We start from the raw sequence: 115,343 nt of genomic DNA, 5'->3' as shown, positions 1-115,343 counted from the left end.
ACCTACATCGGCGTGTGGACGGACGACGGCGTGCTGGAAAGAACGCTGCTGCGCGAGGTGTACCGGCGCGCCGGCGTGGCCATCGAAGACCTGCCGCCCGGCACCTATCTGGAATGGCGCGACGGCCTGTACATCGCCGTCAACTACAACCCTGCCCCGAGCCGGCTGACTTTGCCGCAAAATGCAAAAATACTGCTCGGCAGCAATCCGCTGGCGCCGGCACAGGTGCTGGTGTGGGAAGAAGCCACGCCATGACGCTGCAAACCATTGCGGGCCTGCTGCTCGCGCTGTCGGCAACGGGCCAGGCAGCCGCCGGCGCAGCCGCCAGCCCCTGTGCCGACAGTCAGCTCGACCGGCAGGGCAGCCCCCAGGCCATGCAGGACTTCGATGCCGCCGGAAACCAGCGCTTCAATCCGCTGTTCGATGCCGGAGCCTGGCATGGCTTCCTGCTGCCGGCCGACGCCGCGGACGATGTCGGCTTCACCGGGCCGCTGGTCGTCGCCGAGGAATACGCCGTATTCCTCGCGCAAGGCCTGGACCGGCTGGAACTCAGCGACGCCAGCGGCCAGCGCATCGCGCTGGCGTCCGGCGAAACGCTACGCTGCGCGGCGCCGGGACGCCTGCAGCTGCGCTATCGCCTGCCCGCACTGGAACTCGATCTGGAGCTGCGCTTCATCGGGCCGCGCAGCGCCGCCGTGCGTACCCGGCTGCGCAATTCCGGCACGCAGCATTTGCAGCTCACGCCGCGCTGGCACGGTGCACTGCTGCCGCGTTTCAGCAGCCGCTCGGGCGAGACGGTCGCGGCGCGCTATCCGCGCTGGCAGCCGCGCTGGTCCAGCGACGCCAGCAGCCTGCATCTGGCGCTGGAGGGCGTGGACGATGCCCAGGCGCTGCGTTTCGGCAGCGGCGCGGGCTACCGCATCCAGCGCAGCGAGCCTGCCGAAACCGTCATCGACGGACTGGCGTATGTCTCTACCGGCGCCGCCTGGCAGATCGCGCCGGGCGCAACGCATACCGTGTGGACCGTGCAGAGCTACTACCTGGCCGGCGACGCGGCCACGCGCCTGACGCCTGCGGCGATTGCGGCCGCCTTCGCAGCCAGCGAGAAACGCTGGCAACACTATCTGGCCAGCATCCGCCGCGCGATGACGCCAGCCGAACGTCCACTGGCGATCAAGGCGGTGGAAACCCTGATCGGCAACTGGCGCGCACCGGCCGGCGCACTGCGCCACGATGCCATCGTGCCCTCGACGACCGCGCGCTGGTTCAACGGTGCCTGGGCCTGGGACAGCTGGAAACATGCGGCCGGCGTAGCCCTGGTCGATCCCGTCCTGGCACGCAACAGCGTGCTCGCGCTGTTCGACCATCAGATCGGCGATGCCGACACGCTGCGTCCTCAAGACAGCGGCATGGTCATCGACAATGTGTTTTTTCGCCGCAGCGCCGAACGTGGCGAAGACGGCTACAACTGGAACGAGCGCAATTCCAAGCCGGCCCTGGCTACCTGGGCGGCGTGGGAAATCGACCGGCAGGCGCCGGACCGCGCGTGGCTCGAGGCCCTGTATCCCAGGCTGCTGGCCTATCACCGCTGGTGGTACCGCAACCGCGACAGCGACCAGGACGGACTGGTGGAATTCGGCGCCACGCGCCACCCCGCGCACGAAGACGAACAAGGCCGGCTGCGCTTCACGGTGCTGCAGGCAGCACGATCGCCAGACCCCGGCTGCACGCCTGCCGACACGACGCAAGGCTACGACTGCAAAGGCTACGACCTGTACCGGCGCCTGCAGCACAGCCATCCGGAACTGCAGTTCCAGCTGCCCGTGATCGAAGCGGCCGCCTGGGAATCGGGCATGGACAATGCGGCGCGCTTCTTTCCCCGCGATGCGCAGGGCATGCCGACGCTCGTGCTGGAGAATCGCGACGCGCATGGCCAGCTTGTCGGCTGGTCGATCAACCAGGTTTCCGTCGATCAGAACAGTTTCCTTGCGCAGGAAAAGTTTCTGCTCGCCCGGATTGCCCGCCGCGTCGGTCATGCGGAGGATGCGGCCATGCTGGACGCCGAGGCACGGCAGCTGAGCGAGCGCATCCAGCGCTGCTTTTTCGACCCGGCCAGCGGCTATTTCTACGACCGGGTTCTTGCGCCGGAAACGACGCCGCTGCCGGCAGACAGGGCAAACCGCTGCCCCGGCACCTTGCTGGTCGGACGCGGCCGTGGTCCCGAAGGATTTGCCCCGCTCTGGACCGGCATCGCCACGCCGCTACAAGGCCAGGCGGCGACACGGGTACTGCTCGACAGCAAGGAGTTCGCGACGCCGCTGCCCTTTCCGACCCTGGCGCGCAGTGCGGCCGATTTCGATGCCACCGGCTATTGGCGCGGCCGCGTCTGGCTGGACCAGTACGACTTTGCCCTGCGCGCGCTGGAACGCCAGGGCAGGCAGCGCGAAGCCAGCCGGCTGTGCCAGCGTCTTGCGCAGCAGGCAGACGGACTGGCAGGAACCGCGCCGATATACGAGAACTACAACCCTCTCAGCGGCGAACGCCTGGGCGCATCCAACTTCAGCTGGAGCGCGGCGCATCTGCTGCTGATGCTGCAGCGCTTGCGCTGCCGATAACCGTAGAACAACAGTCCCGGACAGGCGAGCCCGATCGACGCGCGCAGTGTCCCGTCTTGTAAATACGGCGAGGAAATTCCGGCTGGATTTCGCCGGGAGACTAGGCGCGATGAGGAGGCGTAGCAGCGCTACAGCGACGAATCGCAACGACGTATTGCGGCCAAAGACTCCGGAATTGTTTAACGGTATTTGCGAGACAGGACACTAGTAGGCTGCATTGCTCCGATCGTTTTGTGTCACTCGAACGGCGACGCAAAAATGGTATCGCCGACAGCCAGCGGGTAGGCAATGACGCCGCGCGGGCTGGTGGAGAAATAGATGCGGTCGTCGGCCAGCAGCTGCTGCATGCTGCCCACCGGCGCAATCCAGCTGTCCAGCGCAGCGCCGTCGGATGGCGCGAGTTCGGCGTTGCCATTGCGCGGCTTGCCGCCGACCTGGGTGAAATAGCCGCTGACGAACAGGCGCCCGTTTGCCGTCGTACCGACGCCATACACACTGTTATCCGGCGAGGGATTCCATTCGCGCACCTGTACCGGCGTCGTCGACGACACGCGCGCCAGATGACGGCGCGGCACACCGTTGACGCTGTCGAAATAGCCGCCGATGAACAGGTCGCCGTCGGCAGCCGGTGCAATCGACAGCGCCACGAAGGATTCCATCGCCACGTTCCAGTCCGCATCCAGGATGCCCGTGAGCAGCGAGAGCCGGCGCGGCGAGAAATCGCCGTCCGACCTGATGTTGACGTAGAGGTCATTGCCCACGCGCTGCAGCCCGGCGCTGGTCGTCGACGACATGCTCGTGCCCCAGCTCCAATCCATGGTGCCGTCCGGCAGCAGGCGGCGTACCGGCCGTTCCACGCGGTATCCCGTCAGGTGCACGCGGGAGCTGCTGTCGACATACAGGCCGAACACGGCAGACGTATCGGTGTCCGCAACGTAGTCCGTCACGGTGGCGCCGTCGAGCTTGCGCAGACCGTTGCCGACGTCCACGCCGTTGACGCTTTCCAGGTAGCCGCCGACATAGATGCCGCCGTCCGGACCGACAGCCAGTGCATAGGTCCAGCCATCGACGCGAGGCGCCCAGGCCATGTCCATCGAGCCGTCGGGTTGAATTCGCAGCAGGTTCCTGCGATCCACGCCGCCGGCGCGGTCGAAGTTGCCGGCAACGATGAGCGCTCCGTCGGGCTGGTACGCGATCGAACTGATATCACCCGCCACGGTCAGCGGCAGATTCGGCGTGGGCAAGGGTGCGGGCAACTGAGCCTGCGCCGCGGCAGCCAGTGCGCCGACGGCAAGCAGGCACGACAGCGCGCGCCGAACGCTGGGGACAGCTGCAACATGGAAAAACTCCAGGAATTGCGCCGATTCTAGTGTCCTATTTCGCAGATACCTAAATAATTCCCGTGTCTTTCGCCGCGATACGTCGTTGCGATTCGTCGCCGTAGCGCTGCTACGCCGCCTGATCGCGCCTGGTCTCCCGGCGAAATCCAGCCGGAATTTCTTTACCGTATTTACGAGACAGCACACTAGACTGTGCGGCACCAGCACCAGCGCCGTCACCCTGTCTTGCACGGATCTCTTTTCGCATGCACTGGATACTTCAAGCCAATCTTTTCAAGGAACCCGAGTGGGAAACGCTACTGGCTGCGCTTGAGCGTTTCGGGCTTCCGCACAGTATTCACACGGTCGTGCCGTTCGTCGGCGAGCTGTTGCCCGCTCCGGTGCTGGATACCGCCAAGGTAATCTGCCTTGGCTCGTACTCGATGCGCCACTCTGCCAGGCATTTTGGCTGGACGCCGGGTATCTACGATCTTTTCGAGCAAAATTTTCTTGTACAAAAAGACGCATGGGGCGAACGCATGCTCAATTTCGACTCGCAGGTGATCGCTTTCCGCGATGCACGCCTGAGCGAGGCGGCGTTCGTACGCCCCATCGACGATTCCAAATATTTTGCCGGCGGCGTATTCGGTCCCGCGGAATTCGCCGCGTGGCAGCATCGCGTCTGCGATTTGAATCTGGACTATGGCACCAGCTTGACGCCCGAAACGCTGATCCAGGTATGTAGGCCAAAGCTCATCCAGGCCGAGTACCGTTTCTGGATCGTCGGCGGCCAGATTGTCACCCGGTCGCTCTACAAGCGCGGCGCACGCGTTGCCTATTCGTCCGAGGTGGACGAACGCCTCGACAGGTTCGTCGGCGAAGCCATTGCCGACTGGCAGCCGCACCGCGCCTTCGTCATCGATGTGTGCGACACACCGGACGGCCCGCGCATCGTAGAGATCAACACGCTCAACTCCGCCGGATTCTATGCCGCCGACGTGCAGCGCCTGATCGGGGCGCTGGAAGATCTCGAAAGCGATTCGCATGACGTGGCGGCGGCGACGGCGCCGCTGCCAGGCCGCCGGTGAAGCGCAATGCCGGCCGCACAGGCGGCCATTGCTGCCTGTCGCCGAAGTGGAAAAGCAGGCAATCCGCATTACATTCTGGCGGCGGATAGCCGCCGGCCTGCACCGCCATTCATGCCTGCACCGGCCGGTCACATTTCCGCGACGACGCGAAAGCCGACGCTCTGCGCCCGACCACCATTTTCATGGTATACAAAGCGCCGATTCGCCGGACGCATCTGGTCTGGGCCGCTGTCGAAGCCGCCGCCGCGGACCACGCCGCGATTGCAGCCGCGCTGTACGAAGGGTTTTCCGTCCGTCGGCGCGGCGCGGTAATTCTCGGCGTAGCAGTCCTCGGTCCATTCCCAGACGTTGCCGATGGTGTCGTACAGGCCCAGGGCATTCGGCCGATAGGAACCGACGCTGCGCACGTACCATGCGCCGTCGGTGCAGGCCACGGAGCCAGGCCCCCAGGAGTAAGGTTCGAGCTTGCTCTGGTCGGCAATGTTTGCGTAGGCGCAGGCCTGGGCAGGATCGTCGCCCCAGGGAAGGCTGGTCGTGCTGCCGGCGCGGATGACGAATTCGAGTTCGGCTTCGCTGGGCAGGCGGTATTTGCGCCCGGTCTGCGCGCTCAGCCAGGTGGCATAATTCTGTGCTTCGTCCTTGTTGACGCAGACCACCGGATACGTCTCGGCCTGGTCGTAGCCGGTGGTATGCCAGCTGAGCCCCACCTGCCACCACCAGTTGCCCCGCTGTTCGTCGTACGCGTAGCAGGCACTGGTCTGCCTGAGTTCGTCCAGATCGTCGATGGCGGAATTGGCGACGAAGTGCGCCACCCGGCGGCGCTGCTCGTCGTCCGGCGCCGTAGTCAGCCCGCGCGATTCGGCGTAGCGCCGGTATTCCGCCACGGTCACCTCGTACTTGCCGATGGCGAAGGTAGCCAGGGACACCGTGCGCGCAGGCTGCTCGTCGCTGTCGCCGCGCGGGTTGCCACGCTGATAGCTGGCGCCGCGTATCAGCACCATTTCCGGGCCCTGGCCGCCGCTCTTGAGCGGATCGCGCAGGCCGGCGGGCAGCGTACCGGCCGCCGCTTCGGCGCGTACCGATGCCGCAGGAGCATCGTGTGCCGGCAGGCGCAGGTGCACTTCGGTCACCGCGCGTGACTTGATCAATGCCGTGACGACCTGGCTCTGCAGGCCGGGCTTGCGCGCTTCGATCCGGTGCTTGCTGTTGGGCGCCAGCGCCTGCACCGTCTGTGCGCCGCTGCCGATAGGCCGGCCGTCCAGGTGGATCTGCGCGTCGGCCGGCTCTACCGTGATGCGCAGCGTTCCCTCGGCGGCAGCCGCCGGGCTGGACTGGCGCGACGCCGCCAGCGCGATCGACGGGACCGGCGACGACGAAAACCACGGCACCTGGGCACCGCGCGTCTGCGTGGACACTTCCATTCCAATACGATTGAACAACTGCGTTATTTCCAGATCAGGAATCGCCAGCATTTTGAGCAAGGCGCGGGTATACGGCGAATTTCTTCCGTCGCCGTCGGCCGCGGTGGCACCGGCCCGTGTCGCGTAGGCGATCAGGGTGCCGCGCTGTGCGTCCATCGCTGCCAGCCCGCGGCTGCCCGAACGCAGGGCCGAGGGCAAGGGATTGTCGCGGCAGGCGTCCAGTATGACGAGGTTGAGCAAAGACCCGCTGACCTGCATACCTTCGACCACACGGCGCAGATCCAGGCTTCGCCCGGCCACGTCCCCGGCCGAGCGCAGGCCGGCGTTGTCCACCGGCAACAGATAGTTCCGGCCGCCGATTTCCACACCGTGGCCCGAGTAGTAGAACACCGCGATGCTGCCTGGCTGCAGCCGGGCATGAAAGTCGCCGACCTGTCGCTGCATGGCCGCGCTGTCGAGGTCGATGGCACGGGTGACGGCAAATCCCAGCAACTCCAGGCGCGCGGCCACGTCGCTGGCATCGTTGCGTGGATTGCGCAGCGCCGTCTCTGCGTAGGCGCCGTTGCCCATGACGAGTGCCACGCGTTCGGCCGACCACGCGGGCAGACTGAGCAGAACGATCCAGAACAGATTTGCTGCAATCCCGGGCTTCATGGCGCACTCCCCTCATTCATCGGCGGTCATGGATCTGCGGCGACGCGGAATCCGAGATCGCCGCTGCGCAGATCGGGTGCCGCCTGCGCACGCGCACTCTCACTCATGCTGGCAGGCCCGCTGTTCCAGGCACCGCCGCGGCGCGCGCGCGAGGGACAGCGGTCGAGCCCGGACGCCACCGCGGACACCAGCCCGAGCTGGACACGAAAACAATCCTGGGTCCATTCCCAGACATTGCCTGCCGTGTCGTACAGGCCGAAATCATTCGGTGCGAACGACTTCACCGGCGCCAGGCGGCCTTCGAAGCGGCTGCCGCAGCCCTTGCAGTTGGCCCGAGCCTGCCCGACGTCGTTGCCCCACCAGTACACCGTCTGCCGGCCCGGGAAGGCAGCGTACAGCCACTCGATCTCGGTCGGCAGGCGATACTTGCGCCCCGTCTCCTTGCCCAGCCAGGTGCTGTAGCGGCGCGCGTCGTCCCAGCTGACCTGGGTTACCGGAAGATCGCTTTGCCGCTGGCTTCGCGCGACGGGAGGATCGGCGCAGGCGCCGGCATCGACGCACAGCTGGTAGTCGGCGAAACTGACCTCGGTCTCCGCGATGGAAAACGCGCCCACCGCGACCGTCTGCTCAAGCTCGATGCTGCCCGCAGGAATGCGTTGCATGACCGGCCCGAAACCGGTCGAGTGCAGCGGATCCTGGAAATGCCGCTGCGGCTGCGCCGGCTCGCGCACGACCGGCTGCTCCAGCGGTTGCAGGCGCAGCAGGACGGCCGTCGGTGCGCCGGGTTTCACGAACACGATCTTCTCCGCCGGCTGATAGCCGGCCAGGCGCGCTTCGATGCGGCTGTTCACGTTGGCTGGCAGGTCCGCCAGCGTCTGCGCGCCGGTGCCGACGAAGCCGCCGTCGACATACAGCTCGCCCGCCTGGGGCTCTACCCGCAGCCACAGTTCGCCCAGCTCGGAGGCGGCACCGGCCGTTGGCCGGGTCTTGGCTTCGCCGCCCAGCAGCACCACCGGCAACGGCGACGACGAGTACCAGGGAATCTGGCCGCCTGCCGTGGCCCGGGCCACTTCGGCACCGACGCGGTTGAACACCTGCGACAGTTCCAGTCCTGGTTCGACCAGCAGCTTGAGCAAGGCCGCCGTATACGGCGAGTTGCGCCCCTCGCCCTCGGCTGCCGTCATGCCTTCGCTGGCGGCATAGGCGATCAGCGTGCCTTGCCGCGCATCGATGCGGGCCAGGCCGCGGGAGGCCGAGCGTTGCCGCGACAGCGTGGGATTGTCCCGGCAGGCATCCAGGATCACCAGGCTGAGGCGGGGGCCGGCAGATTCCATCTGCTCGACCAGCGCTTTGACATCGATGCCCTGCAACTGCGCGTCTTCGACGGAATGGATACTGCCGTTGTCGACCGGCAGCAGGTAATTGCGTGCCTGGTACTCCACGGCGTGGCCGGCGTAGAAAATCAGGCCGATGCCGCCGGGCTGCAGGCCGGCGCGGAATTCCTTGACCTTGCCGATCATCTGCGCCTGCTTCAGGTCGTGCCCCAGCACGACCTGGAAACGCAGCGGCTCGGGCAGCCCGCGCAGCAGCGCGGCGATATCGTCTGCATCGTTGCGCGGGTTACGCAGCGGGCCGCTGTCGTAGGCCGCGTTGCCGATGACCAGCGCCATGCGCTCAGCGGCTTCGCAGCTCGCCGCCAGCCAGCAGATCGACAGCAGCAGGACATACCGCAGACTCTTGGACATGTGCAATCTCTTGCCTGGCCGAACCTGTTCCATACTGCACTAGCCTGCGGTTGTTGACCGCTGCGCGCTCGTGTAAATCTAGCGTATCTCCACCTTTGGCGTCTTCCCATGTCTGTCGAAGCCCTGCCGTCGGGAACGAGACTCGAGGGCAATCTCGAAATTCGCCGGGTGCTGGGACGCGGCGGTTTCGGCATCACCTATCTGGTCCACGACCACGACCTGGAGCGCGATTTCGTCGTCAAGGAATTCTTCCCGCATGGGTTGGCCCGGCGCGCCGGTGTGCGCGTGGTTGCGCTGGAAAACAGCGCGCTGATGGAAGATTTCCGCCATTTCCTCGGCCGCTTCCGCGACGAGGCGCGGATGGCTGCCAGCATCGATCACCCGAACCTGGTCAAGGTGCATCGTTATTTCGCCGCCAACGGCACGGGCTATTTCCAGATGGACTGGCACGAGGGCGAGACGCTGCAGACCCTGTTGAAGCGCCAGCCGACTCTGTCGGCGAGCGAGGTCGTGAAACTGGTCGGGCCGTTGCTGGACGGCCTGCAGCGGCTGCACGAGGCGCAGCTCATCCACCGCGATATCAAGCCCGGCAACATCTACCTGCGCAGCAACGGGCAGCCGCTGCTGCTCGATTTCGGCGCAGCCCGCACCGCCGCCAACGGCTGCTTCAGTCCACAGCTGACCGTGATCCTGTCGCCGGGCTATGTCCCGCTGGAACAGTATTCCGTCGACGGCAGCGCCCAGGGCCCGCATAGCGACATCTACGGCGTAGGCGCGGTCATGTACCGGCTGCTGACCGGATCAGATCCCGATGACGCGAAGAAGCGCAGCGCGCAAAGCAACGAAGAGCGGCTGCGCGCCTCGTGCAGCGCGCGCGCGCCGGCGCATGTGCCGCGGGCGCTGTGCGATGTGGTGGATCGCGCGATGGCCGTGGACGCCGGCGCGCGTATTGCCGATGCGCCGGCACTGCGCCGTGAAGTGCTGGCGGCAATGGCCAGCCACGCCGGCCTCGTGGTGCAGTCTGGACCGCCGGCCGGGCCGGGCTCGCCTTCGGCACCGGCGGCAACCGCTGCCGGCCGCTGGACCCGCCCTGCACTGGTCAGTGTTGCTGCCTTGCTGGCGATTGCCTTTGTCGGCGTGTCGATCGGCTGGCGCCAGAACCGACTGCAACCCGCGGCCGAAGCCAGCCGCCCCGCCGCTGCCGCAATGCCGGCTCCGCCCCGCGTCGCTTCGCCGCCCGGACAGGAAAGCAGCCCGCCGCCATCGCAGTCCGCAACAGCGGCGGCGGCAGCGGCGTTGCCGCCAGTCGACGATATGGTGCAAAAGATACGGGCCAGCCTTGCCGATCGGGACCTCACCGTTACCGTTGCACTAGACCCGCCACGGTCGAGTTTTGTCGAAGGCGAGCTGATTTCCATCGGTTTCAGCACGCGGGAAGCCGCGTATGCCCTGGTATTCGTCTACAGCCAGGACCGTAGCGTGACCATGCTGTATCCGAACGATTACGCCGAAGGCGAAAAGGTAAAGCCGGACGTGATGAACTGGGTTGGCGGCGAGCGCAAATTCGTCATCCGCGTCGTGCCGCCGTTCGGTGTGGACACGATACACGTCGTGGCATTCCGCAATCCCGACGATGTGAAGCTGCTGCTCGGCGCGCTCGACATCAAGAAGACGGCAAGAGACCTGTTTGCGATCGAGCGTTCCAGCCTGGAACGCTCGATATCGGCGCTCCGTTCGCGCGGCCTCGCTGTCGAGAAGCGCAACGACGCGATACAGGAGGGAGCCCGATCCGGCTGGGGCGATGCCGTCGCCGCGATTGCGACGCGTGCAGGCCTGCACTAGCGGCACTACCGAACCCGCAGGCGACGGAAAAAAGCACTACGTCGCCGCGCCTTCCATGCACGCAGGCACATGCCTGGCGAGCACGCCCAGCGGCATGGCGCCCTGGCCGGGCACGCATATGATGTAATTTAAACAATGTATCTTTTTTGTCACCGACACTAGTGCACGACACAGCACAGGATTTGTACAGAATGAGCGATACAGCGCAACCCACCATATCGCTGAGCGGAGGCTGCTTTTGCGGGCTGGTCCGCTACCGCATCGCCGCCCCCTTGCGCAGCGCCCGCAGCTGCCATTGCTCGCGCTGCCGCAAGGCCTTCAGCGGCGCCGGCTCGGCCTATGCCGAAGTCGAGCCCGGGTGTTTCGCCTGGGAAAGCGGCGAAGACCAGTTGACCCACTACGCCACCATGCCGGGCTGGGGCCTGAGCTTCTGCCGCAGCTGCGGCACCACCCTCTGCGGCAGGCAGGACGAACGCGTCCATGGCGTTACCCTGGGCTCAGTCGACGGCGATCCGGGGGTCGCGATCGAAATGCATCTGTTCGTCGGCTCCAAGGCGCCGTGGGATCACATCGGCGGCAACGCCGCGCAGTTTGCCGGGTTTCCGCCAACGGCGGAGTAGCGGCAGTCGCACGCGATTAGCGTTGCCCGGCCAACGCGCGGATCACCTTCGCCCTCAGCAACGGCGACCGGCCGCTTACTGCCGTTCGGCCGTGGCCGCGGCGACCGGACTGGCGGCTGCTTGCTGCGGATGCTCCTCGGCCGAGGTGACGCGATGTACCCAGAAGGCCGAGCCCAGCGCCAGACCCGCCGCAATCCAGCCCACCGTGCCATAGCCGGCGATATGGCCGCTCGCATCGGTTGTCAGCATCAGGCCGCCCAGCCACGCACCCAGGCCGGTGCCCAGCGACATCACCGCACTGTTGGCGCTGAGGAACGAGCCGCGCTGCGCCGCCTGCGGCACGGTGGTCTGCAGGGCCTGCAGCGGCACCATGCGCCCGTTCATCGACACCATGAAGAACGGGAAGAACAGCAGCATCGCGATGAAGCCCACCGCCGGCAGATGGGTCATGAACAGCACCGGCAGCAGCGACAGCGCCACGGCAATCTGATAGATGCGGTGCTTGCCGTAGCGGTCGGCCAGGCGCCCTATCTGGCGCGAGGTGAAGAACGCCGCCACGCCGCCGGCCATGTACATCCACGACAGCTGTGCCGGATCGATGCCATGGTTGGCCACCAGCACCGGCGAAATGAACGGAATGACCAGCATCTGCGACACGGTCAGCATCAGCGTCAGGGCGAACGCGTTCAGGTGGCGACGCTCTGCCAGCAGCCGGAACAGGTTCGGCAGTACCTGGGACAACGCTGCCGGCTGGCGCGACAGGTGCTGGTTCAGCGCCGGCACCAGGCGCGAACCGCCGATCCAGACGATGACCGACAACGCCACCAGCAGCCAGAACGGCGCCGACCAGTGGAAATGTGCACCAAGCAGCACGCCGGCCGGTACGCCGAGGACCGAAGCAATGGCGAAGGACGTCATCACCGTGCCGGTGGCCACCCCACGGCGCTGCGCCGGGATCACGTCGGCAATGATGGCCATGATGATCGAGCCGAGTACGCCGCCGCTGATGCCGGCGAACGCGCGCGAGACCAGCAGTAGCGCATAGCTGTCGGCCAGCGCGCAGGCCAGGTTGGACAAGGCGAACAGCGCGTACATGGCCAGCAGCAGCCGGCGCCGGTCGAAACGGTCGATATAGGTGGCAGCGAGCAGGCCGGACAGGCCGGCGCAGATCGAATAGGCCGATACGGCGGCAGCGAACTGCGCCGCCGAAACCTTCAGCGCCTGCATGATCTGCGGCCCCAGCGGCATCATCACCATGAAATCCATGATGAGGGTGAACTGGGTCAGCATGAGCAGCCAGAGCAGGCGGCGCTCTTGTACTTGAGTCAGCGAATACATGGGAATCCTTGCGGCCGCGGTGGCCGCGACAAGGGGAACGTGTTCAGTCGTGGTGTATGCGTCTTGTGCACGAGGAAGCCGGGTCAGCTGCCCTCGCCTTGGCCTTCGATTTCCCGCGCCGCGCGCTGCAGGATGGCGGCGATGCGGCGCTGTTCGTCGGCGGGAATGTCGTCCCTGCGGTACAGCGCGGACTTGATGGCGTGGCGCGCCCGGACCAGCTCGGGTATCCAGCCGCCTTCGTCGTCGGCCGGATCTTCGCCGGCCAGCGCACGCCGCACCGAATCCATCTTGCGTGCGATGTGGCGCAGCTTGGCGAACATCATGTCGACGCGTTCGCGATTGGCCGCGAGATGGACCCGGCCCAGTTCGGCCAGCGCATAGCGCTTGCGATTGCCTTCGACTTCGACGGTGACGTAGCCGAGTTCTTCCAGATAGGTCAGCGCCGGATAGACCATGCCCGGGCTGGGGCTGTAGAAGCCGTTCGACTGCGCCTGCAGTGCCTTGATCAGTTCGTAGCCATGGCTGGGCTTGTCGTCGAGCAAGGCAAGCAGCAGCGACTGCAGGTCATCGGAAGTGAACTTGCGGCCGCTGGGAAACCCGTCGCTACCGTCGAAGCCGCCGCCGAAGCCGCCACTGCCCGGCCCGCCGAAGCCGCCTCTTCCTCCACCGCCGCCACCGCGCCGGCTGCCGGCGCATTGCACGAACGGTGGCAGGAAGCCAGCGGGCAGGCGCGAGAAACTGCCGCAGTCGTAGGGCCATCGACGCCCCGGTATTGAGTGATATGACATTGGCGAGGCGTCCTTACTATCGGAAGATATGTCTTAAGATATATATCTTGCGATATACCGTCAAGCACTGACAGCACCGCCGGAGACCGCGCCAGCAGCCCCTGTCGGCCAGCCCCTGCCGAGCCACTGGCGCTGAGCAGGCACAACGGAAGCCTGCGGCGCTGCCCTGCCCGTTCCTGCTAATCTTGCGCCGGCGTCGCAAGCCGCCTCCGGGTCCGCGGGAAGGGTTCAACCCACTTGTCTGTCGCGTCAATCCATTGACCTTTATGCAGCCGGGCTTGCGGACCTTCGGCATCAGTGCATGGAGGTTGTCATGAAAGACCTGCCCGAACGCCCGCACCTGGGCCATCTGAAGAAACAAGCCAAAGAACTGCTGCACGCGTATCGCCAGCGCGATGACGCGGCACTGGCGCGGCTGCGCGCGGCATTGCCTGCCGCTGCGGGACGCGACGACGCTGCCATCGTTGCCCTGCAACTCCGCCTGCACGACGCGCAATCCTGCCTCGCCCGCGAATACGGTTTTCCGTCCTGGGCACTGCTGAAGGACTACGTCGACGCGCAGGCCGCGCCGGCGACCGACGCGGCAGCCCTGCTGAGCCGCTGGCAGCTGTGGACCTTCGGTGCCGGCTATCACGGCGCGAAGCCACTGCTGGCGGCACGCCTGCTGCACGAGCATCCGCAACTCATCGCCGGCAATGCGACGCTGGCCTGCGCCGTCGGAGATGTCGCCACGGTGCGCCGCAAGATCGCCGACGATGCGCAATGGGCGCGCACGCGCGCGCCGGGCGAGACCATGTCGCCGCTGGTCTGTGCGTGCTTCTCCGGGCTGATCCAGTTGCCGCCGTTTGCCCAGGGCATCCGCCAGACCGTCGCGCTGCTGCTGGCAGCCGGCGCCGATCCACGCGACACGACCATCGACACGACGTTTCCCGACAACCTGCTGAGCGCGCTGTATGGCGCGGCAGGACGCAACCACGATGCAGCGCTGACCCGCCTGCTGCTCGCCGCCGGTGCCGAGCCTAACGACAACGAATCGCTGTACCACGCCGTCGAAGCCGACGACGCCAGCTGCGCGCGCCTGCTGCTCGAAGCCGGCGCGCGGGTCAGCGGCTGCAACGCGCTGTATCGCGCGCTGGATTTCGAGCGCCCGGCGACCCTGCGCCTGCTGCTGGCCCATGGCGGCGACGCGAACGAACGCGCGCCGCTGGGCAGCCCGCTGCTGCATGCTATCCGCCGCCGCCGTTCGGCCGAAGTCGTGCGGATATTGCTCGATGCCGGCGCCGATGCATCGGCACGCACGGCGCACGGCGTCAGTGCGTACCGGCTCGCGCGGCGCATGGGGCTGAGCGACGTCGCCGAGCTGTTGCACGGGGCACGTGTTGCCGGCGACGACGACGACACCGAAGCCTTCATCGCCGCCTGCGCGAGCGCCGACCAGGCCGCCGTGCAGGCGATGCTGGCGCAGCGCCCGCGCCTGATCGACGCGCTGAGTTTCGAACAGCTGCATCTGCTGCCCGACCTCGTGGCGGAAGGCGCCGACGCGGCGGCGCGCCTGATGGTCGAATCCGGCTGGCCAGTCGCGGTGCGCGGCGGCGACTGGCAGGCCAGTGCGCTGAATCTCGCCGTGTTCCGCGGCAACAGCGTGCTCGCTGCGTTCCTGCTCGCCCATGGTGCGCGCCATGACGAGCGCCACGGCTACAACGACAACGTCTACGGCACGCTGAGCTTCGCCTCGGTCGCGCAACCGATAGCCGGCGGCGACTGGCTGGGCTGTGCCCAGGCATTGATCGACAGCGGCGCGCCGCTGCCCGATGCGCACTACGATTTTTCGGACGATGTCGCCGAGTATTTCGCGGAACTTCGCGCCTGAGCCAGGCATTCACGGCGGCGAGTGCAGTCACTCGCCGCCTCTTTCTTCGCAGCGAGGCGTAGCATGAGCAATCACAACAAGAACGGCGCCGTCGTGTTCGTCAAATACCTCGAACGCTGTGTCGCGTTCTATCGCCACACGATGGCACTCGCCGTCACGCATGAAGAAGCCGGCCTCGTCGTGCTCGAAAGCGACACCATGCAGCTCGTCATGCACGCCATACCGCCGTCTATCGCCGGCACGTTCGAGATCACCGATCCGCCGCAGCCGCGCGAAGACGCGAGCGTGAAGCTGTTCTTCTACGTCGACGACTTCGCCGCCGCCCGCAGCACCGCGGCCGAATACGGCGGCCGCGTGCAGGCGGCGGACAAGGAATGGGCCTGGCGTGGCTTTCGCGCCTGCGACGGTGTCGATCCCGAAGGCAACGTGGTGCAGATCCGCAGGATCGAATACTGATTTCAGCAACCGACCGGACGACTGCCATGACCAGCGCGATACGCCGCCTGATGCTTCCGGTGCCAGCCTTGCTGATCGGCCTGCTGGCCCTGAGCTATTCCGCCCTGCTCTATCAGGAAAGCCGCAGCGTCGAGCAACACGGCGTGCTGGCTCCGGTACAGGCCATCCAGAACACCAAGAAGATCAAGCGCAGCGGCGACCGCATCACCTTCCGCGCCGACATCACCTTCATCGGCCAGGACGGCCGCAGCCTTACCGCCAAAGCAGCGATCTCCGACAACGCGCTCGACGGATTTGGTGCAGGACACCGTATCCAGGTGCGCTACCTGGCGGACCGGCCGGACGTCATCCGCATCGTCGGCGACGAAGACGAAGGCAGCAGCTGGCTGCTGGTCATCGTCGGCTGTGCGGCGCTGGTCTACGGCAGCCACGGCATCTTGCGGGCACTGCAGCGCAGGAAGTAGCGTGCCCGCAGCCGCGCCGGACGCCGCATCCGCTACTGTTCGCCGCTCCGGCACCGCCGTGTAATTTATATACCGCGCCGCGCGCATCCGCCGCCCCCGCCGCTGGATGTACGCCGCACATCGACTGCCCGGGCCTACCTCGAACCGCAGGCAGGCAGCCGGACTGCGGCCTATCCCTTCATCACATGCACCTCGGTACTGTTCGAGGTTCCGCCGGCCTTGCGGATGGCAAACACATCGCGGTCCCCGCTCACGCGCAGCGACCAGGTGTCGTCGATCTCGTGCAGCGCGGTCTTGGTCTGGATGGCGAACTGCCGGTAGTTCGCCTGTGCAGCGAGGATGTGCAGCTCGCAGGTGCCGGAGCCCGCACCATTTTTCATAAAGGCAAAAATATCGCCATTGCGGGCGATATCGAACGTCCACCTGTCGTCTGTCATATGCAGCGCCGTCCCGGCCTGTATCGCGAATACCTGGTAGTTGGCCGAGGCCGCCAGAATATGTACTTCGGTCATGCCGGTACCCGTGGCGCTTTTCTTGATCGCCACCACGTCGCGATTGTGCGCGATGGCAAAGGCCCAGCTGCCGTCGGTAGGCGCCAGCGCCGTGCGGCTCTGCAGCGCGAAGGTCTTGTAGCCGTGGGCAGCCGACAGCACGTGTACCTCGGTGGTGCCACTGCCGGTGTTGTTCTTGTGGATAGCGAATACATCGCGGTTCGGCGCGATGCCGAATTCCCAGTTGCGGTCTACCGGGCCCAGCGCAGTCGCCGTCTGCACCGAAAACTGCCGGTAGCCACTGTCCGCGCTCAGGATATGGATCTCGGTGCCGCCGCTGCCGGTATTGCCGGTCTTGATCGCCACCAGATCGCGGTTGGACGCCAGCACAAAGCGGTAGTTGCCGTCCCCTGCCACCAGCGCAGTGCCGGTCTGCAGCGAGAACACACCATAGGCTGCCGGCGGTGGCGGGGAATCGATCTGCAAGCGGCCTGCGACCAGTTCGACCTGGTCCTTGCCTGGCACGCGCCGGAAAGTCGGGCCGCCGGTGATGCGCAACGGCGTCAGCTCGCGGCGGAACGGCCAGGGCGGGCCGGCATAGCAGCCTCCCGATGTGAGCGAGATATTGCCGATGCTGAACACGTTTTCCAGCGCCGCCTGCGCAGCGGGAGTCAATTCGCGCCGACGGTCTATCACGTGGCCATCGACCACCATCACTGCCGTCCGGGAAAACCCTGCGCCTGCCAGCGTCGCGGCGGCCGTCACGGCCGGCAGTACGCTGCCCGAGGCCAGGTCGACGAGTCCTGCCGAGACCACATCGGCGGCGAGCATCGCCGCGGCTGCGGGGCCGCTGGCAAAGCCGGCCGCGCCAGCGGTCGATAGCGCAAGGATCGCCGCGCCCACCACGAACAGCACGGGCTTCACGGCGTCCCAGTTCGTGATCCGGTCCTTTTCGTCGAGAAAGATCGCCGCCTTGAGCGTGAACCAGACCGCGCCGGTGTCGCGGACAAACGACTGCCCGGGCTGGATCACATCGAAATACAGCGGCCCCACCTGGCTCAAACTGATCTGCAGCGGCCAGATGGTTTCATTCTTGATGGCAAAGCCTGGCGTAAGCATCGAGTTCCCCTGATTGCCTTGCATGGTCGGAAAGCAGCACGCATGCAGCGATACGTCGCGCGGCTGCGGCGGGCTCGCAAAATCCGCCGCCGCAAACTGGACCGCATGGCCATGGGCCGCCTTCTCGGTAACAGCGAAGCGACAAGCATGGGGACCATCTATCGCCATGCAGGCTCGCGTGCGCGAAGACGTGCACGAAACCACTGCGGCCACCGCGCTGCGACCGGGCCATTCGCTGCGCCCGCTGCGGACCAAAAAACCGACACGAAACGAGGCACGACAGCGCGCAGGGTGCGATGCGCGACGCGTATAGCGCCCGGCGGTCTGTGCACGGCGGAAGACATCAGCGGCCCCGGCGGGTGAAGGCCGGTCTGCACGGGCTTGAGGGGGTCAGCCGCCGCATGGCACGATCCTGCCGATGAGCCGCACACCTGACGAAGCGCAGCATCTGCACGACCTCGCCAAGCTGCGCCGCGTGCGCGACCGGATCGACCGCGACTACGCCCAGCCGCTGGATGTCGAGGCACTGGCCCGCGGCGTGAACCTGTCGGCAGGACACCTCAGCCGCCAGTTCCGTCTCGCCTTCGGCGAGTCGCCCTACTCCTATCTGATGACGCGGCGCATCGAGCGCGCGATGGCGCTGCTGCGCCGTGGCGACCTGAGTGTCACCGAGGTCTGCTTCGAGGTCGGCTGTTCGTCGCTGGGCACCTTCAGCACGCGCTTTGCCGAGCTGGTCGGCGTACCGCCCAGCGTGTATCGGCAGCAGTCGGCGGGCGCAACGGCGGAGATGCCGGCCTGCATGGCGAAACAGGTGACCCGGCCGATCAGGAATCGAGAAGCGCCGCCCGCGAACCGCCGCTAGCATGGCCGTGCCCTAACCCAACGAGCAGGAACGCCATGAACATCACCATTCACGCCAGCTTTCTCCCGCAGAACGACCCCGACGCTGCGCTGGCCTTCTATCGCGACACCCTCGGTTTCGAGGTGCGCAACGACGTCGGCTACAAAGGCCTGCGCTGGATCACCGTCGGTCCTGCCGGCCAGCCCGGCACGTCCATCGTGCTGTATCCGCCGGGCTCGACGCCGGGCACCACCGAAGACGAGCGCCGCGCCATCGCCGAGATGATGGCCAAGGGCACTTACGCCTCCATCCTGCTGGCCACGCCCGACCTCGACGGCGTCTTCGCACGGCTGCAGGCCAGCGATGCGGAAATCATGCAGGAGCCCACCGACCAGCCCTACGGCGTGCGCGACTGCGCCGTGCGCGATCCCGCCGGCAACATGATCCGCGTGCAGCAGTCGCGCTGAACCCTCCGCCAATCACCACTGCCGCCGCCCCACGCAGAACAGGCTTTACGCGCGCAGGGCCGCGGTTGTGGGATTGCTGCTTTCGACAGGAGCCTGCCATGAACGTGAACAGCTGGATCCGCCACTTCCACCGCTGGGTGGCGATTGCCTTTGCGGTCAGCGTCATTGCCACCTTCGCCGCCCTGGCGCAGGAGAAGCCTGTGGTCTGGGTGTCGTACGTACCGCTGCTGCCGCTGGCCTTGCTCGCCATTACCGGCTTGTATCTGTTCGCGCTGCCGTATATCGCCAGATGGCGCAGCGGAGGGCCCGCCGCCGACGGCCACTAATCCTGCCCGACGCAGACCGGAGCGAAACCGGCATCGCTGCAATCCGCCGCGCCGGCAGCACTACCCCACCGCTGGAGACACGATGAGCAAGACCACCCGCAAGGATGCTGCGCCGCCCGCGCTACCTGTCGCCGATCGCCGCGATCTGATCCGCGTGCGCGGCGCGCGCGTGAACAACCTCAAGGATGTGAACATCGAGCTGCCCAAGCGCCGGCTGACGGTATTCACCGGCGTCTCCGGCTCGGGCAAGAGCTCGCTGGTATTCGGCACCATCGCGGCAGAATCGCAGCGCCTGATCAACGAAACCTACAGCGCCTTCGTACAGGGCTTCATGCCGGCGCTGGCACGGCCCGAGGTCGATCTGCTGGAAGGCCTGACCACGGCGATCATCGTCGACCAGGAGCGCATGGGCGCCAACGCCCGCTCCACCGTAGGCACCGCCACCGATACCAACGCGATGCTGCGCATCCTGTTCAGCCGGCTCGGCAAGCCGCATATCGGCCCGCCCAACGCGTTCGCCTTCAACGTGCCGTCGGTACGCGCCAGCGGCGCGATCACGGTCGAGCGCGGCGGCAGCAAGACCGTGAAGCAGAGCTTCAGCCGTACCGGCGGCATGTGTCCGCGCTGCGAAGGCATGGGCAAGATCAGTGACATCGACCTCAGCCAGCTTTACGACGACAGCAAGTCGCTCAACCAGGGCGCGCTGACCATCCCCGGCTACAGCATGGAAGGCTGGTACGGCCGCATCTTCAACGGCTGCGGCTTCTTCGATGCAGACAAGCCGATCCGCAAGTTCACAAAGAAAGAACTGAACGATCTGCTTTATAAAGAAGCGACGAAAATCAAGGTCGACGGCATCAATCTGACCTACCAGGGCGTGATACCGCAGATCCAGAAATCGTTCCTGTCCAAGGATGTCGACGCGCTGCAGCCGCATATCCGCGCCTTCGTCGATCGCGTGGTGACCTTCGCCACCTGCCCTGACTGCGGCGGCACCCGGCTGGCCGAGGCGGCGCGCTCCTGCAAGATCGGCAAGCTCAGCATCGCCGACGCCTGCGCCCTGCAGATCAGCGACCTGGCGGCCTGGGTGCGCGGCCTGCACGAGCCGTCGGTGGCGCCGCTGCTACAGGCGCTGCAGGACACCCTGGCCTCATTCGTGGAGATCGGCCTGGGCTATCTGTCGCTGGACCGGCCGTCGGGTACGCTGTCCGGCGGCGAGGCACAGCGCGTCAAGATGATCCGCCACCTCGGTTCCTCGCTGACCGATGTGACCTATGTCTTCGACGAGCCGACCATAGGCCTGCATCCCCACGACATCCAACGCATGAACGAGCTGCTGCTGCGCCTGCGCGACAAGGGCAATACCGTGCTTGTCGTCGAGCACAAACCGGAAGCGATCGCGATTGCCGACCACGTCGTCGACCTGGGCCCCGGCGCCGGCTCGGCCGGCGGTACGGTCTGTTACGAAGGCAGCGTCGATGGCCTGCGCGCCAGCGGCACGCTCACCGGCCGCCATCTCGACGACCGCGCAGCGCTCAAGCCCAGGCCGCGCAAAGCCAGCGGCAAACTGCAGATCCGCGGGGCGACAGCCAACAATCTGCAAAAGGTCGATGTGGACATTCCGCTGGGCGTGCTGTGCGTGGTCACCGGCGTGGCGGGTTCGGGCAAAAGCTCGCTGGTACACGCATCGATTCCCCCAGGCGCGGGCGTGGTTTCCATCGACCAGGGTGCCATCGGCGGCTCGCGGCGCAGCAATCCGGCCACGTATACCGGCCTGCTCGATCCAATCCGCACGGCCTTCGCCAAGGCCAACGGCGTCAAGCCGGCACTGTTCAGCGCCAACTCCGAAGGCGCCTGCTCCACCTGCAACGGCGCCGGCGTGATCTATACCGACCTGGCCATGATGGCCGGCGTCGCCACCACCTGCGAAGACTGCGATGGCAAGCGCTTCCAGGCCGCGGTGCTGGAATACCGCCTCGGCGGCCGCGACATCAGCGAAGTGCTGGCCATGTCGGTGACCGAGGCGACGGCGTTCTTCGCGGCGGGCGCGGCCAAAACACCGGCAGCCCACGCCATCCTGTCGCGCCTGGCCGACGTCGGGCTGGGCTATATCGCCCTGGGCCAGCCACTGCCCTCGCTGTCCGGCGGTGAGCGGCAGCGGCTCAAGCTGGCCACGCACATGGTTGAGAAAGGCGGCATCTACGTACTCGACGAACCGACCACCGGCCTGCACCTGGCCGATGTCGCGCAGCTGCTCGGCCTGCTCGACCGGCTGGTCGATGCCGGCAAGTCAGTCATCGTCATCGAGCACCACCAGGCCGTCATGGCCCATGCCGACTGGATCATCGACCTGGGCCCCGGCGCCGGCCACGACGGCGGCCGCGTTGTTTTCGAAGGCACGCCGGCAGCCCTGGTCAAGGCTCGCACCACGCTGACCGGCAAGCATCTGGCGGCTTACGTCGGCGCCTGAGTATCGACAACGCGTTCAGCCGCGGCGCGAAACTTTTACACACACGGCATGCGCAGGCATCGCACGACGGCGGCAGCCAGGCATCGCATGCCCTGTCTGCCGCCCGTGCAGCCCGCCGAACCGCAAGCGACTGCCGCATGCGCCGGCGCACACGGCGTTCCTGCCTGGCGATGTCCGTCCGTACGCCCTGCCCCACAGCATCCATACGCCAGGCCAGCGGCCGTTGCCCGGCGGCATATGCCACAGCGGCATTTGCCAGCGAAATGCAAAAAGCGCACTCCTAGCCACGCTACTGACAACGATGTCATTCATGACGTCATGGAAGACAGCCGCATACGGTCGAGGATGTCGCAACAGCGCCGCCGCGGCGATCACGGCCCCCCTGTGCCGCAGTCGCTGCCTCAGCGCCGGATCGAAACGATCCCGGCCGCCCTATCTGCAATTCGGGAGGAGGATCCGCGTGAAAATTCTACGATCGACCGTGTTGCGTTCGACTATCGGCATCGCGCTGCTCGCAAGCGCCGCCTCGGCCGGCGCCACCCAGCTCGCGCCGTATTTCTATACCTGGGGCTACGGCAATACGACGTATGCCGTCAGCAGCCTGATGGATGCACGCAACAAGATGGGACTCAACGGCGCAACGTTGGCCTTCGTTGTCAGCGCCGGCGGCTGCACGGTCGACAATTCCATTTCCAACATGCAGAGCGACATCGTCGCGTTCCAGAATGCCGGCGGCCGCGTGATCATCTCCTTCGGCGGCGCCAACGGCACCTACCTCGAATCGACCTGTACAGCGACGCAGCTGACCAACCTCATCGACGGCATGCTGCAGACCACCGGCGTACGCGCTATCGACTTCGACGTCGAAGGCGGACAGCTCGGCAACAGCGCGCTGAACACCACGCGCAATGCCGCGATCAAGGCGCTGCGGCTCAAATATCCCAACCTATACGTTTCCCTGACGCTGCCGTCGGTGCCGGTACATCCCAGCTGGGGCGGCGGCGGCCTCGACCACTTTGGCGTGGCTGCAGTGCAAAGCGCGGCCACGGCCGGAGCGACGCTCGACATCGTCAACCTCATGACGATGGATTTCGGCGGCTCGTACCACGACGGCTCGACCATGGGACAGCTGACCCAGTCGGCGGCAACGGCAGCCGTCGCACAGCTGGCGCCGATCTATCCGGGCAAGACCAACGCGCAGCTGTGGGCGATGCTCGGCATCACGCCGATGATCGGCAACAACGACGTCGCCGGCGAAACCTTCACCACGGCCGATGCCACGGCAGTCACGCAGTTTGCCCAGCAGAAAGGCGTCGGCCACCTGTCGTACTGGGCCTTGCAGCGCGACCGTCCCGGCAGCGGCCCGCTCGGCGAGTACTCGCAGGTGCCGCAGTCGATCTACCAGTTCTACAACACGTTCAAGCTCGCCACCGGAACGGTCACGCCGCTGCCGGCCAGCATCACGCTCACGGCGGTCTATTCCGGCGACACCAGCAAGATCACGACGCAGCCGAACATCACGGTGCAGGCAAGCTGCAGCACCTCGGGCAGCAAGTCGGCGACGTTCAAGCCGCCGGCCAGCGGATCGATCACGGGCCTGGTCGGTGGAGAATCCTGCACGCTGAACGAAACGGCGCTGGCCGGTGCGGTACTCGCGGCGGGCTATTCCCTGTCGGCACCCAGCGCGGCGACGTTCACGCCGGCCAGCCCGGTATACCTGTTCAACGGAGCCAACGCGATCAATGTCGGCAACAAGGTGCTCGGCGGCAGCACCACTACCTGCCAGCCGGCCTGGAGCGCGACCACCGTCTATACCGGAGGCAACAAGGCCAGCCGCAACAACGTCAACTACACCGCCAACTGGTGGACGCAGGAACAGGATCCGGCCACCCACAACGGCGCCAGCGGATCCGGCCAGCCGTGGACCAGCAACGGGCCGTGCCAGTGAGCCGCGCAGACGGCTGAGCCAGCGTCGCTGCCACGTCGCTGCCCGTTGGAAACAGCCACCCGCCTGCGGGTGGCTGTTTCACCGTTCCACTGTTTCAGTGGCTTTCGAAGCTGTCGGCAAACAGCGATTCCACCACATCGTAGACATAGGTTCCGTCGGGCGAGGCAACGAGCAGAAGGCCGTCCGCCAGCGCCATGGGGTCGCCGTGCCCGATCAGCACAGCAGGCTGTATGCCGGCGAGGTCCAGAATCGCCGTGCGTATCCTGCCTGCCGTCGCGGCGATGACGTGGGCCTGAGGCCAAACTGCCACATGTTGCAATAAAATACTTATCCACTCTTTTCCCGGTCGCACGATTGCGGCCGGGTGCGGTGCAACCGCCGCAACCCGGCACGCCCGGCATGCGCCGCGATGCTCAGCCCGCGCCGGAAACCTTGGCCGAATCCGGAGCCTCGAGGCCGTCCAGCCCTTCCAGCAGACGCGGCTTGGCGCGGCCCATGACCTGCTCGACCACGTGATAAGCGGACAGCACAGCCCCTTCCATCCAGCCAGGCAGATACGACACCTGGTCACCGGCGACGATGAAGCGCTGTTCCGGCAGCAGCAGGCGCCGATAGGCTTCGGCGTGCTTGGGATTGGCGCGGTCCCATTCGGCCCAGCCGCCACCGATGAACGGCACTTCCTGCCAGGCAATCGACAGCCCCTTGCCCGCCGGCACGAACTGGCGGAACTCCGCATGCAGGCGCTCGCCGCCTTTCAGGCCCAGTTCGAGACGCTCGGCCAGGCCGAGCTTGCCGAAATCGGTCGCCACCGGCTTGCCCGGCGAATCGTAGTTGTAGGCACCGGTCAGCACCGCCGGACCCGGCGCAAAATAATCGGCCGACGGATACCACATCTGCGTGATCGGATGATCGATCCAGCTGATGCCGCCGAAGATCTGCGGGCCGTTCGTCGCATTCGGGCCGCGCAGTTTTTCCCAGAAGCGCTGCGTCGCCTGCCAGCCGATCTTGCAGGTCTTGGCGAATTCGACCAGACCGACGGCCTCGCGGTACGGCGCGCTGAAGGTTGCGCTGTCGAGCAGGTTCTTCAGCACCGGCAAGGGCACGGTCGATATGCAGTAGTCGGCCGTCACGCGCGTGCCATCCTGGAACAGCACGGCGACCGAGTCCTTGCCATTGACGATCTTGAGCGCCGGCGTGCTGGTCTTCACGCTGCCGCCGATGCCCGCCTGCAGCGCATCGACGATCTTCCGCATGCCGCCGACCGGATGGAACAGCGTGGTCTGCCAGAGATAGTCCTCGGCCTGGTAAAAGCGATGCTTCCAGAATTCCGATTTCAGCAGCTCGGCCAGGGCCAGCGGCGCCACCGGCTTGCCAGGACTGACCACGCCCGGGTCTTCCGCATAGCCGCTGCGCGTGGAACCTTTGTAGGTGTAAGGCGGCGAGCTTTTCTCGCTGACTTCGCCGAAGGTAGAGAGCAGGCTGAGCATCGCCTTGCGGTCGGCTTCGCTCAGCGCGTCGTCCAGGCACTGCTTGTTGATCGCCTTGGCCAGCAGTTCGGCGATATAGCCGCGCGTATCGTTGGCGAGCTGGCGATTGACGACAGGCTGGCGGCCGAAGGCCGCATCGGTCTGGAAGCGATTCGCGCGCGTTTCCATGATGTAGGGCTGCAGCGCGACCTTGAGTTCCTGGCACAGCTCCAGCAGCGCCACATGGTGATACGGAATGCGGCCGCAGCCGGCCTCGAAATACTGCGATGCCGCGCTGCCCTCGAAGGCGCAGGTCTGGTCTGCCTTGCCGTGCTGACGGATCACGTCGCGGTGGTCGGTCTTGGCGGTGCTGACGGTGAAATTGCGTCCGCCGATGCGGTCGCTGGCCTCGTACACAGCGACCTGGTAGCCCGCCTGCTTCAACCGCAACGCAGCGGTGAGGCCGGCGACACCGGCACCGAGCACGATGACCGTGCGTCCCTTGCCCGGGCTGCCCGAGGTGTCGGGCGGCCCTGCATACACCGCAGGCACGGCCAGCATGCCCAGCACGACCATCGTCTCATAGACCGCCGCGGCACCGCCCGCGGCCCCAACCATCTGCAGAAACTGCCGGCGCGTCACCGGCTTGCCGTCGTCGCTCATGACTGTCCTCTCCCGATGGGCGTGGCGAATTTGCAGCAGAAAACGCGTGAGCCTGTGGCAAAGCGCAATAGCCGGTGCGCGGCTGTCCGCCACGCCAGAAACCCGGTCTTGCACAGAGCCGCCCCGCCGCGACAGTACGACCGGCCGGCGCTGCAACACAAGTGAAAAGTCACTCTTTTGGTAAAAACAGAAAATGCAATCCCGCCCGGCCGTATCGCGCTGGCGGCAGCCCGTGGCAGCCTGCCGGCCTGTAACGGATAAACCGGCAGAGAGGGATCGCGAAGTGATCGTGCGGGACTCCGCGCACTGCGAGGCCACTGCGTCATGCCATGGGCAAATCGTGCGTCGCCGGCCAGGCAGGAAAAAGCCGCCCAGACCCTGGGCGGCCGATTTCCACTGCTTGAAAAGACAGGCTGCTGGCACACACCGCCAGCCAGACTGCAGTACCGATCAAGCCTGGCCTTGTTCGCTGTCGATGGCCAAGGTACAGCGCCAATGGAAAGTCAGCGCCTTGACGTTGTCCGTCGATGCACTGCCCTGCAAGGCCTCGCCCGACAGACCCTTCCCGCCAGGCAGCCAGGTTGCTGCAACGCCTGTACGCAGGCTGGCCAGACTGCCCGCCGAAGCGGCTGGCCGTCGCCGCCGGGTCGAATCATTGCGCACTGAGCGCAGCTGCAGCATCGCCGCTGCCGCCGGCCAGCAGCAGCGAACCGTTGGGCAGCAGCAAGGCCGAATGGCCGGCGCGCGGGACGGCCAGGTTGCCCAGGCACCGCTGCAGCGGCGTTGCCCACGGCTTGCACCGAGGAACAACGCCGCGCCGGTATCAGTGCGTATGCGCCGCCGGTGCTGCCTCGGCAGTCGCGGCCGGCTTGACGGCCTCGGTCACCTTGGGCGGATCGACGAACGGCGTGATGCCGAACTTCGGATAGACCTCGCTGGGGTAATAGAACACGCCGTCCTTGACCACCATGGCGATGCGCTTGAGGGCCTTCAGATCCTGCGTCGGGTCGCCGGGCACCAGGAAGAAGCTGGCCAGCTTGCCTTTGGCGATGGAACCCAGGCGCTGGTCTTCGCCCAGGTAGCGCGCGCTGTCCAGCGTCGCGCGCTTGAGGATTTCCGGCGCCGTCATGCCCGCCTTCTGGTACAGCTCCAGCTCGCGGTGATAGGTGAACGAGCCGCCAGTGTCGGTGCCGAAGACGATGAATACGCCGCGCTCGTGCAGCATCCTGACCACGCCGATCAGCTTGTCGAATGCGGCGCGATAGGCCTGGTCGTCGCCCTTGCCGGAGGTGTCGACCCAGGCCTTCATCGCATCGCGGCGCGTGCCGACCGGCAGGTGGTCGATATAGTCCACGGCTCCCGGCGGTATCTGCCCGTCGCGATTGTGCGTCAGCGCTTCGTGGATGCCCAGGGTGGGATCGATGGCCTTGCCGCCCTTGGCCATCAGGTCGATCGTGTGCTGTACCTTCGCGCTGTTCAGATCCAGCGCCGGCAGCCGCTTCAGTGCGGTCAGGCGGAACAGCGTGCGCGTGTCTTCTTCCGGCTTGATCACCCAGCCCAGCACGAACTGGTTGATGTGGGTCAGCTCGTCGTAGCCGGCCTCGATCATCTGGTCGGCCGTGGCGAATGCAGGCACGTGGCCGGCAACGCGCAGGCCCAGGCGATGCGCTTCAGCGACGACCGCCGGCACCCAGGCGGGATTCATGCTGTTGTAGACCTTGACCTGCCAGAAGCCGCGCGCGGCATACCAGCGCACCGCGTCGACGGCCTTTTCCTCGCTGTCAACGACGAAGCCGTTGTTCGCGCTGAACGGGCTGCGACCCTCGATGAAACCCGAACGCACCACATGCGGCCCGGCGATCTCGCCCGCGTCGATGCGCCGCACCAGCGCATCCAGCACGGCGTTGTCGTTGCCCATGTCGCGCATGGTGGTGACACCGGCGAGCAGGTTCAGCAAGGCGCCTTCCTGGCCGACGTGCGCGTGCATTTCATACATGCCGGCGACCAGCGTGCCGCCGCCGCCGTCGATGCTGGTTTCGCCCGGTGTCGCCGGGCTGTCGGCAGGTTCGATGGCGGCAATCTCGCGGCCGTTCACCAGTACCGCAACCGGCCCGGTCAAGGCACTGGTGGCCGGATCGAATACACGCACATTGCGGATGCGCACCGGGCCGCCGTACTGATGTGCCACTTCGCGCTGGATGCCGACGTAGCGCTCGGTCACCCAGTCGGCAGCGAGCTTGCGCAGGCGCACTTCCTCGCCTTCGTAGCCTTTGCGCACGACGATGGCATTCGGCGACACGGTGGCGAACAGCGTGCCGTCCGCATCCAGCAGCATCGTATCGGGCGTGGTGTCGATGCCGGACAGTTCGTAGCGCGTCACCTCGCGCGGACCGCCCTCGCCCTGCACCGTCAACGTCGCGCCTTTCTCCAGGCGCAGCACGCCGCCGGGCAGCGCCGGCATGCTCAGCCCGGGGCGCTTGAGCAGTGCGCGTGCATAGATCTGGCTCGACCACGGGCTGCCGCTCTGTGCCACATACACGGCGGGTTGCTGCGGCGTGGCCTTGCCCGGTCCGGTCGAGTCTGTCCAGCTGGCGCGCGATCCGCTTTGCGCAAAGCGTTCGTCGACCTTGCTGCCGAACGTGGTCGTACCGGAGATCTTCCAGTCGACCGGCAGGCCGTCGGCATCGAAGGTGATGGTCTCGACCATGGTCGGGCCACGGCCGTTGTTCTTGACGTCGTAATCGACCTTGGCCTTGCGGCCGTCGATATCGACGTTGACGTGGCCGACGTTGCGGCCGCCGAAAATGGCGGTGTACTGCACGCGGTCGGCGCCAAACGCGGACAGCGGAATGCAAACGGAAACAGCAAGCGCAAGCGCGGTCAACCGGATCATCGGAACTCCTGGGAGGGAAGCGAAGGGAATACCGGCGAAGACTGGCCTGCACGGCGACAACCCGCAAGCCGCACTGCAGCGTAATCACCGTGCCGCGTTCCTGATCGAGCGACTGCGTGCGCCGCGGCCTGCGCAGCTCTGCATGCAGCAGGCAAAAGGCGGCGGCGTGCGGACCGCCGCTTGCCATCCGTGGTGCCGGCACGGCGCACGCACGCCGCTTCGCGTCGAAAAAATTTTCCGCGGCATGTCCCACATCCGCGCAAGACGACGTCCTCGGATCCAACGCAACTCACCGATGGCGATTCGCATGCTGCGCAACGCAGTCTTTTTCCGATTTTGTCCGCTGACGCGGATTCGCGGCCCGCCCGGCGCTGCGCATTTTCGCACCATAGGCACCGCGCCAACCGCCGCGCACAGCCGACCGGCCTCACCGCGGCGAAAGCGATTTTGCGATTCATTTTCTCTTTAGCGACTAGTTACAAAAGGAACTTGCATGTACCCGAAAACCATAGCTGGGCGAGGACAGCGTCCTGCCGTTCGCACCGCACGATGGGCCCTCGTCTGCGCACTGTTTGCCGCGCTGCCCCATCCGGCCAGCGCGATCGACCCGGACCCGACACCGGAACCCAACGACTGTATCGACGACGTGACGGCCACGCTGACCGCGACGCCGGCAGAAGTGCAGCTGGGCAATTCGTCCACGGTTTCCTGGCAGGTGAACTACCCTTCCTACTGCCCGGTTACCGTACGCTTCGGCACCAGCCTGATCGACGAACACATCGTGCCCACCGTCGGCTCGCGCGTCGTCACGCCGACGCATATTCCGGGCAAGAGCTGGTATCTGCGCGCATCGCGCAGCGGCGCCGAAAGAACGCTGGGCTGGATCACGGTGCGCGCCACCGGACTGCCGCTGCCGAACGGTCCGCTGGTGCGCATCGAGGGCAGTTCGGCGCTTTGGCGCGACCTGCTCAAGCGTGCCCTCGAAGCCGGAGGCAAGAATGTCGTCCTCGCGCCCCAGGTGGACATGGATATGACCGGCGTCACGGTGAATATCGCGCCGAACACCACGCTCACCAGTAATCCCGACCCGGACCAGCCAAACAGCGTGCGCAATGCCGGCAACCTCGGCCCACGGCTGCGCACCAGCGATCGACCGCGACCGCTGCTGCTGGTGCGCTGCTACGAAGGCCAGAGCGCCGAAGCCAACGTGCGCCTTGAGGGCTTCCGCCTGCAAGGCCCGCACTGGAATTCGGAATCGGGCGACGACAATCTCGAGCGCGGCATCGTGGTCGAATCGTGCCGCAATGTGGAAATACACAATATGGAAATTTCCGGCTGGAGCGGGCAAGGCGTCTATGTTGCCGACGGCCTGGACAACATCACCAGTCCCGACCAGGTCAAGGTGCACGACAACTTCTTCCACCATAACCAGCACGTCGGCGGCAACGGCTACGGCGTGGAGTCGACTGGCGGTGCGCAGGTGCTGATCGAGCGCAACCTGTTCGACTACAACCGCCACGCCATCGCCGCCGGCGGTGGCTACGAACCCGGAAGCTGGTATACCGCGCGGCATAACCTGGTGCTCAAGGGCGGCGGCTTTCACGATTCCTATCCGGTCTACGGCACCTGGTGGACGCACCAGTTCGACGTGCACGGCACGACTTCCTGCGGCCCGCTGTTTTTCGATGCGCCGAAAAGCTGCGGCGAAGCGGGCATCTACTACGAGTACAGCGACAACGCCTTCCAGTACACCCGCGGCAATGCGATCAAGATCCGCGGCAACCCGCTGGTCAGTCCACGCGCCATAGGCAACGTATTCGCCCATGACGACGAGGACGATGCCATTGCACAGAACGGCTGGAACTACCAGAGCGCCGTCACCACGCCGCTGATCCGGCAGGACAACCGCTTCGGCGTGGATACCTTCGCCCGCTACGGCGTCTGCGATTTCGACGGCGACGGGGCCGATGATCTGTTTCTGGCCACGGGTGCGAACTGGTGGTGGTCCAGCGGCGGGAAAATGCAGTGGACCTATCTGAAAGCGGCGCGCGAACGCCTCGACCAGGTCGGCCTGGGCGACTTCGACGGCGACGGCAAATGCGACGTTGTGAAGGGAAGTCCGCTGCAGATCGCCCGCGGCGGTCGTGGCGAATGGGAAGTCATTGCAGAAGCCGCCGGTGCCGATTTCGCCAGCCTGCGCTTCGGCGATTTCAACGGTGACGGTCGTACCGATTTCTTCCGCCGCGACAGCGCGGGCAGCTGGTTCATCCTGTCTCCCGGCGTGTTTCCGTGGACCGAGATCAACAACTCCGTCGTTCCGCTCAGCGGCCTGCGCTTCGGCCATTTCAACCAGGACCGCATTACCGACGTAATTGCTGTCAGCGGCGGCAAATGGTCGGTCTCCTACGGCGGCCGCACGGGCTGGCAGCCACTTAACCGGATTCGCGGCGAAGCGTTCGACGGGATACTGATCGGCGATATCAACGGCAACGGTCGGGACGACATGGTTCGCTATCGCTGGCTGCGCAATCAGTCGCCGATTCCGGGCGGCGTGCCGGGCGGCGACATGGGCATCTGGGAAGTGACCTACGACGGCATTGGCACCAACTGGATCCGGCTGAATACCTATACCGCCCCTACCAATGCCTTCGCACCGACCAGCGTGCCCGCTTTCCTCGGCCGTTTCGGCGGGATGCAGCAGCCGGCCAAGCTGCTGACGATTGCGGACCCGGATCGTTTCGGGCGAGTGTTCGATCCGTTCAGCGGCCAGTTCCAGCTGCATAGTCTGTATGCCTACTAGCGCCCGTTGTTGTTGAAGCAAAAACGACTGGCGCAAAGATGCGCCAGTCGTTTTTGCGAGCCGCTGCAGAACAACGGCACGCACGTGCTGCCGTCTGGTGCGGCGGCAAGACCCGTAGCAGCCCTGGCACTGCATTCATCGGCAGCGCTGCATTACCGCAGTGGCCAGCGCGGATTCCTCGCTGCGCAGATAGGCGTAGACGAAGGGCTTTCGCGTCAATGCCTGGCGCCCGGCGGCAAGACGGTCGCCCGCGCTGTCGCAGTGTTTTTCTTCCAGCGCCAGCAGACCGAGGACGAAGTGCGCTTCCGCCTGGCTGTGGTCGTCCTTGCCGATTTCGCCGAGACGTCGCAGTGCCGGCTCAAGCGCTTGCCTGGCCTGCACGGGACGCGCAAGCCGGGCCAAGGCGACGCCACGCGTGATATGCGCATGCAAACGCGTCGATTCGCGCGTATCTCTCACCAAGTTCTCGAACATCGCAATCGCCTCGTCGACCCTGGACAGCGCCCTGCCCGCGTCGCCGTCCAGCAGGAAAATCCGCGCACTATGCAGCAACGCTTCCGCGAGCCGGCGTTCCGAGCCCTCGCCTTGCGCACGCAGATCGTCCACTGCCTGCTGCACCATAGTGACGGCAGTCGTGGCATCGCCGCCGTCCGCCATGATGCCGGCGAGATTCGCGCGCAGGTGCGCCACGTCCCTGTGGTGCTCGCCGCTGGATGCCACGTGGCGTGCCAATGCATCGCTCAGGTGCCGGATCGAATCCTCGAATTTGCCGAGCCGGTAATAGACGATGCCGATGTTGCGTATGTCGATGGCCAGCGACTGGTCGTCTTCGCTGCTGACCTGCCGCGAGATGGCGATGCCCTGCTCGAAGGCCTGCAGCGCCGCGTCGTATTCGCCCAGCGCGTAGAGCGCGGTGCCGAGGCGGTTCAGATGCAAGGCTCGCTGCCAGTGCACAGCCGGCACCCCGATGCGGTCGTCGATCGCCAGCACTTGCTGGGCGATGCGCCGCGCATCGTCGGCCCGGCCGACCCGGTTGTACGCACCCGCCAGGCCATCCAGTGCCGACGCCATCCTGGCGTGGACCGGCCCATACAAGGTCGTGGCGAGAGCAGCAGCCTGCTCGAACGACTCCGCCGCCACGACGTTGCGGTCGAACATGCCGTAGACATCGCCCTTGGCGTTGAGCAACTGGAAGCGCACCGCATCGCTGCAGGCCGTGCCGCAATGCTCCGCAGCCTCGGTGATTCGCTGCATCGCGTCGGCGGCGTTGCCGCGGCGGCCCGCGACAGTGGCATCGAGCACCAGATACTTCACCTGACGGTCGCTTTCCTGTCGCAGCGCGTCGCCACGCATAGCCTGGGTGAGCGCGGCTGCTGCCGCGTAATCGCCGGCAGTCAGCAGCGCTTCGCCAAGTTCCAGGCGCGCTTCCACCACCATGGGGTCGGCGGAGCCGAACACCTGGGTGCCTTCCGCCGCGGCGGCGCGCAGCACATCCTGGCTGCGCGACAGCCTGCTCTGGCCACGCAGCACGGCGCCCAGTTGCGTCTTGAGATCCAGGCGCACACGCGCATCCATCTGTGCTGCATTGTCCAGCCGGGATAGCGCAGCCTCCGCGACCTCGATCACGGTGACTGGCGCGGCGCGCGCGCCGGCCGGCTCGGCCAGCCGAAACAGCTCGACCATGAAATCGCGCGTCGCGCGCGCCAATGCCGCTTCCGTCTGCGCCCGCGCCGCGTGCGCGGTAGCGGCGCGCGCCTGCCATAGCGCGATGCCGGCAGCCGTGATCATAAGACCGCCAAGCATCGCGACGACGCTCAGGCCGACGCGGTTGCGCGCACAAAACCGGGCCAGGCGATACGTCCGCGACGGCGGATGCGCACGCACCGGGCGTGAGGCCAGCAAGCATTCGAGATCGTCGGCCAGGACGCCGGCCGATGCATAGCGTCGCTGCGGATCGGCTGCGGTCGCCATCAGAAATATGCTGCCGATGTCGCCGCTCAGCTGCTGCAGCAACGCCGCTGCGGCGGTGTCGCCGGAATTGTCGCGCGGCGCATCGCGGTATTCGCTGGCCAGACGCATTCCGGTCAGCAGTTCGCCCAGCAGGACGCCCAGCGCGTACACGTCAGTGGCGGTGGTGACGGGCTCGCCGCGGAACTGTTCCGGTGCGGCGTACGCCGGCGTCAGCGCACGGTCGGCGGCCTCGGTGGCATCGTCGTCGTCGAGAAATTTGGCGATACCGAAATCCAGCAGCTTGACGTGACCATCCCGGGTCATCAGCACATTCGACGGTTTGAGATCGCGATGCACGATCAGGGCACGGTGTGCGGCATCGACGGTACGACAAACCTCGACCAGGAGGCGCAGGCGCTGGCGTTGGTCCAGATGCCTGTTGTCGGCGTAGTCCGTGATGCGCGAGCCATCGACGAATTCCAGCACGATGTAAGCCATGCCCGTTTCGGTGCAGCCGCCGTCGATCAGGCGCGCGATGTTCGGATGGCTCAACTGTGCCATCGCCATGCGCTCGCGCCGGAACTGGCGCAGATCGAAGTCGGTCAGCAGGAGCTTGCGGAACAGTTTGACCGCGACGATCTGGCAGACATCCTGCTGTTTCTTCTCGCCGCGGAACACCACCGCCGAACCGCCCTGTCCGAGCACATCCAGCAGGCGTACGCCGCCAACGCTGCGTCCTATCCATGCCTGCGCCTGCAAGCTGCGCAGCGGGTCGGCCAGCGTTTCCGCAATCGCCACCAGCGGCAGGTCGAGAACACCGCCGCTGCCGCCATCGTGCGCGGCCAGCATGCGCGTAACGCGCTGCCGGAGGTCGGTTTCGCCGCAGTGTTTGAGCAGAAACGCAGCGCGCGAGACCGCGGGGAGTTCGAGCGCAGCTTCGAAACAGGCGCGAGCGGAAGAATAGGTGCTGGGCATCGATACCGGCCAGGCGTGTGGGATGGCGCGACACTGCAGGCAAGACGCGCCGAATGCGCGGCGCTGGATCAGGCTTTTTCGAGTTCGGTATGCAGGAACGCGCGCGCAAAATTCCAGTCACGTGTGACGGTGCGCCGGTTCACGCCCATCGTTTGCGCAATCTGTTCCATAGACAGCCCGGCGAAAAAACGCAGTTCCACGACCGTGGCAGCGCGCTCGTCCTCGCCGCTGAGCCGGCCGATCGCGTCGTTCAGCGCGATGACATCAAGCGCCAGTTCGCACGCCGCCGATTCGTTCCGCTCCGACACCGTCACGCGTAGCCAGTCGCCACCCGTCTTCAGCGCGAGCCGGTGGCGCGCACGGTCCGTCAGGATATTGCGCATCGCACCGGCGGCATACGCAAAAAAATTGCGCGGCCCGCCAATGCCCTGCAGCTCCTGCCGGGTCATGCGCTCGTACAGTTCGTGAACCAGCTCGGTCGTGTTCAGCGTCACGCCGCGATCGCGGGAAATCTGCCGGCTGGCCATCGCCTTGAGCCGGCCGTAGACCTGATCGAACAGGCCAGCGACGTTCAAGTCCTCGGCATTGACGCCGGCAGCAGCGGACGGAAGAGGGAGGGAGCTCGACATGCGCCTAGCGTCACACGTGCCCGGCAGGCGGCGCAATTGCCTACGCATGCGGATTACGCGTTACTCGCACAAACCCGCACTTTTTGCACTATTTCGCCGATTGGGCGAGGCCTGACGTTTCCCCGGCTTTTTTCATGTTTACAGCCGTAAAAACCACACCATCCCCACCCAATCCTCCGGCCCGTTGGGCTGGGGGTGGATGGTGCTTGCCGTTGAGCTAAGCCGATGTCCGACTTGATCACTGACGGCGATTGTCTACCGCAGTGCTCTGCATCTGCCTAACGCACGTACAAAATCATCAAGAAAAGCCGGGGAAACATCAGGGGCGAGGCCGGACTTTAGAGGAATGGTCTGATCGGTGCTTGCCGCGGAAACGACAGGGACAGGGACAGCTTGTCTTCAAGGCCAAGCCAACGCGCCGGAGCCTGCGTGAGGTCAGCCGGCCGAACGCAGCTCGCCTGTTCGCTGCGACAGGTACGTGCCCTGTTCCGACAACACCGCGGGTAAGTTTTTTACTTTTCTACAAAATTCCATCGATCGTTCAGGCGCGGGCGTCTCCCGTTCGTGGCGAGATCGGGAAACCGCGCCTGCCGAGCACGCTTCGATTGCTGCAGAACATGAAGTGGGCGGCCGCCGGATACAGCAGCGGACCGAGCGAAGGCTCGCTTGCGCGGCGGCCGCACGCGAGCGGCGGTGCAGCGGCATATGCCAGTCCGCTTCCACTCGCGAAACACGAGCGGTGCCGATGCGCATGTTCCGCATCGGCACCGTTGTTGCCCGCGTCAGTTGCTCACTCGCCGTGCGTGCTTTGCACGGGCGGACTCGCAACAGTCATGCCGGTCGGCGCGGTGTCGCCGCCAGTTCCACCGCCGGTACCGCCAGGCGGGAAGTAGCCGCGCGCCACATCGCGATCGCCCATCACGGTGACATCGAACACACAATGCGCCAGCTTCGCTTCGTTCTGTATGCCGCGACAGGCTTCCTGGGCCAGCTCGGGCCACATCGTCGTCAGCGGAGGCCGGCTCGGCAGCAGCGACGTGCGGCAGGGGACGCCGCTCGGCGTCGGCCAGTTACGATCGGTGAAGTTCGCCGTCGAGGTACCGGTCGCGTAGTCGAACAGGCTGCTGGTGGCGCTGACACGCCAGGCGTCGGCGAAGATCTGGTTCAGCACGATATGCCGGTTGGCCAGCGGTACCGGGCGCGGACCGAACGACGAACCGTCTGGCGCACGCGGCAGCCAGTCGCCGGCAAGTATGTGTCCGGCTATGCCTTCGCGGGCTGGCGTGTTGCGTACGTCGATATCCAGATACCAATAGCCCTCCGAGGTCCAGAAGCGCGGCGTGACCGTGAGATCGGTGCCGTCGGAGAAATGGATTTCCAGTCCGTCGCCGGCCGCCGCCTTGACCACCACATTGCCGCCGCCGAGGTTGATCGGCGTTGGCGTCAGCTGCACGGGCACGCCGTCGATGCGCACCTGCATCTGCTCCTTGTTGGCCGAACCGCGCACCGGCTGGTAGCTGACGCGGTGCGTGCCGACGCGCGCGGCGACTGCCGTGTTCAGGCTGACGCAGCTGGCAAGGCCGGTATACGGATTGGCCGGCGGAATGAAGCTGGTCTGTACCGGCGACTGGCGGCTCTGTACCTCGAATCCGCTGTCGGAGTTCTTCAGCACCACGAATTCGCCGGCCGCCTGGAAATCGTAGTGGATGCCATTGGTGGTGGTGATATGCGGATCGCCCGCATCGCCGGATGCGGCATTGGGCGGCGCGAAACAGTAGGCATTCTTGAACGCCGTGGCGACGACCGACGCGCTGCCGGGAGAGAACGGCGGCATGGTCGTGGCAATGGCCTGCGGCAGGATGACGCTGCAATAGTCCGGCAGCTGGTTGGACAGGTGCGGGAATCGCCCCGCGCTGAACTTGACGTGGCAGCCGGCGCATACGCCGGGAACAGTCGGTCCGGCCTGCGACAGCTGGTTCTGCGGCCAGCTCGCCGGCACTAGCGGGTCGTAGCGGTTGGGCGCGAACGTCGGCAGGTTCTGCGGCGGCTGGGAAAGGGTTTCCCACAGATACGCACCCAGGTTGGCCTTGGGGTGCGTGATGTAGGGATTCTCGCCCGCGTGGCAATCGGTACAGACGCCGCCGCTGCCGCCGAGCAGTTCGTTGCCGCCGGCCTGATAACGCCCCGCCGGATCGACCATCAGGTTGGGCACCCCAATCGGTATCGTTGCTCCGGCCAGGAACGAGAAGGTGGAACCCATCATCTGGTTGTCCCAGATACAGACCTTGGAGGTGACCTGGCTCAGGCAGATGACGCCGTCCAGCGCGACCGTCGTCATGAAGGCGTTGCTGTAGCGCGGCAAGGCGTAGCACATGCCCAGCGGCGACGTGCTCTGGTAAGTGCGCACTTCGGCCGGCGTGCCGACGATGAATTGCAGCCCCGTCGGGATGAAGCCCTGCACTTTCCAGCCGGTCAGTCCGGCCGGATCCATCACGCCGATGGACGGTGGAATCGGCACGCCCGCAGCGATGCACTCGTTGATATAGGCAAGGCCCGAGTTCGTCGTCGCAGTCTTGAGGGCCGCGGCTTGCATGGACCTGACGGCTTGCAGTTTCCTGGCCAGGGCGGGGTCGAGATCGAATACCGTGCCCTGTCCGGCGAACTTCGCCTCCGCGCGCTCAGGCAGCGTGAAACCCAGCGCAAAATCCAGCGCGCGCAGCTTGCCCAGCGTTCGTTGATCTTCCTGCTGCAGCGTCGAGTTGACGTACAGCCACTCCAGCGCGCGCTGCTGGAAAATCAGCCGCGCCTGGCCTTTTTCCGGCACGCCGGCATACAGGTCGTTCTCGAACTGGGCGAGTTCGGCCTGCTTGCGTTCGTCCAGGCCGGACAACAGGTCGGCGCGGTACCAGGACTGTATCTGCGCAACGGACGCCTGGGTCAGCGTGATCTGCCTGCCAGCGCTATCGAAAAACGCGCCGTGGCCAATGGTGGCGATGGGCTGCTCGTCCTGGGAAAGTGCCTGGCCTGACCACAGGCTGCCCGAGACGCCGAGAAAAACAGCAACAACCGACGCAAACAAACGCTGCGCCTGCGATCTGACCTGCATGGAGACTCTCCCGTGGGTGATCGTGCCGGAGCACGGTACGCCCTATCGGGAAAATTTTAAATATATTCCTAAAATATTTTTTTAATTGGATTCAATAGATAAATTTGATACTCCATTCCATGATTGCGCAATATGCATCAATACTTAAGGAGACTTGTTCGCACCCTGCCGCTAAGCCACGACAGGCCTCGCAAAAACACAGGGAACGGCAACGCCATCGCCGCTGCCGGCGCAAGCACCTGCAGCGGCAGTGCGACGAAATGCCAGGCGCAGGGCGAAGCGACGCAGTGGCGGCCCGCGCCCGGAGCGGCAGATGGGCAGCCGCCCTTTAGCGCAAGCGGTAGACCAGCCGCCCCAGATCGAGCAGCGGCTGCACCGCTTGCGTATCGACCTGCGAAAACAGCGCGAGCGAAAACGCCCACTCGCCCGCGGTCTCCGGCGGCTGCGCCGCATCCTTCCAGCTGGCGAGCAGGCCGGCGAGCAGCGTTGCCGTCGCTGGCTCCAGCGGCAGTTTCGGATGCAGGCCGACCGGCAGATACAGCATCGGCGCGGTATCGGGCTCGGCGCCGGGCAGCGGCGAATAGCCGTAGGACAGCCCCAGCGTCACCGGCTGGCCGACCCAGCGCTCACCGAACAATGTGGCAAATGCTGCATTCAGCGCCGTCTCCACGCTATCGGCGAGGGTGCCGATGTCGATGGCGTGCGGCCACCGGTTGTGCGGCGCTACCGCGACGGTGGCCGCGACACTCGGCGTGCGGTAGACCGATTCCACTGTGGCAGCCTCGTCGACCAGGCCACGATTGCGCACCACGGCCAGCGCGGCACGGGCATTCTGTGCGCCGGCCACATTCAGTCCGTCCCAGCTCAGGCCGATGGCCGGCCAGCCTTCGTACGGCAGCGCCGGCTCGAAGACATAGCAGCGCACCCCACCTTCGCCGGCACCGTTGCCGAGATCGACCAGCAGCCCATCGGACGACGCATAGTCGGCATACGGCCAACAGCCCGCCGGCCCCGGCTCGCCCTGCTCGCAGCTCAGCCGCAGTGCGACGATGTTCTCTCCATCCTCGCTGAAGTCGAGCCGTGCGCTGAGCCGGTAATCGGCACGGGACGGCGCATCGCCCGGCGCAGTCGCCACCGCGTCTTCCGATGGCGGAACGTTGAACGAGGCCATGACGATCACCTCGTCCTGGGCCCGGTGTTCGTGCAGATAGCGCAAGCGATAGCGCCACTGCGCGGTTTCGGCCAGATCAGCCGCGCCTTGCGCGCGGGCTTCCTGGCTCAACAGCAACGGCGGCGGCGGTTCGGCGAGCAGTGGCACTGGCGAATGAGTCGGCATGAAAGTCCGTGATGGTCTGCGTGTCGTGGGTCGGATGCAGTGGACGCCGGTTCAGGCGCTGCGGCTCAACTGTCGCGTGTGGCTGCATCGCGATCGACAGCCAGCTCCTGCAGCTTTTGCCGGACCTTGCCGGCGTAGCGCTCGAAGTTTGCGCCCAGCAGGCCACGCAGTTCGCTGTCCGTGACATAGCCGACCGAGCGCCGGTAGGCGTGTTTGATGGCTTGTCCGCGACGCCAGTTGGCGTCGATGGTGGCGAGATCCGTGGCCTTCAGCGCACGCGCCTGTAGATGCTCTTGCTGGTAGGCGGCGACACGCTCGATATGTCGGCCCAGCAGCGATGCCACGCTGGTGCCGCGCGGAAGCCGCTCGACAGCGATCCTGCCGCCATAGACGAAGGGCGAGGAGTTCTCGTACTGCGTAATCAGGTAACCGTCGTCGTCGAAGCAGGTGATGCACTCGGTCATGCGCTGGGTCTTCCACTTGCCGGTAACGAGCAGCCACAGGAATGCCAGCAGGCCGGGCCATTTCGGCTGCATCGCGTAGGTGTCGACGGCAATCCCGCCGCTGTCGTCGACATAAAGCCCCAGCAGTACGCGCTGCCCCAGGGTCCGTGTCATGCCCGATGCCTCGGCATAGGCGACAGGGCGGACCCCGGCGGCTACCAGCGCTTGGTGCTGCTGCGCGGCGTATTTGCGCTGATAGGCTGGAAAGTCGGCACTGTCGGCGTGGATCAGCTGCGGAGGGTCTTCGTAGGCGACATTGAGGATTTGCTCGGCGATATTCGCGGCAATCAGATCGTCCGGCGATTCGGCAAAACGCGCCTCCATCGCGGCGGCGACGCTTCTGCCACGGCGCACGGCCCGCGCCGCCCCCAGCAAGCCGGTGGCCACGCTGTCGTCATCCTGATTGCGATCGCCCCGTGCGATCATGCTTTCCATCAGCGCGGCCACTTCCTCGCGCTCGCCCGCGCCGTTGTTTTCCGAGCGCCGGCGCTGTCCCAGAATGAGTTCGCGCTGTGGCGAATCCGCCGGCAGCAGCTGCAAGGCGCGGTCGTACTGCGCCACGGCTTCGTCGAAGCGCTGCAGCTCGTGCAGCATCATTCCCATGCGCACGAGGTAGCGGCTACCGCCGTCCAGCTGGGCGCAGTACTCGAATTCGCCCAGAGCGGCTTCGAGATCGCTGCGCCGATACGGCACGCCATGGACGCCGACGACGCAGTCGGCCTCGGGAGTCGCGTCGGAAACCTGCATCGCGCACAGACGCAGCCGCTCTGCCCGGGCAAGGCGGAACTCGATACGATCGGGCGCCAGCGCAATAGCGCGATCGAGCAGCGCGTCGGCCTCGCCACCCGGTGGCGCCAGTTCGCTGCCGCCGCTGCGCATCAGCGCATCCTGCGAGAGCACCTGGAACAGGACGAAATAGGCATCGGCCAGGGTCGGGTCCAGCACGATCGCGCGCCGCAGCTGCGCAATATGCCGTTGCAGGCGCGCGACAGCGTTGCGTTCCAGCACCGCCATTTTGGCCCGTGTCGGCTCTTCGTCATGCTCGTCGCCCGCCCCGTCCAGCTGCACCTGCATGACCAGGGCTGGCGCGTGGTCGGGCTGCAGCAAAAGCACCTGGGTGCAGGCGGCCAGCGCCTGCACATAGCGTTCGAGCTTGAGCAGGCAACTGGCGCGATACCAGTGCAGCGCCGCAACGCGCGGATGATCGGCGATCACGGCCTCGATATGGCCCAGAGCCTGCGCATAGTCCGCCGCCTGCCAGGCAGCTTTGAACGGTTCAAAACGGGGATGCTGCGCCATTTTCGACTATCCCTGTACAGGCCTCGGCCTACTCTAGCCGCGCTGTGCTGCCGGCGAAAGCCACACGGATACTTTGCACGGGGGCCGTTCCGCGATGCGGTAGTGGGCAGAGGCGGCGCCCTCGCGCGACCGGTATGCGCTGCGGGTGTCGGCGTCGTTTCCAGCGAAGGCAGTCGATTTATCTTTGTATATTTTTCTGGAAGACGCGGGCTTCAGGCCAAGGCGCACGGTCCAGCCAGCAGGAAGACCTGCCGGATGGCTCAGGCAAATACGCCAGCCTCGCAGCAATCCGTGCCGCCAACCGCGCTTGCCGCGATGCGCCCCCCTTGCACCCGGCGAGGACGCAGCGTCAGCCGGCATGCACATTCCCGAGGATGGCGGCAAGGGCAGCCACGATGAACGGACTCTTGGCCGACGTGTAGGCCGACTTGTCAGCAGCGAACGCTTCGGCGAGGCGAAGCTTCAGCGACTGGTACTGCGCGCGCAGGGCCGCATCCGCGCGCAGCGCATCGCGGAAAGCCAGGTGTTCCTGCCAAAGACGCGAACCCTGCTCGACCGCATGCAGGTGGATGCGGAACGGGGTTGCGGCAGACTTGACGAAATAGCGCCGCAGCGGCAGTTCGCGCTCGTATTTCGCCACATAGGAATAGCCGCGTTCGCCCAGCGCCGGAATTTTCGATTCGATGCTACGCAGCGAGTCTGCGCCCAGCAGTACGTCGATGACCGGTTTCGCCGCCAGCCCTGCAACGGCGGTGCTGCCGATATGCTCGACGGCGACTGGCAACGGTGCGAACACGCGGTGCAGTTCGGCGCGTACGCCGGCAAAGCAGCGCGGCCACTCAGGGTTGTACGCAGTGACAACTACCGCGGACATGGCGGCCAGTTCGAATCGGGCAGGCCTAAGTCTGCGGCACCGCCGACGGCGAAAGCACCTGCAGCGACACCGCGACGAAATGACAGACGCTGCCGGCGATGACGAAACCATGCCAGATCGCATGCGAATAGCGGATGCGCTGGTTGAGGTAGAACAAGGTGCCGGCGGTATAGGCCAGGCCACCAGCCAGCAACCAGCCCAGGGTCCAGGCATCGAGCTGCTTGAGCATGGGGCCGACCGCCAGCGCGGCCATCCAGCCCATCGCGATGTACATCAGCGTGGAGACCAGCTTGAAGCGGCCAGTGAAGAACAATTTGAACACGATGCCGGCAAAGGCCAGCGTCCATATCATGGCGAACAGGGCCCAGCCCGTGCTGCCGCGCAGGCTGATCAGGGTGAATGGCGTATAGGTGCCGGCAATCAGCAGGTAGATGGCGCAGTGGTCGAACACCTTCAGGTGAGCCTTGGCACCGGCATGGGGAATAGCGTGGTACAGCGTCGAGGCGACGTACAGCAGCAGCAAGGCGACGCAGAACACGATAGCGCCGGCCAGTTGCCAGCCGTCGCCCCACAGCGCCGTCAGCGTCACCAGCACAGCGCCGGCACCGAGCGCGACCACCGCACCCAGGCCATGCGTCAGCGCGTTGGCGATTTCCTCGCGCAGCGTATGGGTGTTGCTCATTGCTACCTCATCGACAGTTGCCGGCATCGTCATGCGGAGCTGGACTGGGCGCCCGTCAGCGGCGATGCAACAGATGCCGCCGCCGACAGCGGTTCGGCAGGACGGCTCGGAAAAGCATGCCGCAGGATACGCCAGATCACCTGCCCGAACTGTCTCGGCAGGGAACCCGTGTTGTAGTGCTGGCCGTAGCGGCTGCAGATCTCGCGCACCTCTACTGCCATTGCCGCATAGCGGTTGGCCGGGAGGTCGGGATAAAAGTGATGCTCGATCTGGTGGCTGAGATTGCCCGAGAGCAGGTTCAGCAGCCTGCCGCCGGCCAGGTTGGACGAACCGCGCAGCTGGCGCAGGTACCACTGCCCGCGCGACTCGCCCGCGACCGAGGCCTTGGCAAAGGTTTCCGCATCTGCGGTGAAATGGCCGCAGAAGATAATGGTATACGTCCACAGGTTGCGCAGTACGTTGGCGACGATATTGCCCAGCAGCACGGGCAGGAAGAACGGACCGGCCAGCAGCGGGAACAACACGTAATCCTTCACCACCTGGTGCGCCATCTTGCGGCCGACCGGACGGAACTGTTCGCGCATCGTTGCATTGTTGACCTTGCCGGCAAACCAGCGGCCCAGGCGCAGATCCTGGATCGCCACGCCCCATTCGAACAGGATGGCGAAGATCACGGCGATCGCGGGCTGCAGCAGATAGAACGGCTTCCAGCGCTGTTCCGGAAACAGCCGCAGCAGGCCGTAGCCGACGTCGTCGTCCATGCCGCGCACATTGGTCCAGGTGTGGTGCTGGTAGTTATGTGTCTTGCGCCAGTTGTCGCCGGTGCCGGCGATATCCCACTCGTAGGTCTTGCCGTCCAGATGCGGGTCGCGCATCCAGTCGTACTGGCCGTGCATCACATTGTGGCCAAGTTCCATATTTTCCAGAATCTTGGACAAGGCCAGCAGCAAGGTGCCGGCGATGCAGGCAGGCCAGAGCAGCAGCGGCAGGAAGGCACCGCCGATGGCACCGACGAACAGCAGGGTGCGCCCGGCCAGGCCGGTATAGCGCACGGCGGCGACGATGGCGCGGATATAGTCCGCATCGCGCTGGCCCAGCGTTGCCGCGGTGCGTGCACGCAGCGCGTCGAGTTCGGCAGCGAAGTGGCCGAGCTGTTCGGGACTCAGCGGGCGGTTGGCAGGTTTGGCAGTCATGCGGAGGTCACAGGTCGAGGACGAGGTCGCTGGCGGCGCTGCTGACGCAAAGCCGCAGCGCGGACACTGGTTCGTGTTGAACCACATCGGTATGAAGATTTCGCGTCGTGCCCGAGCGCTTGCCGCAGGCACAGGTGTTGCAAATGCCCATGCGGCAGCCCGAGGCCGGCTGCAGGCCGGCCGCTTCCAGCGCCGTCAGCAGCGACTGGCCGCGGGGCACGCTGAGGGTCTGGCCGCTGGCGGCGAGTGTCACCTGCACGGTGCCGCTTTCCTCGATCAGGCGAGGTGGCGGCGTGAAGGCTTCGGCCTGGAACTGCGGCACCTGTGCCGCCAGCAGGGTGCGGACCGTGTCGACGAAGCCGCCGGGCCCACAGGCATAGACCTGGCGCTGCACCGCATCGGGGACCAGTGCCGACAATTGCTCCGCGCCGATGCGGCCCTGGCATTCGTCGTCCGCTACTGCGTTGGCGCGCGTCAGCACGAAGCGGACCTGAAAACCCCTGTGCTGCGCGGCAAGGCGGCGCAATTCGTCGGCAAAACACACTTCTTCGCGGCTACGCGCCCAATACAACAGGGTCAGCGATACCGGCATGCCCTGCCCGGCCAGGTTGCGGATGAGTGCCATCAGCGGCGTGATGCCGCTGCCGGCGGCGAGGAACAGCAAGCTGCCGCCGGGCGTTGCGGGAAGGGCCATCTCGCCGAAGGCCGGCCCCAGATCGAGTACGTCGCCGACGCGGGCGGTTGTGCAGAGATAACGGCTGAGCTTGCCGCCCTCTATCGCCTTCACCGTGATGGCGATACGCCCGTCCGGGCGGGGCGTGTCGCTGAGGCTGTAGCTGCGGGTGACGCGGATCCCGTCGATTTCCGCGCTGATATTCAGATGCTGGCCGGCGCGGAAGCCCTGCCAGTGGCGATTGGGCTGCAGCAGCAGGGTAACGCTGTCGCGGGACTCGCTGTGCCGGGCCACGATCTTCGCGAGCGGCCGCGACCAGGACCAGGCCGGATGCAGCTTGGATGCCCAGAAATCGAAAGCGGCCGGCCCGACCAGGGTCTGAACCAGTCGCTGCAGAGGGCGGCGGGCGCGGGAAGCTTTCAGGCGGGCTGGGGCTGTCATGCACTGCAGTATACAGACGAGCGCACGGCTGTCTATACACGCGTATATTAAATACGCGGCTATGATGCACGCCAATCCACCCTGCCCGTGCCCAACCGCCGTGACCGAACACCTCGCTTCCGCTGACGACGGCGCCGACCCCGCATCGCCGGGCCGTCGTGCCAGCATTTCCCGCGACGACCTGCTGGCCGCGGCGCTGCGCCTGATCGGGCCGCATCGCAGTGTGTCCAGCCTGAGCCTGCGCGAAGTCACGCGCGAAGCCGGCATCGCGCCAAACAGTTTCTATCGCCAGTTCCGCGACATGGACGAACTGGCAGTTGCACTGATCGACCTGGCCGGACGCTCGCTGCGCAAGATCGTCGGCGCCGCACGCCACCGCGCAGCGACCGACCGCAGCATCGTGCGCGGCTCGGTCGCCGCGTTCATGCAGCAGCTGCGCGACGACGACAAGCTGCTGCACGTGCTGCTGCGCGAGGGCACGGTGGGCTCGGACGCGTTCAAACAGGCGGTAGACCGCGAGCTGACCTTTTTCGAGGAAGAACTGAAGATCGACCTGGTGCGCCTCGCCGCCCTGGACAAGGCCGTGCTGCACGAACCGGCCCTGGTGGCGCGGGCCATCACGCGGCTGGTGTTCGCCATCGGTGCCACGGCGATGGACCTGCCGCCGGAACGCGACGCGGAACTGATCCGCCAGCTCACGGAAATGGTGCGCATGATCATCGCCGGCTCACGCGCGGTGGCGAAGGAATCGCGCGCCAGGACGCCGGGCAAATAATCCGGGCAACCCCAGTCGTGTCGTACAACGGCTCCGATTTTCCGAGACCGGGAATCGGCTGGCACTCCAGCGGGCAGGATCGCCACGCCGAACGGCGGGACCGGCGCAGGACCTCGATCCTGCCTGCCCGTTATCGCGTCAGACCGCTGCGCTCTTGGCCTGGGTCAATGCTTCGTCCGCGCGCATGAACACCGTTTCGATGCGGTCCGCTGCGGTGCGCGCCCTGGCACTGCCCGAAACCACCTGTATTCCGCTGCGTGCCGTAAATTCGTCGGCCTTCGCGCGCAGCGCCTGTTCCGTGGCGGTGGCCTGCTCTCCGTGCAACACGGCGATGAAATCTGGGCTATGCGTAGTGTGGTTGACACTGTCGCCGCCGCCGGCCGGCAGCACATCGTGCAGCTGCCGGGCGAGGTCTTGCAGCTGCCGGTCCAATGCGCGTTCGCCAATACGCAGCGCGTGGCCTGCCAGGTCCTGTACCTGGAAGATGGCAACCGTATAGCCGGCCGCGTCGGCGACGGCTGCCTTGTCGACGTGCGTGGCCTCGGCCAGCAACACCGCGCGTTCGAGCTGCTGCTCGTGCAGGCGCGCGTCGAGCAGCGTCATGGTCAGCCGCGCCAGCGCCTGCAGGCCGGCGCGCTGGCGGGCATCGAGCTCGCGCGGTTTGTTGTCGAGTACGCAGACCGTACCGATCGCCGCACCGGCTTCGGTCACCAGTGGCATGCCCGCATAGAAACGAATGGAGAGGTCGCCGGTGACCAGCGGATTACCTGCGAAACGCGTGTCGCCGCGCGCATCGGGCACTTCCATCAGCTGGGTCGGTGCGTCGATCGCGTAGTTGCAGAAGGCTTCGTCGCGGCGTGTGCCGGTAGCGCCGAGGCCGTGGCTGGCCTTGAACCACTGCCGCTCGCGATCGACCAGGGAAACAAGCGCGATGGGCGTATTGCACAAGGTCGAAGCCAGGCTGACGATGTCGTGATAGGCGGCCTCGGGCAAGCTGTCGACCACGCGGTAGGTGTCCAGTGCGCGCTGTCGAGCCGGTTCGTCGAGCTGTGCTGGCATGCGTTCTCCGGATCGGTGACGGCGGGAAAATCGCCGGACCCCATCTTCGCATCGGCCGCCGGATTCGCAACCAACCTCGGCCGCAGCGTATTTGTACACGGCACGTACTGGCAGCGTCGCCCCGATGCGCAGGCAGCGCAGCGGGGCGACAGACCGGATCGATGGCGTCCTGAGCGCTTCGCCGAAGGGCCGAACCAGCGGCCGCTTCAGCCGTCCAGTTCTTCCAGGTTGTCGATTTCCGCCAGGGCGTACTTGCCGTACCAATGCCCTTCGATGAGAACCAGCTCGTGTTCGGCCCAGACCGGCGCACCGAACACGGTGATGGTGGTGCGCACCCGGGCGCTGTCCGTGCCCAGCGCCAGCACGTCGACCTTGAGCGAATCGGCCACCGCATCGAGGTCGATGCCGTAGGTGCGCACGGCCTCCTTGGCCGCGGCGAGCATCGGCCCGGCGCGCTCCAGCACGCCTTCCAGCGGCAAGGCCTTGAGCTGTTCGACATCGGTGATGCCCGTGCGCCGGGCGGCGTCGCTGAGCAGGGTCAGCGCGTGGCGCATCGACGCGCTGCTGAGGAAGTCGGTGTTGCTGGCCCACAGCCGCATGCCCGGCAGCACGCTTTGCAAGGCCTTGCGCTGCGCGTCGGTCAGGTCGCTGTCCGGCGAAGTGACGGCCACATGCGCCGCGCCAAACGCCATCAGCAGCATGCCCGGCATCTGCGGCCTGGCCTTGACCAGCTCCGGTTCGATCTTCCGCATCAGCTGGTCGACGGCGTCGGGGGCGGTGAGCTGCTGGATATGCTCGGCGAAGCGCGCGCGGTCAGCTTCGCTGACCGGCTTGCGTCGCTGGGCCTCGAACGCGGCGCGGGCCGCTTCCCACTTGCTGCGCGGCGTCATCGCCTGCGCCAGTGCGGCCAGGTCGCCTGCCCGGAACAACCGCACCAGGTTATTGATTTCCTGGGCCGGATCCGGCGCGGCAACAGTCGCGGCGCGGGCTGCCGGCGGCGCATTGTCCTGCGCATGCAGCGAGGATACGGTGCCGACCAGTCCTGCGGTCAGCAGTGCCAGGGACAACAATTTCATCTTCATGCCGGGGCTCCTGTCGTTGGGAGCTTTAGTGTGCTGGTGAACTACAACACCAATAAGTGACGGAAGTCATAGCTGACCTGTCCGCATGCCTTGCGCCCTGCCCGCCAGCACGTTCATGACCGTTCGGCCAGGTCAACAGCCCCGCCTTCCGCCCTAGTCTCACCCCATACAACGACGGGGGCGCCGCGCGTGAAAAGGTCTGGACAGTTTCCGATGGCGACGTCCCTGCGAAAACCGGATCCGGCCGGGCATCGCTTCACGCCATCGCGTCGCCCCGCCAGCGGCGCCGTTCGGCGGCAAGCGGCGTGGACAGCGACCTGCGTGGCCAGGCTGCAATGACCAGGCTGCCCGTGATCGTCGCGCTGCTGCTGGTACCGGCATCGGCAACGGCTCACGAACTGGTCGACAGCGCGCGGCTGCGCGAGATGTGGGAGGAGTACAAGCACCTGCCGGATTCTGCCGGTGCACGCATGCTGATGGGCTATGTCGCTGGCGTGGCGGACAACGCGCCCGCCTCCCTCTGCCTGCCTCGCCGCATCGGCACGCGCCAGCTGGTCGAGACCGTCGGCCATTTCGCCGAAGCCCCGACCGCACAGCACTACCGCAGCGGCAGTACGCTGGTGAAGGACGCTCTGCGCCGCGCTTTTCCCTGCCCTCGCTGAGGCAGGCCGTCGTGACAGCGCCGCGTCCGGCCGGTCTCCGCCTCACCCTGGCACGGCGAAACGCGCCGTCGCCGCCAGCGCCACGGCTTCAGCCGGATACCGGTGCGAATTCCGGCCGGCGGCGCAGCAATGCTGGCAATTCCCGCCCCGGCACGATCCGCCCTGGCGGTCACGCACAAGAGCCAAGCCATGGACACTGATTCCGCATTTGCCGCGCTGGAAACCTCGCCTGCAGGCGGTGACACCCCTGCCCTGCGCGAACCGTACGACGTACTCGGCGTGGGCGGCTGCGTCAGCGAGAAAACCGTGCGCGCGATACTGCCCTCCGCCGTGCGCACCACGTACTGCCGGGCTCCCAGCGATGCCATCGCGCGGCTTGCCTGCAACCGCTATCACGCCATTGTCGTGATCGCGAGCGAGGCCCGGCACATCGACGGCGTCGCACGGCTGTCGCAGCGCGCCGCCGCAGCGGTGCTGGTCGTGCTGCTGGACCAGGCCGTGGCCTTGCTGCGCGATGCGGCGCTGGCAGCGGGCGCGCAGTATGTGCTGCTGTTTCCCGGCCCGAACGCGCGCCTGCTGCGCCAGGTGCTTGCCGCGACCCTGCTGCGGCGATGCACCGAGCAGCGCCGGCAGCAGGATCTGTCCGACGCGCTGGATCTCGACAGCCATCCGCTCTGGCTGTGCGATCCGGCCAGCTCTCGCTTCCTCGCCGCGAACCGGGCTGCACGAACGCTGTATGGCTATTCAGCGCGGGAATTCGCCGCGATGACGCCGGACCATCTGCGCCACGCCGGTCCGCGGCCGGCGTGCGGCATCGAGCAGCACCGCACCCGCGACGGGCGCCGCATCACGGTGGAACTGCGCTGGCGGCGCATGGTGTTGTGGCAGCGCGAACTGCATCTGCTCGGCGCACGCGACATCACTGCCGAACGCTGGCGCGAGCAGCGCCTGCAAGCCGATGCGGCGCGCTATGCCGAGCTGTTCGACCACAGCGCAGGCTACATTCTGGTGCACGACCTGGCCGGCAGGCTGAGCGCAGTCAATCCCGCTGCCGCCGCGGCGCTGGGCCGCCCGGCGGCGTCGCTGGCCGGCACGGCGTTGCACGACCTCGCCGCGCCGTCTTTGCGCCAGTACATCGACGAATCGCTGCAACGCCTCGGCCAGGGCGGCGAGGACAGCGGCCTGCTGCGGGTCCGGCACAGCGACGGCCACGAGCTGAGCTGGCGTTTCCGCACGCGTCTCTACCATGCCGGTAGCACGGCCGCCTATGCCATCACCTACGCCCAGGACATGACCGCGACCATCGCCGCGCAGCGCGAGCTGGAACAAAGCCAGCGCGAGCAGCAGCGGCTGAACGAAATCGCCCGCACCGACGCCCTCACCGGCCTGGCCAACCGCACCGCGCTATACGAACGCCTCAGCGGCGCGGTCGAACGGTCGCGCGGCAAGACGGCACTGCTCACGGTCTTCTACATCGACATCGATCACTTCAAGCCGGTCAACGACACGCACGGACACGCCGCGGGCGACGCGCTGCTGCGCGCTTTTGCCGCGCGTCTGCGCGAAAGCGTGCGCAGCGGCGATCTGGTCGCGCGTATCGGCGGCGACGAATTCGTGGTGCTGATGGAAGACCTGCCCGACGTCAAATGCGTGCGCATGATCGCGGCCAAGCTGCTGACTGCGCTTTCGACCCGCTTCGACCTCGGCGGCCGGCGCCATGTCTTCGCCGGCGGCGCCAGCATAGGCGTCGTCGCCTGCCGCCAGTGCTCGCTGTCCCCGGCCGCGCTGATCGCTGTCGCCGACGACATGCTGTACGAGGCCAAGCAGTCGGGCCGGGGCAGCTACCGGCTCAATTTCCTGCTGCCGCCGGCAAAGGCGCGCAGCGGCAGCCGCTGAGCCGCGCGCCGGCTGCGAAGGACCGAGCTACAACGGCGGCGGACTGCCCGGCCGCAAGGAATGCTACAGCGTGCGCCCTGCAGCGACGATTTCGTCGAAGGCCATGCGGAATTCGGCACGGGCGGCCGCCAGCGTGTCGCGCTCGCCGCGCCGGAGCAGCAGCTCGATCGCAGCGACGGAACGGTACAGCCGCATCGCCGAGAGATTGCCGGCAACCGCCTTGATCAGGTGAGCCGCGCGGGCGGCGGTGGCAGTGTCGCCGCAGTCGATCGCGTCCTCGAGCGCGGTCCGGCTGCCGGCGCATTCGCTTTCGAAGTCGCCCAGCAGGCGCAGCAGCAGCGGCACGCGGCCGCCGAGGCGCTTGAGAGCAAGTTCGCTGTCGATGCCGGCCAATGCAGGCAGCGATCGCATCGGCGCAGCCGCCGTGCGCGATGGCGGTACAACCATCTGGCGCGGCACCTCGGCGCGTTCCTCCAGCGGGTCGCCCAGGCAGCGCTGGATCGTGCGTACCAGCAGGACCGGATCGATCGGCTTGGCGATGAAGCCATTCATACCGCTGTCGAGGCAGCGCGACTGCTCGGACTCGCTGGCGGCGCTGAGCGCGATGATGGGTAGTGCATCGCCGGCGAATTCGCGAATGCGCCGCGTCGCCTCGAAGCCGTCGCAGCGCGGCATCTGCAAGTCCATCAACACCGCGTCGTACTGGCGCTGGGCGGCGAGCTGCACCGCTTCGACGCCGTCGCTGGCGATATCGATCCCGGCGCCCGCGGCAGCGAGCATTTCACAGGCAACCTGCTGGTTGATGGGACTGTCTTCCACCAGCAGGATGCGCACGCCGGCGATCGACGCCGCACCGGCAGGGTCCGACACGGATCTGGCCGCCGCGTCGCTGCCACGCTGCAGCGCGCGCAGTACGGCCGCGACCAGCCGGCCCGAGGTCAGCGGCTTGGCAAGAACGCCGGCGGGAGTCTCCGGCAAGCCGTCCGCCAGGGCGGCGTATAGCAGCACTGGCGTCGTGTCGACCGTGCCCTGCGCGACGGCCGCCGCCAGCGTCCGCGCTTCCACCAGCCACAGGTCGATGCGTGGGGTGGGAGGAAGCGGGCTGTCGTCCGGCGATACCGTCAGCGTCCATGCCGCGTGCGCCCGCAGCATAGCCGCGACCCTCTCGGCGCCGATCAGCGAGGCATCGGCGACGCCGATGGCAAGGCCGTCGAGCCGGCCGGCTGGCGGTACGCGCGAAGTGCCGGCCAGGCGCTGGAACGGCACCATGAACTCGAAGGTGCTGCCTCGGCCCAGGGCGCTGGATACGCGCAGCGTGCCGCCCATCAGCTCGACCAGCCGCCGGGAGATCGACAAACCCAGGCCGCTGCCGCCGAAACGCCGCGTGGTCGATTCGTCGGCCTGCACGAAGGCCTCGAAGATGCGTGCCTGCTGCGCCGGCGACAGGCCGATGCCGGAATCGTCGACGCGGAAACGCAATGTGACGGTTTCCGGCGCGGCCGCATGAATGTCCATGCGCAGGGCTACATGGCCGCGTGGAGTGAACTTGATCGCGTTGCCGATCAGGTTGACCAGCACCTGCTTGAGCCGCAGCTTGTCGCCGAGCAGCTGCGCCGGGACCGGCGCGATATCGACGAACAGTTCCAGTCCCTGGCCGAATGCGTCGGCGGCGAACAGGTCGGCCAGTTCGTCGCCGATCTCGTCGAAATCCAGCGGCACCGCTTCCAGTTCGATCTTGTCCGCCTCGATCTTGGACAGGTCCAGCACGTCGTCGAGCAGGGCCAGCAGGTGGCGCGCGCTGGTCGCGATGCGCTCGAAATAGCCTTGCGCGCGGCCGGCGCCGGGCAGGCGGCCGCCAAGCGTGGAGAAGCCGATGATGGCGTTCATCGGCGTGCGTATCTCATGGCTGATATTGGCAAGAAATGCACTTTTCACCCGGCCCAGCGCCTCGGCCGCTTCGCGCGCCAGCGCCAGTTCGGCGTTGACAGCGTGCAGCGAGTGCGCATTGCGGCGCAGTTCTTCCGTGCGTTCGGCGACGATCAGCTCCAGCATGCGCGTGCGCCGGCTGCGCACGGCGGCGCGCCAGCGCAGCGAACGCCAGAGCAGCACGCCGGCGACGAGCGCGGCGAGCCCGCGCGCCCACCAGGTCTGCCACCAGGCCGGGGCGATGCGGAATGCAAAGCTGGCCGGTGCCCCCCAGCGGCCGGATTCGCCGATGCGCGCGGCGACTTCGAGCCGGTACGCGCCCGGTGAGAGCGCCTGGAAGTGCGCCTCGGTGCTGGCGCTGACATATTCGCGGTCGGCCCGGCCATGCAGCTGGACGCGGTATTGCAGGCTGTCCTCGTAGGCGTAGCTGAGGCCGGCGAAATGCACGCTGAAATCGTCCGCCGTCGCCGGCAGGACCAGCCCGCGCACCGCCGGATCGACCACGTCGCGCTCGAAGCGCAGGTCGGTGATCGCCGTCGCCGGCGGCGGCGGCGTCGGCAGGCCGGCGAAGGCGAGCGAATCGAAGCGCACGGCCGATACGCTGGTACCGATCCAGACATCGCCATTCTGCTGTTCCAGGAACGCCATGTTGCTGGTGTCGTCGCCGACGAAACCCTGCGCCGAGCCCAGATGCCGCACGACGCCGTCGCCGATGATGTCGACGCCCTGGCCGCCGCCGATCCACAGCCGCTGCAGGCAGTCCTCGCCGAACAGGAAAACCTTGTCGCTCGATCCGGTCGTCGCCTGGTCGTAGTGGCTCAGCACCTGCAGCCGCCCCTGCGCATAGCGGGCGCGGGTCAGGCCATGCGGTTCGTAGTAGGAAATCAGCAGGTCACCGTTGTGCGCCGTCCGCAGCGCGGTCACGTGGTTCGCACGCAGTCCGTCGGCAGCAGCAAAGCGCTGCCACCGGCCGTTCTCCAGCAGCGCGAGGCCGCGCGCGCCGCTGGCCCAGATACGCCCGGCCGTGTCCTCGAACACGTCGTTGAAATTTTCGCCGTCCTCGCCTTGCGGCGGAACCACGGCTTCCCAGGCATCGGCCGCGGCGAGCGGCCGGCGGTACAGTCCACGGCCGGCAGCCAGCCAGAGGCGGTCTTCGCGGTCGATGCGCAGGCGGTAGATCATGCCCAGGCCGGGCGGCGCCGGCAGCACGCGCAGCACATCGGTGCCGGGCGTATAGGCAAGCACACGATCGACCGGCAGGCCGGCCAGGTAGAGCGTGCCGTCGCGGGCCTGCGCGATCGAGCGTATCGCCTGCGATTCCGTGCCGGGGACACTGTGGAAGCGATTGTGCTCGATGTACTCCAGTCCCTGGTTGGTGCCGAACCAAATGCGGCCGGCACTGTCTTCGGCAATGCTCCAGACGGTTTCCGAGTCGCGTCCTTCGGCGCGCGTGTAGACGTGCAGCGTGCCGCGCCCCAGGGCGCGGTGCAGCCCGGATGAGCCGACCCAGAGCGAGCCGTCGCGGTCTTCCAGCACCGGGCGATTGCCAGGCGGCAGGTCGTCCAGCTTCACCAGCTGCCAGCGCTCGCCTTCGAGCAGCAGCAGACCTTCGCGGGCGGGAATCCACAGGCCGCCGGAGCGCGCCGTGGCGAGCTTGGGCCGGCTCGGCTTGAGTGTGATCGGCGCCGTCAGCGCCTGCAGCCGGCTGCCGTCGGCCGCCAGCCGCCACAGGCCGATGCGCGCCCGGGCGAAGACGCGGCCCCGCCCATCCTGCGCCGACGCCTGTATCTGCGAGCGTGGGGCCGCGGCAATTTCCTCGAACGGCACGCTGCTCCAGACACCAGCCCGGCGTACGCGCACCTCGCTGCGCGACTCCTGCCAGCGCGCGGCCCAGACCGCGCCGTCCTGCGCCACCAGCACGGCCTGCACGGTGTCGCGATAGTCGCCGTCGGCCAGGGCGAACGCAGCGTCCTTGCGGCCCAGGTACAGGCCACGCTCCGTCGCGACCCAGACCCCTTCGGCGCTGTCGGCAATGCCGAAAACCTGTGCCGCCGGCATGCCGCTGTGGGCCGGCAGGGCGACGAAACGATGGCCGTTCCACCAGCTCAGACCGGAACGCGTGCCGACCCACAAGGTGCCGTCGGCCGCCTCGTGCAAGGCACCGATGTCCGTCGACGCCAGACCGTCGTCGAGGCCGAAGCAATCGAACTTGCGGCCGTTGTAGCGACACACGCCGTCTTCGGTGCCGACCCAGATAAAGCCGGTGCCGTCCTGCACGATGTGCAGCACATTCAGGTTGTGCAGCCCTTCACGCGCGCCGTAGGTGCGGAACGCGACATGTTCCGGCAATCCGTCGACCGATGCGGCCGCCGCGTCCTGCGGCAGCAGCGCCGCGCAGGCCAGCAGCAGGAAAAGCCGCCACAGCGCGCGCCAGCCGGCCCGCCATGCACTACCCCGGAGTGCAACTCCCCTGCAGATCGGCATGGCCTGGCATGGCCGTGGTATGCACTGCATCGGACCGCTTTCCTTCAGTCGCGGATAATTCCCTCACGCAGCGCGATGGCCGCCGCTTCGGTGCGGTCGGAGGCGCCCAGCTTCTCCATCAGGCGTTGCAGGTGAAACTTGACTGTACTCAGCGAAATGCCGAGCGCCTCGGCGATCTGGTGATTTTTTGTGCCGGCGGCGACACGGCGCAGGATCTGCATTTCCCGCGCGGTCAGTACGAACTCCGCCCCATTTGGCCGCGAGCGCGACAGCAGACGCGATTCGATCGCGCGCAGGCCGGTGTGCAGGCGCCGCACCGCATCGACGATCTCCTCGGCCGGCGCCGCCTTGACCACATAGCCGCGTGCGCCCGCTGCGATGGCGCCTTCGATATCGGTGCGGGCGTCGAACGCGGACAGCACGCAGAAGCGCGCCTCCGGCGCAAAGGTGCGCACGCGCACGATCAGCTCGATGCCGCTGACGTCCGGCAGGCGCAGGTCGACCAGCACCACATCCGGGCGCAGGCGCCGATACAGCTCCACCGCCGTTGCCGCGTCGCCCGCTTCGCCGACGACGCACAGGTCGAGGCGCTGCCCGAGCACGGTGCGCAGGCCCTCCCGCACCACGGCGTGATCGTCCACCAGCAGGATGCGGATCGGATTCATGCGTTGCCGCTCCTTGTCTGCGGCCGCGGCAGGCGCGCGCTGACCACGGTGCCGCCTTGCGGTTCGCTGCGAATGCCGAACGTGCCGCCCAGCGCGGCGACGCGTTCGTTCATGCCACGCAGGCCCAGGCCGCCGTGCCGGCCGGAATCGAAGGCCTGCAGGTCGAAACCGCAGCCATCGTCGCGGACGGTCATGTCGATCGCCTCTGCCGAATAGACCAGGCTGACCTGCAGCGCCGACGCGGCGCCGTGGCGTGCCGCGTTGGAGGCCGCCTCCTCCGCCACGCGGGCCATGGCATGCACCGAGGCCGCCGGCAGCGGAAACGGCACGCCGCGCTGCTCCACCGAGACCTGCAGCGGCGTGCCTTCGGCGACAGGCGCCAGTGCGCGCGAGATTGCCTCGGCCAGGCTTTCCTCGCCTTCGGCAATGGCGCGCAGGCCCCGCACGGTATTGCGTGTCTGCTCCATGCTTTCCCGGGCCAGCGCCGCGGCGCGGTTGACATAGCCCAGCAGTGCCGGCGCCGCAGGCGGGTCCGACAGGGCGTGCCGCAGCGCGTCGAGCTGCAGCAGCAGCCCGGTCATCAGTTGCGCATGCCGGTCGTGCAGGTCCATGCCCAATGCGCGCGGAAGATCGCGCAGCCAGTCGCGGTGGCGTTTCAGTTCGATGTGCGTGCGTACCCGCTGGCGCACCACGGCATGGCTGAACGGCTTGGCGATGAAATCGACGGCGCCGAGCTGCAGGCCATCGATCTCGTTGGCTTCTTCGTCCCTGACGGTGACGAAAATCACCGGGATATCGGCAGTGTCTGCACTGCGCTTGAGACGCCTGCAGACCTCATGACCGTCCAGACCCGGCATCACCACGTCGAGCAGGATCAGGTCCGGGCGCAGGCGCTGCGCAAGCTCCAGCGCCTCGGCACCGTCCTGCGCCGACCAGATGGTGAATTCGTCGCAGAGGAACGCCTCCAGCGTGCACAGCGCCGACAGGGAGTCGTCGATGATCAGTATCGACGGCAGCGCCGGCCCTGCCTGTGAGGAATTGCCGCCCTGCTCCATGCGATCGCGCCTCCCCTGGCATCGGAAACTGCTGTACCGGACCGGAAATCGCGTCCAGCCCGCCGCGGCTGCGCCCGGCGCGGCCAGTCTAGCCAAACGCAAACACGGCAGTACTGGACAACTGGCCAGGTCTGCACCGGCACTGCGGCACTGGCCACTCGGCCAGACCCGACAGTACGCAGCGGCGCATACATTGCCCCCGCGGATCGGCTTGTCCTGTGCCGGCACCTGTCCGGAGCCGCCGGCAGTGCCGCGCAGCCCGGCCCGCGGCCTGCTGCCTGCGCCAGTCCGCGCAGCGCGAACGGCTGAGGCAATAGCGAAAGACGCAGCGGGCAGATCGGCCGGCCCGCTGTCCGCTCCCAATTTCTGGAGAATTCTTCATATGCGGCAATTTATAGCGATATCGGCCCTGCTGGTTTCCTGCTCCTGTCTGGCCCCGCCGCTGCAGGCGCGCACTTTCTTCAAAGGCGATTTCGAGCGTCCCGCCGACATTCCCGCCAGCGACAGCGAAGCCGCGCGATTCCTGACCCAGGCCACATTCGGGCCTGTGCAGGCCGACATCGACAAAGTGCGCACGATCGGCCGGTCGCGCTGGATCGACCAGCAGATGCTGCAGCCGACGACACCGGCCTTCCCCTACATGATGGGCCTGCGCGACGTGCCGAAAATCCATGGCCGCCGCATGGACCGCCATCTGCATACGTTCGTGGTCGCGCCGGACCAGTTGCGCCAGCGCATGGCCTTCGCGCTGTCGGAGATCTTCGTCATTTCCTCGCAGCATCCGGCCCTGATCACCGATCCCAGCCCGCAGCATTTCGCCGGCTACTGGGACATGCTGGCCGACGGCGCGTTCGGCAGCTACGCCGTCGCGCTGAAGAACGTGACCCATCACATCACGATGGGCAAATACCTCAGCCATTTCCGCAATCGCAAGGCCGGGCCCGGCCACGAACCCGACGAGAATTACGCGCGCGAAATCATGCAGCTGTTCTCGGTCGGGCTGAAAGAGCTGAACATCGACGGCACGCCCATGCTCGACGCCGGCGGCAACCCGATTCCCACCTACGCCCAGGGCGCGATCACCGATCTGGCCAAGGTTTTCACCGGCTTTACCTATACCAACGCCGGCAACAACAACATTTTCACCGGCAGCTACGGCGCCTTCGGCCCGATGAAATGTTTTGATTCCGAACACGACATGACCGCGAAGACGGTGATCGGCAATACCGTCCTGCCGGCGGCAGTCGGCTGCAACGACGAAGTCGACCGCGTGATCAACCTGCTGGCCTCGCACCGGAATGCCGCGCCGTTCATCGCGCGTCTGCTGATCCAGCGCTTCACCACCAGCAATCCCTCGCGCGCCTACGTGCGCCGGGTCGCCGAGAAATTCCGCGACAACGGCGATCGCGAAGCGGGCGACCTCGGTGCCGTCGTGCGGCAGATCCTGCTGGATCCAGAGGCGCGCCAATACCCGCCGCCCGCCGGCTTCGGCAAGATCCGCGAACCGCTGCTGCAGGTGACGGCCATCCTGCGTGCCTGGCCGTTCCAGCTGCCGGTGCCCGGTGCCGACGGCAACCTGCCGATGGCGCGCAATTCGATCCCCGTCACCCAGGTGCCGCTCAACGCACCATCGGTCTTCAATTTCTATTCGCCCGACTACCAGCCTCCCGGCGCGCTGCAGGCGGCAGGAATCTATGCGCCAGAGCTGGAGTCGGTCGAGGAAGCCTCGGTCTACAGCCTGTCCAACAGCAAGGCGTATTACACCTTCTCCGCCTATGTCGGCGGCAACACGACCGACGTGCGGCCGTATATCGACCTCGATGCGCTGGGCGCGCTGTCCGACGCGGAGCTGATCGGGGAAATCGATCGCCGCATGCTCTACGGCACGATGTCGCCCGGCATGCGCGCCATCCTGGCGGAAATGCTGCCGCCGCTGGCCTCCGCCAACGGCCGCGAACGCGCCCGCTCGGCGATCCTGGTCGCCGCTCTTTCGCCCGAATTCGTCACCCAGCGCTGAGGCATCTCCATGAAACAGAACGACCATTCTCGCCGGCGATTCCTGCGCACGCTGGGCATGACCCTCGGCGCCAGCGGTGTCGGCGCATTCCTGCCGCAACTGCAGCTGATCCGCGCCGCGGCCGCGGACGATCGCGCGCTGAACGGCTACCGCGCGCTGGTCTGCATCTACCTGACCGGCGGCAACGACAGCTGGAACATGCTGATGCCCTACGACGCCGCGCGCCATGCGGTCTACACGACCGCCCGTGGCGGCGTCCACTCAGCGGCCAATGGCGCCGGGCTCGCGATCGACCGCGGCCGCCTCGGCACGCCGGTGCAGATCAGCGACGCGGCAACGGGCGCTCAGTACGCCCTGAATCCCGGCAACGATCTGTATCCGGAAGGCATGAGCAAGCTCGCCACGCTGTACCGCGCCAACAAGCTCGCGTTCGTGGCGAATGTCGGCACGCTCGTCAAACCGCTGACCAAGGCGCAATACCAGAACGGCAGCGTGCCGCTGCCGCCCAACCTCTACGCGCACGACGCGCAGGAACGGCTCTGGCACCTCGCCACCGCAAGCGGCGGCGCGTACGGCTGGGGCGGCCTGGTCGCCGACAAGGTCGGCATCGAGAACGGCTATCAGACGCTGTCGCCGAGCATCGCCCTCGACGGCAATCTGTTCGGCTCCGGCATCGATACGCGCAACTACGCGCTCGGCAAGGATGGGCTGCTGTCGCTTACCGGTGTCGACCCGGTCGCATCGGCCAGCGGCGGCGGCGTGCGTGCCCGCGCCGTCGATCGGCTGCTGGCGGAACAGCAGACCGCTTCGCCACTGGGCCAGGAATATGCACGTACGTTCCAGCGCGGGCGCCAGCTCTATACCGTGCTCGATGCCGCCCTGCGCAGCAATACCGTCACTACCGCCTTTCCGGATACCGGCTTCGGCGACCGGCTGAGGACGATCGCGCGCATGATCAAGGCCAGCCGCGACCCGGCCGGCACGCTGCGCCACAAGCGCCAGATCTATTTCGTGCGCGTCGGCCATTTCGACATGCACGACGGCCTGATGGCCGACGATGCCAACGGCCATGCCGGCCACCTGGCCGACCTCAGTACCGCGCTCGACGCGTTCTGGCGCGCACTGAACGAGATCGGCGCACACAACGAGGTGACGACCTTCACCATGAGCGAATTCGGCCGCACGCTGAGTTCCAACGGCGACGGCTCGGACCATGCCTGGGGCGGCGTGCAGATGGTCATGGGCGGCGCCGTCAACGGCGGCCGGCTCTACGGCAGCTTCCCCGCGCAGCAGCTGGACGGCCCGGTCAGCCTGGCGCGCGGGCAGTTCATTCCCGCAGTCAGCGTCGACCAGATGGCCGCGACCCTGGCGCGCTGGATGGGCGTCACCGGCGCCGCGGAACTCGGCACGATCTTTCCGAACCTGGCGAATTTCCCGACGGCCAACCTCGGCTTCATGGCGGCCTAGCAACGCTCCGGAAACCTGGCCGGCCGGCACCAGCCGGCCGGATACGGCAGCACGGCGCTCGACCGGATCGCTCCGGCGACCGGCCGGCCACGAACGGTATTTTCTTTATGGAGAATGATCGTATGCGGCAATTTGCGACCAAAGCGGTACTGCTCGTGCTGTGCGCCTGCCTCGCCCCGCCGCTGCATGCGCGCAGCTTCTTCAAAGGCAATTTCGAGCGCCCGGCCGATATTCCCGCCAGCGACGGCGAGGCCGCGCGCTTCCTCACCCAGGCTACCTTCGGGCCCACCCAGGCCGACATCGACAAAGTGCGCACGATCGGCGTGTCCGCCTGGATCGACCAGCAGATGCTACTGCCGGCGACGCGGGTACTGCCCTACATGCTGGGACTGGAGAACGTGCGCAGGAACCACAACCGGCGCATGGACCGCCACCTGCACAGCTTCATGGTCGCGCCGGACCAGCTGCGCCAGCGCATGGCCTTCGCGCTGTCGCAGATCTTCGTCATCTCGTCGCAGCATCCCGGACTGATCAACGACAACGGTGCGCAGCAGTCCGGCGCCTACTGGGACATGCTGGCCGACGCCGCCTTCGACAGCTACGCACCGCTGCTGCAGAACGTGACCTACCACGTCACGATGGGCAAGTACCTCAGCCACTTCCGCAACCGCAAGGCAGGCCCGGGGCACGAGCCCGACGAAAACTACGCGCGCGAGATCATGCAGCTGTTCTCGGTCGGGCTGAAGGAACTGAACATCGACGGCTCGCCCGTGCTCGACACCGCGGGACGGCCGATTCCGACCTACAGCCAGGACGCAATCACCGACCTTGCCAAGGTATTCACGGGCTTTACCTTCGGCAACGCGGGAGCGGACATCAATTCGGGCAGCTTCACCTACTTCGGCCCGATGAAATGCCTGGAAGCCGAGCATGACAAAACCGCAAAGACGGTGATCGGCAATAGCGTACTGCCCGCAGGCCGCACCTGCCCCGAGGAAGTGCGCCGCGTGGTCAACCTGCTTTCCGCGCATGCGAATACGGCGCCCTTCATCGCCCGGCGGCTGATCCAGCGCTTCACCACCAGCAATCCCTCGCGCGCCTACGTGCGCCGTGTCGCCGAGAAATTCCGCGACAACGGCGACGGCGAATACGGCGACCTCGGTGCGGTCGTGCGGCAGATCCTGATCGATCCGGAAGCGCGCCAGTTTCCGCCGCCGGCCACGTTCGGCAAGGTGCGCGAGCCGCTGCTGCAGGTCACGGCGATCCTGCGCGCCTGGCCGTTCCAGGTGCCCGGCGTCGACGCCAATGGCAGCCTGCCGATGGCTCACAACTCGGTTCCGGTCACCCAGGTGCCGCTCAGCGCACCGTCCGTGTTCAATTTCTACGAGCCGGATCACCAGCCGCCCGGCACGCTGCAGGCAGCAGGACTGTATGCGCCGGAGCTGCAGCCGATCGACGAGGCGACCATCTACGACATCGCCAACGGCATGGCGCACTACGGCTTCTCGAACTACTTCGGCAGTGGAGACACGGGCGCGGTACGGCCCTACATCCGTCTCGACACCCTCGGCGCACTGCCCGACGCCCAGCTGATCGAGGACGTCAACCGCCGCATGCTCTACGGAACCATGTCGCCCGGCATGCGCGCCATCCTGGCGGAAATGCTGCCGCGCCTGGCCAGCGGACGCGAACGCGCGCGCTCGGCCATCCTGCTCACCGCGCTTTCGCCCGAATTCGCCGTGCAACGCTGAGGAGCCTCCGATGAACCAGAACGATCATGCGCGCCGCCGATTCCTGCGCAATCTCGGCATCACCCTCGGCGCCGGCGGCGCCAGCGCGCTGCTGCCACAGCTGCAGCTGATCCGCGCCGCAGCGGCCGAGGACTACGCCGTCGAGGGCTACCGGGCGCTGGTCTGCGTCTACCTGAGCGGGGGCAATGACAGCTGGAACATGCTGATGCCCTACGATGCGGCGCGACATGCGACCTATGCCGCGGCGCGGGGCGGCGTCCATTCGCCGTCCAACAGCGCCGGCCTTGCCATCGACCGTGGTCGCATGGGCGCGCCGGTACGCATCGGCGACGCGGCGACCGGCGCAGAGTACGCGCTCAATCCGGGCAGCGAGGAGTATCCGGAAGGCATGGGCCGGCTCGCGGCGCTGTACCGCGCCAACAAGCTGGCCTTCGTCGCCAACGTCGGCCCGCTCGTCCGCCCCATGAGCAAGGCCCAGTTCGTCAACGGCGACGTGCCGAAGCCGCCGAATCTGTACGCACACGATTCGCAGGAACGCCTCTGGCACCTGGCGACGGCGAATGACGCCAGCTACGGCTGGGGCGGCCTGGTGGCAGACCGCGTCGGCATCGAGAACGGTTACGCCGCGCTGTCGCCGAGCATCGCCCTCGACCGCAACCTGTTCGGCACCGGCAACGACACGCGTCCCTACGGCCTGAATGCCAGAGGACTGGGCGCGCTTTCGGGCGTCAGTCCGGTCGCCTCGACCAGTTCCGACGGCGCGCGCGCCCGCGCGCTCGACCGCCTGCTGGCCGAACAGCAGACGACCTCGCCGCTGGGACAGCAGTTCGCGCACACCTTCCAGCGCGCGCGGCAGCTCTATACCGTGCTCGACGCAGCGCTCGCGTCGAGCACGGTCGCGACGGAATTTCCGGACGACCGCCTGGGCAGCAAGCTGAAAATGATCGCGCGCACGATCAGGGCGAGCCGCAATCCGTCCGGCACCCTGCGCCACAAGCGACAGGTCTACTTCCTGCGCTTCGGCAGCTTCGACATGCACGACGGCCTCATGCTGCCAGGGCCGGACGGACATGCGGCTCATATGCACCAGCTCAGCGTCGCGCTCGATGCGTTCTGGCGCTCGCTGGGCGAGTTCGGCGCCCAGAACGAAGTTACTTTATTCACAATGAGCGAATTTGCGCGGACCATGAACTCCAATGGCGACGGCTCGGACCATGCCTGGGGCGGCGTGCAGCTGGTCATGGGCGGCGCCGTCAACGGCGGCCGGCTCTACGGCAGCTTCCCCGCGCAGCAGCTGAACGGTCCGGTCAGCCTTTCGCGCGGCCAGTTCATTCCCTCCGTCAGCGTCGACCAGATGGCCGCGACACTGGCGCGCTGGATGGGCGTCACCAGCGCCGCGGAACTCAACACGATCTTTCCCAACCTGGCGAATTTCCCCACTGCCAACCTCGGCTTCATGAACGCCTAGGACTCTCGCCCGGCCAGACTGGCCGGGCGAAAACTCGCCAGTGCTGCACCAAGCCCGACACCGGCCTGGCCCGGTGTCGCGGCAACCGTTGCGAAGCGCATCGATCGTCTTTCCGGCACGACGAATCAATGCTCGCTTCGCCCCGCGCGGGAGGGAAGGCCCGCGCGATTTTTCCTGCTATTCCCAGGTATAGCCGACCTTGCCGTAGACGAACGCACCATTGAAGCCGAACGGCGCGTTGCGCGGATACGGCAGCTGTCCGCCATTCGAGGTGGCGAACAGGTATTCGTCCGGATACGCATCGAAGATATTGTCGCCGCCCAGGGCGAAGTTCCACTGGCCGAGCTGGTACGAGGCCGACACGTCGATGGTCCATTTCGCGCCGAAGGTCTGGTCCAGCGCAGGGCTCGCATTCAGTGCGCTGAATTCGCCGTAGCGCGTCGCCATGGCGGAGAAACTCCAGTCGCCGCTCTTCCACACGCCGCCCAGCAGGACCTTGTCGCGCGGCGCGCCGACCGTGATACGGCCCTGCTCCACGCGGCCGATGCGCTGCAGATTCAGCCCGCCCGCGGTCAGTTCCGGCGGATTCGCAGCAATTTTCTCGATTTTTGTTTTGGAATAGTTATACCCGGCAGTCCAGTCGATCTCGCCCGCGGCGAAGGTCCACTTGTAGGTACCGATGATGTCGATGCCTGTGGTCTTGGTATCGACAGCGTTGGTGAAATAGCGCCCGCCGGTCACGCCGAAAATCCCGCGCGTCTCGAGGAAGGTAGTGACCGCCGGACCGATCAGGTTTTCCGACAGGATGATGCGGTCGTCGATGTCGATGCGGTAGGCGTCGATGGTTACGTACAGCCCTTCGGCCGGCGACAGCACCAGGCCCAGGCCGTAGTTGGTCGATTCCTCGGCCTGCAGCGGCTCGGCGCCGAGCGCGATCGCGGTCGGGTTGTCGACGGCGAAGGTACGTACGTCGAACGGCACCCCGCCGATGAAATTCGTCGCGGTCGACTGGAAGTACTGCTGCTGCAGCGACGGCGCACGAAAGCCGGTCGACACGGTGCCGCGCAGCGCGACCGCGTCGGTGAACGCGTAGCGTGCCGACAGCTTGCCCGAAGTGGTCGTGCCGAAGTCGCTGTAGTCCTCGTAGCGCCCGGCGATACCGGCGGAAAACCGGTCGGTCAGGTCGGCCTCGAAATCGGCATACAGCGAATTGCTGTTGCGCTCGCGATGGCCGGCATCTTCCGGCTTGAAGCCCGGAAACACCTGGGCGCCGGGTGGCGTGTTGACCGGGCCGTCGCCATCGACATAGGAACCGAGTTCGCCCGGGCCCTGGTTGAATTTCTCTTCGCGCCGTTCCGCGCCGAAGGCAAACGTGACCGGATAGGCCAGGCCGATGTCCAGCGGCTTGGTCACGTCGAGATTGGCCACGTTCTGCGTGACTTCCAGGCTGCCGGCGTAGAACGCCTGCGGCGAGGTCGGGCCCAGGCTGCGGTTGAGGGTGTTCTCGATGTCGAAGCTCAGCTTGTTGTAGCCGTAGTTGTAGCTGAGGTCGTAGCTCCAGTCGCTGCCGGCCGTGCCGCGCACACCGGCGACCAGGGAGCGGTCCTTGGCCACGTTATGGATATTCGGCAAAAAACCATTCGGATAGATCTGCGGAATATTGCGCGGATCGCCAGCAGGCCGGAAGAAGCCGTTCGACAGCACGTCGCGGTTGCTCGCCGCGCCGAACGAATACAGCGCAGCGCGTTCGCCCAGGCCGAACTCGCCGTTGTACGACACGGCGCCCTGGTCGATCTCCGGATCGCCGTAGCGCTGCACGACCTTGTCGTACGGCGGCGCGGCCGGTCCCGGCGCGCCGGTGTACGGGCGCGCGCGGTCGGTCTGGTCGTTGTGCCCGGCCTGCCCGGCCAGGTGCAGGAAGCCGCGCTCGCCGAGCACGAAACCCGTATCGCCGGACAGCTGGTACTGGTCGCCGTCGCCGGCCGTGTACTGGCCGTAGCGCGCGGCAATGCCGCCGCCGCTGCCACTGCCCTTGAGCACGATGTTCACCACACCGGCGATGGCGTCCGAGCCGTACTGCGCCGAGGCACCGTCGCGCAGCACCTCGACGCGGGCAATCGATGCAATCGGGATCGCATTCAGATCGACCGGCGAAGAGCCACGGCCCTGGCTATCGTTGAGGTTGATCAGCGCCGTGGTATGGCGGCGCTTGCCGTTGACCAGCACCAGTACCTGGTCGGGTGCGAGACCGCGCAACTGCGCCGGCTTTACCGCGTCGGTACCGTCGGAGATGGCCGGTCGCGGGAAATTCAGCGAGGGCAGTACGCGCGACAGGGCGGTGGCCAGTTCGATGGTGCCGGTCGCCTCCAGTGCCGCGGGCGTGATGATGTCGATCGGCGAGGCCGATTCGGCCACCGTGCGGTCGGTGACGCGCGTGCCGGTGACGATGACGGTTTCCAGCGAATCGGCTTTTTCGCCGGACGTTTGGGCGGCCGCAGGCAATGCGGTCAGGGCGGCGGCGACAGCGATGGTCAGGCTGCGTTTGCAGAAAAACATGGAAACCCCCGAGCAGTAAGTGGGCGAGCGATTGGTTTTATGGGTGTGGCGATGCTGCACGGCCCGCTGCGGGCCGCCCCCTGCTCTGACTACTACTCGGAATCCGACACGCTGGTGGACGCGCTGGCCAGGCAACGGACCGCCAGAATGCCGCCATACGGCTGCGAAACCATCATGCAATTTTTTGATTTCGTTAGAATTAAATCGGACGACAAGGTATACGCACAGTCATCGGCACGACACCTGCGGGGACCCGCGCCGGGCCCTGTCGCAGCCCGGCTGCCTGCCTCCCCGGCCGCCGGCAGGCCCATGCCGGGTTCATCCGGCGCGGCGATCGCTCAGCGAATGCCCGAGGAAAAACGCCAGCATGCGGGCCGACGCATCGGGACCGGCCGGAGCGGTATAGGAACCGCCGGCTGCACCGCCAGACCAGGCATGGCCCGCGTTCTTCACCGTCCACTGTTCGATCACCAGCCGGCCATCGCCCGAGTAGAAGCAGGACCGCGTATGCGCCGGCTCGGCCACGACCTGCCGCTGCAAGGCATGGCCGGCGTTCTCGTAGCCTTGCATCAGTTGCTGCACTACCGCATCGCCGTTGCTCGACCGCACGGTCTGGTCGGCGCTGCCGTGGATCACCAGCGCGGGCATGGGATGGCTGATCGGGCGAATGCCTGCGCTCGCGGAATGCGCGCTGGCGCGCCCGGCCATGGCAGCGAAGGCGCTGGGTACGTCGCGTGCGGCACCGAGCGGCAAACCCGAGTGCACGGCGACGGCTGCGAACACATCCGGATAACTGTCGCCCAGCACCAACGCCATGGCCGCCCCGGCCGAAAGCCCGCCCACGTAGATGCGATCGGGATCGATGCGCTGCTCACTGACCAGGTGCCGGGCCATGCCGGCAAGAATGGACGGCTCGCCGCTGTCGCGTCCCTGATGGGCCGTGTCGAACCAGCGCCAGCAGCGTTGCGCGTTCGCCGCACCGTCCTGGATGGGATACAGCACGAAGCAAGCGTGCCGCTCGCCGTACTCGTTCATGCGCGTGCCGCGGGCGAAGTCGTCGGCATCCTGGGTGCAGCCGTGCAGCATGACGACCAGCGGCAGGCGCTCTGCCTGCGCGGCCGCGGAGGGCACCCACAGCTTGTAGGCGCGCGTGCCGGCGGCATTGGAAAAGACGCCGGCCGTGAAGTGCCCTCGCAGCTCGGGCCGCGGCGATGTCGCGGCGGTGGCGCGGGCCTGCGCGGTGTCGGGCCGGTACGGCGGCTGCGGGGTTGTCGGCGGTAATGCACTCGCAGGCTCGCTGTCGATCCAGCGCCCTTCTGCAACAGTATCGAATGCGGCATCGCGCGCCGCAGTGTCGGCCGGGCGACGCTGCAAGGCGTGGCGGATGACGCGCGTGGCATCGCGCAGATCGCCCGCGCGCGTGAGGCGCAATGCCTCGCGCATCGCGTTGGAAAATACTGACATTTGGTTTGTCCTTTAGATTAGTTGGTACGCGACGCCAGGGCCTTCTTCACCGCACTGCTGGCGTGCAGTGCGCCGAGAACCTCGAGCGACGCTATGGTTTCCATGGCAAGCGCCGGCGTGACGTCGTCGGCAATGCGTACCAGACCAAGCCCGCGAATATGCAGGCGCGTACCCGCTGCCTGTGCCGCGATCAGATCGGCCGCGCTGATGTTCTGCACGCCCATCACGAACGTCTTGCGGATGGCGGTCTGGCGCACCGTGTCGGCATGTGCCGACAACTGCGTGCGGATGGCCGTGCGGATGAAATCGGTGCGATTGTTGAAGAAGCCTTCCATCACCAGCAGATCGATCTGCCCCAGATCGACCAGGCCAAGATTGATGGTGATTTTTTCCGTTTCGGCGAGGCGACTCTTGGTGTCCACGGCAGGTCCATGCAGCTGTCTGGATGGAGCCTACCATCCATACGGATGGTAACTCGTTCAGATTGCGCGCTTTTCGTGGCCGGGTCTGCAACCAGCGCGAGCGCACACAGCGGACTCTGCCTTACATGGCGGACATGCCGCGGCGAGCCGTGCCCGCCGCGGCAAATGCGCTTTCTACATGAGTTAACTAAGACAACAGTGAATCTGTTTGCATTGGCGGAAGGCGCAATGCGATCGCGCAATAACTGGCGGTAGTTCGCCACCCGGGCAGACTGCCGCACCGATCGCATGCCGTGCGATCGACACCGTGCGTCACTGCCCGGCCTGCGTGCTGCGCAGCCGCAGCGCGTTGGCCACGACCGAGACCGACGACAGGCTCATCGCCAGCGCGGCGATCATCGGGCTCAGCAACAGTCCGAAGAGCGGATACAGCAGACCCGCCGCAACCGGCACGCCCAGCGCGTTGTACGCAAACGCGAAGCCGAGGTTCTGCCGCATGTTCGCGACCGTGGCCTGGGAAATCTGTCGCGCGCGCAAGATGCCGCGCAGATCGCCTTTCACCAGGGTGACCTGGGCACTCGACATGGCGACATCGGTGCCGGTACCCATGGCGATACCCACGTCAGCGGCCGCCAGCGCCGGCGCATCGTTGATACCGTCTCCGGCCATTGCCACCCGGCAGCCCGCGGCCTTCAATCGCGCCACCAGATCCAGCTTGTCCTGTGGCCGCACTTCGCCATACACCTCGTCGATGCGGAGTTGCTTTGCTACCGCTGCTGCCGTGGTCTTGCCGTCGCCGGTGGCCATCACGATGCGCAAGCCGGCGGCTTTCAGTGCGGCAATGGCGTCAGGTGCGCTCTCCTTGATCGGATCGGCCACTGCAATCAGGCCCAGCGCCCGGCCATCCGCTGCCAGAAACATCGCGCTCGCGCCGTCACGGCGCAGTCGCTCGGCCGGCTCGCTCAGCGCAGCGACATCGACACCGATCTCCTGCATCAGCGCGGTATTACCCAGTGCCAGCTGCTGCGTACCGACGCGGCCTCGCACACCGATGCCTGTCGACGACTCGAAGTCGATGGCCGCTTCCAGCGCCAGGCCACGCCGCCGCGCTTCCGCCACGAGGGCCTCTGCCAGCGGATGTTCGCTGCCCTGGTCGAGGCTCGCCGCCAGGCGCAGAACCTCGTCGGCAGTCGCGCCAGCAGTGGCAACCACCTCGCGAAAAGCGGGCTTGCCCTGGGTCAGGGTGCCGGTCTTGTCGACGATCAGCGTGTCGATGCTGCGCAGCCGCTCGATCGCTTCCGCATCGCGGAACAACACACCGGCCTGTGCGGCGCGCCCGGTCGCCACCATGATCGACATCGGCGTCGCCAGGCCCAGCGCGCAGGGACAGGCGATGATCAGCACCGCGACGGCATTGACCACGGCATAAGTCCACGAAGGATCGGGACCGAACACACCCCAGACCACGAACGTGGCCAGCGCGATGGCGAGCACCACGAGGACAAACCAGAAACTGGCCTTGTCGGCGAGGCGCTGCAGGGGCGCCCGCGAGCGCTGCGCCTGTGCCACCAGCTGCACGATCTGCGCAAGCACCGTATCGGAGCCCACCTTGTCAGCCCGCATGACCAGGCTGCCATTGCCGTTGATCGTGGCGCCGACGATTTTCTCGCCGGGCATTTTCTCCACCGGCATGGCTTCGCCGGTCAGCATGGATTCGTCGACGCGCGAGCGGCCGTCGAGAACTTCACCGTCGACCGGCACTTTCTCGCCGGGGCGCACGCGCAGGCGGTCGCCGACATGTACGTGGGCCAGCGGAATGTCTTCCTCGCTGCCGTCCTCGCGCAGGCGGCGCGCGGTCTTGGGTGCAAGCCCGAGCAAAGCCTTGATGGCGGCCGACGTGCTGGCACGCGCCTTCAGTTCCAGCAGCTGGCCGAGCAAGGTGAGCGAGACGATGATCGCTGCCGCCTCGAAATAGACGCCGACACGGCCGTGCTCGCGAAACGAATCCGGGAACAGATCCGGTGCGAGCGTGGCGACGACGCTGTAGCCGAAGGCCGCGCCGACGCCGCTGCCGATCAGCGTCCACATGTTGCCATTGCGATTGGCGATCGACTGCGCCCAGCGCTCGAAGAACGGCCAGCCGGCCCACAGCACGACGGGCGCGGAAAGAACCAGTTCCAGCCAGGTACGCGCCGCGGCCGGCAGCGCGCCGAACCGATGCCCGAACATCGCCAGCACCAGCACGGCCAGCGACAGCGGCAAGGTCCAGTAGAACCGGCGCCGGAAATCGGTCAGCTCGGGATTCTCGCCGTCGTCCAGGCTCGGCATCATGGGTTCCAGCGCCATGCCGCAGAGCGGGCATGTACCCGGACCCGCATTGACGATTTCCGGATGCATGGGACAGGTGTATTGCGTCCCCGGCGGTGCAGCGGGCTCCGGCCCGTCGGCCTTGGGCGCGAGATAGCGCGCCGGGTCAGCCACGAATTTCGTGCGGCAGCCGGCCGAGCAGAAGCGATAGTCCTGGCCTGCATGCATCGCCTGGTGCGGCGAATCGGGCGCCACGCGCATGCCGCAGACCGGATCGCGCAGGCCAGTATCCGCCGCGACATCGCCTTCTGCCTGTGCCGGGGCATGACAACAGGCGTGTTGGGGCTTGGCGTCGGACGGGTTCATACGCGCTCCTGCCCGGTCAATGCATTGAGGATGGGACAGTCCTCTGCGCGGCCATGGCCGGGACAGGCTGCAATCAGCGTGTGCAGGCCCGAGCGGATGCGTTCCAGCTCGGCAATGCGCTGCTCGATGTCGACGAGCTTGCTTTCGGCCACCTGCTTCACCGTGGCCACATCTCGTTCTTCGCTCAAGGCGAGCAGGCCGCGGATATCTTCCAGCGAAAAGCCCAGCGCCTTGGCGCGGCGAATGAAATGCAGCCGCTTGAGTTCCGCGTCGCCGTAACGGCGATAGCCCGACTCCAGCCGCGTAGCCGGCGACAGCAAGCCGTCGCGTTCGTAGTAGCGCACCGTGTCGATGCCGACTCCGGCGCGTTTGGCCAGCTGGCCAATACCTAGTGTGGTCATGCGCGATCTCCTGTGTATGGCCAGTCTGCAGTATGGACCCAGGTCCAGAGTCAAGCGGCCGGGCGGAGCGGCAGCGGCGCCGGCGCGCTGTCATGACGCGCGGGATTGCGGCGACAGGGCCCGCGCGTGCGGCGTCCTGGCATCGGCCAGGGCGGTCGAGCGCAGGGATTGACGGCACCTGCACGCCGCTGCCTGGAGGATGCCCGCGTCTCCCGGAGGGTTGCTCATGAACAAGAAAAAATCGACGCCGGCTTCGCGCCGTGGCACGACGCCAGCGGGCGCTACGTTGGGCAATGGTGGAGAACTGCATCTTGCCGCAGGCGGCAACCATCCGCCCCTGACCACCAACCAGGGCATCCCGGTCCCCGACAACCAGAACTCGCTGCGCATCGGCCGCAATGGCCCTACGGCGCTGGAAGATTTCATCCTGCGCGAGAAGATCACCCACTTCGATCACGAGCGCATTCCCGAACGCATCGTGCATGCGCGCGGATCGGCGGCGCACGGCTTTTTCGAACTGACCAAGTCGCTCAAGCGCTATACCTCGGCCGCCGTGCTGAACCAGGTCGGCGAACGCACGCCGGTATTCGTGCGCTTCTCCACTGTGGCCGGCGGCGCCGGTTCCATCGACACGCCGCGCGACGTGCGCGGCTTCGCGGTGAAGTTCTATACCAGCGAAGGCAACTGGGATCTGGTCGGCAACAATATTCCCGTGTTCTTCATCCAGGACGCGATGAAATTTCCCGATCTTGTACATTCTGTAAAAATGGAACCCGACCGCGGCTTTCCCCAGGCCGGCAGCGCGCACGACACCTTCTGGGATTTCATCTCGCTCACCCCCGAATCGATGCACATGATCATGTGGGCGATGTCGGACCGCACCATACCGCGTTCGCTGCGCATGATCGAAGGTTTCGGCGTGCACTCGTTCCGCCTGGTCAATGCCCAGGGCCAGTCGACCTTCGTCAAATTCCATTGGCGGCCGCAGCTGGGCCTGCAGTCGATGGTCTGGGACGAGGCGGTCAAGACCGCCGGCGCCGACCCCGATTTCCACCGGCGCGATCTGTTCGAGGCCATCACCTCCGGCAACTTCCCGCAGTGGGATCTGGCCGTGCAGCTGTTCACCGAGGATGACGCGGCGCGTTTCCCGTTCGACCACCTCGACCCGACCAAGCTGATCCCGGAAGAACTGGTGCCGCTGACAGTCATTGGCAGGATGGTGCTGGATCGCTGGCCAGACAATTTCTTCGCCGAAACCGAGCAGGTCGCCTACTGCCCGGCCAATATCGTGCCCGGCATCGACTTCAGCAACGACCCGCTGCTGCAGGGACGCCTGTTCTCCTATCTCGACACACAGCTCAGCCGCCTGGGCGGCCCGAACTTCCACCAGATACCGATCAATGCGCCGAAATGCCCATTCGCCAATCTGCAGCGCGACGGCCACATGCAGATGCAGGTGCCGCGCGGACGCGTCAACTACGAGCCCAGCTCGTTGGAACCCGATGCTGTACGCGAGGCCCGCGCCGGATTCCGCTCGTTCGCCGCGCCGGTAGACCCGGAAGTGAAAGGCCGCCTGCGCCCGCAGAGCTTCGCCGATCACTACAGCCAGGCGCGCCAGTTCTTCCGCAGCCAAAGCGCGCCGGAACAGTCGCACATGGCGTCGGCGCTGGTGTTCGAACTGTCCAAGGTCGGCACGGCGCACGTGCGCGAGGCGGTGGTCGGCCATCTGCGGCATATCGATGCAGAGCTTGCGCAACGCGTGGCCGACGGACTGGGCATGACAGCCTTGCCACCCGCACCGCGCGCCGCTGTGGAGCCGAACGACCTGCCGCCTTCCCCGGCGCTGCAGATCATCGGCAAGATGAAAGCCACGCTGCAGGGACGCTGCATCGGCATCCTCGTCGCCGACGGCTCCGACCTGCGCGCCGTCGCGGCAATGCGCAAGGCGGCCGAAGCGCAAGGTGCACAAGTCAAGATTGTTGCACCACGCATCGGTGGCGTCACCGGCAGCAAAGGCAGCACGCTGGCGGCCGACGGCCAGCTGGCCGGCACGCCGTCCGTCGTTTTCGATGCGGTCGCGCTGGCGTTGTCGGCCGAGGCCGGGACAAAGCTCGCGCGCGAAGCGGCCGCGGTGGATTGGGTACGCGATGCCTTCGGCCACCTCAAGGCCATCGCCTTCACTCCGGGTGCCCAGGCATTGCTGGATGCCGCCCGCATCGAAGCAGACGAGGGTGTGATTGCCGCGGACGACATCGACGCGTTCCTCGATGCGGCCGCCACGCGGCACTACGAGCGCGAGGCGGGAGTGCGCAGCCTGGCCTGATCGCGCCGAACCCTGCACCGGCCGCGCAAGGCCATACGGTTCATTGCGCCGGCCGGCGCAGCGCTTCACGCACCGCGGCCATCTCCGTATCGGTGCCCGCGGCAATATCCTGCGGCGTCGGCACAACGCGGATATCCGGCTCGATACCGGCATCCGGCGGATCGCCCACGGGAAAGCGCGCGATCAGCGGCAAGTCCATTTCGACCTGGGTATTCGGCAGGCGCAGGAAAAAGAACGCGCCGCCGTTGATGCCGCGCTGGTTGCCGCCGGTCGTCTGGCCGACCAGGGTGGCAAGGCCGGCCTTCTGCACCTGCTGGGCAAACTGGAACGTGGCCGAACTGTTGGTGGCGCCGACCAGCACGAACACTCTGCCGCGGAAGCGTGGCAACGCCGGTTCTATGCGGCGTGGCGTGGATGCCTGCGGCTCGTCGCGCAGGCGGAAGAAATGCGCGTCATAAGGTTGCGCATCGTCGCCCCAGTTCTTGAAGGATTTGTCCCAGGTATGCAGCAGCGGCGCCAGCGCATCCGGTACCGCGCGATAGCGCACCAGGCGCGGCGGATCGAACAGCTGCACCGGCGAATCGATCAGATGCTGCAACAGGGCATCGCCCGCGTCGATGCCACCTTCGTTGCCGCGCAAGTCGATCACCAGAACCTGTATGCGTTTACGCGCGATGGTATCGAAGCTGCGCTGGATGAAGCCCTTCCAGTCCCATTTGCTTTCGTAGAACACCCAGCTCGGCATACGCAATACAGCGGTATCGCGCGCGATCTCCAGCGCAAAGCCGCCGGTTTCGTCGTCACCCTTGAGGCGCCGCGCCGCCTGGCGCTGCGCGTCGCTGAGCGCCTGTACGGTCACGCGTTTCACGGCACCGCCCGGTGTACGCAGGCGCAGCTGCTGCTCGGCCTGGATCTGCGGGAAATACAGCGGCAGGAAAATATCGAAGGCCTCGTAGCGGTCTACGCCCTGCACCTCCAGCTGAGCGACGCGCTTGGCGTCGTTGCTGCCGTCGGCACGGGCGATGGGCAATAGCTGCGCGAGGATGTCGGACGTTGCGACACCGTTGATCGAAAGGATTTCGCTGCCGCGCGCCAGCAGGCGCCGGCCGCTCAGATCGCGCGTGACCCACATGCGTCCGTCCAGCCAGCGGAACTCGAATGGCACGCGGTTGCGCCCTTCGAACAGCGCGGCCTGAATCGCCTTGGGCTGGTTGTAGAAATTGGCATAGGTATGGCCGCAGCGCACCTTGGCCGCGAATTCCGACAAGGCCAGATAGACCTCGGCCAGGCTGCGCCGTCCGTGCAGCGCTGCGCGCAGCACGGCGAAATGGCCGCGCATGGACTCGGCCGTGTTGTAGCGATACAGGCCGGGGTGCAAGGTCTCGTAGGCCTGTTGCAGCACGTCGATGTCCGCCTGGATGGCGGCGGCATCGAACGACATGGCGTCCGCGGCAGCCACCCGCCCCCCAGCGCAGAACGCGCACAGCACAAACAGCACAGCGGCAAGCAATCGATGGCACATGGTATTTCCCGCAAGAGAGCGCGTGCCGCTGCAGCAGCGGTACGGCGAAGGCGACAGACACGGCGGGCCAGGCGATCGGCCAGGCCAGCCCCGCCTTGCACGGTGCCGCCCGTGCTACGCCGACGTCGCCTCAGATTCCTTGCCGGCCGCGGTTTCCGGGATATGAGCCGCTCTCCAGGCTGTCGGGCTGACACCGGCATGCGCCAGGAACACCCGGTTGAAGCTGGCCTTGGAAGAAAAGCCCGATTCCAGCGCGATGGCCAGCACGCTGCGCACGTCGTTGGCGGCCAGCGCCTGCTGTACGGCGCGCACGCGCAGCGCATTGATGGCGAAGTTGAAGTTGCGCCCGGCACCGGCGTTGAACGCGCGCGAGACGTAGCTTTCGTTGCTGCCCAGCCGGCGCGCCACCTGTTCCAGGGTAAGGCCAGGTTCGCGCCACCAGCCGGCCTGGTCGATGCGCACCAGCCATTCTGCGGCGAGCGCACTCCAGTCGCGCGTGCGCTCGGGCTGCGGCAGGGCCGGCGGCATCGGCTCTGCCGCTATCGCAGCGGTCTGCCGTGGTGGCGCAGGCAGCGGGTCTACCAACGGCGGAAAGCAGTGCGCTGCGTGCCGCCAGCCCTCCAGCCCCAGCCACAGCACGATGGCGGCGAACGCCAGGTACTGCGGAAAGCGATCGAAGTAGCTCAAGTCGCGCAGGAAGCGATCGACGATCTCGAAGCCCAGGCCGACCGCCAGCCACAGTGACAGTGCCGCCAGCACGGTGCCGATCCAGGGCTGGCGGTGAATGTCCTGGTCGCTGACATGCTCGGCCAGCCAGCGCCGGTAGCGGCGGCAGAAGCGAATCGCCGCGACCAGGTAGATGGCCAGGGAAACCAAGGCAGCGGCCGATTCGAGCGGCTCTATCCAGGGACGATGCACGCGCTCGTCCCAGTTTTCTTTCTGCGCCAGCGGCAGGGCGAACGCCCACAGGTTGTAGGCGAAGTCGATCGCCGCCGGCAGCAGATGCCAGCCCCAGCGTGGCGGCAGCGACGGCGTGGCCAGGCGGCAGACATACAGATACAGCAGCGGCCCTATCGCCAGGCCGTGGTCGAACGGCGCAAAGGTCAACCAGGGATACGCGTCGTAGAAGCCGGCGAAACCGATCACGTAAGGCATCAGGCGCAGCGTGGCGACAGCGAGCAAGGCCGCGAGCAGGCGATTGGCGCTGCGATTGGCGGGCGCCAGCAACAGCAACATGGCGATCAGCGCGCCGAAACCGGCCGCGAGGCCCAGCGTGGTACTCCAGGAACCGAAACGAATCACACCCGACCTCCGCACCGGCAGCGGGTCGGATTATGCGCAACTCGCGCCAGCACGCGGTGAAGCACGTCCTGCCGATGCGCGCGTCCATCGGCCTGCGCACCCGTTGCCAGCCGGCACCGGCACGAATGCCTGTCGCGCACCGGCCGGCCAGGTGCCCCAGGCGGCAGCGGAGCAGCCCAGGCGCCGGCGGTCGCCGCCACCGCCGGCGGCGCGCTTTTACCCTTTTTGCGCTTTCGTCGCAAAACCCACATAGCCGGCGGCGACGAACAGCACAGACCATGCGGCTGCCAGCGCATGCATGCCCGAACTGACCACGGCCCGGCGCGCGTCCGGATTGTCCTTGAGGAAATCCAGCATGGTGTAGGCGTAAGGCACCAGGTTGGCGTACTGCCAGGACAACGCCGACAGCGCGGCTATCCAGGCCAGGAAGCCGATGCCGATCGGCACGAGGAAATTGTTGAAGCGCAGGCTCAGCAGGTATTGCGCGGCGACGATGGGCAGGCAATCGAGGTAGTACAGCGCGGTATCGGCCAGGAACACGCGCAGCGGCGGCGCCGGCGGAAACGCCACGCCGCCGACCAGCAGCGCCGGCAGCAGCGCCGACAGATAGATCCCGAGCACGAACAGCACGAAGAACTGCGCCAGCATCAGCAGGATCACGGCGAACTTGGCGAAGAAGATCGTCGCCGTGTGCAGCGGCAGCGCATGCACCTGTTTCCAGGCGTTGTTCCTCACCTCGATCTGCACCACCAGGCTGGTGGCCAGGATGGCTGCCATCGGCACGAAGAAGATCGCCATCGATTCCCAGGCATTGCGCCAGTGCAAGGTCCAGAACAGCGGATCGGCGTACAGCTGCGGCAGCGTCGCATGGCGGATCAGCCGCACCACGGTGATGATGGCCGGCGTGAAGAACGCGCCGACGGCAACCAGCCAGGCGCCCAGGCTGCGGCGGCGCTTCAGCCATTCGCAACGAAACGCATCGACAAATACGCTGTTCATGCGGCGCGGCTCCCGATCAGGTTCATGAAGATGGATTCCAGATCGCCGCCCTGGGCGCCGATCGCGTAGACCTCGACGCCCTGCTCGACCAGGCGCCGGTTGATGGCCGCGATGTGCGGCGGCGGCATCGCCGGCAGCACGAGGCCGGCGCTGCCGCAGCGCGCAGGCACGCCGGCATCGGCCAGAAGGCGCAGGGCGTGGCCATCGTCGGCTGTGTGCAGGCTGACGTGCGCTGCGGACTGGCTTTCGCGCCGCAGCGCATCCAGCGTGCCCTGGAACAGCAGCCGCCCGCGGTGCACGATGCCCACATGGCTGACCAGGCGCTCGACCTCGGCCAGCAGATGGCTGGACACCAATACCGTGGTGCCTTCCTCGCGATTCAGCGCGATCAGCAGGTCGCGCATCTCGATGATGCCGTTGGGGTCCAGCCCGTTGGTCGGTTCGTCCAGGATCAACAACGCCGGCCGGTGCAGCATGGCCGCGGCAATGCCCAGGCGCTGCTTCATGCCCAGCGAGAACTGGCCGGCGCGCTTGTCGCGCGTGGCGGCCAGCCCGACCCGTTCCAGCACCTCTGCGATGCGCGCCGCCGGCACACGGTGGATGCGCTGCAGCAGGGCGAGGTTTTCCGCCGCGGTCAGGTGCTCGTACAGCGACGGGGTTTCGATCAGCGATCCGACCTGCCGCAGAATCTCGACGCGGTGTTCGTCGAGATGGCGCCCGAAGATCGAGATGGTGCCGCGCTGTTTGCGGATCAGGCCGAGCAGCAGGCGCAATGTCGTGGTCTTGCCGGCGCCGTTGGGGCCGAGAAAACCGTAGATGCTGGCGTGCGGTACCGCCAGGGCGATGTCGTGCAGCACAGCTTCGCCGGCGGAATAGCGGTGGCAGAGATCGGTCGTTTCCAGGCAGAGCATGGGTCGTGGTCCGTGCGGGGAGTCGGCGGAAGGGTGAGGCGAAAATTGATGTTAGACTTACATTATCACGTCAAAAATTTAAGTTAAAGGTAAATAACTGGCAAATTCATGACAGATACTCAGATCGCCCATATCCGCGCCCGCAGCGCTTTGCTGCTGCGCTTCGTCAGCCTGCTTGCCGCCGCCCTGTGGCTGACCTTCCTGCTCGAACGCTTCGGCGCCGTCAGCCTGGGCCTGTTCGCGCCTGCCAGCGATGCGACGGCCTGGCGCGCCTTCGCCGTGCAGTGCGTGCTGGCCATCCCCGAGCTGTTCTACCTGCTGGCCCTGGGCGGCGTGCGCCGCGCCCTGGCCGAATTCGCCCGCGGCCAGCTGTACGTGCCGACGGTCACGCGCATGCTCGATCGCATCGGCCTGCTGCTGGCGGCGGGCGCCTTTGTCGGCGTGTTCGTCGTGCCCGGGCTGCAGCGCGCACTGGGCGCCAGCCCCGGCTACTGGATCGCCTTCGATGTGTCGGCACTGGTACTGGGCGCGCTGGGGCTGTCGCTGACCGTCATCGCCCATGTCTTCGGCCGCGCCGCGGCGCTCGAAGCCGAACTCGACGAGATTTTCTGATGCCTATCCGAATCTGTCTCGACGAAGTACTGGCTGCCAGGCAGCTCAAGGCAAAACAGATCGCCGCCCAGATCGGCGTCAGCGAAACCCATCTGTCGCTGTTCCGCTCGGGCAAGGTGCGCGGCGTACGTTTCTCCACCCTGACCAAGCTCTGCGCCGCGCTGGATTGCCAGCCGGGCGACCTGCTCGTCTACGAGCCGGGCGAAGCCGACCTGGCCGAGATCGACGAAGACGACTGATGCCGCGGCAACAGCCGAGGCACGTGACCATGACACTGGCACTGCTCGCCTACGATTCACCGCCTTGCGCAGCGCCGCGCTGCCATGCCCCTGCCGGAAACAACATAGTGAACAAAGCAAGGCTTGCACTACTCACTTTATTGGCGATGCTCGCCTTCGCCGGCAATTCGGTGCTGTGCCGGCTAGCGCTGAAAGGCTCGGCCAGCGACCCGGCCAGCTTCACCGTGGTGCGTATCGTTGCGGGCGCCGTGGTGCTGGCAGTGCTGGTCGGGCTGCGCGGCGGCGAACGTCTGCGCAGCAGCGGCAGCTGGGCCGGGGCCGCCGCCTTGAGCCTGTATGCGCTGGCATTTTCCTTCGCCTATGTGCGCCTGAGCGCCGGCAGTGGCGCCCTGCTGCTGTTCGGCGCCGTGCAGTCGGGGCTGCTCGGCTATGCCATCGCCAGGGGCGAACGCCTGGCAGCGCTGGCCTGGGCCGGACTGGCCACCAGCATCGCCGGACTGCTGTTGCTGCTGTTGCCCGGCAGCAGCGCGCCGCACCTGGGCAGCGCACTGCTGATGGTCTGCGCCGGCCTGGCCTGGGCCTGGTATACGGTGCTGGGACGCCGTGCCGGCGATGCACTGCGCACGACGGCCGGCAGTTTCGTGCGCGCCGTGCCTGTCGTATTGGCCGCTGCCCTGCCCTGGCTGCCCGACCTGCATATCGACGGACTCGGCCTGCTCTGCGCCGTGCTGTCCGGCGCACTGGCTTCGGGCCTGGGCTATACCGTCTGGTAGCAGGCCGTGCCGCACCTGACCGCGCTGCGCGCATCGGCCGTGCAACTGAGCGTGCCGGTCATCAGCGCGCTGGCCGGCGTGGTGGTGCTGGCCGAGCCCTTGAGCCTGCGCCTGGCCATCGCCTCGGTCGCCGTCCTGGGCGGTATCGCGCTGGTACTGGCGGCGCGGGAACGTGCGCGCTGAATGAACGCTGCAGCAGCCGGCTATTGCGCCGCCAGCCTTGCCGCCGCAGGCAACGCCGCCTGCACAGTGCCGAACTGCAGATAGGCGCTCATCAGCGCCGCGTGCTCGTCCTTCCAGCCGCGCAGGCTGTCCTGCTGCGAATACACCTGGGCCAGGAAGGCCAGCGACAGATCTTCGGTCGCCGACTTGACCTGGTCGGCAACGGCCAGCGAATCGAAATAGCGGCGATCGGTAAACACGTTGTGGCTCCCCTCGCGATAGATCGCCAGCGCCTTGAATGCACTGCCGGTTGCGCTGAACACCTTGAGGCGATCGTCCACCCCGGAACCGAAGCCGGGAATGCGGATCACGTCCTGCGCCGTGGTGATGTGCAAGGTGGGAATCGTGATCGCCGACAGGATGGGCCCGAAATCGCTTTCGCCATAGAACGGCGGCGCGGAAATCAGTATGGCCGCGGAAATGCGTGCGTCGCGGAAGGCCAGCTCGCGCCCGTTGCGCATCACCCTGGCACCGGCCGCCAGCAAGGTCGTATTGGCGCCGTAGGAATGGCCGGCCGCGACTATCCGGGCCGCATCGATGTGTTCGCCGTAGCCGCTTTGCAGCAGGCGGTCCAGCGCAAAGCTGAAATCCTGTACGCGGGCGATGGCTTCCTGGTCGCCGGCGGCGCGCTGGAAGCGCGACAGCAGCCCGGACACATCGCCGCGCCATAGCGTGCGGTCGCTGCCGACATGCTGCAGGTGCAGACTGGCAACGCCGTGTCGGGCCCAGTAGCGGCCCAGGTAGTTGTAGCCATCGCGGGAACTGCCGATGCCGTGGGAGAAGACGATCAGCGGCACCTTGCCGCCCTGCACCGCCTGCGGCCAGAACAGTCTGACCGGCACCCGCCGCTGGCGGCCCGCATCGGACCATTCCAGATCGCTGACAGCGAAACGGTCGCCGGCCAGCGGCTGCGGCGGCGCTTCTCTGTCGCGGCCGGCAAAGAATGCCACGGCATCGGCGCACAGCCAGGTGGCGCAGAGGCTGCCGGCCAGTACCAGCACGGCAGTAGCCAGTCGCGCCGCCAGAGCGGAGCGACGGCGCAAGAACGATTTCATCGGATGGAAAGACCCGTGCGTGATGCCAATGCCGCGCCGCCCACCGGCGGCTCATCGGCGGGAGAAGCGGCGTACCGCTCAGTGCTTCTTCTTGGGGCGGCCGGCCTTGAGTGGCCGCAACGCATCGAGTGCGCTCTGCAGGGCTGCACTGTCCAGGCGGGCCAGCAGCTGCAGGCCGGCGCGCAGCAGTTCGCTTTTCTTGGTCGGCCGCTTGAAGCCGAGGGCGCGTTCCTTCAGCACGGCGATCAGGTCGAAATCTTCGCGCGGCAGGGTGAAGCTGTCGCGGATCAGCTTGTCCCTGGCCTTGCTGGCGTCCGCGATCTTGCCGGCCTTGGCGCCAGCCGCCGACGCCTTGACCTTGGTCTTGATCTTGGTTTTCTTGAGGGAAATCTTGCCGCCGTCTGCTTTGGCTGCCTTGTCACGCTTGGCCGCCTTGCTCTTTGCGGGCTTCTGCGGCGCCAGCGCCTGGCCGAGGCTGTCGGCCTTGATCGCGGCGAGAGTTGTGCTATCGGATTTCAGCCGTGAACGCTTCATGTCGCCCGCCTCAGTTAATGGTTTATACGATTTATACCATTAACCCCAAGCGCGCGGGAAGCGGCATGCGCCCTTCCTGCTCGCCGCGGTATGGGCGCAAACCGCAGGCAGGCATCGGAAGCCGGTGCGGCGGTGCCCGCACAATGGCGCCGGATGGCCGTCCTGCCCGCGCTACGCCCCGCTCAAGTTGTTACGGGCGGCTGTGCGAAACGATCGGTGGCCTGCCGCAGCAGCGGCAGTATTCCGGGTTCGCGGAAGGCGTGCCCCGCCCCTTCGACCAGGTGGAATTCGGCTTCGGGCCAGGCCTGGTGCAGAGCCCAGGCGTATTTGGCCGGGCATGGCATGTCGTAGCGGCCATGGATGATGATGGCGGGAATGTGCGCGAGGCGGCGTACGTCGCGCAGCAGCTGGCCTTCGTCGAGGAAGCAGCCGTTGCAGAAATAGTGGTTTTCTATACAGGCGATGGCGAGGTTGCGCGCGGCATCTTCCGCCGTGGCGCCGGCATCGGCCTGGAAGCTCAGCACCGATACTTCGTCTTCGAACTGGCACCAGGCCTGGGCAGCGGCCAGACGGCTGGCGGCATCGCCCTGCTGCAGGCGTTGTGCGTAGGCGGCCAGCAGGTCGCCGCGCTCGGCGACAGGAATCGGCGCGATGAAGCGCGCCCATTTGTCGGGAAAGACCTGCTCCACGCCGCTGCGGTAGAACCAGTCCATTTCGGCACGCGTGGCGGTGAAGATGCCGCGCAGGATCAGGGCCTCGACGCGCTGCGGATGCTGCTGGGCATAGGCCAGTGCCAGGGTCGATCCCCAGGAGCCGCCGAAGACCAGCCAGGTTTCGCCCTGCAGGATTTCTTCGCGCAGGCGTTCCATGTCGGCGATCAGATGCGCCGTGGTGTTCGCCTGCAGCGAGGCCGGCGGCGTGGAGCGGCCGGCGCCGCGCTGGTCGAACAGCAACACGTCATAACCGTGCGGATCGAACAGGCGCCGGTGCGCCGCCGAACAGCCCGCACCGGGACCGCCATGGACGAATACGGCCCGGCGCGCGCCGGGCGTGCCTACGCGCTCCCAGTACAGGCGATGGCCGTCGCCGACGTCGAGCATGCCGCTGGCATAGGGCTCGACCGGTGGATAGAGCGAAGTGTCTGCAGACATGGATGCACCAGGTTCAGGGCCGAAACGAACCTGCATTCTCGCATGGGGACGTTTTTGCACGAGCGGCCCGTAACCGATGACGCCGGACAGATGACGCCGGACAGCGATGACACGGCAGCGGCCACACCGGGCAAACGAGCGGCCTTCGCGTCATCCGCCAAAAACCACTACGCGCTTTCCTCTGCCGGCAGCACGATGACGATGCGCCGCTGCGCCGCTGTCGCGGGTACTTCCTCAAGATGCCAGCCCAGGTGCGTGGCGAAACGGCCGACCAGGGTAAGCCCGAGGTTCTGGTCGCTGCTGGCGCCGGTTGAGGCCGGCGACGACGACGCGGACGCGATGGCGTCATAGCGCAGTTCGATGCGGCCTGTCTGCGCCTGCAAGTGCAGCACGCCGCCCGCCGCCGGCGGCAGCAGGCGGCGCAGGATGCCGCGCAAGGTCAGCACCGATTCGGCATGCGGCAGCTGCAGGCTGCCCGTGGCGTCGATTTCCACGCGCAAGCCGCTGGCTTCCAGCGGCGAAAGTATCGACGCCACGCTTTCCTGCAACAGCGCGCGGGCGTCAGTGGTCACCGCGACATAGGCACTGCGCCGGGCCAGGCCGAGCAGCACGTTGATCAGGTCGGTCAGCTCGTTCATGCCGCGCTCCAGCCGCGCCAGGCGGCGGCGCAGCGGCGGCGGCGCCTCGGCATCGTCCAGCAGCACTTCGGCAACGCCCTGCACCACTGCAATCGGCGTGCGCAGTTCGTGGCTGGCGTCGGCAAAGAAAGACCGCTCGGCCGCATCGGTATCGAGCAGGCGGCGCTGGTAGGCATCGATCGCCATCGCCAGCCGGCCCAGTTCGTCCTCGCCGACCAGGCGGGCCAGATCGGTCGCCTGCGGCCGCGCCGGCAGGCTGTCCACAGCCTGGGCCAGTCGGCGCACCGGCAATATGGTTTTGCCGGCCAGCAGCCAGCCTATCCAGCCGCTCGCGGCCGTGCCCAGCACAACAACCGCGAGCATGAACCAGAGCAGATAGTCTTCCAGCGCCTCGATCGAATTCAGATTGATCACGAAGGTCAGGCGGCCGGCCTTGGTATCGAACACGCCGGCGTGCTTCCCCGGATCGGTGGCGTCGTCGACATCGTGGATGCCCGGCGGCAGATCGGCTACATCCGCCGGCACGAAGCCGCTGCCGTCGGCGCGGCGCAGGTAGCCGCTGAGGCGGTGCGTGCGCGGCAAGGCCAGATCGGGTTGTTGCTGCAGCCGCTCGGCGTAGTCCTGCGCCTGGCCCAGCAGAATTTCAGTGACCACGATTTCCTCGTAGTCCTCGGTCAAGTAGATGGAAGCCAGCGCGAACAGCAGACTCAGTACCAGGCCCAGCACGGCATAGGCCAGGGTGATGCGTTGTCGCAACGTGAGTTTGCGGTACATCCGACATGTCCCGATTGCCCGAACCGGCGTAGCTTGCCCGATTCTTTTGCGCTTAACGTCCGCCTGAGACACCCCTCGGCAGTCCGACTGGGCGGTCCCGCGGGGCTGAGCCCACGATCGCGGCGATGCGAGTCCTCCGTAAGCGTGCAGCAATGTTCGTGCGCAGGCCGCCACGCCAGCGGCGCACTACGCGTAGCGTGCGATGAGCAGCCGCGTTTGCCTCGGCCTGGGCTAGTATCCGCCAGTCGTGGAATGCGAGGGCTGGCGAATGACACGGCCGCAACCGCCGCAGGCAGTGCTGCAACGGCTAAGACTGGTCTGCCTCGATCTGCCCGAAGTCGTCGAGGAAGCCGCCTGGACCGGCACGCGCTGGTGCATACGCGGCAAGAACTTCGCGCATGCAGTGATGATCGAGCAGGGCTGGCCGCCGGCCTATGCCCAGGCCGCCGGCAACGACGGTCCCTTGTGCGTACTGACGTTCCGCACACCGCGCCCGGCCGCCGACACGCCACGCTTTGCACGCCCGCCGTTTTTTCTGCCGCGCTGGTGGCCCGACATCGTCGGCCTGGCGCTGGATGCCCAGACCGACTGGGACAACGTCGAGGAATTGCTGCTCGCCAGCTACGCTGCGTTGGCGCCGAAAAAACTTGCCGCGCAGGTTGCTGCGCTACGCGGCTAGACCGTCCTCATACCCAGGGCTGGCCAGCCTGCTCATCGCACCGCAGCGGCATTCATGCCAACCGCAACACCACAGACCTCGCGCCGCCATTTGCGCTGCCCCTCGCGCCGTGCCTTCCGCGGCTACGCCCTGCTCAGGCGCGCGTCCAGTCCATGTACCAATTGCCTTCCCAGCGCTTGCCGCCGTCGCGGGATATTTCCTGGTACCAGCGGCAGGATGCCGGTGTGATGCGGTCCCATACTCCACGCACCTTGATCGCCTGTTCGCCGTCCTTGTCGTCGGCTTCGAAAATGCCGGCACCGTCGATGAAGTGGCCTTGCGTACCCGGCGGCACCACCACGCCGGACTTGGCATTGACCCAGAAATCCGACCAGACCTTCTTCTCCACGTCCAGCACGCGCAAGCCCATGCCGCTGAACTGCCGCGCCGGTATGCGCAATTCCTCGACGCTGACGACGCCACCGAGGATGCTCCAGCACGTCGCCTCGCCGTCGAATTCGTCCCAGTCCTGCGTGCCTGCTGTTTTCAGGCGCCGATGGCGAATCGTCCAGTTGCCGCTGAGGAAATCGAAATCGCCGGGCTTGCCCGGCGGCTTTTCCGCTGCCGCCCCGGCGGCGAATACCGCGTCGATGCCGGCCGCGCCCAGGGCCATGCCCACTGCCGCCGATTGCAGCAACGCACGCCGCATCGTATCGATCGAATTGCTGTCCATCCGTTTCTCCCCTCACCGACCAGCGTGGTCGTGTCGGCGCCAGGGTCGGCGTCAATAAGGGCGGAATCCGTCAGCATTCATGTTGCACACAGCGCGCATTCAACAAAGCATGCAGAGAAATTCCTCCGGCGCTTTTTTTGAAAGCCCCCCTCACCGCCCGTTGATCACCGCCTCGATCCAGTAACCATCCGGGTCCAGCACAAATGCCGCGAAATACGCATCGCCATAATCCGGCCGCAGCCCCGGCGCGCCCTTGTCGCTGCCGCCCTGCGCCAGCGCAGCTGCATGAAATGCCACGACGGCATCCTGCGTCGGTGCCGCAAACGCCAGGTGAAATCCCGAAGGAGAAATCTGTACAAGTTCGCGCTGTTTGATGGCGAACGATTCGTTGTCGTCCTCGATGCCGTAGCCCGCGCCGCTGTCATGGCTCCAGACGCGGCGAAACCCCAGCGGCGCCATCACCGCGTCGTAGAACGCGATGGAACGGGCAAGGTCGGTAACGGCAAAGGAAATATGGTGCAGCATGAGGTGCTCCGCTGAAGAATGGATAGCAAGACCGCTTGCGGCCGGCCCTGCCATCATCGCCGCGAATGCGGACAAAATCCGCCGCTATCGGCGCCACTCCAGCCCGACGAACACCGAACGCCCGTCGCCGGGCAGGAATTGGCGGCTGTCCTGTCCTCGCGCATCGGCGATCACGCCGGTGGTCGCCGCATAGCGTTTGCCGCCAAGGTTGCGTGCATCGACGAACCAGCGCCATTGCTGCTGCCAGTCGCCGCCAACGCGCAGGCCGGCAATGGCATAGCCCTTGGCCGCCAGCGTGTTCGCATGATCGACGAACGACCGCTGCGGCGACCATTCCGCCGTCGGCGCCACGTACCAGCTGCCGAAACTCCAGCGCAGCTCGGTGCGCAACAGTTGCGGCGCCACGCCGGCCAGGCGGTTGTCGCCATAGACCGCGTCGCCATCGAAGCGGAAATCGTTCCACAGATAGGCGCCGCGCCATTCCAGCGCATCGCTGATGCGCCAGGTTGCGGCGAATTCCAGCCCCTGGTGGCGCGTGCGCGGCGCATTCACCGTGCCGCGCGGATTGCCGTCGGCATCGCTCAGCGCCAGCAGCTCGTCACGCAGGTCGGCGCGGTAAAGCGCCGCGTCCAGCGACAAGGTGGATTTTTCCACGCGCAGGCCCAGCTCGCCACTGGTCGCCTTCTGCGCATCGACCAGGGTCACGTTCGGCCCGCCGGCCAGCTCGCCGAAACTCGGCGGCTCGTAGCTGCGGCTGATATTGCCGAACACGGTCACACCCTCGCCCAGCTCATGGCGCAGGCCCAGCTTCGGGCTGACGCCGGAATAACTGCGCGCATAGCTTTCGTCGCGCCCGCCCGTGATCAGGGTGTCCTGCGCCTCGCGCCGGTTGCGCGAGGCCTGCACGCCCAGCACCAGTGCCGTGGCCGGCGTGAGGTAATACTGCTGCTCGGCAAACAGCGACAGTCGCGTGGCGTCGTTGTCGAACCCGTTGGTCGGCGCACCGCGTTCGCCGCCGATATTCGCGTAGCGCCGGTCGCGCAGGCGCCCCTGAATCGCCGCGGCACCGAGGGTCCAGACACTGCGGTGTCCACCCCAGTCGGCATCGTGACGCCAGCGCAGATTGGCACCGTAGTCGCGCGAGCTTTGCACCAGCACCTGGAAGATCGGATGGTTCAGGTGCTTGGCCGCGTAGAACGCGCCGATCTCCAGATCGCTGGCATCGTCCACTTGCAGCACGGTGCGGTTGGCGATGCGGCTGAGGCTGAAATCGCGGCGCTGGTCGCCGCTCAGGTTGCCCGGTGCGGCGCGGGTCGGATCGCTTTGCAGTTCGGCCAGGGTAAGGCTGCCGGGCAATTGCGAATTGGTGTCGACCTGGCTCAGGTAGAAACGCGACTCGCCACGTTCCAGCATCAGGCCGTAGTTGGCGAACAGGCGATAGGTTTCCTGGCGCGCGTGGTCGCGATAACCGTCCTGGTCGAATACGCTGACGCTGGCGTAGTAATCCTGTTTCTCGTCCGCACCGGCCAGGGCCAGCTGGCCGCGGGCGTAGCCGAAGCTGCCGCCTTCCAGGCGCAGATCGACCGCCGGTGCACTGCGCCCGGTAGGGCTGACGAAATTCACCGCGCCGCCCAGCGTCGCAGCACCGTATTGCAACGCATTGGCGCCGCGATAGACCTCGATATAACGCGCCGCCAGCGGCTCCACCGCCTGGAAATCGCCGCCGCCGTCGGCCTGGTTCAGATACACGCCGTCCTGCATCAGCTCCAGGCCGCGCAAGTGGAAAGTGCGCTGTAATCCAGAACCGCGCACCGACAGGCGCGATTCCTCCGAGCCGAAACGCGGCTGTACGAACACGCCGGCGGCAAAGCCCAGCGCATCGGCCAGCGTGCTGGCGCGCTGTTCCTTGTAGCGTTCCGCATCGACAACGCCGACCGCGCCCGCAGTTTCGTTGAGGCGTGCGCGTGCCGCTTCCACCTCGGCCGCCGCCGTTGCCTGCACATCGATACGCGGCAAAACCTCGTGCCGTGGCCCGCCGGCATCGTCCGGTGTCAGCGGTGGCGTGGTCGCCAGTGCAAGCAAAATGGCGGAGCTGAGCGGCAAAACGAGCATGGTCGAAGTCCCTGACGAAAGTTCACTAGTACAACCGGCATCGTCCGCGCGGGCGATGCGACCGACTGTCGCAGGCAGGCGTAGTGCGGTGGTTGTCGCGGTGAGTGCCAGGAAGGCGGGAAAACGGTTGCGGGATCTACGCGACGCTGCTGCGTTCCGGTCCGGGGCGCTTGGCCAGCTTGCGCTGCAGGCTGCGCCGGTGCATGCCGAGCAGGCGTGCCGCAGCGGAAATATTGCCGTCGCAGGCCAGCAAGGCCTGCTGGATATGTTCCCATTCCAGTCGGCTCAGCGGCGTCATGGTGTCCACGTCCTCGGCCACCGGCTCGTCCTGCAGCGCGCGGATCAGCGCTTCGGCGGTGATCGGCTTGGGCAGGTAGTTGTCGGCGCCGCGCTTGATCGCATCGACCGCCGTGGCCACGCTGGCATAGCCGGTGACCAGGATGATCTGCATGTCCGCCCGCGCTGCACGCAGCGGCGCAATCAGGTTCAGGCCCGAATCGCTGCCGATCTTCAGATCGACCAGGGCGAAATCCGGCGCGTCCTCCTGCACCAGCGCCAGCGCCGATTCCACGTCCAGCGCAATGCGCAGTTGCAGGCCGCGCCGTTCCAGCGAGCGTTGCAGCACGCGTGCATACACCGGATCGTCGTCGATGAGCAGGCCGTTCATGCGCCTGCCACCGAAGCCAGCGGCAACTCGAAACGCACGCTGGCGCCGAACGTACCGGCGCTGCCGACGGCGAGGCGGCCGCCCAGGCGTTCCACCGTCGCATGCGACAGCACCAGGCCGACGCCGAGGCCGTCGGGCTTGCTGCTCTGGAACAGACGGCCCGGCAGCAGGTTTTCGCCGGCGCTCACGCCGCGGCCGAAATCGCGCACGCAGCCGCGCAGCAGGCCGTCTGTCCACTCCATCTCAAGTTCCACCTGTGCACTTCCGGCGGCCTGGCTGGCGTCGGCGGCATTGTTGAGCAAGGCCTGCAGCAGATGGCCTATGCCCGCATCCCAGTTCACCACGACATCAGCCGGCAATTGTTCCTGCCGATCCAGCTGGATGGCCGGGCGCAGCAGCTGCCAGCGTTCGACCAGCTGGTCCAGCACGCCACGCAGCAGCCGCGGCTGGGCCAGGCTATCGTCGGCCGGCTGCGCCAGCTGGCGCACGCGGTCACGGCATTCGTCCAGCAGCTGCGCCATCAGCTGCGCATCGGCCTGCTGCACGCTGCCGGCGGGGGCATCGGCCAGCACGTCCTCGACCATCAGGGTCAAGGTGCCCAGCGGCGTATTCAATTCATGCGCCACCGCCGCCGCATGCGTGGCCAGCGCGACGATGCCCTCGCGCCGGGCGAACTGTTCGCGCAGGCGTGCCAGTTCCTGCTCGCGCTCGCGCAGGGTCTGCGCCAGCCGCGTCAGGAAACCGGTGACGACGGCACCGGAGACGACGAAATTCACCGCCATGCCCCACAGATGCAGATCCAGCGTGTCGCCGAACACGCCGTGCATATGCGGCAAAGGCCGGCCGAACACGGTGGAAACCGCGTAGCCGGCGGCACAGGCCAGCATCACCGCCAGCACCGCGCGCCAGGGCATGGCCACGGCGACCAGGGCCAGCGGCAGCAGGAACAGCGAAGCGAACGGATTCATCGCGCCGCCGCTCCAGGCAATCATCCAGGCCAGGTTGGCCAGGTCGACCAGCACATGCAGCAAGGCCTCGCCCTGCGTGGCCTCGGCCAGGCGGCGCGCACGATGCCAAGCCCACACATTGAACAGCGCCAGCGCCGCGATACCGCCCCACAGCGGCGCCGACTGCAGCGGCAGGCCGAGCAGATGCACCGCCAGCAGCACCACCAACGACTGACCGCCGACCGCCACCCAGCGCAGGGTGGCCAGGGTGCGCAGCAATCCGGCGGGAACGGTCGTAGCCATGCGCGCAACTGTAGCGCCGTTCGCCTTGGCTGTACTGCGGTCTTGCGTCGCAGCCGCGACGCAAGACCGTCGCAAGCCGGTCACCGCGCTGTCATGCCCTGTCTTTAGCGTGCGCAGCGGTCACCGACGAGTCATGCGCGATGGACAAACCCAGCCTGATGGACCGGCTCGATGCCGGTGTGTTCAACGCGATCTATTCGCGCAACCTGGTCTACAACGCCTGCTGGGAAGACCCGGCAGTAGACCGCCAGGCCCTGGCCCTGGGCCCGGACGACAGCGTGCTGGTGATCACCAGCGCCGGCTGCAATGCGCTGGACTACGCCATTGCCGGCCCGCGCAAGGTATACGCGGTGGATGCGAACCCGCGTCAGACCGCGCTGCTGGAACTCAAGCTGGCCGGCATCCGCGCGCTGGAGTTCGACGATTTCTTCGCCGTATTCGGCGAGGGCTATCACCCGGATTTCCGCAATCTCTACCGCAGCCGCCTGCGGCCGCAGCTCAGCGCGTTCGCCACCGCGTGGTGGGACAAGCACCAGGATTGGTTCGCCAATCCGCGCAGCAGTTTCTATTTCCATGGTCTGTCGGGCATCGTCGCGCGCAGCTGCCGCGCTTATTTCGGCCTGCGCCCGCGCCTCAGGCACGCGCTGACGGCGCTGTTCCAGGCGCGCGACATTTCCGAGCAGCGCGTGATCTACGACGACCGCGTCGCCCCGCTGATGTGGAGCAAGCCGATGAACTGGCTGCTGTCGCAGCAATTCGTCATGAGCCTGCTCGGCGTGCCCTATCCGCAGCGCAAGCTGGTGGAAGCGCAGCACGCCGGCGGCATTGCCGGTTTTATCCGCGAAGCCGTGCAGTACGTATTCCGCCAGTTGCCGGTCAGCGACAACTATTTCTGGCAGGTCTACGTCGCCGGCCGCTATCGCCGCGACTGCTGCCCCGAATACCTCAAGGCCGACAACTTCGCCGCGCTGAAGAACGGCCGCGTCGATGCGATCGAACCGCATACCACGCTGATCACCGATTTCCTGCGCCAGCACGAACAACCCATCACGCGCTTCGTGCTGCTCGACCACATGGACTGGATGAGCAGCTACTACCCGCAGGCCCTGGCCGAGGAATGGGAACTGATCCTGCAGCGTGCCGCGCCGTCCGCGCGCATCCTGCTGCGCAGCGCGCATGCGCAACCCGCCTACCTCGACAGCCTGCGCGTCGGCCGCGACGCCCTGCCCCTGCGCCAGGTGCTGAACTTCCAGGACGAACTGGCGCAAAGCCTGCACCGGCACGACCGCGTCCACACCTATGCCGGCTTCGTGATCGCCGATGCGCCGGCTTGACGCGCTGCGCGCCGATTTCGACGTGCTGCGCAGCCTGCTGCGCGGCATGCCGCGCGACGTGCCGCTGCAGCAGCGCCTGCAATCCTTCTACGCGCCCCAGGCCGGCCAGTACGACGCCTTCCGCGAACGCCTGCTGCAGGGCCGTCGCGAGCTGATCGCCAGCCTGAACCTGCCGCCCAACGCGCGCGTGGTGGAACTGGGCGGCGGCACCGGCCGCAATCTGGATTTCTTCACTCCGCAACAATGGTCGCGCATCGCCCGCTTCGAACTGGTCGACCTCTGCCCTGCCCTGATCGAGCGCGCCCGCGAACGCCGCGCCAACGACGACCGCATCCGCATCCATGAAGCCGATGCGACGGCGTGGAAGCCGTCCGGCCCGGTCGACTGTGTCTACCTGTCCTACGCGCTGAGCATGATTCCCGACTGGCGTGGCGCGATCGCCAACGCACTGCACATGCTCAAGCCCGGCGGCACGCTGGCCGTGGTCGATTTCTACGTCAGCCCGGCGCAGCCCCAGCTGGGTCGCGCGCGCCACGGCGCCTTCACGCGCTGGTTCTGGCCGCGCTGGTTCGGCCATGACGGCGTCATGCCGAGTGCGGAACACCTGCCCTTGCTGGGCGAGCTGATGCCGCAGCATGCGCTGGTGGAATCGCGTGCGCGTGTGCCCTATCTGCCGCTGCTGCGCGTGCCGTATTACCGCTTCGTGGGGCGCAAGCCGCTGCGGGATTGACGACAGCGACGCAGTGCCGGCGCGGGGCTATGCCTTGCGGCGCAATTCGCGGCGCTCATCGCGCCCTGCAAAAGCCTGCCTCGGCATAGCCCGTAGGGCGCGATGAGCACCGCGAATTGCGCCGTCCACACGTGTCCCCGTCTGCACCTGTCCCAGCACCACCGCCCCGAAAAAAAAGGCCGCCCTTGCGGGCGGCCCTGCTTCCATCTTTGCACTGGCGCCGTCGCGCATCGCCTACTTCTTGCGCTTGGGCCGCACATACAGCACCAGGCTGTGTTCCTCGATCACATAGCCGTGCTTGTCGGCAATCTCGCGCTGCAGCCGCTCGATCTCCTCGCTGGTGAATTCAATCACCTTGCCGCTGTCGAGGTCGACCATGTGGTCGTGGTGGTGGCCGCGGTCCAGCTCGTAGACCGCCTGGCCGCCTTCGAAATTGTGCTTGAGCACCAGCCCGGCAGTTTCGAACTGGGTCAGTACGCGGTAGACCGTGGCCAGGCCGATGTCGTCTTCGTGGGCCAGCAGTTCGCGGTAGATGTCTTCGGCGGTGAGGTGCTTGCCATCGGAATCCTCCAGGATGCCGAGGATGCGGACGCGGGGATGGGTAACCTTCAAACCGACTTTGCGCAGGTCTTGCGACTCCATGCGTTTCTCCTTGTGGCGTGATCAGCGGGTCGCCGGCTGATGGGGGAAGTCCGTCCCGTTTCGGGACGATTCACGTTGAGGGGCTGACTTGGCCGGAGTGGAGCAGCGCGGAAGCCTTGTGCCACAAGGCCTGCGCGATACGAGACAGGGTGGTGCGGCTGGCGATGCAGCAGCCCGGATCTACCGGCCAGTTGGCGTCGCTAGTGTATCATCCGGCCCTTCCTGACTGACCGGATCGTCGCGATGACGCGTTTCACCCGCAGCTTGACCGTCCTTGGCCTGGCCCTCGCCATGAGCGGTTGCGGCATCATCTACCGACCCGATGTGCAACAAGGCAGCCTGCTGTCCAAGCCCATCGTCGACCAGCTCAAGCCGGGCATGAGCAAACGCCAGGTCACCCTGCTGCTGGGTACGCCTTCGGTCACCAGCCCGTTCGAGAAAGACCGCTGGGACTACGTTTCTTCCATGCAGCGCCGCGGTGGCAAGATCGCCACCAAGAACCTCAGCCTCACCTTCGAAAACGACGCACTGACGCGTATCGAAGGCGACTATTTCCCCGAAGACCCCGCCCAGCTGATCAAGGACGCGAAACGCTACCGCGTCGAGTTTCCGGACGAGAAGCGCCCGGAAAAGAAGCCCGCCCGCGGCTGATCGCGCTTCACCGTTCCAACCGCTTCACCGTTCCAACCGCTTCACCGCTTCAACGGCGTCGCCGCCTTGCCCGCCCGGGCGCGGCGCACGTCCTTCGGATTCGCGATCAGCGGCCGATACACCTCTACCCTGTCCCCTTCGTGCAGCAGCGTGGCCGGCGTCGCCGGCCGGCTGAACAGGCCGAGCTTGCAACTGGCCAGGTCCAGCTGCGGAAACTGCTGCGCCAGGCCGCAGGCGGCCAGGGCATCTGCCACGGTCGCGCCCGCCGGCAGCTCGACGGCCTGCAGGAACTGGCGGCCCGGCTCGACATAGGCCACTTCTGCCCGCAGCCGCTCAGCCATAGACCCGCGCCGCCACGCGCACGAAATCGTCGACCATGCGGTCGGCCAGCCCCTGGAAACCCACGCGCAGGGCCGAGCCGATCAGCGCCCCGGCGTATTCGAAATCCATTGCCAGGGCGATCTTGCAGCCCACCTCGCCCAGCGGCGTGAAGCTCCAGCCGCCGGTCAGCGCGCGGAACGGGCCGTCGACCAGGTTCATGTCGATGCGCTCGGGCCGCAGCAAGGTATTGCGCGTGGTGAAGCTCTGCGACAGCCCCGCGGCCTTGACCTGCAGGCGGGCCGTCAGCGAGGCCTCGTCCTGTTGCAGAATGTCGGCCGCGACGCACCAGGCGAAACGCCTGGGGTATGCTTCCACATCGTTAACCAGGTCGAACATCTGGCCCGGGCTGTAGCGCACCAGGGCGCTGCGACGGATCTGGATCAAATCGGCAGTCTCGACGTATCGGGCAAGCAGGCAGTATCGCTGGCCCGGCTCCGCCCCGCCTTGAACTCGACGCTGGCGGGCGCATTGATCGGACCGCAACCCATAACAACAAGCGCGCCTCGGCGCGCGCGGCGGATTCTACCCAAGATGGCAAAACCCAAGGACAAAAAAGACAAGGACGGCGGCGGCACCATCGCCCTGAACAAGCGCGCCCGCTACGACTACCACATCGACGACCGCTACGAAGCGGGCCTGGCCCTGCAGGGCTGGGAAGTGAAAAGCCTGCGTGCCGGCCGGGTCAACTTCGGTGACTCCTACGCCCTGATCAAGGCCGGCGAACTGTTCCTGTTCGGCGCCCAGATCACCCCGCTGATCCAGGCCTCCACCCACGTCATCGCCGACGACCGCCGCACGCGCAAACTGCTGCTGCACCGCGAAGAAATCGACAAGCTGATCGGCGCGGTCGAACGCAAGGGCTATACCATCGTCCCCACCGCGCTGTACTGGAAGAACAACCGCGTCAAAGTGGAAATCGGCCTGGCCCGCGGCAAGCAGGAGCACGACAAGCGCGAAACCGAAAAAGAGCGCGACTGGAACCGCGAGAAGCAGCGCACCATGCGTTCGCACAACCGTGACGCCTGAACCCACCGCCGCCGCTCGCCACACCCGCCAAGGCCACCGCAAGGTGGCCTTGCTCATTCGGGCGCCGCCATCGCGCCAGGCAGTGCGGCCGGTGCGAAGAACGCAGCGACTTGCACCGCTGGCGTGTCCGGCACACGCCGCCCGACACTGAGAGAACCCGCACCGCCCAGCGACCTGTATGAGGCAACCGCCACCGGAGCCTCGCCATGTCCCACGCTTCCAACGTCGCCATTCTCGCGCCCAAATCGCCGTTCTACCAAGGCCCGTTCGGCCGCCTTTTCCCCAACCTGCCCGCCTGGCGCCCGCCCGGCGTGCCCGATTCGGCGCTGGAACAGCACTTCCTGCAGATCGCCAACGCCGACATGGTGGAATTTCCCGGCGTCAGCCCCGGCAACCTGCTGCAAATACCGACCGCCGTGCCGCAGCCGCCGTTCGACGCGGAGCTGCCCGCCGGCTATGTATACTTTGGCCAATTTGTCGATCACGACATCACCTTCGACCCGGCCTCGCTGCTGATGCGGGCGAACGATCCGTCCGGCCTGCTGAACCACCGCACGCCCCGGCTCGACCTGGATTCGCTGTACGGACGAGGCCCGGCCGACGCGCCCTTCCTCTACGACCGGCACACCCCCGCCAACGCCAAGAAATTTCTGCTCGGCGCGATCGCCGGCGTGCCCGGCGGCACGCGCGCCACGCTGCCGGACCTGCCGCGCAATACCGAGCAGACCGCACTGACCGGCGATCCCAGAAACGACGAGAACGCGTTCGTCGCGCAATTGCACCTGGCCTGCCTGCTCGCCCACAACACCCTGGTCGACCGTGCCGTCGCCGCCGGCATGGCCGAGCCGTTCAACGCCGCGCGCAAGACGCTGCTGTGGCTGTACCAGTGGGTGGTATGGCATGACTTCCTCGGCCGCATCGTCGATCCGGCCATCCATGCGCTGGCCCTCAGGAAAACACCGAATGCGGTCGGCGGCAGCCAATGGGAAAGCGGCCTGAAAGCGGTCTTCCACTGGAAGAACCAGCCCTTCATGCCGGTGGAATTCTCCGTAGCCGCGTATCGCTTCGGCCACTCCATGGTGCGCAACGCCTACCAGACCAATAGCCCGATCCGCGGCTTCGGCAATTTCGCCGTGCTGTTCGACAACTCGCCCGGCGCCCCCGTCCCGCCGGACGACCTGCGCGGCGGGCGCACGCTGGATATCCGCAACTACGTGCAGTGGGACTGGTTCCTGCCGATGCAGTCTTCCGTCCACGGACTTTTCCCGCAGCGGGCCCGGAAGCTCGATACCAAGCTGTCCAACGCGCTGGCCGCGCTGCACGAAGGGCCGGCCGGTTCGCCCATGAACGTGCTGGCCTTTCGCAACCTGCTGCGGGGCGTGCGGCTGGAACTGCCCTCGGGCAGCGATACCGCGCGACAGCTCGGCCTGACCCCGATCGCCATACCGCCGGACCGCGATTCCCTCTGGTTCTACTGCCTGCTCGAAGCCGAGACGAACCCGTCGTTCCCCGGCGAGCGGCTCGGCGCGGTCGGCTCGACCATCGTTGCCGCCGTATTCGCCGGACTGCTGACCGGCGATCCCAACGCCTGGGTCAACGTCGACCCGGCCTGGACGCCGGACCGCGACCCGCTGCTGCAGGCCAGCGACCGGATCGATTCCGCACCAGACTGGTGCCTGTCCTCGATCATCCGCCTGGCCGGCCTGCCGGTCGACGGCGGCGATTTCTGACATCGCCGCCTGCCGCCACCACAACGCCGCCCCTGTCGTAGGGTGCGATGAGCGCCGCGAATTGCCCCGTCGCCGCATGCGGCCCTGTGCCGTTGCTGCGACGCCATTCGCGGCGCTCATCGCGCCCTATGCGCAGTGGGCGCGCTCGCACGATGACGCCGACGCCAGGCTTGGCCTGTTCGCTCGATCCGATCCACTGAAATCACCGCCGCCCATCGATGCCTGTTGGCTCGTGCTCCCGCTGCTGCCGTTCGCCGCCGTGACCGGCGCGCCGCTGATCGAACACGGCGTTGCCGCCGCCGAATCCCGCAGCTGCCCTCGCCTTGCCGCCAACGGCAGCCGCGGCGCCAGCGCCGTGGGCACGCAGCCCCGCTGCGCCAGCGATACCGTCGCCTGACCTGCCCCCACCACGAAATGATCCAGTAGCCGCACGCCGACCAGCTGCAACGCCGCAGCCGCATCGGCGGTCAGGCCGATATCGTCCCGCGACGGCTCCGTCGCCCCGGACGGATGGTTGTGGGCCAGCAGCGCGGCCACCGCGTTGTACGCGATGGCCGAGCGCAGCAACTCGCGCATCGGCACGGACACGCGGTCGACCGTGCCGCGGAACAGCTCGCAGAACGCAATCAACCGGTGGCGCGCATCCAGCCAGGCCACTGCGAACACTTCCACCGGGTATTCCGCCATGCGCAGGCGGAACCAGTCGCCCGCGACGTCGGAATGCGTCAGCAGCACACCGGGCTGGCGGGCGCGGGATTCCAGGATGGCCAGGGCCTTGGCAATGGTGCGGTCTTCGCGTTCACGCGAGGTGTCGCGGGCACCGTGTGGAGCAAGCGATGTCGTGCAGGAGGGCTCGGGGCTTGCAGAAGATCCCGACGATGCAGACCGTGTTGCCGCGTTGGCGCGGGGCTTTGCCGGCCGAGCCAACGTAAGGTTTGCCGCGACTTCCTGTGTCTTGCGCATCCGACCGCTCCTGACCCGCGAGAGCCCGTCACCTGGAACGGCCCAGGTGACGGACGGTGCGTGGTTGGCGTACCGAACAACGACCGGCCAGCCTTGCGGCTGCCACGCACCGCCCGCCATAAAGTGACGAACACGCCATCGAGGGTACAGGCTGCCAGAAAAAGCAAAGCGCCTGCATCGGACGATGGGCGCTGGGTGCGCCGTTGTTTCGGGACGCCAATCCCGGCTGGCCGATAGAGGCTCAGCGGTGCCAAGTTTCATGTGTGCACAAAGTCCAGTCAATCCGAAAAATGTACGCCGACGTGTTGATCCGCAGCGCCTGCTGTAGCAGGCTCGCCCGGCGGGCCCGAGGCAGAATCACCGCCTCGCCGACGCTCCCCTCCTCGCGCCCGGACCCCATGGACCCTCGCCCCTTCTCCCTGAAAATCTTCGTCGCCCAGGGCGATCCCGACGGCCTGCGCATCGCCGAACGCAGCAACTGGATCGGCAAGGCCCTGGTGTTTCCGCGCCCACTGCTGCCGGCGATCAAGCAGCGCGAAGAATTCCAGCAGGCCGGCGTCTACCTGTTGCTGGGGCCGCGCGCCGACGGCGACGGCGACCTGCTCTACATCGGCGAAGGCGACCCGGTGCGGCCGCGGCTGGAGCGGCACTACAGCGAGAAAGATTTCTGGACCTGGGCCGTGTTCTTCGTCGCCGGCCCCGGCCAGTTGAACAAAGCCCACGTCCAGTTCCTGGAAGCACAGCTGGTACAGCGCGCCCGGCAGGCCAAGCGCGTGCCGCTGGACAACGGCAACAGACCGGCCGAGCCCACCCTGTCGGAAGCCGACCGCGCCGACATGGTCGTCTTCCTGGAAAACCTGCTCAGCATGCTGCCGGTGCTCGGCGTACAAGCCTTCGAACTGGCCGCACCGCACACGCCCGCCGCGCTGCCCAGCCCCCTACTCAGCTGCCGCGGCAAAGGCCTGGAAGCCCGCGGACACGAATCCACGCAAGGCTTCGTCGTCAAGGCCGGCTCGCACGCCGCGCTGGAACACCTGCCCTCCCTGCCCGAGCATTTCCGCGCTGCGGCCGAACTGCGCCAGCAACTGATCGCCAACGGCGTTCTGCAACGCAGCGCCGACCACCTCGTCTTCAGCCAGGACTACGCCTTCTCCAGCCCGTCCACCGCAGGCGCCGTCGTGCTGGGCCGCAACGTGAACGGACGGGTGGAATGGAAGGATGCCCAGGGCCGCACGCTGAAAGAGCTGCAGAGCCGGCAGGCGGAGGGGTAGATACCCGCCGTTTCTGCCTCGCAACGGGTGCTCCGACCCCGTCGAAACCTGCGGCGCTGCCGATCAGACCTGCATCGTTCCCCATAAACGCCGCATCACTTCAGGTCAGACCTGCATCGGTGCAGATAAAACCTGCGCCGTTGCAGATAAAACCTGCATGGCTTCAGGTCAGACCTGCGTCGTTGCAGATAAAACCTGCGGCGCTGCAGATCAAACCTGCACCATTGCAGGAAAAAAACCTGCGTCGCTTCAGATAAAACCTGCATGGCTTCAGGTCAAACCTGCGCCGTTGCAGAAAAAAACTGCGTCGCGCCAGATCAAACCTGCACCGTTGCAGATAAAACCTGCATGGCTTCAGGTCAAACCTGCGCCGTTGCAGAAAAAAACTGCGTCGCTCCAGATCAAACCTGCACTGTTGCAGATAAAACCTGCATGGCTTCAGGTCAGACCTGCACCGTTGCAGAAAAAAACTGCGTCGCTCCAGATAAAACCTGCGACGCTGCCGTTCGGACCCGCGCCATTGCAGGGCCAGCGGGGAGCCACTGCAGGGCCAGCCAAGCCAACCGAAGCAGCCCCGACCGACCAGGCCAAGCGGCTATCGAGCCGCGCGAAGGCGGGTCGGGCAACGCCTGCCCATGCGGCCGGCAAGCAGTCCTCGGCCTGGCCTGCGCCCGCCCAAGAGGCGGGCCCTACCCCTCCCTCCCTGCCCGACCCGCCCTTGAAACCCGCCCTGCCTGTCATCACATCGCAACCGACGCTGGCATCGTGCTAGCATCGCCTTTCCCCGGGGGTGTCACGGCTTCGACGGGGGTAGTGAGATGGTTGGGTGCATGCCGAGGGGGCAGCTTTCCTCGTTAATCCAGCGGCAAAAAACTCAGACGCCAACGACGACGTCTACGCACTGGCCGCTTAAGGCCTAGCCCCGAACCCACTTGTGCTTGTGCTCGTGGATGTAGGGTCATTATCACAAGATCGCTGAGAACCGCCGTCTGTCGGGGCTCGGCTAAAACTTACAGACTGGTCTTCCGGTGCGCCTTGCACACTGTGCTGCCGACGGACGAGATTTAACAGTGAGCTAAGCATGTAGTACCTGGCGTCAAACGCCTTCGGACGCGGGTTCAATTCCCGCCACCTCCACCATAATGTGAAATCCCAGCCCTTATCCGGTTGGGATTTTTTTTGCCCGTTCCCCCTGTGTTGTCGCGGTTTCGCGCCTTGACCTCTGGAGCCCCCCGCCCGAAGTCGACGTTTCCGGCGCACTTTTCGCCGTTTTTCTCTCTCTGTTCTCTGCTGCCCTCTTGAGCATTCAAGGCCTGAAGTCGTGTGTTGGCGCGGGTTTGCGGGCCATTGGTTTGCTTCTTCGCTTGCTCGGGAGCGCGCGGCCGAGACAGCGAAAGGCACAAAAAACCGCTGCGTGGCGGCGTGTCGCTGCGGCACGGACGTCAGCGCGAGCCTGCAACCAGCGCCTCGCGTTGCGCCAGCCAGGACGCCGATAACTTGCCGCGCAGCAACTGGCTGACACCCACCTCGATGCGTCCCAAGGCGATGGCATCGATCAGGTCAGGGGCCAGTTGCGCCAGTCGGCTCATCTTCCAAAGTCCTCACCTACGCCCATTGCAGTTCCCTCGCCTAATCACCAAGAGTCACGCAGACGCGCCGGTTGGAGGAGAGGCCTTAGGCGGCACCGTGCCTGGGTGGTAGGTCGAGTCGAAGACCATGTCGGTCAGCCAGCGCTTGAAGCTCGGGTTGTCACTGAACTGCTTGAATAGCTCCGTGTGGTCGGAGATCAGCTCCAGCACCACGCGATTGAGCGCCTTGTCGTGCTCCAGCTTGGCGTTCTGCTTGTCGGAGTTGGCCTGCGCGTTTTGGTAGGCCTTGTCCTGAGCCACGCGCGCCGGAATTTCCTCGGTAATGACCTTTCGAATCTTGTCGCCGTCCTTCCACTCGATGTTGCCGAACATGTCGTTGAAGGCTCTGATGATGTTCGACAACTTGTCGATTTCCGGCGTACCGCCACCGCCGCCCCCGCCGGGAGGGGGCGGTTCGATGAAGGCGTCGGCATCGTCCATCGACATCTTCAGTGACGCCTGCGCTTCTACCCGATAGCTGTCCATGTCGATGGCTTCCAGCACGCCCTTGGAGAGGTCTTCCTCCTTCGGGGCCGGTAGCTTTGGGATCAGGAAGTTCAGGAAGATCGACAGCTTTTCCCAGGCCGGGTGGCCGTAGGTCAGGATCGCAGCAAGAAAGCCGTAGCTACGCACGAAAGCCTTGGCTTTGCCCTTGAACTCGACTTGACCGTCTTCGTCCAGGTTGTCGATGTACTCGGCCACACAGGTATCGAGAATGGGGTCGAGCTTGTCGCGGTCTGCGCCGGTGACATAGAGCGCAACCAAATCATCAACCTGCTGCCAGCTGTACACCTGCTTGGCATCGAGGTCGTTCTTCAAGTCATGCAGCTTGTTGGGGTCGGTTTCGCCGACCTGCACCGTCGCGCGGTAATAGTCCTGGAATGCAGCCTTTACCGCCTCGGCGTTGTCGGCAAAGTCCAGCACGAAGGTATCGCGCTTCTGCGGGTGGGCTCGGTTCAGCCGCGACAGCGTTTGCACCGCCAGCACGCCCGCCAATGGCTTGTCCACGTACATCGTGTGCAGCAGCGGCTCGTCGAAGCCGGTGATGAACTTGTTGGCGACGATCAGAAAGCGATACGGGTCTTGCTTGAGCTTGGACGGAATGTCCTTGCTCGGGAATTGGTTGAGATCGGCTTCGGTCTTCCTCACCCCGCCAATGTCAAAGTCGCCCGAGTACGCCACGATGGCCTTGAACGGACTCTTGATTGAGGCGAGGTAATCCGACACCTCGCGGTAGTAGTCGATGGCCCGTGCGATGCCGTTGCAAACGATCATCGCTCGCGCCTTGCCACCGATCTTTTGCTTGCCCGCCACCTGCGCCACGAAGTGGTCGACCATGATCTCGGCCTTCTTGCGGATGGCCTTATCGTGGGATTCGACGTAGTGACGAATCTTCTTCAGCGCCTTCACCTTGTCGAAATCGGGATCGTCCTCGACTGTCTTGGCGACGTGATAGAAGCTGTCAACCGACGTGTAGTTCGCAATCACGTCGAGGATGAAACCCTCTTGAATCGCCTGCTTGGTGGTGTAGGTCAGCTCCTCCGGCGAGCGGTAACGCGCCTCACTGCCTTCGATGAACCGCTCCCCGAACAACTCTAACGTTCGATTTTTCGGCGTGGCCGTGAATGCGAAGTAGCTGGCATTCGACAACATCTTGCGCGACTCGATCAGTTTGTTGACGGCGTCCTCAACGGATTCCTCGTCGTCCTCATCGTCACCAGGAGCGCCCGACAAGGCCATGTGCATCTTGGCCGTCGTCTTGCCGCCCTGGCTGGAATGCGCCTCGTCGATCAGCAACGCGAACTTCTTGCCGCCGAGGTCGCCCAGCTCATCGAGGATGAACGGGAACTTCTGCACCGTCGTGACGATGATCTTCTTGCCTTTGCGCAGGAAGGTGCGCAGCTCGGCGGCATCCTCGGAATGGCCGAAGGTCGACGCGACGTGGTTGTAGCTTTTGATGGTGCGGGCGATCTGGGTATCCAGCGCACGTCGGTCGGTGATGACGATCACCGAGTCGAATTGAGCCAACATCGCATCGGCGGCCGTCTTGAGTTCGACCAACTGGTGGGCCAGCCACGCGATGGTGTTGCTCTTGCCGCTGCCTGCCGAATGCTGGATGAGATAACGCTTGCCAACCCCATCCTCGCGGGAGCGGCGCAGCAAGGCACGGACGGTACGCAGTTGGTGAAAACGCGGAAACACTTGCTTGCGCCGCTTTTTGCCCTTTTCATCTTCCTCTTCCACCACCTGCGTGAAGTTCTCGATGATGTTGGCCAGCGAGTCCTTGACCAGCACCTGCTTCCACAGATAGTCGGTTTTCAGGCCATGCGGGTTGGGCGGATTGCCTGCGCCGCTGTTCCAACCCTGGTTGAACGGCAGGAACCAGGAGGTCTTGCCAGTAAGATGCGGGCAGAACCGCACTTCGGCATCGTCCACCGCCATGTGCGCCACGCAGCGCCCCAATTGGAACAGCAGCTCGGCCGGGTTGCGATCAGTCTGGTACTGGGTGATGGCGTCGGCGACGGTCTGCTTGGTCAGCGAGTTCTTCAACTCGAACGTCATCACCGGCAGGCCATTGATGAAGATGGCAACGTCCAGCGAGCGCTGCGACTCGTCATTGCTGTAGCGCAACTGGCGGGTGACGCTGAAGATGTTCTTGCCGAAGTTCTCGGCAGCACTGGCGTTGCCCGGCGTGGGCAGCAGCTTGTACAGATCAACGTGAACCGGGCCGTGGCCCACGCCCTTGCGCAGCACATCCACCACACCCCGCTTGGCGATCTCGCCCTGGATGCGGTGCAAGAACTGGGTGCGCTTGATGCCCTCGCTTGCCAGTTCCAGTGTTTCGACCGCCTTGGGCTGGGTGGCCTGCAGAAACGCCAGCAACTGCACCACGTCCACCGCCACGTCGCGGTTGTAGTCGCTGGGGTTGCCCTGCACATAGCCGCCGCCGGTGCAGAGATCGCGCACGATCAAGGCCTCCAGGCCTTTTTCGCTGGTATCAGTCGTCGCCATCTTCTTCCTCCCCATCGGTATCCAGTTCGTCGTCGCTGCCGAGCACAGCCAAGTCTTCGTCGGCCACAACGTCATCCGGGCCGGACACCCAGCCGCGAACATCCACTTGGCCTGTGACGACATCGGCGATTTGCCGGTCGCGGTATTCGCGGATCAGCTTGATTTCGTCTTCCGCCCGCAGGATGGCTTCTTCGAGTGGCTTGCACTCATCGGCAATCCACCTGCAGATGACCTTCTGTTCTCCTATCGGCGGTAGCGGGATGACGGCGTTCTTGACATCGTGCTTGCCGAGGGCGAATCGGGTGACACCGGTTGCCAGCACGTGAAATTGCTCGGCGATACGGGCAGACCCGATGGCGCGAAACAGGAACTCACCCTCGATGCGACCGGGCTCGGGTCGCAGCAATCCAAGGTGGTAGGCGCAGACCACACCAGGAAGCCCGACTGGCACCCATGCGGGCACCGCAATGTCGTCCGGCGTTTCAGAATCCTTAGTGATGATGACGTCGCCCGCTTTGAGCGTGAGCCGGGCGATTTCTCCTGCCGTCGCAGTGGCTTGCATCAAATCCATGTCGCCGGTGATCTTGTCGTTCTTGTAGACGTCTGTGTAGTTGCACAGACGAACTGACGTTTCGTGATCATGCGAATGCTTGTCCACACCACTGAAGCGCACATCAGCGACGTGCTTTACCAGGGCAATATCCCAGTGCAGGGGCACATCCCCCAACCACTCGATGCCAGATGGCTTCAACGCGACCGAGTCATCGAGGCCGCGCGTGACAGCGTGGTCAATGATGCGCAACTTCTGTTCTGTGAGAAGGCCAATCAGTTCGCGCTTGGCCTTGATGAGGCGGGAGATGCGGGCATCCTGCGCCCGGAGATAGGCGACGATCTTGTCTTGCTCTTGGCGGGGTGGCAACAAAGTCGGGAAGCTGCCGACGATGGCGCAGTTCAATGCCGCCTGATTGCCGCCGCGACCGTAGTTGCGCTGGAAGTCGTAGGCTGCGGTCAGCATGTAGTGCAGGTAGCGCCCATCCAGCTCCTTGCCCGGCGTGATGCCCGCCAGGTTCTGGTTGATAGTCGCATCGATGGCGAGATACGCCGACATGCCGCGCGTCTTGCCCTGGCCAACCATGCCAAGGATCACGCTGCCCGCTGGCAGAACTCGAAGACACGATTCCTTGACGGCCTGCGCTGTGACCAGCTCGCGCGCCTTGCGCACGATGTAGTCATTGACCTGCCCGCTTGCCAGCCACGGCACGGTGCCGTTACTCCAGTAGTCGAACCGGCCGCGCGCAGGCGTCGTTCCATTGCCGACGCGAGCAACATAGCGCAATCGTGCCGTGCGCCAATGCGCGGGGATGCGCTCCACCCACGACGCTTCGGACGTTCGGTAGTCGGAATACTCCGCCCCCATCACGCCGCCCCCACGATCTTGTGCAGCAAGCCTTCCGTCTGCTCCTCCAGCTTGAGGATGTCAGCGCGAATCTGATCCAGCGTGCGCAGCGGGGTCGGTTTGTAGAAGTAGCGCGCGAACGAGATCTCGTAGCCGATCTTGGATGCGTCCATTGCGATCCACGCATCCGGTGCGTGGGGCAGCACCTCGCGCACGAAGAAGGCTTCTATGCCCCCGGGCTCCTTGAGCGGCACCTGCTCTGTGTCGCGCAAGTCGCTATCGGCCTCGTACTCCACCATGAAACGATCCTTGCCCACGGTTTCCAGGTACGCGCCGTCGTAGCCGGGTTCGAAATGCTCACTCGCCTTGAGCTTGCTGCGTTTGGCAATGACCGGCGGGGCCGACTCATCACGCCAACTCACCGCCTTGTAGATGGCCTTCTTCTCGGGAGCACCCAGCTTCTTGCTGTGCGCCTTCATCGTGGCGTCAAAGCGTGTGCGGAACTCGTTGTGGTCGTCAAAGACGCCTTCGCCAAGTTCCTGCTGCGCCAGCTTGGCCAGTTCCACAAGGGTCTTGTCGCGCTGCCACGTCGCGGGGTCGAGCAGCTTCTTGCGCCGCTTCTCCGGCACGGCCTTCCTGGTGGTCTTGGCGTCTTCGTCGTCCGACTCCTCGTCGGCATCTTCGTCGCCATCGTCACCCTTCAGCCACGCTTCGATTTCGGCTTTGAGCTTGGCGAATTCCGTGTACAGCTTGTCGTTGTACTTGGCGTAAATCTCGCTGCGCAGGGCTTCGTCGCCCGTTGCGAAGCGCAAGCTTTCGATGGAGCTGCGTTTGAGCTGGCTCTTGAGGCGCAGCGGACGTTCGACCGTGATCTTCCAGTAGCCGAAGTCGGCGTTGTCGAACCACTTGCATTCGGGCACTGCCTTTGCGGCTTCGGCATCGGCGGGCGGCTGGGCGAGGTAGTGCTTGAGGATGCGTTCAATGTCTGCATCCGCCAACTCGCAGTTCTTCTTGCCAAGGTTGCGCCGCATCGGCAGGAACCACTGCGAAGCGTCGATCAGTTGCACCTTGCCGCGCCGGTGTGCGGGCTTCTTGTTGGCCAGCACCCAGATGTAGGTGGCGATACCGGTGTTGTAGAAGATGTTGAGTGGCAGAGCGATGATGGCTTCGAGCCAGTCGTTCTCCAGCACCCAGCGCCGAACATTGCTTTCGCCCTGGCCCGCATCGCCCGTAAACAGCGCCGAACCGTTATGCACCAGCGCGATGCGGCTGCCCAGCGGCGTGTTGTGCTTCATCTTCTGCAGCTTGTTCACCAGGAACATCAGCTGCCCGTCGCTGGAACGGGTGATGAGCTTGAATTCGGAATCGCCGCCGTGATTGACGATGAAGCGCGAATCGCTGAATTCCTTCTTGCCGCCCATCCGGTCGAGGTCGGTCTTCCAACTCTTGCCGTAAGGCGGGTTAGAGATCATGAAGTCGAACTCGCGCGACCGGAACTGATCGGCCGACAGTGTCGACTTGTCCGCGCCGCCGACGATGTTCTCGGCCTCGTCACCTTCGCCCTTGAGCAGCAGGTCGGCCTTGCAGATCGCGTAGGTCTCGGGGTTGATCTCCTGCCCGAACAGGTGAATCGACACTTCCTTGTCGTGGTTCGCTGCCAGCTCGTGCAGTGCCTCTTCAGCCACGGTCAGCATGCCGCCCGTGCCGCAGCTACCGTCGTACAGCAGGTAGGTACCAGACTGGATTTGGTCGGCCACCGGCAGGAACAGCAACTTGGCCATCAGCTTGACCACGTCGCGCGGCGTGAAGTGTTCTCCAGCCTCTTCGTTGTTCTCTTCGTTGAAACGGCGGATCAACTCCTCAAACACCGTGCCCATACCGTGGTTGTCGAGTGCGGGCAGCTTGATCCGGCCGTCTGTATCTTTGACAGGAAGCGGTGCGAGGTTGATCTCCGGGTCAAGGAAGTCGTTAATCAAGTGACCGAGGATGTCGGCCTCGACCATCGTTTGGATCTGGTCTCGAAACTTGAACTTTGCCAAGATGTCCTGAACGTTCGGGGAGAAACCGTCCAGGTAATCAACGAAGTTGTCCCGAAGGCGCTGTCCTTGTCCACTGGCCGTGAGAGTGGCGAGGGTGAATTCCGATGTATTGTAGAACGCTTGCCCGGCTGCCATGCGCAGCGCGCCGTCCTGCTCTGCGACTTGTGCGTGTCGAGGAACTTCTTGCGCTCCAGCACCGCCTGCTTGGTCGACTCCAGCACGGCGTCGAGCCGCCGCAGCACGGTGAAGGGAAGGATCACGTCACGGTACTTGCCGCGCACGTACACATCGCGCAGGCGGTCGTCAGCGATATTCCAGATGAAGTCGGCTACCCACTTCAGATTGCTTTGATCTTGTTGTTTTACGGGTTTCATTAAGCCTGCCCTTGCGATGCTTTTGTTGTGTCAGGCGCTTTGCTGACTGATCCGGTTGGCGGTACTTCAAGTGCCCAGTGTTTCTTGAGCACGCCGACAAGGCGCTCTTGCCGATCAATCAGCATCGCCGGTGTCCATTCGTCTTCCGAGCGGACTTCCTGCGTCAGGACGAAGGGTGATGCGGTGCCCTTGCCCTTGAAGTACACATTTTTCTTTTTTGCGAAGTCGTAGTTGCTGGCGGACGAATTCTTGTTCCGGTCAAGCGGAACCAAGTTGGCGAGGCGGTGTGTCCACGCTTCGCGTTCGTCCTCATCGGGGAACCACTGCAGCCAGTCCGAGCCATCCGGCGGTGTCTGCGGTAGCACGTGCTCCAACGACACGGCGCTCTGCAGTTGCACTCCGGGAGCTCGCACCAGCGATTCAAGACGCAAGACCAGCGCCATCCGCGCCTTGGGCAAATCGTCGTAAACGTCGCCATCGAGTGCCGCGGCGAACGTGCGTTTTTGCGCGTCTGTCAGAGCCAGCGTGGTGAGCTCGGCCAGCCCCCCCTTGAGAGTCTCCGGTTCGATTTCCTTTGTTAGCGCAGCGTAGGTTTCAATGCGCTCGTTGATGCCCACCTTGGTGACCAGCAGGAAATAGGTGAGCCGTTCCAGTGATTCGAAAAATTCCGCGAGCAGCTTGGGCTTTTGCCGGAAGCGCTTGAAATAGACCAGTGCCGGGGGCACCCAGTCTTTGAAGTCCACGCGGTTGAGCCAGGACAGGTGCTCATTGATCGTCTCGGCGTGCTCGGTGGCCTCGAAGTCGGCGTCGCGCACGAAGTCCCACACTTCGGCGTAGGGCTTGATGACCTTGTCGACGAGGTCGATGGGGGCCTTGTACTCGGTGACGTGCTCCTGGAATTCCTTGACCAGCGTGGCCCGCTGCTTCTGCTTGGCGTAGATGGTGCGGATGTGACCGAACAGATCGCCAAAGGCATCGCGGCCAAGTGCGGTTTCAATCCGGCTCCACTCCTTGGCGTAGGCACGGCTTTTGACATCGCCCGCCGTCGTGCGGATCAGACCCAGCACCTGTGCCTTGATGATGTCGATGGGCGCGAGGTCGAGCCCCCGGTTGTTGAGCACGGAAAAGATGCGGTACGCGGCTTCGAGATCAGGCGTGGAGATGACGACCAGCGAGCAGTCGTTGGCGAGGAACTGCCACAGCGCGATCAGGTCGGCAGGCGGTAGCGCCTTGGCCTTGCCCAGCAGCAGCGTGGCGTTTTCGCGGTAACGCAGACGGCTGTCTTCCAGCTTGTCGGTGCTGGCGACCAACTGCGCAATGCCACCCGGCTCCTGAATGTTGGCGCGGAAGAAGTTGGCGTCTTCCTCGCGGGCGGTCAGGCGGTATTCGTTTTTCTCGCCGAGGCTGACCTTGCCTTTCTTGTAGAGGAAATCGGTGATGTCGTCGGCGGCGTGCGGCATGGCCTCGCGCAGCACCGCGAACAGCATCGTCAGCGTGGAGAGGCGTTGCTGGCCATCGACGACGGATGATTTCGGTTCCCGGTCGTTTTTAATCAGCACGATGCTGCCGAGGAAGTATTGGCTGGTCGCACCGGAGACGCGGGCGTCCTGCATGGCCGAGATCAAATCGTCGAACAACTCACCCGCCTGCTCAGTCGTCCACGCGTAGGGGCGCTGGTAGTCCGGGATCTCGAACTGGTAACTGCCTTCGAAAATCTCGCGGATCAGCTTGTCATGCGCTTCAAGTGTCTTGGCCATCGTGTTCTTTCCTATCGTTTCTTGGGGCTGGTCGGCGCTTGGTAGCCGGGAGCCAGCTTGGCGTTCTCGACGCCGTAAAGCGCCAGCGGATCGCTGAGCCATAGGCGGTACTGTTCTTCTTTGAGGCGGTGGTCGGGCGAGCAGTCCACGCTCCAGCGCAGCAGCATGTAGCCTGCGACGGCGGCGCGAACGCGCATCCGGATCGATCCGTCGGTCATCCCGTAGTCCATCCTGATGATCTCGGGGCGTTCAAGGCGCGGGTGCGGCACGAAGTCCAGCTCAACGATGCGCGTCCACTGGATATCGTTGTCCGGCCGTTCGTTGGCCTGCGGTTCTTCATCAAGCAAAGTCGGCGTCTCGATGCGGGTGACAACGAAGTCGCGGAATTCGCCGGACTTGCGGTCAAAGGCACGGACGTGCCAGCGCAGACCGGTGTCCACCAGCGCAAACGGCACGATGACTCGCTCGGACTCGCCATTGCTCATCGAGTGGTAGCGAATCGCCACTGGGTGCTTGGCATGGATGGCACGGCAAATCGGAGCCAGCACTTCCATCCGAGGGCTGCTCAACGCTGCAGGGGACTCACAGGGCAGCAGGGGCTGCGAGTCGACGTTTACGCCATCACCAAACCCAAGAGCGAGCGCCGACAAAACACGCTGCGTCGCGTGCTCAAAGATCGGGGAGAAAGTCTTGCAGATCCGGTAGATCTTGTTGCTGCCGTCGAACTCGATGTTCTGCGGCGCGATTTCCCGGTACAGCGCTAGATCGCGTGTGGCACCGGCAGGGGCCACCCCAAAGCGGTTCGCCAAGTCAGGGCGGCCGATTTCACCCATGAAGTAGAGGCGGAAGTCGATGTAAGCCAGCCGCTCCCGCTGAGGGTGGCTCAAGCTCTCGACGCGTTGGGGATGCATGGTCAGGCGCTCCTCATCCACGTCAGGCGACGGCAAGACGGAAAACGGAAGTTCGATTGCACATTGGCAGGCGGTTTATATCATCAGAACGATGACATCGCGCGCCATTGTTTGTGCCTGAGCAAGTGATCGAACTGGCCAAGTCGTCAAATTGAGGGACTCAGGGCCGGGCGTTACTATCTGGTTCTGATTGCGGACGCGGGTTCGGTTCCGTGTTCCACCACCAAACCGTGCGAAAAAGGCCGCCCTTGCGGTCAATGCCAGTCAGATAAGCCTTAGTCCGGCGATTTAATGTCGTAGGGGAGCATGTTCACCATGCCCCCCTTCTGCTTTGCGCCTTCTCCAAGAAACGCTGAATCAAACGTTGCAGCATGTGCATGCCGACCCGCTCGGCCCGTTGGCGCAGTTGATCGACAGCCACTGGATCGAACAGGCGCTGGCCGCCAGCGGTAAAGCAAGCATCCGACGACGCAAGCTACCGGCCGAGCATGCGGTCTGGCTGGTGATCGGGCTGTCGTTGTATCGGCAGTTACCCATGAGGCAAGTGGTGCAGCACCTCTCGCTGAGCGTGGATATGCAAGGTGTGCCGGTGCCCAGCGCCAGCGTGCAAGCCCGCCAGCGTCTGGGCAGTGAACCCCTGGAGCAGTTGTTCGGCCGTCTGCCGGCGTCGTTCACCAAGGACATCCGCGCCGAGAAACTGGCCCGCGCCTACGCGCATGTCTACGATCACTACTTCGGCGCAGGACAGAGCGCCTACGTCTGACAGGACGTCAGCCGGCAGGTGTTGCAACACGCCGGCAAGGTAACAGCGGAAATCGCCAGGGCGCATGCCGAAACCGAATTCGAGAACTATCGCGTTGTTCACGACCGGCTGTTCGAGAGCGACTTTGACCGGCTGGTCAAGCAGATCGCGCGCACTACCCAACCCCAAGTCGACGAGGAACAAGCCGAGTGCCTGCGAAGAAAACCAAACCCACCTGGACCGACGTCAAAAAGAACCTCGCCAGTTTCGACAACCCTGGCCTGATCGCCCTGCTCCACGACCTCTACACCGCCAGCAAGGACAACCAGGCCTTCCTGCACACGCGCTTCGGCCTCGGAGACGATGTACTGAAACCTTACAAAGCCACCCTGACGCGCTGGCTCTGGCCGAACTGGCTCAAGAACCAGAACACGTCGGTGACTACGGCAAAGAAGGCCATTGCGGACTACAAGAAAGCAGTCGGCCAGCCGGATGGCCTGGCGGAATTGATGGTGTTCTATTGCGAACAGGCAGCGGCCTTCAGCAGCGACGTGGGCCTGGACGATGAAAGCTATTACGACGCGCTGGTCCGAATGTTCGAGCAGGCACTGAAGACCATCGCGGCGCTGCCGGAGCAACAACGCCCCGCGCTATGGACGCGACTCGACCAGGTGCGCCGACTGGGTCACCAGGTCGGCTACGGGATAAGCACGTCGATGGACGAGTTGCTGATCGAGTATGGCGTCGATGCTCGGCGAAGCCGGTAGCTCGCAACACGCCTTCGGACGCGGGTTCAATTCCCGCCACCGCCACCAAATCAAACCCCCTTGATTATCAACGGGGTTTTTTCTTTCTGAAACGAGTCCCGAGCGGCGATGCGGTAGTGCCGGAGGTCTGTTTGTGCCCGGCCCCTTTGTTTTCGGCCGCCCTTCGGGCTGATTCGTGCGCTTCGGGGGGCCGCTGGACCGTCGTACCCGCGTGGGCTCGACATTCATCGTCCGACGGTTGGGGCTTGTGGACAAAGATACCGGTCGCCTGCTGGCGGCCGCGACGGCTTCTGCCCTATCGTCTGCATACCGGGCAGGCATGGCTGGCAGAGAACGCGCACACGTGGCTCGGCAGCGGGTTTGCGCAGTCGCGCGGCGGTCCGCTCGCCGCCCGGGCCCGTTCACGAAATTTTGACGCATTCTCCAGATTTTCACCCAGATACTGGCGCGAAAAAGCGGGCTGCATGCGTGGGTAACCCCTTGCGCGCGGGGTGCGGCCGTTGACGGCGCGCCTGACCATTGGCTTGCGTACGGTCACCGTGCTAGTTTTTTGCCAGCGGGAACACCGGGGCCGTGGAAAGCGGTCGATTTTCGGGGGCAAGCCACATGGCGAACGATCGTACGATCGTCCCGCAGCGTGGTCATTCAGGGGACAATTCGATGATGCGGATGTGCACGGCATTCGCCGCGGCGCGGCGATGCGTTGCGGGCAAGCTGCTTGCGGCTTCGCGACTTGGCTGCGGCATGGCCCTGGCGCTGATGATGGCGGCGCTGCCGTCTCAAGCGGCGCAGGTGCAGCATCTCACCACCCAGAGCGCAGCCGCGTCCGGCGCGGGAGCGGCGGGCAAGCCCACGATCGCGAGCTTCAGCATACCCTCGGGCAAGAACCGCGCGCTGTTCATCTGGGCCACCTTCGAGCGCGACCACTGCTCCCCCGCAGATACCACCGCCGGGCGTTGCGCCAGCGGCAATACCGCCGGCACGGGACTGGGCGACAACTGGCCCGAACCGCGCACGGGTACGCCGCCCGCGACGACGACGAACAGCCAGATCACCGCGCAGTTCGTCGGCCCGGGCGGCACCATCAACAAGCAGAACGCGCTGGTCATCGGCGGGACACCCAGCGGCGACACGCGCTTCATCACCATCAGCACTTCACCCACGGGCTCGCCTGCCGGCACCGCGTTCTTCGGCGTCAGCAGTTTCCACATTGTGCTGTTTGAGAACGAGATCAACACGCTGCTCGGCGGCACCGCGAGCGGCAGCATTGCGGTGACGTTCCCCGATGTGACCGTGCCCAGCGGTGCCGGCGACGACGCGCTGGTGACCGCCTCGGTGTTCCAGAACGTGGAGCAGACCGTCACCGGTTTCGTGCGCAATGCGACGGCCACCGCCCAGGTGACCACGGGCACTCCGGGCAATTTCGCGATGGCGCCGGCGGCCTACGATGCCGGTCAGGCACCCGACGAGGCCGATGACGGCAAGCTGGTCACGGCGGCGAATTCCAGCACCGAAGGCTTTGTTCTGCCTGCCGGCCATGTGGCACTGGCCACGCTGTCGGTGACCAACAACCTGGGCGAATACGACACGCCCAATGGCAACATCAACAACGAACCGAACGGGCTGACAGGCGCTGCGTATTTCCGCAACGGCGGAGCGACGCCGGCGAGCCTGTACACGGTGCAGGCCGCCGGCGCGGCGGGCACCCTGGTCTACGGCGGCACGAATGCATCGTTCCTGCTGGAGTCGGACAACGCCGACGTGGGCGATGCACCGGTGGCCTACGGCAACCCTACGCACACGATCAGCGGCGTCCGCCTCGGCGCATCGGTCGACGCCGACGCCAGTCTGCTCAACAACGCCACAGCCACGGGCGACGACACCAACAACACCGACGACGAGGACGGTGTCACGCTGACGCCGCTGCTACCGATCGGCCAGACGACGATCGTCCCGGTCAGCATCCAGAACGCCAGCGGCTTCCTCAGCGCCTGGTTCGACTGGAATGTCGACGGCGACTTCAACGACGCCGGCGAGCAGATGGTCAATGCCCAGGCGGTTGCCCCAGGCACGGTGAATCTCAACATCACCGTACCCCTCGGGGCCGTCATCGGTCCCACGTTCGCCCGTTTCCGGGTGTGCACCAACAACACCGCGCTCGACAACTGCAATACGCCGGCGGGCACGGTGCAGAGCGGCGAAGTAGAGGACTACCAGTTCCAGGTCAGCCGTCTGCTGCAACTGTTCAAGACCACCGTAGGCGGTGCGGGCGGTCCGTTCACCTTCGCCCTGACCAACACCGGCCAGGTCACGGGCACGGTGACGACGGCGACGGCCGCTACGCCGACGGCGGTCGACGGCGATACTGGAATAGCCGGCACGCAGGGCTATGCCATCGTCTCGCCCACGAGCGCGGTGTCCATCACCGAGGGTGCGTTGCCGGTGGGTTGGTCGCTGACGGGGGCTAGCTGCGAGAACGCGGCGAGCACCCCGGTGGGCAGCCTCAGCGGCACTACCTACACCATCAGCGGTGCCGAAATCGCAGCAAGCATCAGCTTCTCCTGCACCTTCACCAACACCAAGCTGCCCATCCTGCGCCTGCAGAAAACGCTGCCGACCGGGCGCTTCGCTGCCGGCGACCAGTTCACGCTGACCATTGCCGGCACCGGCGGCCCGGCCGCGGTAACGACGACGGGTGCGGGCACCACGGCCACTGGCCTGGCGACCCTGAACAACGGCGTCGTCGGTGCGAACTACGTGCTTTCCGAAGCCGCCGCGGGCGGCGCAAATCTCGCCAACTACCAGACCAGCTACAGCTGCACCAACGCGCTCAGCGGCGGGCAGACGCCATCCGGCAGCGGCACCAGTTTCAACGTCACGGCCAACGCCGGTGACGATTTGACCTGCACGTTCAGCAACAGCGGCGCACCGCAGCTCACGCTGAGCAAGACGGCGAGCGCGAGCCCGTGGACCGTCGGCGTTCCGGCGAGCTACACGCTGCAGGTCACGAATACCGGCACGACGGCCACGACGGCTGCAGCAACGATCACTGACACGATTCCGACTGGCCTCACGATCGGCACGCTGCCAGCGGGTTGCACGGCAGCCGGCCAGACCGTCACCTGCACGGTTCCTGCCGGCCTGGCCGCGAGTGCAAGCACGAGCTTTGTCATTCCGGTCACACCGACACTGGCCGCGGGCACCAGCGTGACGAACACGGCCACCGTCAGCGGCGGCGGCGACTCAGGCTGTCCGGCAGCGGCGCGCTGCAGCTCGACGGCGGGACCAACCGCAATAGGCGCACCGCAGCTCACGCTGAGCAAGACGGCGAGCGCGAGCCCGTGGACCGTCGGCGTTCCGGCGAGCTATACGCTGCAGGTCACGAATACCGGCACGACGGCCACGACGGCTGCAGCAACGATCACTGACACGATTCCGACTGGTCTGACCATCGGCACGCTGCCAGCGGGTTGCACGGCAGCCGGACAGACCGTCACCTGCACGGTTCCTGCCGGCCTGGCCGCGACTGCAAGCACGAGCTTTGTCATTCCGGTCACACCGACACTGGCAGCGGGCACCAGCGTGACGAACACCGCCACCGTCAGCGGCGGCGGCGACTCAGGCTGTCCTGCAGCGGCGCGCTGCAGCTCGTCGGCGGGACCGACCACAATAGGCGCACCGCAGCTCACGCTGAGCAAGACGGCGAGCGCGAGCCCGTGGACCGTCGGCGTTCCGGCGAGCTATACGCTGCAGGTCACGAATACCGGCACGACGGCCACGACGGCTGCAGCAACGATCACC

General features: G+C 66.0%; 88 protein-coding genes, 1 other RNA gene and 1 pseudogene (1 of these 90 only partly in view). 39 read left to right on the top strand and 51 right to left on the bottom strand.

What is annotated here, in order from left to right:
- Window positions 1-255: the 3' portion of a beta-galactosidase gene (locus DFR29_RS15540; protein ID WP_243746071.1), read on the top strand. 1,869 nt of this gene lie to the left of the window's left edge; 255 of the gene's 2,124 nt are visible here — the last part of the coding sequence; the start codon falls outside the window, past its left edge; it ends in the stop codon at window positions 253-255.
- A complete protein-coding gene (gene ygjK, locus DFR29_RS15535) occupies window positions 252-2,615 on the top strand; it encodes an alpha-glucosidase (protein WP_133819529.1) in 2,364 nt (787 codons plus the stop codon). Before DFR29_RS15540 ends, ygjK begins: the two co-directional genes overlap by 4 nt.
- A gap of 236 nt (window positions 2,616-2,851) precedes the next feature.
- Here the strand turns inward: ygjK and DFR29_RS15530 are convergent, their stop codons facing one another.
- On the bottom strand, window positions 2,852-3,871 hold the full coding sequence (locus tag DFR29_RS15530; RefSeq protein WP_166654122.1) for a delta-60 repeat domain-containing protein: 1,020 nt from the start codon (window positions 3,869-3,871) through the stop codon (window positions 2,852-2,854).
- A gap of 464 nt (window positions 3,872-4,335) precedes the next feature.
- Between DFR29_RS15530 and DFR29_RS15525 the strand changes: the two genes are divergently transcribed.
- On the top strand, window positions 4,336-5,022 hold the full coding sequence (locus tag DFR29_RS15525) for an ATP-grasp domain-containing protein (RefSeq protein ID WP_166654121.1): 687 nt from the start codon (window positions 4,336-4,338) through the stop codon (window positions 5,020-5,022).
- 128 nt (window positions 5,023-5,150) lie between these two features.
- Here DFR29_RS15525 and DFR29_RS15520 read toward each other — a convergent pair whose 3' ends face one another.
- Window positions 5,151-7,097: an SUMF1/EgtB/PvdO family nonheme iron enzyme gene (locus DFR29_RS15520; protein WP_133819526.1), complete on the bottom strand. Its 1,947-nt coding sequence runs from the start codon at window positions 7,095-7,097 to the stop codon at window positions 5,151-5,153.
- 26 nt (window positions 7,098-7,123) lie between these two features.
- Window positions 7,124-8,842, bottom strand: coding sequence for an SUMF1/EgtB/PvdO family nonheme iron enzyme (locus DFR29_RS15515; protein WP_166654120.1), 1,719 nt, complete (start codon window positions 8,840-8,842; stop codon window positions 7,124-7,126).
- Between the two features lie 108 nt (window positions 8,843-8,950).
- Here DFR29_RS15515 and DFR29_RS15510 point away from each other — a divergent pair, with 108 nt between their 5' ends.
- Window positions 8,951-10,684, top strand: coding sequence for a serine/threonine protein kinase (locus DFR29_RS15510; RefSeq protein ID WP_133819524.1), 1,734 nt, complete (start codon window positions 8,951-8,953; stop codon window positions 10,682-10,684).
- Window positions 10,685-10,875: 191 nt separating this feature from the next.
- Entirely contained in the window at window positions 10,876-11,304 is a 429-nt protein-coding gene (locus DFR29_RS15505; protein ID WP_133819523.1) for a GFA family protein, read from the top strand.
- A gap of 75 nt (window positions 11,305-11,379) precedes the next feature.
- Here the strand turns inward: DFR29_RS15505 and DFR29_RS15500 are convergent, their stop codons facing one another.
- Window positions 11,380-12,642, bottom strand: a complete 1,263-nt coding sequence (locus tag DFR29_RS15500) for an MFS transporter (RefSeq protein ID WP_133819522.1) — start codon at window positions 12,640-12,642, stop codon at window positions 11,380-11,382.
- An 83-nt stretch (window positions 12,643-12,725) separates the two neighbouring features.
- A complete protein-coding gene (locus DFR29_RS15495; protein ID WP_133819521.1) occupies window positions 12,726-13,430 on the bottom strand; it encodes a PadR family transcriptional regulator in 705 nt (234 codons plus the stop codon).
- A 313-nt stretch (window positions 13,431-13,743) separates the two neighbouring features.
- Here DFR29_RS15495 and DFR29_RS15490 point away from each other — a divergent pair, with 313 nt between their 5' ends.
- From DFR29_RS15490 to DFR29_RS15480, 3 genes are all read left to right on the top strand, one after another.
- Window positions 13,744-15,300 (top strand): ankyrin repeat domain-containing protein, encoded by a 1,557-nt coding sequence (locus DFR29_RS15490; protein WP_133819520.1) that lies wholly within the window; start codon window positions 13,744-13,746, stop codon window positions 15,298-15,300.
- A 63-nt stretch (window positions 15,301-15,363) separates the two neighbouring features.
- Window positions 15,364-15,756: a VOC family protein gene (locus DFR29_RS15485; RefSeq protein WP_133819519.1), complete on the top strand. Its 393-nt coding sequence runs from the start codon at window positions 15,364-15,366 to the stop codon at window positions 15,754-15,756.
- 26 nt (window positions 15,757-15,782) lie between these two features.
- Window positions 15,783-16,220: a DUF3592 domain-containing protein gene (locus DFR29_RS15480; protein ID WP_133819518.1), complete on the top strand. Its 438-nt coding sequence runs from the start codon at window positions 15,783-15,785 to the stop codon at window positions 16,218-16,220.
- Window positions 16,221-16,390: 170 nt separating this feature from the next.
- Here the strand turns inward: DFR29_RS15480 and DFR29_RS15475 are convergent, their stop codons facing one another.
- The gene (locus DFR29_RS15475; RefSeq protein ID WP_133819517.1) at window positions 16,391-17,830 is read right to left on the bottom strand and encodes a hypothetical protein; all 1,440 of its coding nucleotides are present in this window, start codon (window positions 17,828-17,830) and stop codon (window positions 16,391-16,393) included.
- A gap of 418 nt (window positions 17,831-18,248) precedes the next feature.
- Here DFR29_RS15475 and DFR29_RS15470 point away from each other — a divergent pair, with 418 nt between their 5' ends.
- The 5 genes from DFR29_RS15470 to DFR29_RS15450 all read left to right on the top strand — a co-directional run bounded on the left by DFR29_RS15470 (window position 18,249) and on the right by DFR29_RS15450 (window position 23,882).
- Window positions 18,249-18,692: a helix-turn-helix transcriptional regulator gene (locus DFR29_RS15470; RefSeq protein WP_133819516.1), complete on the top strand. Its 444-nt coding sequence runs from the start codon at window positions 18,249-18,251 to the stop codon at window positions 18,690-18,692.
- A gap of 35 nt (window positions 18,693-18,727) precedes the next feature.
- The gene (locus tag DFR29_RS15465; protein WP_133819515.1) at window positions 18,728-19,138 is read left to right on the top strand and encodes a VOC family protein; all 411 of its coding nucleotides are present in this window, start codon (window positions 18,728-18,730) and stop codon (window positions 19,136-19,138) included.
- A gap of 98 nt (window positions 19,139-19,236) precedes the next feature.
- Entirely contained in the window at window positions 19,237-19,464 is a 228-nt protein-coding gene (locus DFR29_RS15460) for a hypothetical protein (RefSeq protein ID WP_133819514.1), read from the top strand.
- Between the two features lie 82 nt (window positions 19,465-19,546).
- The gene (locus DFR29_RS15455) at window positions 19,547-21,934 is read left to right on the top strand and encodes an ATP-binding cassette domain-containing protein (protein WP_133819513.1); all 2,388 of its coding nucleotides are present in this window, start codon (window positions 19,547-19,549) and stop codon (window positions 21,932-21,934) included.
- 460 nt (window positions 21,935-22,394) lie between these two features.
- On the top strand, window positions 22,395-23,882 hold the full coding sequence (locus DFR29_RS15450) for a carbohydrate-binding protein (RefSeq protein ID WP_166654119.1): 1,488 nt from the start codon (window positions 22,395-22,397) through the stop codon (window positions 23,880-23,882).
- A 94-nt stretch (window positions 23,883-23,976) separates the two neighbouring features.
- On the opposite strand, the gene DFR29_RS15445 is transcribed toward DFR29_RS15450, so the two are convergent.
- From DFR29_RS15445 to DFR29_RS15435, 3 genes are all read right to left on the bottom strand, one after another.
- Complete coding sequence (locus DFR29_RS15445) at window positions 23,977-24,192, bottom strand: hypothetical protein (RefSeq protein WP_133819511.1); 216 nt, start codon at window positions 24,190-24,192, stop codon at window positions 23,977-23,979.
- Window positions 24,193-24,295: 103 nt separating this feature from the next.
- Window positions 24,296-26,011 (bottom strand): flavin monoamine oxidase family protein, encoded by a 1,716-nt coding sequence (locus DFR29_RS15440; protein ID WP_133819606.1) that lies wholly within the window; start codon window positions 26,009-26,011, stop codon window positions 24,296-24,298.
- Window positions 26,012-26,834: 823 nt separating this feature from the next.
- Window positions 26,835-28,832, bottom strand: a complete 1,998-nt coding sequence (locus DFR29_RS15435) for an amidohydrolase family protein (RefSeq protein WP_208113610.1) — start codon at window positions 28,830-28,832, stop codon at window positions 26,835-26,837.
- Window positions 28,833-28,860: 28 nt separating this feature from the next.
- Between DFR29_RS15435 and DFR29_RS15430 the strand changes: the two genes are divergently transcribed.
- On the top strand, window positions 28,861-29,373 hold the full coding sequence (locus DFR29_RS15430) for a hypothetical protein (protein WP_133819509.1): 513 nt from the start codon (window positions 28,861-28,863) through the stop codon (window positions 29,371-29,373).
- A gap of 24 nt (window positions 29,374-29,397) precedes the next feature.
- On the top strand, window positions 29,398-31,704 hold the full coding sequence (locus DFR29_RS15425) for a right-handed parallel beta-helix repeat-containing protein (protein ID WP_133819508.1): 2,307 nt from the start codon (window positions 29,398-29,400) through the stop codon (window positions 31,702-31,704).
- A gap of 135 nt (window positions 31,705-31,839) precedes the next feature.
- On the opposite strand, the gene DFR29_RS15420 is transcribed toward DFR29_RS15425, so the two are convergent.
- The 9 genes from DFR29_RS15420 to DFR29_RS15380 all read right to left on the bottom strand — a co-directional run bounded on the left by DFR29_RS15420 (window position 31,840) and on the right by DFR29_RS15380 (window position 45,365).
- On the bottom strand, window positions 31,840-34,503 hold the full coding sequence (locus DFR29_RS15420) for a serine/threonine-protein kinase (protein WP_166654118.1): 2,664 nt from the start codon (window positions 34,501-34,503) through the stop codon (window positions 31,840-31,842).
- A gap of 194 nt (window positions 34,504-34,697) precedes the next feature.
- Window positions 34,698-35,294 (bottom strand): ECF-type sigma factor, encoded by a 597-nt coding sequence (locus DFR29_RS15415; RefSeq protein WP_166654117.1) that lies wholly within the window; start codon window positions 35,292-35,294, stop codon window positions 34,698-34,700.
- 754 nt (window positions 35,295-36,048) lie between these two features.
- Window positions 36,049-38,364, bottom strand: coding sequence for a hypothetical protein (locus DFR29_RS15410; RefSeq protein ID WP_133819505.1), 2,316 nt, complete (start codon window positions 38,362-38,364; stop codon window positions 36,049-36,051).
- Between the two features lie 328 nt (window positions 38,365-38,692).
- Window positions 38,693-39,700 carry a hypothetical protein gene (locus DFR29_RS15405; RefSeq protein WP_133819504.1) on the bottom strand — a complete coding sequence of 336 codons (1,008 nt, stop codon included), beginning with the start codon at window positions 39,698-39,700 and terminating at the stop codon, window positions 38,693-38,695.
- A 65-nt stretch (window positions 39,701-39,765) separates the two neighbouring features.
- Complete coding sequence (locus tag DFR29_RS15400) at window positions 39,766-41,502, bottom strand: tetratricopeptide repeat protein (RefSeq protein ID WP_133819503.1); 1,737 nt, start codon at window positions 41,500-41,502, stop codon at window positions 39,766-39,768.
- A gap of 349 nt (window positions 41,503-41,851) precedes the next feature.
- Window positions 41,852-42,376: a GrpB family protein gene (locus tag DFR29_RS15395; RefSeq protein ID WP_166654116.1), complete on the bottom strand. Its 525-nt coding sequence runs from the start codon at window positions 42,374-42,376 to the stop codon at window positions 41,852-41,854.
- 25 nt (window positions 42,377-42,401) lie between these two features.
- Entirely contained in the window at window positions 42,402-43,058 is a 657-nt protein-coding gene (gene trhA / locus DFR29_RS15390; protein ID WP_243746070.1) for a PAQR family membrane homeostasis protein TrhA, read from the bottom strand.
- A gap of 29 nt (window positions 43,059-43,087) precedes the next feature.
- Complete coding sequence (locus DFR29_RS15385; RefSeq protein ID WP_133819501.1) at window positions 43,088-44,251, bottom strand: fatty acid desaturase family protein; 1,164 nt, start codon at window positions 44,249-44,251, stop codon at window positions 43,088-43,090.
- Between the two features lie 7 nt (window positions 44,252-44,258).
- Window positions 44,259-45,365, bottom strand: a complete 1,107-nt coding sequence (locus DFR29_RS15380) for a ferredoxin reductase (protein ID WP_133819500.1) — start codon at window positions 45,363-45,365, stop codon at window positions 44,259-44,261.
- A gap of 100 nt (window positions 45,366-45,465) precedes the next feature.
- Between DFR29_RS15380 and fabR the strand changes: the two genes are divergently transcribed.
- Window positions 45,466-46,140 (top strand): HTH-type transcriptional repressor FabR, encoded by a 675-nt coding sequence (gene fabR, locus DFR29_RS15375; RefSeq protein WP_243746069.1) that lies wholly within the window; start codon window positions 45,466-45,468, stop codon window positions 46,138-46,140.
- A gap of 138 nt (window positions 46,141-46,278) precedes the next feature.
- Here fabR and DFR29_RS15370 read toward each other — a convergent pair whose 3' ends face one another.
- Together DFR29_RS15370 and DFR29_RS15365 are read right to left on the bottom strand one after the other, a co-directional pair.
- Window positions 46,279-47,199 carry a GAF domain-containing protein gene (locus tag DFR29_RS15370; protein ID WP_133819498.1) on the bottom strand — a complete coding sequence of 307 codons (921 nt, stop codon included), beginning with the start codon at window positions 47,197-47,199 and terminating at the stop codon, window positions 46,279-46,281.
- 206 nt (window positions 47,200-47,405) lie between these two features.
- On the bottom strand, window positions 47,406-48,281 hold the full coding sequence (locus tag DFR29_RS15365) for a hypothetical protein (protein WP_133819497.1): 876 nt from the start codon (window positions 48,279-48,281) through the stop codon (window positions 47,406-47,408).
- A 335-nt stretch (window positions 48,282-48,616) separates the two neighbouring features.
- On the opposite strand from DFR29_RS15365, the gene DFR29_RS15360 reads away from it, so the two are divergent.
- Window positions 48,617-48,943: a Rap1a/Tai family immunity protein gene (locus DFR29_RS15360; protein WP_133819496.1), complete on the top strand. Its 327-nt coding sequence runs from the start codon at window positions 48,617-48,619 to the stop codon at window positions 48,941-48,943.
- Window positions 48,944-49,132: 189 nt separating this feature from the next.
- A complete protein-coding gene (locus DFR29_RS15355) occupies window positions 49,133-50,839 on the top strand; it encodes a diguanylate cyclase (protein WP_166654115.1) in 1,707 nt (568 codons plus the stop codon).
- Between the two features lie 63 nt (window positions 50,840-50,902).
- On the opposite strand, the gene DFR29_RS15350 is transcribed toward DFR29_RS15355, so the two are convergent.
- Genes DFR29_RS15350 through DFR29_RS15340 form a run of 3 tightly spaced genes read right to left on the bottom strand, consistent with a single transcriptional unit; the run spans window position 50,903 to window position 56,969 of the window.
- A complete protein-coding gene (locus DFR29_RS15350; RefSeq protein WP_133819494.1) occupies window positions 50,903-55,279 on the bottom strand; it encodes an ATP-binding protein in 4,377 nt (1,458 codons plus the stop codon).
- Between the two features lie 14 nt (window positions 55,280-55,293).
- A complete protein-coding gene (locus DFR29_RS15345) occupies window positions 55,294-55,890 on the bottom strand; it encodes a response regulator (protein WP_166654114.1) in 597 nt (198 codons plus the stop codon).
- 20 nt (window positions 55,891-55,910) lie between these two features.
- Window positions 55,911-56,969, bottom strand: a complete 1,059-nt coding sequence (locus DFR29_RS15340) for an ATP-binding response regulator (RefSeq protein WP_133819492.1) — start codon at window positions 56,967-56,969, stop codon at window positions 55,911-55,913.
- Window positions 56,970-57,351: 382 nt separating this feature from the next.
- On the opposite strand from DFR29_RS15340, the gene DFR29_RS15335 reads away from it, so the two are divergent.
- The 4 genes from DFR29_RS15335 to DFR29_RS15320 all read left to right on the top strand — a co-directional run bounded on the left by DFR29_RS15335 (window position 57,352) and on the right by DFR29_RS15320 (window position 63,672).
- Entirely contained in the window at window positions 57,352-58,986 is a 1,635-nt protein-coding gene (locus DFR29_RS15335; RefSeq protein WP_166654113.1) for a DUF1800 domain-containing protein, read from the top strand.
- A gap of 9 nt (window positions 58,987-58,995) precedes the next feature.
- A complete protein-coding gene (locus tag DFR29_RS15330; RefSeq protein ID WP_133819490.1) occupies window positions 58,996-60,453 on the top strand; it encodes a DUF1501 domain-containing protein in 1,458 nt (485 codons plus the stop codon).
- A 122-nt stretch (window positions 60,454-60,575) separates the two neighbouring features.
- On the top strand, window positions 60,576-62,204 hold the full coding sequence (locus DFR29_RS15325) for a DUF1800 domain-containing protein (protein ID WP_166654112.1): 1,629 nt from the start codon (window positions 60,576-60,578) through the stop codon (window positions 62,202-62,204).
- A gap of 10 nt (window positions 62,205-62,214) precedes the next feature.
- A complete protein-coding gene (locus DFR29_RS15320; RefSeq protein WP_133819488.1) occupies window positions 62,215-63,672 on the top strand; it encodes a DUF1501 domain-containing protein in 1,458 nt (485 codons plus the stop codon).
- A gap of 177 nt (window positions 63,673-63,849) precedes the next feature.
- Here DFR29_RS15320 and DFR29_RS15315 read toward each other — a convergent pair whose 3' ends face one another.
- The 5 genes from DFR29_RS15315 to DFR29_RS15295 all read right to left on the bottom strand — a co-directional run bounded on the left by DFR29_RS15315 (window position 63,850) and on the right by DFR29_RS15295 (window position 71,188).
- Window positions 63,850-66,228, bottom strand: a complete 2,379-nt coding sequence (locus DFR29_RS15315; RefSeq protein WP_133819487.1) for a TonB-dependent receptor plug domain-containing protein — start codon at window positions 66,226-66,228, stop codon at window positions 63,850-63,852.
- Window positions 66,229-66,546: 318 nt separating this feature from the next.
- Window positions 66,547-67,692 (bottom strand): extracellular catalytic domain type 1 short-chain-length polyhydroxyalkanoate depolymerase, encoded by a 1,146-nt coding sequence (locus DFR29_RS15310; protein WP_133819486.1) that lies wholly within the window; start codon window positions 67,690-67,692, stop codon window positions 66,547-66,549.
- 17 nt (window positions 67,693-67,709) lie between these two features.
- Entirely contained in the window at window positions 67,710-68,114 is a 405-nt protein-coding gene (locus DFR29_RS15305) for a hypothetical protein (RefSeq protein ID WP_208113609.1), read from the bottom strand.
- Window positions 68,115-68,426: 312 nt separating this feature from the next.
- The gene (locus DFR29_RS15300; RefSeq protein ID WP_133819484.1) at window positions 68,427-70,787 is read right to left on the bottom strand and encodes a heavy metal translocating P-type ATPase; all 2,361 of its coding nucleotides are present in this window, start codon (window positions 70,785-70,787) and stop codon (window positions 68,427-68,429) included.
- Window positions 70,784-71,188 (bottom strand): heavy metal-responsive transcriptional regulator, encoded by a 405-nt coding sequence (locus tag DFR29_RS15295; protein WP_133819483.1) that lies wholly within the window; start codon window positions 71,186-71,188, stop codon window positions 70,784-70,786. Before DFR29_RS15295 ends, DFR29_RS15300 begins: the two co-directional genes overlap by 4 nt.
- Before the next feature lie 226 nt (window positions 71,189-71,414).
- On the opposite strand from DFR29_RS15295, the gene DFR29_RS15290 reads away from it, so the two are divergent.
- Window positions 71,415-73,511, top strand: a complete 2,097-nt coding sequence (locus tag DFR29_RS15290; protein WP_133819482.1) for a catalase — start codon at window positions 71,415-71,417, stop codon at window positions 73,509-73,511.
- A gap of 40 nt (window positions 73,512-73,551) precedes the next feature.
- On the opposite strand, the gene DFR29_RS15285 is transcribed toward DFR29_RS15290, so the two are convergent.
- From DFR29_RS15285 to DFR29_RS15270, 4 genes are all read right to left on the bottom strand, one after another.
- A complete protein-coding gene (locus DFR29_RS15285; RefSeq protein ID WP_243746068.1) occupies window positions 73,552-75,033 on the bottom strand; it encodes a S41 family peptidase in 1,482 nt (493 codons plus the stop codon).
- Between the two features lie 114 nt (window positions 75,034-75,147).
- Window positions 75,148-76,335 (bottom strand): helix-turn-helix domain-containing protein, encoded by a 1,188-nt coding sequence (locus DFR29_RS15280; RefSeq protein WP_243746067.1) that lies wholly within the window; start codon window positions 76,333-76,335, stop codon window positions 75,148-75,150.
- Window positions 76,336-76,551: 216 nt separating this feature from the next.
- Window positions 76,552-77,334 carry an ABC transporter permease gene (locus DFR29_RS15275; RefSeq protein ID WP_133819481.1) on the bottom strand — a complete coding sequence of 261 codons (783 nt, stop codon included), beginning with the start codon at window positions 77,332-77,334 and terminating at the stop codon, window positions 76,552-76,554.
- Window positions 77,331-78,245, bottom strand: a complete 915-nt coding sequence (locus tag DFR29_RS15270; protein WP_133819480.1) for an ABC transporter ATP-binding protein — start codon at window positions 78,243-78,245, stop codon at window positions 77,331-77,333. The genes DFR29_RS15275 and DFR29_RS15270 overlap by 4 nt, the downstream gene beginning before the upstream one ends.
- 108 nt (window positions 78,246-78,353) lie before the next feature.
- Here DFR29_RS15270 and DFR29_RS15265 point away from each other — a divergent pair, with 108 nt between their 5' ends.
- The 4 genes from DFR29_RS15265 to DFR29_RS29680 all read left to right on the top strand — a co-directional run bounded on the left by DFR29_RS15265 (window position 78,354) and on the right by DFR29_RS29680 (window position 80,052).
- Complete coding sequence (locus tag DFR29_RS15265; protein WP_133819479.1) at window positions 78,354-78,857, top strand: DUF2975 domain-containing protein; 504 nt, start codon at window positions 78,354-78,356, stop codon at window positions 78,855-78,857.
- Complete coding sequence (locus DFR29_RS15260; protein ID WP_133819478.1) at window positions 78,857-79,096, top strand: helix-turn-helix domain-containing protein; 240 nt, start codon at window positions 78,857-78,859, stop codon at window positions 79,094-79,096. The genes DFR29_RS15265 and DFR29_RS15260 overlap by 1 nt, the downstream gene beginning before the upstream one ends.
- Before the next feature lie 107 nt (window positions 79,097-79,203).
- Entirely contained in the window at window positions 79,204-79,869 is a 666-nt protein-coding gene (locus tag DFR29_RS15255; protein WP_208113608.1) for an EamA family transporter, read from the top strand.
- A gap of 6 nt (window positions 79,870-79,875) precedes the next feature.
- Window positions 79,876-80,052 carry a hypothetical protein gene (locus DFR29_RS29680; RefSeq protein ID WP_208113607.1) on the top strand — a complete coding sequence of 59 codons (177 nt, stop codon included), beginning with the start codon at window positions 79,876-79,878 and terminating at the stop codon, window positions 80,050-80,052.
- Between the two features lie 20 nt (window positions 80,053-80,072).
- Here the strand turns inward: DFR29_RS29680 and DFR29_RS15250 are convergent, their stop codons facing one another.
- From DFR29_RS15250 to DFR29_RS15235, 4 genes are all read right to left on the bottom strand, one after another.
- The gene (locus DFR29_RS15250; RefSeq protein WP_208113606.1) at window positions 80,073-81,134 is read right to left on the bottom strand and encodes an alpha/beta hydrolase family protein; all 1,062 of its coding nucleotides are present in this window, start codon (window positions 81,132-81,134) and stop codon (window positions 80,073-80,075) included.
- 90 nt (window positions 81,135-81,224) lie between these two features.
- Complete coding sequence (locus tag DFR29_RS15245; protein WP_133819476.1) at window positions 81,225-81,680, bottom strand: hypothetical protein; 456 nt, start codon at window positions 81,678-81,680, stop codon at window positions 81,225-81,227.
- A 182-nt stretch (window positions 81,681-81,862) separates the two neighbouring features.
- Window positions 81,863-82,831 (bottom strand): prolyl aminopeptidase, encoded by a 969-nt coding sequence (pip, locus tag DFR29_RS15240; RefSeq protein ID WP_133819475.1) that lies wholly within the window; start codon window positions 82,829-82,831, stop codon window positions 81,863-81,865.
- Between the two features lie 167 nt (window positions 82,832-82,998).
- The gene (locus DFR29_RS15235; RefSeq protein WP_133819474.1) at window positions 82,999-84,243 is read right to left on the bottom strand and encodes a sensor histidine kinase; all 1,245 of its coding nucleotides are present in this window, start codon (window positions 84,241-84,243) and stop codon (window positions 82,999-83,001) included.
- Window positions 84,244-84,511: 268 nt separating this feature from the next.
- On the opposite strand from DFR29_RS15235, the gene DFR29_RS15230 reads away from it, so the two are divergent.
- The gene (locus DFR29_RS15230) at window positions 84,512-84,922 is read left to right on the top strand and encodes an MmcQ/YjbR family DNA-binding protein (RefSeq protein WP_133819473.1); all 411 of its coding nucleotides are present in this window, start codon (window positions 84,512-84,514) and stop codon (window positions 84,920-84,922) included.
- Between the two features lie 133 nt (window positions 84,923-85,055).
- Here DFR29_RS15230 and DFR29_RS15225 read toward each other — a convergent pair whose 3' ends face one another.
- From DFR29_RS15225 to DFR29_RS15205, 5 genes are all read right to left on the bottom strand, one after another.
- Window positions 85,056-85,634: a hypothetical protein gene (locus DFR29_RS15225; protein WP_133819472.1), complete on the bottom strand. Its 579-nt coding sequence runs from the start codon at window positions 85,632-85,634 to the stop codon at window positions 85,056-85,058.
- Between the two features lie 150 nt (window positions 85,635-85,784).
- Window positions 85,785-86,234: a VOC family protein gene (locus DFR29_RS15220; protein WP_341829858.1), complete on the bottom strand. Its 450-nt coding sequence runs from the start codon at window positions 86,232-86,234 to the stop codon at window positions 85,785-85,787.
- A 9-nt stretch (window positions 86,235-86,243) separates the two neighbouring features.
- Window positions 86,244-88,271, bottom strand: coding sequence for a TonB-dependent receptor family protein (locus tag DFR29_RS15215; RefSeq protein ID WP_133819471.1), 2,028 nt, complete (start codon window positions 88,269-88,271; stop codon window positions 86,244-86,246).
- A gap of 136 nt (window positions 88,272-88,407) precedes the next feature.
- Complete coding sequence (locus DFR29_RS15210) at window positions 88,408-88,938, bottom strand: response regulator transcription factor (RefSeq protein ID WP_133819470.1); 531 nt, start codon at window positions 88,936-88,938, stop codon at window positions 88,408-88,410.
- The gene (locus DFR29_RS15205; protein ID WP_133819469.1) at window positions 88,935-90,188 is read right to left on the bottom strand and encodes an ATP-binding protein; all 1,254 of its coding nucleotides are present in this window, start codon (window positions 90,186-90,188) and stop codon (window positions 88,935-88,937) included. Before DFR29_RS15205 ends, DFR29_RS15210 begins: the two co-directional genes overlap by 4 nt.
- A 140-nt stretch (window positions 90,189-90,328) precedes the next feature.
- Here DFR29_RS15205 and DFR29_RS15200 point away from each other — a divergent pair, with 140 nt between their 5' ends.
- Window positions 90,329-91,522: a BtaA family protein gene (locus DFR29_RS15200; protein ID WP_133819468.1), complete on the top strand. Its 1,194-nt coding sequence runs from the start codon at window positions 90,329-90,331 to the stop codon at window positions 91,520-91,522.
- Complete coding sequence (locus tag DFR29_RS15195; protein ID WP_133819467.1) at window positions 91,509-92,252, top strand: class I SAM-dependent methyltransferase; 744 nt, start codon at window positions 91,509-91,511, stop codon at window positions 92,250-92,252. The genes DFR29_RS15200 and DFR29_RS15195 overlap by 14 nt, the downstream gene beginning before the upstream one ends.
- Window positions 92,253-92,486: 234 nt before the next feature.
- Here DFR29_RS15195 and fur read toward each other — a convergent pair whose 3' ends face one another.
- Window positions 92,487-92,894 carry a ferric iron uptake transcriptional regulator gene (gene fur, locus DFR29_RS15190; RefSeq protein ID WP_133819466.1) on the bottom strand — a complete coding sequence of 136 codons (408 nt, stop codon included), beginning with the start codon at window positions 92,892-92,894 and terminating at the stop codon, window positions 92,487-92,489.
- 243 nt (window positions 92,895-93,137) lie between these two features.
- On the opposite strand from fur, the gene DFR29_RS15185 reads away from it, so the two are divergent.
- The gene (locus DFR29_RS15185; protein ID WP_133819465.1) at window positions 93,138-93,545 is read left to right on the top strand and encodes an outer membrane protein assembly factor BamE; all 408 of its coding nucleotides are present in this window, start codon (window positions 93,138-93,140) and stop codon (window positions 93,543-93,545) included.
- Window positions 93,546-93,586: 41 nt separating this feature from the next.
- Here DFR29_RS15185 and DFR29_RS15180 read toward each other — a convergent pair whose 3' ends face one another.
- Both DFR29_RS15180 and DFR29_RS15175 read right to left on the bottom strand, forming a co-directional pair.
- The gene (locus DFR29_RS15180) at window positions 93,587-93,886 is read right to left on the bottom strand and encodes an RnfH family protein (RefSeq protein WP_133819464.1); all 300 of its coding nucleotides are present in this window, start codon (window positions 93,884-93,886) and stop codon (window positions 93,587-93,589) included.
- Window positions 93,879-94,310 (bottom strand): type II toxin-antitoxin system RatA family toxin, encoded by a 432-nt coding sequence (locus tag DFR29_RS15175; protein WP_133819463.1) that lies wholly within the window; start codon window positions 94,308-94,310, stop codon window positions 93,879-93,881. The genes DFR29_RS15180 and DFR29_RS15175 overlap by 8 nt, the downstream gene beginning before the upstream one ends.
- Window positions 94,311-94,457: 147 nt before the next feature.
- On the opposite strand from DFR29_RS15175, the gene smpB reads away from it, so the two are divergent.
- Together smpB and DFR29_RS15165 are read left to right on the top strand one after the other, a co-directional pair.
- Window positions 94,458-94,952: an SsrA-binding protein SmpB gene (gene smpB / locus DFR29_RS15170; protein WP_133819462.1), complete on the top strand. Its 495-nt coding sequence runs from the start codon at window positions 94,458-94,460 to the stop codon at window positions 94,950-94,952.
- 206 nt (window positions 94,953-95,158) lie between these two features.
- Complete coding sequence (locus DFR29_RS15165; RefSeq protein ID WP_133819461.1) at window positions 95,159-96,682, top strand: peroxidase family protein; 1,524 nt, start codon at window positions 95,159-95,161, stop codon at window positions 96,680-96,682.
- A gap of 126 nt (window positions 96,683-96,808) precedes the next feature.
- On the opposite strand, the gene DFR29_RS15160 is transcribed toward DFR29_RS15165, so the two are convergent.
- A complete protein-coding gene (locus tag DFR29_RS15160; RefSeq protein WP_166654111.1) occupies window positions 96,809-97,645 on the bottom strand; it encodes a JAB domain-containing protein in 837 nt (278 codons plus the stop codon).
- A 398-nt stretch (window positions 97,646-98,043) separates the two neighbouring features.
- Between DFR29_RS15160 and DFR29_RS15155 the strand changes: the two genes are divergently transcribed.
- From DFR29_RS15155 to ssrA, 3 genes are all read left to right on the top strand, one after another.
- Window positions 98,044-98,916: a GIY-YIG nuclease family protein gene (locus tag DFR29_RS15155; protein WP_133819459.1), complete on the top strand. Its 873-nt coding sequence runs from the start codon at window positions 98,044-98,046 to the stop codon at window positions 98,914-98,916.
- 157 nt (window positions 98,917-99,073) lie between these two features.
- Window positions 99,074-99,688, top strand: coding sequence for a hypothetical protein (locus tag DFR29_RS15150; RefSeq protein ID WP_133819458.1), 615 nt, complete (start codon window positions 99,074-99,076; stop codon window positions 99,686-99,688).
- 14 nt (window positions 99,689-99,702) lie between these two features.
- Window positions 99,703-100,056, top strand: a transfer-messenger RNA (tmRNA) gene (gene ssrA / locus DFR29_RS15145).
- Window positions 100,057-100,358: 302 nt separating this feature from the next.
- Here the strand turns inward: ssrA and DFR29_RS15140 are convergent.
- The 6 genes and pseudogenes from DFR29_RS15140 to DFR29_RS15115 all read right to left on the bottom strand — a co-directional run bounded on the left by DFR29_RS15140 (window position 100,359) and on the right by DFR29_RS15115 (window position 110,033).
- Window positions 100,359-100,505 carry a hypothetical protein gene (locus DFR29_RS15140; protein ID WP_208113605.1) on the bottom strand — a complete coding sequence of 49 codons (147 nt, stop codon included), beginning with the start codon at window positions 100,503-100,505 and terminating at the stop codon, window positions 100,359-100,361.
- A gap of 54 nt (window positions 100,506-100,559) precedes the next feature.
- The gene (locus tag DFR29_RS15135) at window positions 100,560-103,556 is read right to left on the bottom strand and encodes a type I restriction endonuclease subunit R (RefSeq protein ID WP_133819457.1); all 2,997 of its coding nucleotides are present in this window, start codon (window positions 103,554-103,556) and stop codon (window positions 100,560-100,562) included.
- Complete coding sequence (locus DFR29_RS15130; RefSeq protein WP_208113604.1) at window positions 103,543-104,928, bottom strand: restriction endonuclease subunit S; 1,386 nt, start codon at window positions 104,926-104,928, stop codon at window positions 103,543-103,545. The genes DFR29_RS15135 and DFR29_RS15130 overlap by 14 nt, the downstream gene beginning before the upstream one ends.
- 44 nt (window positions 104,929-104,972) lie before the next feature.
- Window positions 104,973-107,365: pseudogene (locus DFR29_RS15125) on the bottom strand (type I restriction-modification system subunit M).
- The gene (locus DFR29_RS15120; RefSeq protein ID WP_133819455.1) at window positions 107,365-109,122 is read right to left on the bottom strand and encodes a DUF262 domain-containing protein; all 1,758 of its coding nucleotides are present in this window, start codon (window positions 109,120-109,122) and stop codon (window positions 107,365-107,367) included. The pseudogene DFR29_RS15125 and the gene DFR29_RS15120 overlap by 1 nt, the downstream one beginning before the upstream one ends.
- Before the next feature lie 11 nt (window positions 109,123-109,133).
- Window positions 109,134-110,033: a helix-turn-helix transcriptional regulator gene (locus DFR29_RS15115; protein ID WP_133819454.1), complete on the bottom strand. Its 900-nt coding sequence runs from the start codon at window positions 110,031-110,033 to the stop codon at window positions 109,134-109,136.
- 373 nt (window positions 110,034-110,406) lie between these two features.
- Between DFR29_RS15115 and DFR29_RS15110 the strand changes: the two genes are divergently transcribed.
- The 3 genes from DFR29_RS15110 to DFR29_RS15095 all read left to right on the top strand — a co-directional run.
- On the top strand, window positions 110,407-110,796 hold the full coding sequence (locus tag DFR29_RS15110) for a transposase domain-containing protein (RefSeq protein ID WP_243746076.1): 390 nt from the start codon (window positions 110,407-110,409) through the stop codon (window positions 110,794-110,796).
- Window positions 110,797-110,984: 188 nt separating this feature from the next.
- Complete coding sequence (locus tag DFR29_RS15100; protein WP_133819452.1) at window positions 110,985-111,542, top strand: hypothetical protein; 558 nt, start codon at window positions 110,985-110,987, stop codon at window positions 111,540-111,542.
- Window positions 111,543-112,286: 744 nt separating this feature from the next.
- Window positions 112,287-115,343 (top strand): prealbumin-like fold domain-containing protein (locus DFR29_RS15095; RefSeq protein ID WP_243746066.1); only part of this gene is annotated, 3,057 nt, incomplete at its 3' end.

Source organism: Tahibacter aquaticus, assembly GCF_004363655.1.
Taxonomy (GTDB): Bacteria; Pseudomonadota; Gammaproteobacteria; order Xanthomonadales; family Rhodanobacteraceae; genus Tahibacter; species Tahibacter aquaticus.
The sequence above is the reverse complement of the archived record's forward strand: the minus strand, read 5'-3'. Positions and strand labels throughout refer to the sequence as shown.

Excerpts from the sequence above, each read along its gene's own strand:
- ygjK (WP_133819529.1), top strand. The coding sequence starts at position 252 with ATGACGCTGCAAACCATTGCGGGCCTGCTGCTCGCGCTGTCGGCAACG.
- DFR29_RS15520 (WP_133819526.1), bottom strand. The coding sequence starts at position 7,097 with ATGAAGCCCGGGATTGCAGCAAATCTGTTCTGGATCGTTCTGCTCAGT.
- DFR29_RS15515 (WP_166654120.1), bottom strand. The coding sequence starts at position 8,842 with ATGTCCAAGAGTCTGCGGTATGTCCTGCTGCTGTCGATCTGCTGGCTG.
- DFR29_RS15510 (WP_133819524.1), top strand. The coding sequence starts at position 8,951 with ATGTCTGTCGAAGCCCTGCCGTCGGGAACGAGACTCGAGGGCAATCTC.
- DFR29_RS15505 (WP_133819523.1), top strand. The coding sequence starts at position 10,876 with ATGAGCGATACAGCGCAACCCACCATATCGCTGAGCGGAGGCTGCTTT.
- DFR29_RS15500 (WP_133819522.1), bottom strand. The coding sequence starts at position 12,642 with ATGTATTCGCTGACTCAAGTACAAGAGCGCCGCCTGCTCTGGCTGCTC.
- DFR29_RS15495 (WP_133819521.1), bottom strand. The coding sequence starts at position 13,430 with ATGTCATATCACTCAATACCGGGGCGTCGATGGCCCTACGACTGCGGC.
- DFR29_RS15490 (WP_133819520.1), top strand. The coding sequence starts at position 13,744 with ATGAAAGACCTGCCCGAACGCCCGCACCTGGGCCATCTGAAGAAACAA.
- DFR29_RS15485 (WP_133819519.1), top strand. The coding sequence starts at position 15,364 with ATGAGCAATCACAACAAGAACGGCGCCGTCGTGTTCGTCAAATACCTC.
- DFR29_RS15480 (WP_133819518.1), top strand. The coding sequence starts at position 15,783 with ATGACCAGCGCGATACGCCGCCTGATGCTTCCGGTGCCAGCCTTGCTG.
- DFR29_RS15475 (WP_133819517.1), bottom strand. The coding sequence starts at position 17,830 with ATGCTTACGCCAGGCTTTGCCATCAAGAATGAAACCATCTGGCCGCTG.
- DFR29_RS15470 (WP_133819516.1), top strand. The coding sequence starts at position 18,249 with ATGAGCCGCACACCTGACGAAGCGCAGCATCTGCACGACCTCGCCAAG.
- DFR29_RS15465 (WP_133819515.1), top strand. The coding sequence starts at position 18,728 with ATGAACATCACCATTCACGCCAGCTTTCTCCCGCAGAACGACCCCGAC.
- DFR29_RS15460 (WP_133819514.1), top strand. The coding sequence starts at position 19,237 with ATGAACGTGAACAGCTGGATCCGCCACTTCCACCGCTGGGTGGCGATT.
- DFR29_RS15455 (WP_133819513.1), top strand. The coding sequence starts at position 19,547 with ATGAGCAAGACCACCCGCAAGGATGCTGCGCCGCCCGCGCTACCTGTC.
- DFR29_RS15440 (WP_133819606.1), bottom strand. The coding sequence starts at position 26,011 with ATGAGCGACGACGGCAAGCCGGTGACGCGCCGGCAGTTTCTGCAGATG.
- DFR29_RS15430 (WP_133819509.1), top strand. The coding sequence starts at position 28,861 with ATGCAAACGGAAACAGCAAGCGCAAGCGCGGTCAACCGGATCATCGGA.
- DFR29_RS15425 (WP_133819508.1), top strand. The coding sequence starts at position 29,398 with ATGTACCCGAAAACCATAGCTGGGCGAGGACAGCGTCCTGCCGTTCGC.
- DFR29_RS15420 (WP_166654118.1), bottom strand. The coding sequence starts at position 34,503 with ATGCTGGCCGCGCACGATGGCGGCAGCGGCGGTGTTCTCGACCTGCCG.
- DFR29_RS15410 (WP_133819505.1), bottom strand. The coding sequence starts at position 38,364 with ATGCAGGTCAGATCGCAGGCGCAGCGTTTGTTTGCGTCGGTTGTTGCT.
- DFR29_RS15405 (WP_133819504.1), bottom strand. The coding sequence starts at position 39,700 with ATGCCGACTCATTCGCCAGTGCCACTGCTCGCCGAACCGCCGCCGCCG.
- DFR29_RS15400 (WP_133819503.1), bottom strand. The coding sequence starts at position 41,502 with ATGGCGCAGCATCCCCGTTTTGAACCGTTCAAAGCTGCCTGGCAGGCG.
- DFR29_RS15395 (WP_166654116.1), bottom strand. The coding sequence starts at position 42,376 with ATGTCCGCGGTAGTTGTCACTGCGTACAACCCTGAGTGGCCGCGCTGC.
- trhA (WP_243746070.1), bottom strand. The coding sequence starts at position 43,058 with ATGAGCAACACCCATACGCTGCGCGAGGAAATCGCCAACGCGCTGACG.
- DFR29_RS15385 (WP_133819501.1), bottom strand. The coding sequence starts at position 44,251 with ATGACTGCCAAACCTGCCAACCGCCCGCTGAGTCCCGAACAGCTCGGC.
- DFR29_RS15380 (WP_133819500.1), bottom strand. The coding sequence starts at position 45,365 with ATGACAGCCCCAGCCCGCCTGAAAGCTTCCCGCGCCCGCCGCCCTCTG.
- DFR29_RS15370 (WP_133819498.1), bottom strand. The coding sequence starts at position 47,199 with ATGCCAGCACAGCTCGACGAACCGGCTCGACAGCGCGCACTGGACACC.
- DFR29_RS15365 (WP_133819497.1), bottom strand. The coding sequence starts at position 48,281 with ATGAAGATGAAATTGTTGTCCCTGGCACTGCTGACCGCAGGACTGGTC.
- DFR29_RS15360 (WP_133819496.1), top strand. The coding sequence starts at position 48,617 with ATGACCAGGCTGCCCGTGATCGTCGCGCTGCTGCTGGTACCGGCATCG.
- DFR29_RS15355 (WP_166654115.1), top strand. The coding sequence starts at position 49,133 with ATGGACACTGATTCCGCATTTGCCGCGCTGGAAACCTCGCCTGCAGGC.
- DFR29_RS15350 (WP_133819494.1), bottom strand. The coding sequence starts at position 55,279 with ATGCAGTGCATACCACGGCCATGCCAGGCCATGCCGATCTGCAGGGGA.
- DFR29_RS15340 (WP_133819492.1), bottom strand. The coding sequence starts at position 56,969 with ATGGAGCAGGGCGGCAATTCCTCACAGGCAGGGCCGGCGCTGCCGTCG.
- DFR29_RS15335 (WP_166654113.1), top strand. The coding sequence starts at position 57,352 with ATGCGGCAATTTATAGCGATATCGGCCCTGCTGGTTTCCTGCTCCTGT.
- DFR29_RS15330 (WP_133819490.1), top strand. The coding sequence starts at position 58,996 with ATGAAACAGAACGACCATTCTCGCCGGCGATTCCTGCGCACGCTGGGC.
- DFR29_RS15325 (WP_166654112.1), top strand. The coding sequence starts at position 60,576 with ATGCGGCAATTTGCGACCAAAGCGGTACTGCTCGTGCTGTGCGCCTGC.
- DFR29_RS15320 (WP_133819488.1), top strand. The coding sequence starts at position 62,215 with ATGAACCAGAACGATCATGCGCGCCGCCGATTCCTGCGCAATCTCGGC.
- DFR29_RS15315 (WP_133819487.1), bottom strand. The coding sequence starts at position 66,228 with ATGTTTTTCTGCAAACGCAGCCTGACCATCGCTGTCGCCGCCGCCCTG.
- DFR29_RS15310 (WP_133819486.1), bottom strand. The coding sequence starts at position 67,692 with ATGTCAGTATTTTCCAACGCGATGCGCGAGGCATTGCGCCTCACGCGC.
- DFR29_RS15300 (WP_133819484.1), bottom strand. The coding sequence starts at position 70,787 with ATGAACCCGTCCGACGCCAAGCCCCAACACGCCTGTTGTCATGCCCCG.
- DFR29_RS15295 (WP_133819483.1), bottom strand. The coding sequence starts at position 71,188 with ATGACCACACTAGGTATTGGCCAGCTGGCCAAACGCGCCGGAGTCGGC.
- DFR29_RS15290 (WP_133819482.1), top strand. The coding sequence starts at position 71,415 with ATGAACAAGAAAAAATCGACGCCGGCTTCGCGCCGTGGCACGACGCCA.
- DFR29_RS15285 (WP_243746068.1), bottom strand. The coding sequence starts at position 75,033 with ATGTGCCATCGATTGCTTGCCGCTGTGCTGTTTGTGCTGTGCGCGTTC.
- DFR29_RS15275 (WP_133819481.1), bottom strand. The coding sequence starts at position 77,334 with ATGAACAGCGTATTTGTCGATGCGTTTCGTTGCGAATGGCTGAAGCGC.
- DFR29_RS15270 (WP_133819480.1), bottom strand. The coding sequence starts at position 78,245 with ATGCTCTGCCTGGAAACGACCGATCTCTGCCACCGCTATTCCGCCGGC.
- DFR29_RS15265 (WP_133819479.1), top strand. The coding sequence starts at position 78,354 with ATGACAGATACTCAGATCGCCCATATCCGCGCCCGCAGCGCTTTGCTG.
- DFR29_RS15260 (WP_133819478.1), top strand. The coding sequence starts at position 78,857 with ATGCCTATCCGAATCTGTCTCGACGAAGTACTGGCTGCCAGGCAGCTC.
- DFR29_RS15245 (WP_133819476.1), bottom strand. The coding sequence starts at position 81,680 with ATGAAGCGTTCACGGCTGAAATCCGATAGCACAACTCTCGCCGCGATC.
- pip (WP_133819475.1), bottom strand. The coding sequence starts at position 82,831 with ATGTCTGCAGACACTTCGCTCTATCCACCGGTCGAGCCCTATGCCAGC.
- DFR29_RS15235 (WP_133819474.1), bottom strand. The coding sequence starts at position 84,243 with ATGTACCGCAAACTCACGTTGCGACAACGCATCACCCTGGCCTATGCC.
- DFR29_RS15230 (WP_133819473.1), top strand. The coding sequence starts at position 84,512 with ATGACACGGCCGCAACCGCCGCAGGCAGTGCTGCAACGGCTAAGACTG.
- DFR29_RS15225 (WP_133819472.1), bottom strand. The coding sequence starts at position 85,634 with ATGGACAGCAATTCGATCGATACGATGCGGCGTGCGTTGCTGCAATCG.
- DFR29_RS15215 (WP_133819471.1), bottom strand. The coding sequence starts at position 88,271 with ATGCTCGTTTTGCCGCTCAGCTCCGCCATTTTGCTTGCACTGGCGACC.
- DFR29_RS15210 (WP_133819470.1), bottom strand. The coding sequence starts at position 88,938 with ATGAACGGCCTGCTCATCGACGACGATCCGGTGTATGCACGCGTGCTG.
- DFR29_RS15205 (WP_133819469.1), bottom strand. The coding sequence starts at position 90,188 with ATGGCTACGACCGTTCCCGCCGGATTGCTGCGCACCCTGGCCACCCTG.
- DFR29_RS15200 (WP_133819468.1), top strand. The coding sequence starts at position 90,329 with ATGGACAAACCCAGCCTGATGGACCGGCTCGATGCCGGTGTGTTCAAC.
- DFR29_RS15195 (WP_133819467.1), top strand. The coding sequence starts at position 91,509 with ATGCGCCGGCTTGACGCGCTGCGCGCCGATTTCGACGTGCTGCGCAGC.
- fur (WP_133819466.1), bottom strand. The coding sequence starts at position 92,894 with ATGGAGTCGCAAGACCTGCGCAAAGTCGGTTTGAAGGTTACCCATCCC.
- DFR29_RS15185 (WP_133819465.1), top strand. The coding sequence starts at position 93,138 with ATGACGCGTTTCACCCGCAGCTTGACCGTCCTTGGCCTGGCCCTCGCC.
- DFR29_RS15180 (WP_133819464.1), bottom strand. The coding sequence starts at position 93,886 with ATGGCTGAGCGGCTGCGGGCAGAAGTGGCCTATGTCGAGCCGGGCCGC.
- smpB (WP_133819462.1), top strand. The coding sequence starts at position 94,458 with ATGGCAAAACCCAAGGACAAAAAAGACAAGGACGGCGGCGGCACCATC.
- DFR29_RS15165 (WP_133819461.1), top strand. The coding sequence starts at position 95,159 with ATGTCCCACGCTTCCAACGTCGCCATTCTCGCGCCCAAATCGCCGTTC.
- DFR29_RS15160 (WP_166654111.1), bottom strand. The coding sequence starts at position 97,645 with ATGCGCAAGACACAGGAAGTCGCGGCAAACCTTACGTTGGCTCGGCCG.
- DFR29_RS15155 (WP_133819459.1), top strand. The coding sequence starts at position 98,044 with ATGGACCCTCGCCCCTTCTCCCTGAAAATCTTCGTCGCCCAGGGCGAT.
- DFR29_RS15150 (WP_133819458.1), top strand. The coding sequence starts at position 99,074 with ATGGCTTCAGGTCAGACCTGCGTCGTTGCAGATAAAACCTGCGGCGCT.
- DFR29_RS15140 (WP_208113605.1), bottom strand. The coding sequence starts at position 100,505 with ATGAGCCGACTGGCGCAACTGGCCCCTGACCTGATCGATGCCATCGCC.
- DFR29_RS15135 (WP_133819457.1), bottom strand. The coding sequence starts at position 103,556 with ATGGCGACGACTGATACCAGCGAAAAAGGCCTGGAGGCCTTGATCGTG.
- DFR29_RS15120 (WP_133819455.1), bottom strand. The coding sequence starts at position 109,122 with ATGGCCAAGACACTTGAAGCGCATGACAAGCTGATCCGCGAGATTTTC.
- DFR29_RS15115 (WP_133819454.1), bottom strand. The coding sequence starts at position 110,033 with ATGCATCCCCAACGCGTCGAGAGCTTGAGCCACCCTCAGCGGGAGCGG.